The sequence below is a fragment of the Rhizobium sp. S163 genome (assembly GCF_030380805.1).
Lineage (GTDB): Bacteria > Pseudomonadota > Alphaproteobacteria > Rhizobiales > Rhizobiaceae > Rhizobium.
Genome location: NZ_JAUDSA010000003.1, coordinates 720,212 through 834,524, shown reverse-complemented (window position 1 = coordinate 834,524; position 114,313 = coordinate 720,212). Strand labels below are relative to the sequence as shown.

Annotated in this window: 103 protein-coding genes and 2 other RNA genes (2 of these 105 cut by a window edge); 70 read left to right on the top strand and 35 right to left on the bottom strand. The window is 62.5% G+C overall.

The genetic code is table 11. The features are described 5' to 3' along the window. The 5 genes from QTL96_RS04340 to metF all read left to right on the top strand — a co-directional run. On the top strand, positions 1 to 574 hold the 3' portion of the coding sequence (locus QTL96_RS04340) for a ribonuclease (protein WP_289726811.1). Its footprint begins 161 nt before the window's first position; the window shows 574 of its 735 coding nt (coding positions 162–735); its start codon lies off the left edge, out of view; it ends in the stop codon at positions 572 to 574. 74 nt (positions 575 to 648) lie between these two features. After that, entirely contained in the window at positions 649 to 2,457 is a 1,809-nt protein-coding gene (locus QTL96_RS04335) for a hypothetical protein (RefSeq protein ID WP_289726810.1), read from the top strand. Between the two features lie 134 nt (positions 2,458 to 2,591). Beyond that, on the top strand, positions 2,592 to 4,241 hold the full coding sequence (gene ettA, locus QTL96_RS04330) for an energy-dependent translational throttle protein EttA (RefSeq protein WP_018897543.1): 1,650 nt from the start codon (positions 2,592 to 2,594) through the stop codon (positions 4,239 to 4,241). Between the two features lie 338 nt (positions 4,242 to 4,579). Next, on the top strand, positions 4,580 to 5,605 hold the full coding sequence (locus tag QTL96_RS04325) for a metalloregulator ArsR/SmtB family transcription factor (protein ID WP_289726809.1): 1,026 nt from the start codon (positions 4,580 to 4,582) through the stop codon (positions 5,603 to 5,605). Between the two features lies 1 nt (position 5,606). Next, positions 5,607 to 6,506, top strand: coding sequence for a methylenetetrahydrofolate reductase [NAD(P)H] (gene metF, locus QTL96_RS04320; protein ID WP_289726808.1), 900 nt, complete (start codon positions 5,607 to 5,609; stop codon positions 6,504 to 6,506). Positions 6,507 to 7,029: 523 nt separating this feature from the next. Here the strand turns inward: metF and QTL96_RS04315 are convergent. From QTL96_RS04315 to QTL96_RS04300, 4 genes are all read right to left on the bottom strand, one after another. Continuing rightward, positions 7,030 to 8,289, bottom strand: coding sequence for a lytic murein transglycosylase (locus tag QTL96_RS04315; RefSeq protein ID WP_289726807.1), 1,260 nt, complete (start codon positions 8,287 to 8,289; stop codon positions 7,030 to 7,032). A gap of 82 nt (positions 8,290 to 8,371) precedes the next feature. Then, positions 8,372 to 9,169, bottom strand: coding sequence for a GH25 family lysozyme (locus QTL96_RS04310; RefSeq protein WP_026282822.1), 798 nt, complete (start codon positions 9,167 to 9,169; stop codon positions 8,372 to 8,374). Between the two features lie 130 nt (positions 9,170 to 9,299). Then, positions 9,300 to 9,974 (bottom strand): class I SAM-dependent methyltransferase, encoded by a 675-nt coding sequence (locus tag QTL96_RS04305; protein ID WP_289726806.1) that lies wholly within the window; start codon positions 9,972 to 9,974, stop codon positions 9,300 to 9,302. After that, on the bottom strand, positions 9,971 to 11,215 hold the full coding sequence (locus QTL96_RS04300; RefSeq protein WP_289726805.1) for a DUF3419 family protein: 1,245 nt from the start codon (positions 11,213 to 11,215) through the stop codon (positions 9,971 to 9,973). Before QTL96_RS04300 ends, QTL96_RS04305 begins: the two co-directional genes overlap by 4 nt. 179 nt (positions 11,216 to 11,394) lie before the next feature. Here QTL96_RS04300 and QTL96_RS04295 point away from each other — a divergent pair, with 179 nt between their 5' ends. Next, entirely contained in the window at positions 11,395 to 12,786 is a 1,392-nt protein-coding gene (locus tag QTL96_RS04295; protein ID WP_289726804.1) for a serine hydrolase, read from the top strand. Positions 12,787 to 12,808: 22 nt separating this feature from the next. Here QTL96_RS04295 and QTL96_RS04290 read toward each other — a convergent pair whose 3' ends face one another. The 3 genes from QTL96_RS04290 to QTL96_RS04280 form a co-directional block, all read right to left on the bottom strand. Then, on the bottom strand, positions 12,809 to 13,723 hold the full coding sequence (locus QTL96_RS04290) for a transglycosylase SLT domain-containing protein (RefSeq protein ID WP_289726803.1): 915 nt from the start codon (positions 13,721 to 13,723) through the stop codon (positions 12,809 to 12,811). 148 nt (positions 13,724 to 13,871) lie between these two features. Continuing rightward, the gene (locus QTL96_RS04285; RefSeq protein WP_289726802.1) at positions 13,872 to 14,507 is read right to left on the bottom strand and encodes a LysE family translocator; all 636 of its coding nucleotides are present in this window, start codon (positions 14,505 to 14,507) and stop codon (positions 13,872 to 13,874) included. Positions 14,508 to 14,566: 59 nt separating this feature from the next. Continuing rightward, positions 14,567 to 15,778 (bottom strand): pyrophosphate--fructose-6-phosphate 1-phosphotransferase, encoded by a 1,212-nt coding sequence (locus QTL96_RS04280; protein WP_018897553.1) that lies wholly within the window; start codon positions 15,776 to 15,778, stop codon positions 14,567 to 14,569. A gap of 400 nt (positions 15,779 to 16,178) precedes the next feature. Here QTL96_RS04280 and QTL96_RS04275 point away from each other — a divergent pair, with 400 nt between their 5' ends. From QTL96_RS04275 to murB, 18 genes are all read left to right on the top strand, one after another. Then, positions 16,179 to 16,886, top strand: a complete 708-nt coding sequence (locus QTL96_RS04275) for a DnaJ family molecular chaperone (RefSeq protein ID WP_018897554.1) — start codon at positions 16,179 to 16,181, stop codon at positions 16,884 to 16,886. Further along, complete coding sequence (locus QTL96_RS04270; RefSeq protein WP_289726801.1) at positions 16,883 to 17,647, top strand: N-acetylmuramoyl-L-alanine amidase; 765 nt, start codon at positions 16,883 to 16,885, stop codon at positions 17,645 to 17,647. Before QTL96_RS04275 ends, QTL96_RS04270 begins: the two co-directional genes overlap by 4 nt. A 260-nt stretch (positions 17,648 to 17,907) precedes the next feature. After that, the gene (locus QTL96_RS04265; RefSeq protein ID WP_354669114.1) at positions 17,908 to 18,573 is read left to right on the top strand and encodes a transglycosylase SLT domain-containing protein; all 666 of its coding nucleotides are present in this window, start codon (positions 17,908 to 17,910) and stop codon (positions 18,571 to 18,573) included. Positions 18,574 to 18,691: 118 nt separating this feature from the next. Beyond that, positions 18,692 to 19,879 carry an FAD-dependent oxidoreductase gene (locus QTL96_RS04260; RefSeq protein ID WP_289726800.1) on the top strand — a complete coding sequence of 396 codons (1,188 nt, stop codon included), beginning with the start codon at positions 18,692 to 18,694 and terminating at the stop codon, positions 19,877 to 19,879. Between the two features lie 12 nt (positions 19,880 to 19,891). Next, on the top strand, positions 19,892 to 21,088 hold the full coding sequence (locus tag QTL96_RS04255; RefSeq protein ID WP_289726799.1) for an FAD-dependent oxidoreductase: 1,197 nt from the start codon (positions 19,892 to 19,894) through the stop codon (positions 21,086 to 21,088). A gap of 49 nt (positions 21,089 to 21,137) precedes the next feature. Further along, positions 21,138 to 21,533, top strand: an RNA gene (gene rnpB, locus QTL96_RS04250) — RNase P RNA component class A. Between the two features lie 824 nt (positions 21,534 to 22,357). Then, positions 22,358 to 22,798, top strand: a complete 441-nt coding sequence (mraZ, locus tag QTL96_RS04245; protein ID WP_018897559.1) for a division/cell wall cluster transcriptional repressor MraZ — start codon at positions 22,358 to 22,360, stop codon at positions 22,796 to 22,798. Between the two features lie 14 nt (positions 22,799 to 22,812). Beyond that, positions 22,813 to 23,838, top strand: a complete 1,026-nt coding sequence (gene rsmH, locus QTL96_RS04240) for a 16S rRNA (cytosine(1402)-N(4))-methyltransferase RsmH (RefSeq protein WP_289726798.1) — start codon at positions 22,813 to 22,815, stop codon at positions 23,836 to 23,838. 1 nt (position 23,839) lies between these two features. Further along, a complete protein-coding gene (locus tag QTL96_RS04235) occupies positions 23,840 to 24,238 on the top strand; it encodes a hypothetical protein (RefSeq protein ID WP_289726797.1) in 399 nt (132 codons plus the stop codon). Positions 24,239 to 24,240: 2 nt separating this feature from the next. Further along, positions 24,241 to 25,992: a penicillin-binding protein 2 gene (locus QTL96_RS04230; protein WP_047505809.1), complete on the top strand. Its 1,752-nt coding sequence runs from the start codon at positions 24,241 to 24,243 to the stop codon at positions 25,990 to 25,992. A 67-nt stretch (positions 25,993 to 26,059) separates the two neighbouring features. After that, positions 26,060 to 27,520, top strand: a complete 1,461-nt coding sequence (locus QTL96_RS04225) for a UDP-N-acetylmuramoyl-L-alanyl-D-glutamate--2,6-diaminopimelate ligase (protein ID WP_289727169.1) — start codon at positions 26,060 to 26,062, stop codon at positions 27,518 to 27,520. Continuing rightward, on the top strand, positions 27,517 to 28,950 hold the full coding sequence (locus QTL96_RS04220) for a UDP-N-acetylmuramoylalanyl-D-glutamyl-2,6-diaminopimelate--D-alanyl-D-alanine ligase (protein WP_289726796.1): 1,434 nt from the start codon (positions 27,517 to 27,519) through the stop codon (positions 28,948 to 28,950). The genes QTL96_RS04225 and QTL96_RS04220 overlap by 4 nt, the downstream gene beginning before the upstream one ends. A 22-nt stretch (positions 28,951 to 28,972) precedes the next feature. Continuing rightward, positions 28,973 to 30,073, top strand: coding sequence for a phospho-N-acetylmuramoyl-pentapeptide-transferase (mraY, locus tag QTL96_RS04215; protein ID WP_047505803.1), 1,101 nt, complete (start codon positions 28,973 to 28,975; stop codon positions 30,071 to 30,073). Between the two features lie 7 nt (positions 30,074 to 30,080). Beyond that, positions 30,081 to 31,493, top strand: coding sequence for a UDP-N-acetylmuramoyl-L-alanine--D-glutamate ligase (murD, locus tag QTL96_RS04210; protein ID WP_289726795.1), 1,413 nt, complete (start codon positions 30,081 to 30,083; stop codon positions 31,491 to 31,493). A 1-nt stretch (position 31,494) separates the two neighbouring features. Then, positions 31,495 to 32,649 (top strand): putative lipid II flippase FtsW, encoded by a 1,155-nt coding sequence (gene ftsW, locus QTL96_RS04205; protein WP_026282825.1) that lies wholly within the window; start codon positions 31,495 to 31,497, stop codon positions 32,647 to 32,649. A gap of 6 nt (positions 32,650 to 32,655) precedes the next feature. Further along, a complete protein-coding gene (murG, locus tag QTL96_RS04200; RefSeq protein ID WP_289726794.1) occupies positions 32,656 to 33,786 on the top strand; it encodes an undecaprenyldiphospho-muramoylpentapeptide beta-N-acetylglucosaminyltransferase in 1,131 nt (376 codons plus the stop codon). After that, a complete protein-coding gene (gene murC, locus QTL96_RS04195) occupies positions 33,783 to 35,198 on the top strand; it encodes a UDP-N-acetylmuramate--L-alanine ligase (protein WP_018897569.1) in 1,416 nt (471 codons plus the stop codon). Before murG ends, murC begins: the two co-directional genes overlap by 4 nt. Then, a complete protein-coding gene (gene murB, locus QTL96_RS04190; RefSeq protein ID WP_289726793.1) occupies positions 35,195 to 36,169 on the top strand; it encodes a UDP-N-acetylmuramate dehydrogenase in 975 nt (324 codons plus the stop codon). The genes murC and murB overlap by 4 nt, the downstream gene beginning before the upstream one ends. A 3-nt stretch (positions 36,170 to 36,172) precedes the next feature. On the opposite strand, the gene QTL96_RS04185 is transcribed toward murB, so the two are convergent. Together QTL96_RS04185 and QTL96_RS04180 are read right to left on the bottom strand one after the other, a co-directional pair. Further along, complete coding sequence (locus QTL96_RS04185) at positions 36,173 to 37,270, bottom strand: metallophosphoesterase (protein WP_289726792.1); 1,098 nt, start codon at positions 37,268 to 37,270, stop codon at positions 36,173 to 36,175. A gap of 116 nt (positions 37,271 to 37,386) precedes the next feature. After that, complete coding sequence (locus tag QTL96_RS04180; RefSeq protein ID WP_113198358.1) at positions 37,387 to 38,688, bottom strand: MFS transporter; 1,302 nt, start codon at positions 38,686 to 38,688, stop codon at positions 37,387 to 37,389. Positions 38,689 to 39,187: 499 nt separating this feature from the next. On the opposite strand from QTL96_RS04180, the gene QTL96_RS04175 reads away from it, so the two are divergent. From QTL96_RS04175 to ligA, 8 genes are all read left to right on the top strand, one after another. Continuing rightward, positions 39,188 to 40,114: a D-alanine--D-alanine ligase gene (locus QTL96_RS04175; protein WP_026282826.1), complete on the top strand. Its 927-nt coding sequence runs from the start codon at positions 39,188 to 39,190 to the stop codon at positions 40,112 to 40,114. Beyond that, positions 40,102 to 41,034 (top strand): cell division protein FtsQ/DivIB, encoded by a 933-nt coding sequence (locus tag QTL96_RS04170; RefSeq protein ID WP_113198360.1) that lies wholly within the window; start codon positions 40,102 to 40,104, stop codon positions 41,032 to 41,034. Before QTL96_RS04175 ends, QTL96_RS04170 begins: the two co-directional genes overlap by 13 nt. Further along, complete coding sequence (ftsA, locus tag QTL96_RS04165; protein WP_018897575.1) at positions 41,031 to 42,362, top strand: cell division protein FtsA; 1,332 nt, start codon at positions 41,031 to 41,033, stop codon at positions 42,360 to 42,362. Before QTL96_RS04170 ends, ftsA begins: the two co-directional genes overlap by 4 nt. A 57-nt stretch (positions 42,363 to 42,419) precedes the next feature. Continuing rightward, entirely contained in the window at positions 42,420 to 44,141 is a 1,722-nt protein-coding gene (gene ftsZ / locus QTL96_RS04160) for a cell division protein FtsZ (protein ID WP_018897576.1), read from the top strand. Positions 44,142 to 44,429: 288 nt separating this feature from the next. Further along, positions 44,430 to 45,386, top strand: a complete 957-nt coding sequence (gene lpxC / locus QTL96_RS04155; protein WP_111562102.1) for a UDP-3-O-acyl-N-acetylglucosamine deacetylase — start codon at positions 44,430 to 44,432, stop codon at positions 45,384 to 45,386. A gap of 273 nt (positions 45,387 to 45,659) precedes the next feature. Then, positions 45,660 to 46,526, top strand: a complete 867-nt coding sequence (locus QTL96_RS04150; protein WP_181459232.1) for an outer membrane protein assembly factor BamD — start codon at positions 45,660 to 45,662, stop codon at positions 46,524 to 46,526. A gap of 5 nt (positions 46,527 to 46,531) precedes the next feature. Then, positions 46,532 to 48,205, top strand: a complete 1,674-nt coding sequence (gene recN, locus QTL96_RS04145) for a DNA repair protein RecN (protein ID WP_289726791.1) — start codon at positions 46,532 to 46,534, stop codon at positions 48,203 to 48,205. A 155-nt stretch (positions 48,206 to 48,360) separates the two neighbouring features. Next, a complete protein-coding gene (ligA, locus tag QTL96_RS04140; RefSeq protein WP_289726790.1) occupies positions 48,361 to 50,523 on the top strand; it encodes an NAD-dependent DNA ligase LigA in 2,163 nt (720 codons plus the stop codon). Between the two features lie 53 nt (positions 50,524 to 50,576). Here the strand turns inward: ligA and QTL96_RS04135 are convergent, their stop codons facing one another. After that, on the bottom strand, positions 50,577 to 51,110 hold the full coding sequence (locus QTL96_RS04135) for a GNAT family N-acetyltransferase (RefSeq protein WP_289726789.1): 534 nt from the start codon (positions 51,108 to 51,110) through the stop codon (positions 50,577 to 50,579). Between the two features lie 341 nt (positions 51,111 to 51,451). On the opposite strand from QTL96_RS04135, the gene QTL96_RS04130 reads away from it, so the two are divergent. The 4 genes from QTL96_RS04130 (at position 51,452) to QTL96_RS04115 (ending at position 54,228) form a co-directional block, all read left to right on the top strand. Then, positions 51,452 to 51,910 carry a nuclear transport factor 2 family protein gene (locus QTL96_RS04130; RefSeq protein WP_289726788.1) on the top strand — a complete coding sequence of 153 codons (459 nt, stop codon included), beginning with the start codon at positions 51,452 to 51,454 and terminating at the stop codon, positions 51,908 to 51,910. A 99-nt stretch (positions 51,911 to 52,009) separates the two neighbouring features. After that, a complete protein-coding gene (locus QTL96_RS04125; RefSeq protein ID WP_112982016.1) occupies positions 52,010 to 52,600 on the top strand; it encodes a 3'-5' exonuclease in 591 nt (196 codons plus the stop codon). Between the two features lie 146 nt (positions 52,601 to 52,746). Further along, positions 52,747 to 53,241, top strand: coding sequence for a CreA family protein (locus tag QTL96_RS04120; RefSeq protein WP_018897584.1), 495 nt, complete (start codon positions 52,747 to 52,749; stop codon positions 53,239 to 53,241). A 117-nt stretch (positions 53,242 to 53,358) separates the two neighbouring features. Continuing rightward, complete coding sequence (locus QTL96_RS04115) at positions 53,359 to 54,228, top strand: aldose 1-epimerase family protein (protein ID WP_289727168.1); 870 nt, start codon at positions 53,359 to 53,361, stop codon at positions 54,226 to 54,228. An 85-nt stretch (positions 54,229 to 54,313) separates the two neighbouring features. Here QTL96_RS04115 and QTL96_RS04110 read toward each other — a convergent pair whose 3' ends face one another. Together QTL96_RS04110 and QTL96_RS04105 are read right to left on the bottom strand one after the other, a co-directional pair. Beyond that, positions 54,314 to 54,784, bottom strand: a complete 471-nt coding sequence (locus QTL96_RS04110) for a chemotaxis protein CheW (RefSeq protein WP_037110830.1) — start codon at positions 54,782 to 54,784, stop codon at positions 54,314 to 54,316. 2 nt (positions 54,785 to 54,786) lie between these two features. Next, on the bottom strand, positions 54,787 to 56,751 hold the full coding sequence (locus QTL96_RS04105) for a HAMP domain-containing methyl-accepting chemotaxis protein (protein WP_289726787.1): 1,965 nt from the start codon (positions 56,749 to 56,751) through the stop codon (positions 54,787 to 54,789). Positions 56,752 to 57,055: 304 nt separating this feature from the next. Between QTL96_RS04105 and QTL96_RS04100 the strand changes: the two genes are divergently transcribed. From QTL96_RS04100 to QTL96_RS04090, 3 genes are read left to right on the top strand one after another with little or no spacing between them, the layout of a single operon-like run. Further along, the gene (locus QTL96_RS04100) at positions 57,056 to 57,658 is read left to right on the top strand and encodes an SCO family protein (RefSeq protein WP_113198369.1); all 603 of its coding nucleotides are present in this window, start codon (positions 57,056 to 57,058) and stop codon (positions 57,656 to 57,658) included. Between the two features lie 4 nt (positions 57,659 to 57,662). After that, positions 57,663 to 58,787, top strand: a complete 1,125-nt coding sequence (locus tag QTL96_RS04095; RefSeq protein WP_289726786.1) for an NAD(P)/FAD-dependent oxidoreductase — start codon at positions 57,663 to 57,665, stop codon at positions 58,785 to 58,787. Between the two features lie 15 nt (positions 58,788 to 58,802). Then, positions 58,803 to 59,681 (top strand): 50S ribosomal protein L11 methyltransferase, encoded by an 879-nt coding sequence (locus QTL96_RS04090; RefSeq protein WP_289726785.1) that lies wholly within the window; start codon positions 58,803 to 58,805, stop codon positions 59,679 to 59,681. 235 nt (positions 59,682 to 59,916) lie between these two features. Here QTL96_RS04090 and QTL96_RS04085 read toward each other — a convergent pair whose 3' ends face one another. Further along, positions 59,917 to 60,066, bottom strand: a complete 150-nt coding sequence (locus QTL96_RS04085) for a hypothetical protein (RefSeq protein ID WP_018897591.1) — start codon at positions 60,064 to 60,066, stop codon at positions 59,917 to 59,919. Positions 60,067 to 60,351: 285 nt separating this feature from the next. Between QTL96_RS04085 and QTL96_RS04080 the strand changes: the two genes are divergently transcribed. Beyond that, a complete protein-coding gene (locus QTL96_RS04080) occupies positions 60,352 to 62,187 on the top strand; it encodes an aminopeptidase P family protein (RefSeq protein ID WP_289726784.1) in 1,836 nt (611 codons plus the stop codon). Positions 62,188 to 62,223: 36 nt separating this feature from the next. Here the strand turns inward: QTL96_RS04080 and QTL96_RS04075 are convergent, their stop codons facing one another. Beyond that, the gene (locus QTL96_RS04075; protein ID WP_018897593.1) at positions 62,224 to 62,532 is read right to left on the bottom strand and encodes an AzlD domain-containing protein; all 309 of its coding nucleotides are present in this window, start codon (positions 62,530 to 62,532) and stop codon (positions 62,224 to 62,226) included. Between the two features lies 1 nt (position 62,533). After that, the gene (locus QTL96_RS04070; RefSeq protein WP_289726783.1) at positions 62,534 to 63,250 is read right to left on the bottom strand and encodes an AzlC family ABC transporter permease; all 717 of its coding nucleotides are present in this window, start codon (positions 63,248 to 63,250) and stop codon (positions 62,534 to 62,536) included. A gap of 133 nt (positions 63,251 to 63,383) precedes the next feature. On the opposite strand from QTL96_RS04070, the gene QTL96_RS04065 reads away from it, so the two are divergent. Next, entirely contained in the window at positions 63,384 to 63,632 is a 249-nt protein-coding gene (locus tag QTL96_RS04065) for a DUF2164 domain-containing protein (RefSeq protein WP_047505768.1), read from the top strand. A gap of 98 nt (positions 63,633 to 63,730) precedes the next feature. Here the strand turns inward: QTL96_RS04065 and pncA are convergent, their stop codons facing one another. The 5 genes from pncA to QTL96_RS04040 form a co-directional block, all read right to left on the bottom strand. Continuing rightward, a complete protein-coding gene (pncA, locus tag QTL96_RS04060; protein WP_289726782.1) occupies positions 63,731 to 64,357 on the bottom strand; it encodes a bifunctional nicotinamidase/pyrazinamidase in 627 nt (208 codons plus the stop codon). Positions 64,358 to 64,460: 103 nt separating this feature from the next. Continuing rightward, positions 64,461 to 65,753, bottom strand: coding sequence for a sugar MFS transporter (locus QTL96_RS04055; protein WP_289727167.1), 1,293 nt, complete (start codon positions 65,751 to 65,753; stop codon positions 64,461 to 64,463). Between the two features lie 1,145 nt (positions 65,754 to 66,898). Then, the gene (locus QTL96_RS04050; protein ID WP_289726781.1) at positions 66,899 to 68,539 is read right to left on the bottom strand and encodes a Na+/H+ antiporter; all 1,641 of its coding nucleotides are present in this window, start codon (positions 68,537 to 68,539) and stop codon (positions 66,899 to 66,901) included. A gap of 244 nt (positions 68,540 to 68,783) precedes the next feature. Beyond that, the gene (locus QTL96_RS04045; RefSeq protein WP_289726780.1) at positions 68,784 to 69,296 is read right to left on the bottom strand and encodes a hypothetical protein; all 513 of its coding nucleotides are present in this window, start codon (positions 69,294 to 69,296) and stop codon (positions 68,784 to 68,786) included. 283 nt (positions 69,297 to 69,579) lie between these two features. Further along, a complete protein-coding gene (locus QTL96_RS04040) occupies positions 69,580 to 70,416 on the bottom strand; it encodes a siderophore-interacting protein (protein ID WP_289726779.1) in 837 nt (278 codons plus the stop codon). Between the two features lie 288 nt (positions 70,417 to 70,704). On the opposite strand from QTL96_RS04040, the gene QTL96_RS04035 reads away from it, so the two are divergent. Next, entirely contained in the window at positions 70,705 to 71,052 is a 348-nt protein-coding gene (locus tag QTL96_RS04035) for a hypothetical protein (protein WP_111562089.1), read from the top strand. A gap of 78 nt (positions 71,053 to 71,130) precedes the next feature. Beyond that, the gene (locus QTL96_RS04030; protein ID WP_289726778.1) at positions 71,131 to 72,207 is read left to right on the top strand and encodes a type I restriction endonuclease; all 1,077 of its coding nucleotides are present in this window, start codon (positions 71,131 to 71,133) and stop codon (positions 72,205 to 72,207) included. Positions 72,208 to 72,475: 268 nt separating this feature from the next. Here the strand turns inward: QTL96_RS04030 and QTL96_RS04025 are convergent, their stop codons facing one another. Both QTL96_RS04025 and QTL96_RS04020 read right to left on the bottom strand, forming a co-directional pair. Then, a complete protein-coding gene (locus QTL96_RS04025) occupies positions 72,476 to 74,959 on the bottom strand; it encodes a UvrD-helicase domain-containing protein (protein ID WP_289726777.1) in 2,484 nt (827 codons plus the stop codon). A 192-nt stretch (positions 74,960 to 75,151) separates the two neighbouring features. Beyond that, positions 75,152 to 75,973 carry an alpha/beta hydrolase gene (locus QTL96_RS04020; protein WP_289726776.1) on the bottom strand — a complete coding sequence of 274 codons (822 nt, stop codon included), beginning with the start codon at positions 75,971 to 75,973 and terminating at the stop codon, positions 75,152 to 75,154. Positions 75,974 to 76,325: 352 nt separating this feature from the next. Between QTL96_RS04020 and QTL96_RS04015 the strand changes: the two genes are divergently transcribed. From QTL96_RS04015 to QTL96_RS04000, 4 genes are all read left to right on the top strand, one after another. Next, positions 76,326 to 77,525: an efflux RND transporter periplasmic adaptor subunit gene (locus tag QTL96_RS04015; RefSeq protein WP_112941890.1), complete on the top strand. Its 1,200-nt coding sequence runs from the start codon at positions 76,326 to 76,328 to the stop codon at positions 77,523 to 77,525. Further along, on the top strand, positions 77,525 to 80,680 hold the full coding sequence (locus QTL96_RS04010) for an efflux RND transporter permease subunit (RefSeq protein ID WP_289726775.1): 3,156 nt from the start codon (positions 77,525 to 77,527) through the stop codon (positions 80,678 to 80,680). Before QTL96_RS04015 ends, QTL96_RS04010 begins: the two co-directional genes overlap by 1 nt. Positions 80,681 to 80,946: 266 nt before the next feature. Continuing rightward, positions 80,947 to 81,942 (top strand): flagellin, encoded by a 996-nt coding sequence (locus QTL96_RS04005; protein ID WP_289726774.1) that lies wholly within the window; start codon positions 80,947 to 80,949, stop codon positions 81,940 to 81,942. Positions 81,943 to 82,122: 180 nt separating this feature from the next. Beyond that, positions 82,123 to 82,788, top strand: coding sequence for an OmpA family protein (locus QTL96_RS04000; protein ID WP_289726773.1), 666 nt, complete (start codon positions 82,123 to 82,125; stop codon positions 82,786 to 82,788). A gap of 117 nt (positions 82,789 to 82,905) precedes the next feature. On the opposite strand, the gene QTL96_RS03995 is transcribed toward QTL96_RS04000, so the two are convergent. Then, on the bottom strand, positions 82,906 to 83,313 hold the full coding sequence (locus tag QTL96_RS03995) for a DUF2000 family protein (RefSeq protein WP_289726772.1): 408 nt from the start codon (positions 83,311 to 83,313) through the stop codon (positions 82,906 to 82,908). A gap of 33 nt (positions 83,314 to 83,346) precedes the next feature. On the opposite strand from QTL96_RS03995, the gene QTL96_RS03990 reads away from it, so the two are divergent. After that, entirely contained in the window at positions 83,347 to 84,219 is an 873-nt protein-coding gene (locus tag QTL96_RS03990; RefSeq protein ID WP_289726771.1) for an AraC family transcriptional regulator, read from the top strand. Here QTL96_RS03990 and QTL96_RS03985 read toward each other — a convergent pair. Beyond that, positions 84,216 to 85,304, bottom strand: a complete 1,089-nt coding sequence (locus QTL96_RS03985) for an AbrB family transcriptional regulator (RefSeq protein WP_289726770.1) — start codon at positions 85,302 to 85,304, stop codon at positions 84,216 to 84,218. The genes QTL96_RS03990 and QTL96_RS03985 overlap by 4 nt on opposite strands. A gap of 158 nt (positions 85,305 to 85,462) precedes the next feature. Continuing rightward, positions 85,463 to 86,365: a LysR family transcriptional regulator gene (locus QTL96_RS03980; RefSeq protein WP_289726769.1), complete on the bottom strand. Its 903-nt coding sequence runs from the start codon at positions 86,363 to 86,365 to the stop codon at positions 85,463 to 85,465. A 92-nt stretch (positions 86,366 to 86,457) separates the two neighbouring features. Between QTL96_RS03980 and QTL96_RS03975 the strand changes: the two genes are divergently transcribed. From QTL96_RS03975 to QTL96_RS03965, 3 genes are all read left to right on the top strand, one after another. Next, positions 86,458 to 87,492 carry an aldo/keto reductase gene (locus QTL96_RS03975; RefSeq protein WP_289726768.1) on the top strand — a complete coding sequence of 345 codons (1,035 nt, stop codon included), beginning with the start codon at positions 86,458 to 86,460 and terminating at the stop codon, positions 87,490 to 87,492. 106 nt (positions 87,493 to 87,598) lie between these two features. Further along, a complete protein-coding gene (locus tag QTL96_RS03970) occupies positions 87,599 to 89,011 on the top strand; it encodes an FAD-linked oxidase C-terminal domain-containing protein (RefSeq protein WP_289726767.1) in 1,413 nt (470 codons plus the stop codon). Between the two features lie 242 nt (positions 89,012 to 89,253). Beyond that, positions 89,254 to 93,006, top strand: coding sequence for an AsmA-like C-terminal region-containing protein (locus QTL96_RS03965; protein WP_289727166.1), 3,753 nt, complete (start codon positions 89,254 to 89,256; stop codon positions 93,004 to 93,006). A 36-nt stretch (positions 93,007 to 93,042) separates the two neighbouring features. On the opposite strand, the gene QTL96_RS03960 is transcribed toward QTL96_RS03965, so the two are convergent. The 5 genes from QTL96_RS03960 to ssrA form a co-directional block, all read right to left on the bottom strand. Then, complete coding sequence (locus tag QTL96_RS03960) at positions 93,043 to 93,549, bottom strand: GrpB family protein (RefSeq protein WP_289726766.1); 507 nt, start codon at positions 93,547 to 93,549, stop codon at positions 93,043 to 93,045. Beyond that, on the bottom strand, positions 93,533 to 93,802 hold the full coding sequence (locus QTL96_RS03955; protein WP_289726765.1) for a ribbon-helix-helix domain-containing protein: 270 nt from the start codon (positions 93,800 to 93,802) through the stop codon (positions 93,533 to 93,535). Before QTL96_RS03955 ends, QTL96_RS03960 begins: the two co-directional genes overlap by 17 nt. Before the next feature lie 79 nt (positions 93,803 to 93,881). Then, entirely contained in the window at positions 93,882 to 94,076 is a 195-nt protein-coding gene (locus QTL96_RS03950) for a DUF4169 family protein (protein WP_018900293.1), read from the bottom strand. A gap of 63 nt (positions 94,077 to 94,139) precedes the next feature. Further along, complete coding sequence (locus tag QTL96_RS03945) at positions 94,140 to 94,658, bottom strand: SspB family protein (protein ID WP_018900294.1); 519 nt, start codon at positions 94,656 to 94,658, stop codon at positions 94,140 to 94,142. 127 nt (positions 94,659 to 94,785) lie between these two features. Continuing rightward, positions 94,786 to 95,155: a transfer-messenger RNA gene (ssrA, locus tag QTL96_RS03940) on the bottom strand. A gap of 116 nt (positions 95,156 to 95,271) precedes the next feature. Between ssrA and QTL96_RS03935 the strand changes: the two genes are divergently transcribed. The 5 genes from QTL96_RS03935 to QTL96_RS03915 all read left to right on the top strand — a co-directional run bounded on the left by QTL96_RS03935 (position 95,272) and on the right by QTL96_RS03915 (position 100,575). After that, entirely contained in the window at positions 95,272 to 96,066 is a 795-nt protein-coding gene (locus tag QTL96_RS03935; RefSeq protein ID WP_289726764.1) for a thymidylate synthase, read from the top strand. Between the two features lie 12 nt (positions 96,067 to 96,078). Further along, positions 96,079 to 96,591, top strand: a complete 513-nt coding sequence (locus QTL96_RS03930; protein ID WP_289726763.1) for a dihydrofolate reductase — start codon at positions 96,079 to 96,081, stop codon at positions 96,589 to 96,591. 154 nt (positions 96,592 to 96,745) lie between these two features. Further along, complete coding sequence (hflK, locus tag QTL96_RS03925; RefSeq protein ID WP_112941793.1) at positions 96,746 to 97,840, top strand: FtsH protease activity modulator HflK; 1,095 nt, start codon at positions 96,746 to 96,748, stop codon at positions 97,838 to 97,840. Between the two features lie 3 nt (positions 97,841 to 97,843). Beyond that, complete coding sequence (locus QTL96_RS03920; protein WP_113236510.1) at positions 97,844 to 98,788, top strand: protease modulator HflC; 945 nt, start codon at positions 97,844 to 97,846, stop codon at positions 98,786 to 98,788. A 197-nt stretch (positions 98,789 to 98,985) separates the two neighbouring features. Beyond that, entirely contained in the window at positions 98,986 to 100,575 is a 1,590-nt protein-coding gene (locus tag QTL96_RS03915; RefSeq protein ID WP_289726762.1) for a DegQ family serine endoprotease, read from the top strand. 22 nt (positions 100,576 to 100,597) lie between these two features. Here the strand turns inward: QTL96_RS03915 and QTL96_RS03910 are convergent, their stop codons facing one another. Together QTL96_RS03910 and serB are read right to left on the bottom strand one after the other, a co-directional pair. Then, positions 100,598 to 100,792, bottom strand: a complete 195-nt coding sequence (locus QTL96_RS03910; RefSeq protein WP_289726761.1) for a hypothetical protein — start codon at positions 100,790 to 100,792, stop codon at positions 100,598 to 100,600. A gap of 131 nt (positions 100,793 to 100,923) precedes the next feature. Continuing rightward, positions 100,924 to 101,814, bottom strand: coding sequence for a phosphoserine phosphatase SerB (serB, locus tag QTL96_RS03905; RefSeq protein WP_289726760.1), 891 nt, complete (start codon positions 101,812 to 101,814; stop codon positions 100,924 to 100,926). On the opposite strand from serB, the gene miaA reads away from it, so the two are divergent. Together miaA and QTL96_RS03895 are read left to right on the top strand one after the other, a co-directional pair. Continuing rightward, a complete protein-coding gene (gene miaA, locus QTL96_RS03900; protein WP_289727165.1) occupies positions 101,813 to 102,709 on the top strand; it encodes a tRNA (adenosine(37)-N6)-dimethylallyltransferase MiaA in 897 nt (298 codons plus the stop codon). The genes serB and miaA overlap by 2 nt on opposite strands. Positions 102,710 to 102,780: 71 nt before the next feature. Then, complete coding sequence (locus QTL96_RS03895; RefSeq protein WP_112941788.1) at positions 102,781 to 103,038, top strand: hypothetical protein; 258 nt, start codon at positions 102,781 to 102,783, stop codon at positions 103,036 to 103,038. A gap of 4 nt (positions 103,039 to 103,042) precedes the next feature. Here QTL96_RS03895 and QTL96_RS03890 read toward each other — a convergent pair whose 3' ends face one another. Continuing rightward, a complete protein-coding gene (locus QTL96_RS03890; protein WP_289726759.1) occupies positions 103,043 to 105,133 on the bottom strand; it encodes a DUF87 domain-containing protein in 2,091 nt (696 codons plus the stop codon). A gap of 341 nt (positions 105,134 to 105,474) precedes the next feature. Here QTL96_RS03890 and QTL96_RS03885 point away from each other — a divergent pair, with 341 nt between their 5' ends. From QTL96_RS03885 to ilvN, 4 genes are read left to right on the top strand one after another with little or no spacing between them, the layout of a single operon-like run. Next, a complete protein-coding gene (locus tag QTL96_RS03885; RefSeq protein ID WP_289726758.1) occupies positions 105,475 to 107,268 on the top strand; it encodes an acetolactate synthase 3 large subunit in 1,794 nt (597 codons plus the stop codon). Between the two features lie 56 nt (positions 107,269 to 107,324). Then, entirely contained in the window at positions 107,325 to 107,618 is a 294-nt protein-coding gene (locus tag QTL96_RS03880; RefSeq protein WP_289726757.1) for an AbrB/MazE/SpoVT family DNA-binding domain-containing protein, read from the top strand. Further along, a complete protein-coding gene (locus QTL96_RS03875; protein WP_289726756.1) occupies positions 107,599 to 108,000 on the top strand; it encodes a type II toxin-antitoxin system VapC family toxin in 402 nt (133 codons plus the stop codon). The genes QTL96_RS03880 and QTL96_RS03875 overlap by 20 nt, the downstream gene beginning before the upstream one ends. A 26-nt stretch (positions 108,001 to 108,026) precedes the next feature. After that, positions 108,027 to 108,599, top strand: a complete 573-nt coding sequence (gene ilvN, locus QTL96_RS03870) for an acetolactate synthase small subunit (protein ID WP_018900306.1) — start codon at positions 108,027 to 108,029, stop codon at positions 108,597 to 108,599. Positions 108,600 to 108,640: 41 nt separating this feature from the next. Here ilvN and QTL96_RS03865 read toward each other — a convergent pair whose 3' ends face one another. After that, complete coding sequence (locus QTL96_RS03865) at positions 108,641 to 109,489, bottom strand: aldo/keto reductase (RefSeq protein WP_289726755.1); 849 nt, start codon at positions 109,487 to 109,489, stop codon at positions 108,641 to 108,643. Positions 109,490 to 109,551: 62 nt separating this feature from the next. Between QTL96_RS03865 and QTL96_RS03860 the strand changes: the two genes are divergently transcribed. The 8 genes from QTL96_RS03860 (at position 109,552) to QTL96_RS03825 (ending at position 113,529) form a co-directional block, all read left to right on the top strand. Continuing rightward, entirely contained in the window at positions 109,552 to 109,824 is a 273-nt protein-coding gene (locus QTL96_RS03860) for an AbrB/MazE/SpoVT family DNA-binding domain-containing protein (RefSeq protein ID WP_209190808.1), read from the top strand. A gap of 7 nt (positions 109,825 to 109,831) precedes the next feature. Further along, the gene (locus QTL96_RS03855) at positions 109,832 to 110,176 is read left to right on the top strand and encodes a type II toxin-antitoxin system PemK/MazF family toxin (RefSeq protein ID WP_289726754.1); all 345 of its coding nucleotides are present in this window, start codon (positions 109,832 to 109,834) and stop codon (positions 110,174 to 110,176) included. A gap of 110 nt (positions 110,177 to 110,286) precedes the next feature. Beyond that, positions 110,287 to 110,880: a LysE family translocator gene (locus tag QTL96_RS03850; protein ID WP_289726753.1), complete on the top strand. Its 594-nt coding sequence runs from the start codon at positions 110,287 to 110,289 to the stop codon at positions 110,878 to 110,880. 78 nt (positions 110,881 to 110,958) lie between these two features. Continuing rightward, positions 110,959 to 111,615: a nitrile hydratase subunit alpha gene (gene nthA, locus QTL96_RS03845; RefSeq protein ID WP_289726752.1), complete on the top strand. Its 657-nt coding sequence runs from the start codon at positions 110,959 to 110,961 to the stop codon at positions 111,613 to 111,615. Continuing rightward, positions 111,612 to 112,277 (top strand): nitrile hydratase subunit beta, encoded by a 666-nt coding sequence (nthB, locus tag QTL96_RS03840; RefSeq protein WP_289726751.1) that lies wholly within the window; start codon positions 111,612 to 111,614, stop codon positions 112,275 to 112,277. The genes nthA and nthB overlap by 4 nt, the downstream gene beginning before the upstream one ends. A gap of 144 nt (positions 112,278 to 112,421) precedes the next feature. Next, positions 112,422 to 112,655 carry a hypothetical protein gene (locus QTL96_RS03835; RefSeq protein ID WP_289726750.1) on the top strand — a complete coding sequence of 78 codons (234 nt, stop codon included), beginning with the start codon at positions 112,422 to 112,424 and terminating at the stop codon, positions 112,653 to 112,655. Then, positions 112,652 to 113,077, top strand: coding sequence for a type II toxin-antitoxin system death-on-curing family toxin (locus tag QTL96_RS03830; protein ID WP_289726749.1), 426 nt, complete (start codon positions 112,652 to 112,654; stop codon positions 113,075 to 113,077). Before QTL96_RS03835 ends, QTL96_RS03830 begins: the two co-directional genes overlap by 4 nt. An 80-nt stretch (positions 113,078 to 113,157) precedes the next feature. After that, positions 113,158 to 113,529, top strand: coding sequence for a nitrile hydratase accessory protein (locus QTL96_RS03825; RefSeq protein ID WP_289726748.1), 372 nt, complete (start codon positions 113,158 to 113,160; stop codon positions 113,527 to 113,529). Positions 113,530 to 113,556: 27 nt separating this feature from the next. Here the strand turns inward: QTL96_RS03825 and QTL96_RS03820 are convergent, their stop codons facing one another. Beyond that, positions 113,557 to 114,313: the 3' portion of an anti-sigma factor gene (locus QTL96_RS03820; protein WP_289726747.1), read on the bottom strand. The gene runs 26 nt beyond the window's last position; only the last 757 of its 783 coding nucleotides appear in the window; the start codon falls outside the window, past its right edge — the gene reads right to left on this strand; its stop codon occupies positions 113,557 to 113,559.

The following is a 114,313-nucleotide window of genomic DNA, read 5'->3' as shown; positions in this document are numbered from 1 at the left end:
TCAAGGCAGCGACCGCTACGACGCCAAGAACTTCTCGCTGCACGGGCTCTGGCCGATGCGCAAGGATTACTGCGGCGTTTCCGACGCTGATCGCTCCGCCGACAAGGGTGGCGATTGGAGGGACCTGCCGGAGGTAAAACTCTCGGCCGAGACGAAGGCATCGCTCGACAAGGTCATGCCTGGGACGCAATCGGCGCTCGAGCGGCATGAATGGACCAAGCACGGCACCTGCACCGGCATGAGCGCCGACGCCTACTTCGCCGATGCGGTGAGATTGATCGAGGACCTGAACGGATCCGCCGTCCAGGAACTGTTCGCCGCCAATATCGGCAAGTCACTGACTGGAGACGCGATCAAGGCGGCGTTCGACAGGAGCTTCGGCCCCGGCGCCGGCGACCGGGTAAAGATGAGCTGCCGCCGCGCCGGCAACAGCCGCGTGATCAGCGAACTGACGATCGGTCTCTCCGCCGATGCGACCAGCGGGAAGGGCAAGGATCTCGGTGATCTCATCCAGGGCGCGGGCCGGACATCCTTCGGCTGCAACGAGGGTGTCGTCGACGCAGCGGGTTTTTGAGGTCGTAGGACAATCTCAATTTTTGACGTCTATCGTCTCGGGCTGGCGGTGACCAACAGCTCGAGTGACGACGAATGTCCGACATAGTTGCATCTGAAAGCGATCAGACTGCTGCAGGAGAGATGCCGTTATGGCGCATGTTCCTGATCGTCTATGCGACCGCGCTCGCGATGGTGCTGTTCGATCTCGCTGATGGGATAAGGTTCGTCAGCGATATCGACGATCAGTTGCGCGAACTCCAGATCCGGCATCTGATGTCCCCGCAGGGGCACTGGTTCGATCTGTCGCTTCCCTTCATCTCGATGCCGGCGACCTACGTGTCGCCATGGTCACGGCTGGTCGATCTCCCTTATGTCGCGATCGCCTGGTTGCTGCAGCCTTTCATGCCGACCGCGCAGGCACTCTCCGTTGCCTTCCAGGTCTGGCCGCCGATGTTGCTTTCGCTCTGCTGCCTGCTGGTCGCGACGACTGCACGGCGCCTGCTTGCAGGGTTTTCGCTGACGGAGACGGCGCTCACGCTGTCGCTGATGCTCGCCACCGTTCTCATGAGCATGGGCGTGCTGGAGTTCACGCCGGGTCGTATCGATCACCATAACGTCCAGATCGTCGCTCTCATGATGATCGTCGCGGGGCTGGTGCGATGGGATCGGGCAGGGGGGCTGATGATCGGCGCGGGTGCGGCGATCTCGACGGTGATCGGCCTCGAGTGTCTTCCGCTCGTCGTGATCGCCTATGCCGGGCTCGTTGTCTGCTACATCGGAAATGTCGCCGGGGTTCGTACCGTCCTTGTCGCCGCATCCGTCTCGATGGTGATCGTCACGCTTGTATCCGCCATGGCGTTCCTCGGTCCCGCCGCTGCCGTCTCGACGCAATGCGACGCCTTCTCCGCCCCCTACATCTTCCTGCTATCGGCGTTCTCCGTCGTTCTCGGTGCGGGCGTGGCGATCCAGCGTGATCGCGCGGGGCCTTTCATGCGGCTCCTTGCCCTGGCAATTCCGGCCGTCGCGGTTCTGGTCGTCGCCGCCTACCTCTTTCCATCCTGCGTTACAGGCCCCTATGGCATCATCGACCCGGTATCGCGGGAGCTGTGGTTCGATCGGGTATGGCAGGAAAAGAGCATCCGGTATTTCTACGAGAACGGTCAATATGATCTGCTGCTGCTCCTGGCATTGACGGCTGCTGTTGGCGCCTATGTCGGTCCGCTCGTGCTGTTCAAAATGCGGGAGCGGTCGTTTGGACCAGCAATCGCCTATCTCATGGCGTTGGGCGCCCTCGTTCTCACCTGCTTCGTGACGCGCAACATTCGCTTTCCGATCGCGCTGATGCCGGTGTTCCTACCCGCCGTCATCGCGACGATGACGATGAAATCACAGGCCTTCGACAAAATGTACCGGCTTTCCGCGGTTGCCGCTGCTGCCGTTGCGGCCGCGCTTTGTGTCTTCTTCGTGCTGGTGCCGTCGGTTCAGCATAAATTCGACGAGGTCGACTATATGGTGGCGAGCGAGTGCGAGCGGCAGGATTTCTCCGTCCTTCAAACCGTCACGCCGGGCCGCGTCGCCACACCGCAGGGGATCGCCATGCCTCTGATCCTGGCGGCCCCATCGGGCTTTTCGGTCGGCGCCATGCCGTTCCATCGTGCCTCGCCCGGAATGAAGCGGATGTTCCAGGCGTTCATGACCTCAGACCCGCAGCTGCGCCGGGAAGCGCTGGCGCCTTTCGATTACGTTGCCGTTTGCCGCTTTCCTCTGGAAGCCGATCCGAAGCAGGCGCCGCTTTATGCCTCATTGGCGCGCGGGGATGGCTGGCCGGGGCTGGAGCGGGTCAATCCGCCGACGCGCAGCGATTTCCAGCTTTTCCGGATCGATCACGCGGCCTTGCAATAGAGCAAGCTGACTTTCAGCCGCAAACTGCAGGTGATCCGCGACAAAGCGGGTGGATTTTGCCGCTGGCGCGTTGCCCCCGGGCGCCAATTCGCCTACATAGCGGCAAACCAATTTCCCCCGGAGCAGAATTACCGATGGCACGTCAGTTCATCTACCACATGTCGGGACTGAACAAGTCCTACGGCGCCAAGAAGATCCTCGAAAACGTCAACCTGTCGTTCTACCCGGATGCCAAGATCGGTATCCTCGGCCCGAACGGCGCCGGTAAGTCGACCGTGCTGCGCATCATCGCCGGCCAGGACAAGGAATTCACCGGGGAAGCCTGGCTCGCAGAAGGTGCGACCGTCGGCTACCTCGAGCAGGAACCGCATCTCGATCCGGCCAAGAACGCCTTCGAAAACGTCATGGAAGGCGTGGCCGACAAGCAGGCCGTGCTCGACCGCTACAACGAACTGATGATGAACTATTCCGACGAGACCGCCGACGAAGGCGCCAAGCTCCAGGACATCATCGACAGCCAGAACCTCTGGGACCTCGAACAGCAGGTCGAGATGGCGATGGAAGCTCTGCGCTGCCCGCCGAAGGATGCCGACGTCACCCTGCTTTCGGGTGGTGAGCGTCGCCGTATCGCGCTCTGCCGCCTGCTTCTGTCGCAGCCGGATCTGCTGCTCCTCGACGAACCGACCAACCACCTCGACGCCGAGACGATCGCATGGCTTGAAAAGCACCTGCGCGACTATCCTGGCGCCGTGATGATGATTACCCACGATCGCTACTTCCTCGACAACGTCACGGGCTGGATTCTCGAGCTCGACCGCGGCCGCGGCATTCCTTACGAAGGCAACTACTCCGCCTACCTGCAGGCGAAGGCCAAGCGCATGCAGCAGGAAGCCCGCGAAGAAGCCGGCCGCCAGAAGGCGCTGTCGCGTGAACAGGAATGGATCGCTTCCAGCCCGAAGGCTCGTCAGGCGAAGTCGAAGGCCCGTATCAAGGCCTACGAACAGCTGGTCGATGCGGCCGAAAACATCCGCCCCGGCGACGCGCAGATCATCATCCCGGTCTCCGAGCGTCTCGGCCAGGTGGTCATCGAGCTCGAGGGCATCAACAAGGGCTTCGAAGGCCGCACGCTGATCAACGACCTGTCGATCAAGCTGCCGCCTGGTGGTATCGTCGGCATCATCGGCCCGAACGGCGCCGGCAAGTCGACGCTGTTCAAGATGATCACCGGGCAGGAAAAGCCGGATGCCGGTTCGATCCGCATCGGTGACACCGTTCATCTCGGCTATGTCGACCAGAGCCGTGACGCGCTCGACGGCAACAAGACCGTCTGGGAAGAAATCTCCGGCGGCGCCGAAGTCATCAAGCTCGGCAAGTTCGACATGAACTCGCGCGCCTATTGCGGCGCCTTCAACTTCAAGGGCGGCGATCAGCAGCAGAAGGTCGGAAACCTCTCTGGCGGTCAGCGCAACCGCGTTCACCTCGCCAAGATGCTGAAGGCCGGCGGCAACGTTCTGCTGCTCGACGAACCGACCAACGACCTCGATACGGAAACGCTCGGTGCACTGGAAAGCGCGCTCGAAGCCTTCGCCGGCTGCGCCATCATCATCAGCCACGATCGCATGTTCCTCGACCGTCTGGCGACGCACATCCTCGCCTTTGAAGGCGACGGCCATGTCGAATGGTTCGAAGGCAACTTCGAAGACTACGAAGAGGACAAGGTTCGCCGCCTCGGTCCCGACGCGCTGAACCCGGGCAGCCAGGCTTACAAACGCCTGACGCGATAAGGTTTGCTGCTTATCAGCATGCTTGAGAGCCCCGCTTCGGCGGGGTTCTTTGTTTGTGGAGGCCCTCAACATCCCTCATCCCGGCCTTGAGCCGGGATCCAGCCACGGCGCGTCCGCGCCGTGAAGAGAGTCTTGGCCCCAAGGACTTGGGGCGCTGGATGCCTGTGACATCGCCCGGGCGAAAGCCTGGGCACAGGCATGAGGGCGGAGGAGAGGGTTTTTTTCTCTCAAGCCCATGTCGCGATTTGCGCAGGGAATTTCGTGAACCGATCGAAATGCCGCTTGCACGACCAAATCATTTCACATAAAGATATCTTTATATGTTGATTGGATCGGATATGGGTGAACCCGTCAGGCTAGGTTTGGATGCGTTGGTGGACGTGCTGCGGGCGGCGGGTGAGCCGACGCGCTTACGTCTTCTGGCGCTGCTGGCCGCCGGCGACGTGACCGTGACCGATCTTACCGAAATTCTCGGCCAATCCCAACCGCGTATCTCGCGCCATCTCAAGCTGCTTGGCGAAGCCGATCTCATCGATCGCTACCAGGAGGGCGCCTGGGCCTATTTCCGGCTGCGGCAGGAAGGGAAGGCGGCGAACTTCGTGCGCAATCTTCTGGCGCATGCCTCCGAGAACGATCCTATCATCCTGCGCGATGGCGAGCGGCTCGATGCCGTCAAGCGCCAGCGCTCGGAGCGGGCGCAGGCCTATTTCAGCCGCAACGCCGCCGAGTGGGACGAGCTTCGCCGCCTGCACGCGGCTGACGAGGAGGTCGATGCCGCCGTGATCCGGCTGCTCGGCAGCCAGCCGATCGATTCGCTGCTCGATCTCGGAACCGGCACCGGCCGCATCCTGGAGCTTCTGTCGGGGCTCTACCGTCGCGCGATCGGCGTCGATGCCAGCCGCGACATGCTGAGTGTGGCCCGCGCCAATCTCGACCGAACAGGCATCACCAAGGCCTCGGTGCGTCATGCCGATATCCTCAACCTGCCTTTCGAGGCGCAGGATTTCGATCTGGTGACGATCCATCAGGTCCTGCACTTCTTCGACCAGCCGGACATCGCCATCGGGGAAGCGGCACGCATGCTGCGCCCGGGCGGACGGCTCGTCATCATCGATCTGGCGCCTCACACGCTGGAATATCTTCGTGACGACCACGCGCATGTGCGTCTCGGCTTTTCGCACCAGTCGATGACCGACTGGCTGCGCAAGGCGGGGCTCGATATCGAGCAGGTCGTCGATCTTCATCCGGGGCACGAGAGCGGGCAGGGGCTAACTGTTACCATCTGGCTCGCGCGCGACCCCAGGCGCCTGATGGCCTCTGCCGAGAGCGATCACGCCGCACCCACATTTGCCGGGAGAGACTGACATGGCTTTGAACCAGGACGCGCGCAACAGGATCGGCATTTCGTTCGAGTTCTTTCCGCCCAAGTCGGAAGAGGCCGAGGGCCAGCTCTGGAAGACGGTCAGCGAACTGCAGGACTGGAACCCCGACTTCGTGTCGGTAACCTACGGTGCCGGCGGCACGACCAAGGCGCCGACGCTGGCAACCGTGTCGCGCTTCATCAGCTCCACGCCGCTTGCCACGGCCTCGCACCTCACCTGCGTGGGCGCCACCAAGGAAGAGACGCACAGCGTCGTCGAGAGCTTCCGCAAGGCCGGCGTGAAGCACTTCGTGGCGCTGCGTGGCGATACGCCTGATGGCGTCGGCGCGCCCTACACGCCGCATCCGGGTGGATACGCCAACGCCTCCGAGCTGGTCGCGGGACTGCGCGAACTCGGCGATTTCGAGATCTCGGTTTCGGCCTATCCGGAAAAGCATCCTGAAAGCCGCGACGTCGCCGCCGATATCGACATGCTGAAGCGCAAGGCCGATAACGGCGCCAACCGGGCGCTGACGCAGTTCTTCTTCGACAACGACAATTTCGAGCGCTACCTGGAGAAGGTGCGCGCGGCCGGGATCACCATTCCCGTCGTTCCCGGCATCATGCCGATCATGAACCTCACGCAGCTGAAGCGCTTTGCCGGCGCCTGCGGCACGGTCATCCCGGCGTTTCTCGACGAGCGCTTCGAGGGCTATGACGACAAGCCGGAAGAGCGCGCCAAGGTCGCGGCCGATGTCGCCGCCGAGCAGATCGAGGATCTGGCCCGTCGTGGTGTCAGTGATTTCCATCTCTATACGATGAACCGCGCGCCGCTGGTCTCGGCGGTTCTGACAAACCTCGGCTTCAAGCGCAACGCGGCCAAGAGCGCGGGTGCTGCCGCCTGATCAAGGCGACGTTCACAGCTGATAGAACTGAAAAAGCGCAGACCGCGATGGCCTGCGCTTTTTCTGTTTCATGAACTCTGCGCTATCTAGGAGTGTCGGCATAGTCCGTTTGAAGCGGCATCCTGTGTCAGATGAAAAGCATCGACAGCACGAATAGAAACGCCGCACCGATCAAAAGGACATTCAAGGATCGTGTCAGTCCCATGTCTGTCTCCTCGCGTTAACGAGCCGATAATATGTCGGGACTGTGGCAGTTGGAAAGCGCTTTTTTTGCTGCGATGCGGCGAAAATGTCACATCTCTCCCTGGTGGCAAATGCTACTCCGCTGAATCTTCACGACAAAATCGGTCGGAAAAATATTCACACATTTTAACGGAGCGTAAAAAAGGGCGACCCGCCGTTTACGCCTGTGGCGGATTGCAGGCGCGGTACAGGCCGCTGAAAACGCTCACGAAATCGGAAAACGAAAAAGCCGGGCACTTGGCCCGGCTCTTGTCGTCGTTTTCAGCTCTCTCGCGGGCGCTCAGAGCGCGTTGAGGAGGGCAGGTGTCGCCCAGCCGTCGGCCGGCATGCCGAGGCGCTGCTGCTGCTTCTGGATGGCGATGCGGGTGCCGGAGCCGAGGATGCCGTCGATGGCGCCGACGTCGTGGCCCATGGTGTCGAGCTTGGTCTGCAGTTCCTTCATCTGGTCGTTGGTCAGGCCCTGTTCAGGCGTGCCCTTGAGATAGGGCTCGGCGCCGGAAAGGCGGGTCGCGAAATAGGCGGCCGAGGTCGTGTAGATGAAGGACTTGTTCCACTCGAGATAGATGCCGAAGTTCGGATAGGCGATGAAGGCCGGTCCGAGGCGGCCCTGCGGCAGGACAAGATCGCCGCGCAGCGTGCCGAAGCTTACGTCGCCGTTGCGCGGCTTGACGCCGAGCGCGAACCATTCACCCGCCGTCATTGTGCCGCCGAGGCCCGACTTCTCGAAGGGCAGGTCCTGCGGGATGGTGACTTCCTGCAGCCAGGGCTGGCCCTTCTGGAAGCCGAGGTGCTGGATGAACTTGGCGGCGGTCAGGATGGCATCAGGGCCGCTCTGCTTCAGGCGCACATGGCCGTCGCCATCGCCGTCCATGCCGTAGGCGATGATATCGCGCGGCAGCATCTGCACCTGGCCGATTTCGCCGGCCCAGGCGCCGGTGTTGGTCTCAGGGTCGAGGTCGCCGTGCTGGACCATCTCGATCAGCGCGATCAGCTGCGGGCGGAAGAGCTCCGGACGGCGGCAATCATGGGCGAGCGTCACGAGCGCGTTGCGGGTGTTGAAATCGCCCTGCACGGCGCCGAAATCGGTTTCCATCGCCCAGAAGGCGGTGATGACACCAGGAGGCACGCCGTATTCCTGTTCGGCGCGGGAAAAGACGTCGGCGAACTGCTTCATCTTCTGGCGGCCGATGTCGAGGCGGGCCTGGCTGACGGTGCGCTGGGAGAATTCGAGGAAGGTCTGCTTGAACACGCCCTGGGCGCGGTCGCGGCTCAGCACCTTCGGGTCGATCTGGGCGCCGGCAAGCGCCTTGTCGGCTGCTTCGGCGGAAGCGCCGGCTGCGATCGCCTCGGCCTTGACGCCGGCGAGGAAGGTGGAGAGATCGCCGTCACATGCGACAGCCGGGGCGGCGGGGGCTACCGCCGTCGCGGGCGCCTGACCGGCCGGTGCGGCCGGGGCCGGTGTTTGCGCTGCCGCGCCGGTCGCCAGACCAGCGGCAAGGAGGAGAGCGAGCGCAGAACGGCTTGCAGGCGTGCGGTGCATGGAGTGTATCCTCGTCATTGCTTGAATTGCTGTCGATGTCCCAAATGATTGTGACAGAAGCAAGAAAGAAAACGGGACGTTACTAAGAATTCCTATCCTTGGATACGGCCGCGACCCAGTTATTCCAGTTCTTCGCCGAACCCGCGAACACGTTAATGTCAGTCGGGCCCTTGATCCCAGGGATCACGCCGGTCGAGGTGTACTGCCAGAAGGCCCAGCGACGGTTGGCGTAGGTGACCTCGGGGTGCTTCGCGACGGAGCGGACCCAGAAGTGATAGTCCTGGAAATAGCCGTCGAGATTTTCGCGGTGGAAATCGACCGAGGTGTAGATGATCGGGCGCTTGCCGTAATAGGCCTCGAGCCTGTCCATGAAGCGCTTGATCTCGGAGCGCACGGTCTCGGGATCGGGGCGCGTGCGGCAGGTCTTCGATTCACCGTTCCACTCGACATCGAGCACCGGCGGCAGCTTCATGGATTCCTTCGGCACATTGCTGATGAACCAGTCCGCCTGTTCGTCGGCCGACGAGCAGAAATAGTAGAAATGATAGGGGGCGTGCGGAATGCCGACCTGGCGGGCTTCCTGCCAGTATTCGCTGAAGCGCGGATCGATGCGGTCCTTGCCCTCGGTCGCCTTGATGAAGGCGAAGTCGACGCCTGACTTGCGCACCGTCTGCCAGTCGATATCGCCCTGCCACTTGGAGATGTCGATGCCGTGGATGGCGTTTTGCTGCGGATGCTTAGGTCCGAAATCCTGCGGATCGGTGTCCTGAAAGCGCATCTTCGGCTTTATCGAGGCGGTGGAGAGATAGTCATAGCCCGAGGAGGTGCAGCCAGCGAGCATGAGGGCAAGGGGCAATACGCATAACAGAAGCCGGCGCATGGATGTTCCGTCGTGAACCGAATGATCTTTTTGCCCCACAGCCTGACCTTCGAATTGACGCGTCCAGCGCTTAGATGCCCTCTCTATTCACCATATCAACGTAAAAAATCGGTTAGTTTCAAGCTAAATATTAGTGGGCCTTAATTATTATCGCGCGCCAGGCATAGCCGCCGCCGATCGTCTTGAAGATCAGCTGGGCATTTTCCTGGTCAGCCTTGACCTGCAGGACGTCTCGCAGCGTCGCGCGCGGCGTGACGTGGAACTTGTCGAGCCAGGAGCGCAGCAGGGCGCGGAACCAGCCGGGCAGGCCTTCCTGCTGGCCGAAATCGACGACGTGCAGCTGGCCGCCGGGGGCGAGCGCCGCAAGCGAAGCGTCGATCGCACGCTCCCAATCGGGGATCATCGACAGCGCGTAGGAGATCATCACCCGGTCGAAGCCATCGACGCCGAAATCGCGGGCGTCAAAAGCCGTGGCGTCGGCGACGCGGAAATCGGCCGAGGTGTTCAGGCCCGCGAAGGTCTTGCGGGCCGAGATCAGCATTTCCTGCGAGATATCGAGGCCGTAGAGCCTTGCTTGCGGATAATGCCGGTGGGCCAGCGCCAGATTGCGGCCGGTGCCGCAGCCGACTTCCAGCAGGGTGGCGTTCTGCCCGAGGTCCAGATTACGGATCGTCTGGTCGCGGCCGAGGAGGTAGTATTTGCGCGTCAGGTCATAGATATGGCGCTGGTAGCGATACATGCCGTCCATGAGGTCGGCATGCTTCTCCGAGGGTGCGTCCACCGGGCTCATATCCGTCCGGCTCATGGCTTCTTCACATAGATGTGGAAGCCGCCGTAGATGGCCGAGCGGTCGAGCGCTGTCAGTTCGAGCGAGCGGTCCTCAAGATAGGTCCACTGGTCGCGGATGGCGGGCGAGAGGCGGCCTTCGATGATGCTCTTTTCTGCGGCTGTGCGGAAGATGACGCGGGCGCCGTCGCGGGCGGTGCGCGATATTTCCGACCAGACGTCGTTCAGCTGCTGGTCCGTCATCCAGTCCTGCGCATCGAGCAGGATGTAGCGATCGCGCGAGGCGGCAGGCTCGCCGGCAAGCAGTTCGGTGAAGCTTGCATGATGAACGCTGACGCGGTCGACATTGGCGCGGATCGCCTCGTAGTGCTCCGCCTTCAGGTAGGTCGGCAGCGGACCTTCGCCTTCATCGGCGTAACGGCGGGCGAAGGCCTGCCAGGCGAAGTAGTTTTCCTGCATCGGGAAATGACAGGTGAGCTTTTCCAGGCGATAGCGCAGAACCGGCGCGATCGAATTGTCGGCGGCGAGGCTTGCGAGCTCGTCATATTGCTGCGGCGGGATGCCGAGGCCGAAGAGCGAGCTCTTGCGGCTGGTGATCCAGCGCACGACAGGCTTTTCGAACAGAGGCGCGATCTTCTCGTCGAAGAGCTGGCGCTGCTCTTCCATCGTCTTCGCCTTGGCGACGCCGGTGAGGTCGATGCCATGGACGCGGGCGAGAAGGTGGGCGGCGCCGATAAAGCGGCCGAGCAGGCCCGTCTTGTAGATGTTGCGGTCGAAGACGGTGACGCGGCGGCGGCCGAATTTGCGGCCGTTCCAGTAGTTGCTCGTCGCTTCATCCAGATTGGCCGACAGGAAACGATCGAAGGCCTGGCTGTTTGCGGACTGGTTCGGTCTTGCCAGGAAGCGAACGAGATCGGCATGGGCGGGAAGATGGCGGAAGGCGCCGAGCTTCAGCTTGTTCAGCGCGATATGGTGCGGGTTGAGGTCGACGACATCGATAGAAGCCGGGCTTTGCGAGAGATAAGCGAGCATGTTGCAGCCGCCGGAGCCGATGGTGACGATGCGGTGATGAGGCTCAAGCTCCATCGCCTTCATGTCGAGATCGGGATCTTCCCAGATCTGCGGATAGACGAGGCCGGAAAAGAGCAGCCCGAAAAGACGTTCGGACAGGCCCTCTTTCGAAAAGGCCTTGTGGCGGAGAAGAGCTGCCTTGAGTTTCCGGTTCTTGCGGAAGCCGGCATCCGGGGCAAATTCCGTCATAAGTGAGTCTCTCAACATTTAGCGTTCAGGGCGTTTAACGCGGCGGCGCTACAGTTTGATGACGTTGCCTGTGGGCGGCCCGGCTGCGGGCGCCTCGCGCAATTGGGAACGGCCGGGACTTGACGGAGCTTTCTAAAGGGCAATTTTCCTGTTTCTCTATTGGCTGGGGAGGGGTGCTCATGGGACGCGTTCTGCGCATCTTGAAGGCGGCGGCTGCGGGTGTCGCCGTCATCGTCGTCGCGGGTGCGGGCTGGCTTTATGTCAGGCCGCCGGAGTTGCTCAGGATCGGCGACGGCTATGCGGCGAAGATCGTCTGCTCGAATGTCTTCCTGGCCGGGCGCGACGCGAATGCCGTGCTGGCCGAAGACGTCCAGGCGCCCGGCAATCCTCTGTTACGGTTGATTCGCGTGCAGGTCGATGAGGCCGGCAAGCAGGTGACCGCGCGCATCCTCGGGCTATTTGCCGCCAATTATGCGATCTACCGCGATGGTCTCGGCTGCACGGCCGTGCCGGATGGCGATTTCGCCGCCGCGCGAAAAGCGGTGCCCGAGCCTGCAGTCGCCAAGGCTGCAGAGACCGCAGCCGCGCTGCCGATCGAAAACGACGCGGCGATCGCAGCACTGCTTGCCGACCCGGCATTGACCGGCGAGCATATGCGCGCCGTCGTCGTCTTGCATGACGGCAAGATCGTCGCGGAGAATTACGGAAAGGGTTTCGGGCCGCAAACGCCGTTGATCGGCTGGTCGATGACCAAGACGGTCAACGCGGCGCTCGTCGGCCGGTTGATGCTCGACGGCAAGATCGGCGCCGAGGATGCCGGGCTGTTTGCGCAATGGCGGGACGACAAGCGGTCGCAGATCACGCTGGGGCAGCTGCTTGGGATGGAGAGCGGCCTCAGGTTCAACGAGGATTATGGCACCGTGGCTGACGTCACGCGCATGCTCTATCTCGACGCGGACCAGACGGCGCTGCCGGCAAGCCTTGCTCTGGATGACGATCCCGGCACGCAGTTCAATTACTCCAGCGGAACCTCCGTTTTGATCTCCCGCATCTGGATGGATCGCCTTGGCGACGAGAAGCAGGCGATCGACTATCCGAGGACGGCGCTGTTCGATCCGCTCGGCATGTCGAGCGCGGTGTTCGAGGTTGATGCGCGGGGCACCTTCGCCGGCAGCTCCTATCTCTATGCGACGGCGCGCGATTGGGTCCGCTTCGGGCAGTTCTTGCTGCAGGATGGGGTCTGGAATGGCGAGCGGCTGCTGCCCGAGAGCTTCATGAGCATGATGCGTACGCCGACGGCATCTTCCGGCGGCATGTATTCGCATGGCCAGTCCTGGCTTCGCCCGCCCGGCAGCGGCAGGAGCGGGGAGACCGGTATTCCGGACGACGCCTTCTGGCTGGAAGGGCATGATGGCCAGAGCATGGTGATCGTGCCGTCGGCCAGTCTCGTCATGGTCAGGCTCGGGCTGACACCGAGCTGGCTCAGATACCGGCCGGAAATTCTGCTGAAGGAGATACTGGCGAAGCTGCCGCCGCCGACCCGATCGGCCTCGGCCGATCTCGCGCAATAATAGACGTTAGATGCTATAAGGCTTAGTAGTTGCCGTGGGCGATGTCGTCCATGCCCTTGCGCTTGGCGTCGTAGTAGTAGCCGCGGGCATAGAGCCTGACGGCATTGTCTTCGCTGTTGTCGGACACCAGCCATGCGCCGCGGAGATACTTCGCGGCATATTTGATGTTGGTTTCGGCGTCGAACAGGCCTTCAGGCTGGCCGTCGTAACCCATCGACTTGGCGGTGTTGTACTTGATCTGCATGAGGCCGAAGTAGCCGCGCTTGTTGTAGGCCTTCGGGTTGTACCGGCTTTCGCGGTGAACGACGCGGTGAAGCAGCGTCGCGGGCACTTTGTAAATTTGCGAGTACTTGTCGATGATCTTGGTGATCGCGCTTTTCTCAACAGTCGGCGCGCCATCGTCGTCGCTGTCGTTGTCGCTGAACATCGGCGGCGCGGTCGGCGGGTCCATCGGGCCCGATGTGTCGAAGCCGTAGTCCATCATCGAGTGCGGCGTGGTGTCGATCGCCGAAAGGGCGGCAATGGCATTGTTCTGCGGGCTGGCGGCGAAAGCGAGTTCGGTCGACGGTGCGCCCGGTCGCGGGGTCGGCACCACGGACTGGATCGCGGTCATTTCAGGTGTCAGCGGGATTTGGCCGTAAGCGGCAGGCTGCAACTGCGCTGTCTGCTGCGTCGAATCGACTGCCGGCATGGCGGCGGTTGCGACGGATGCAGCGGTCTGGTCGCCGCCGATCTGAGTACCAGGTGTGCCTTCGCCTGCTGGGATGGCCGCAAACATCGCGTCTTCGCCGGGCTTTGGGGTAGGGACGACGACCTGCTCGGCCATCAAATCCGCCTGGGATGTGTATTCGACGCTCGAGCAGCCAGCAGCAACGCAGCACAGCATCGTGGATACGATGAGATTGCGTTTAAAGCCGGAAAAACCGATCGCTGCCATACTCTCACTCTCGTGAAAACGCGCCACCCCGGCAGCGTCAAAAGTTACCAAAAACCTTAAGCCCTGAATTGCCAATTAACCTATTCGTTGCTTTGCGGCAACCCACGGAAAATTTCTTGAGCTTTTCGCGGTCGGTAACCTGAGATTTTCAGGCAGCGATGCGGCGATATCCGGCGGTCACGGCGCCGGCTGCAATGAGCAATGTGCCGCCCGTGCGATTGACCGCGCGCTGCACGGCGGCCTTGCGAATCAGGCCCCGCGCGGCATGCGCGGCAAGCGCGTAGGTGGAGGCGTTGATGGTCGCGAGCACGAGGAAGGTGGCTTCCATGATCAGCATCTGACCGAAGAACGGAAGCGCGGGATTCAAGAACTGCGGCACGAAGGCCACGAAGAACACGATGCTCTTCGGGTTGAGAGCCGTCACCACGTAGGCGTGGAGGAAGATCTTCAGCGATTTTTCCTCGGGCAGGTTGTCATTGTCGGCCATCGGGCCGTCAATGATCGGCGCCCGCCAGAGCTTGATGCCGAGCCAGATCAGATAGGCGCCGCCGATGAACTTCAGGACGGTGAACAGCGTGGCGGAGGCCGCCAGTAGCGCGCCGAGGCCGAAGAGCGACGCCGTCATCGCGGTGAAGTCGCCGAGCGCCACGCCGCTCACGGTCGCAAAGGCTGTCTTGCGGCCGTGGCCGAGCGCATGAGATACGACGAGGAGAATCGTCGGCCCTGGGATAGCCAGCATGATTGCCGATGCTGCAGCAAATGCTAGCCAAGCTTCGAGCGACATGGAATCTCCTCCTCTTTCATTAGAGGACAAGCAAAGACATCATATCTCGCCTGCGTCAATCATGCGTCTTCGTATTTCTGACCGATCTCGTCCATCAGTTCGCCGAACCACTTGACCGAGGTGTCGAAAGCCTTGCCGCCCTTGATGCGCGGGAATTCGATGGTGCGCAGCTTGCCGTTCTGGCCTTCGTCGTGGCCGGTGACGCCAGAGACCTTGTTCAGCGCGCTCTCGACGGCGAGGTCGGTCATGCTCTGGATCAGACGCAGATCGTCGCCATTGGCAGGGGCGGAGCGGGCGAAGTAGCCGGACTTCTGCACCAGCGAACGCTCGGCGTTCAACAGGCTCGCGAACTGCTTCTGGAACCAGCCGCCGACATTGATGGTGTCGATCTTCACGTGGCCGAAGGCGTCGCGCTTGACGGTTTCGCCGGCTGCCTCGCGCTCGGCGACGATGGCGTCGAGGCAGGCGCCTTCGGAGACGAAGACGGTCGCATGGCCGGTGCGGTCCATGATCTCCTTCAGGCGCGCCGATTCTTCTTCGAGGTCGAAGAGTGTTTCGGGCAGATAGACCGCGTCGATGCTCTTCATGCCGGCATTGGTCATCATGCCGTCGACATATTCATTGTTGCGGGTGCGCTTCAGATAGGCGCGGGCGGTGGCTGCCGTCAGCCAGCCGCAGTGGCGGCCCATGACTTCATGGATGATGAGGGTGCGTGGAGCGGCGGTCTGCTCGTTGCTGACATTGTCGAAGAAGTGCGCGCCGACTTCGGCCGCCGTCCAGGCGCCGAGCGACTGGCGGATCGGAACGACGTCGTTGTCGACGGTCTTCGGCAGGCCGACGACCGTCAGGTCGTAGCCGTTGGCGGCGAGATAGGCGGCGAGGTCGGCCGCCGTCGTGTTGGTGTCGTCGCCGCCGATCGTGTGGAGAATGCTGACGCCGTCATTGGCGAGGCGCTCGGCCGCGACCCGCAGCGGGTTTTCGCCTTCCTTGACGAGGCCGCGCTTGACGCAGTCGGCGGCGTTGGTGAGCTTGACGCGGCTGTTGCCGATCGGCGAGCCGCCGTAGCGATGCAACAGATAGGCCTTCTCGCGCATCTCAGGCGTGATCTTGATGCTGTCGCCCTGAAGCACGCCTTGGTAGCCGGAGCGGTAGGCGATCAGTTCATGATCGGGGGCGATGTCGGTGTAGCGTTCGATCAACCCGCCGACGGCCGAAGAGAGGCAAGGCGCAAGGCCTCCTGCCGTGAGCATTGCGACTTTTTTCTTGGCCATGGGTGTCTCCGCTATCCGTGTCTAAGCTTGGTTCGGTCGTGCATGGATGCGGCAGAGAGCGGATGGTGTAAAGTGTTGTTTCTGTGAAAAATGCGTGTTGCAGCGCGGTCAAGCAAGCAAGTCGCCTGCAGGCGCTGATCTAATCGGTTCAAGCCGCAAACACGGTTTGCATGGGATTGTGGAAATCGTCGGCGGGTCTATCCGAAGGCGTCCCGATGCGGCGCGACAAAGCGTCACGAGGCCGTCGTGCTTGGGGTCACCAAGGGGTGCCAATGTCTCGGTTACACGCGACCATTACCGAATTGTGAAAGGTGTTTTCAACCCTGCGGCCAATCCCCGTCTTGCAAAGGCAACCTTTATTTGTTCAAGGTGTTTCTCCTTTTATTGCACGAGAGACCTGATGTCCTTCTGGGAAAAACTGCTGAACGCCATAGGCAACGCTGCGGGAAATGCGCTTTCCGCCGTGGTCGAGGCTGTTCGCACGGTCTTTGAAGGCGACCCCGAGACGCGGCGCAAGGTGGCGTTTTCGGTCGCGATCATCGCGCTGTCGGCGAAGATGGCGAAGGCCGACGGGATCGTCAGCGAGAAGGAGGTCCAGGCCTTCCGCGAGATTTTCGAATTCCCCGACGATCAGGCGGCCAACGTCGCGCGTCTCTATAATCTGGCGCGCCAGGACGTGGCCGGCTACGAGGCCTATGCGGAGCGGCTTTCGACGCTCTGCGTGACCTGCGCGGCCAACTGCCCGGTTCTGGAAGAAGTGCTCGACGGCCTGTTCCATATCGCCAAGGCCGATGGTCTGATCCACGAGAAGGAATTTGCGTTCCTGGCGCATGTGGCCGAGATCTTCCACATGAGCGAGCAGCGCTTCGAGCAGATCGCCGCGCGGCATGTGTCGATCGGGGGCGATCCCTACAAGGTGCTCGGCGTTTCTCCTTCGGATGATTTCCCGACGATCCGCCGCCGTTACCACGGTCTCGTCAGCGAGCATCATCCGGACCGGTTGATCTCGCGCGGCGTGCCGGCAGAGTTTCATGCGATTGCCAATGAACGCATGGCGGCGCTCAATGCCGCCTACGAGGCGATCGAGAAGGAACGCCGCGCCGCATGAGCGCCTTTGAGGCAGACTACGCCGAAGCGAGCGTACGGCCGTCGCCGAACCATGGCGAGCGCGTCGACGGGCGAAAGCCCGACATGATCATTCTCCATTATACCGGCATGCCGACCGCGGACGGAGCGCTCGACTGGCTCTGTCGCGAAGAGAGCCAGGTCTCGTGCCATTACTTCGTTCATGAGAATGGCGACGTCGTACAGCTCGTTCCGGAGGCGTGGCGCGCCTGGCATGCCGGCAAGAGCATCTGGCAGGGCGAGACCGATATCAACTCGTCTTCGATCGGCATCGAGATCGCCAATGCCGGACATCCGGGCGGCTTGCCTGAATATCCGCAGGCGCAGCTCGAGGCGGTGATCGAATTGTGTCGCGACTGCGGCGAACGTTGGTCAATCACCCCGGAAAGGGTGCTCGGACACTCAGATGTCGCCCCTCGGCGCAAGCTTGATCCGGGCGAAAACTTCCCCTGGGGATTGTTGCACTCCAGGGGCGTCGGCCACTGGGTGGCGCCGGCCGCGATCACCGGCGGACGCTTCTTCCAGCGCGGCGACCAGGGACAGCCGGTCGAAGCCCTGCAGTCGATGCTGTCGCTCTACGGTTACGGCACTGAGATCACAGGCGAATTTTCCGACAAGATGGCGGGCGAGATCGAAGCCTTCCAGCGCCATTTCCGTCCCGAGAGGGTCGACGGGATCGCCGATTTCTCGACGATCGACACGCTGCATCGCCTGCTATCGGCCCTGCCGCGCTACGGCGCCTGAGACCGGGGCGATTTGCCGGCATATACCCCTAGATTTTACGGGTTTGCCGCGCTGCCACATGTTTTCCCTATTATCTCCTCAATGCGATGGTCTAACCGCAGTCGCTAAACGGCGCCGGTTGTTTTGTTGTGTGTTGTCGACCGTCGTCAATTGAAACAGAAAAGAAATATCGCTGATACTTTGAGTATTGATGCGAATTTATGCTGCGTTCGGATTTCATTTATACGCAGCTTTTCTTTTGCTTGGAGTATCTGGACTACATGAGAAAGATTTTTTCTGCTGTGGTGTGCGCCAGCACACTGCTGATGGGATTCAATTGCGCAAACGCAGGCGAATGGGGCAATAGAGCGCAAGCGACAGAGACGACAGAGACGACGCAGACACTCAAGACGCAAAAGACAGACAAGGCCAAGACGGCCGAAGTGGCCTCGAAGAAGGCTCCGAAAGTTCACAAGACCCAGCGGGTACAGAAGGTCGCCAAGACCGATAAGGCCCAGAAGACTGTGGCACTCAACACCGTCGACCGTACGTCCGGTTTCGCGATGCCCGACATGCCTGGCAGCAAGTACGCGGCGATCATCGTCAAGTACGCGAGAGAGTACAACGTTCCGGTCGAACTGGCGCATGCCGTTGTTCGCGTCGAAAGCAACTACAATCCGAATGCTCGCGGCAGCGCCGGCGAAATCGGCCTCATGCAGATCAAGCCGGCGACGGCTCGGATGATGGGCTACTCGGGTTCCAGCAAGGGTCTTTTCGATCCCGATACCAACATCAAGTACGGTATGAAGTATCTGGCGGCTGCCCACACGCTTGGTGGCGGCGAGACCTGCGATACCATCCTCAAGTACAATGCCGGCCACGCGGCGACCCGCATGAACCCGGTTTCCAAGGCCTATTGCGGCAAGGTGCTGGCAATGATCAACTGATCGCCAGCGTGGGATAGCCACGGGCGAAAGCGCTTGTGGCTGAATCACCTGTGGGCATGACTTAACAATATGATTCAACTTGCAGATCGTGCTATCTCACCTTGAAACGAGGTGAGACATGGCATGTGATTTCAAGGCGATCATAATCGGGCGCGGAATGATGGGCGCGGCTGCGGCCCGGCATCTCAGCGCGATGATCGAAGGGGTGGCGCTTATCGGCCCGAGCGAGCCTGTCGAACGCAAGAGCCACCACGGCGTGTTCGCGAGCCACTATGACGAGGCGCGCATTACCCGCACCTTCGACGACAATATCGTCTGGGCGACGCTTGCCGCCCGTTCGCTCGACCGCTACGCCGAGATCGAGGCGAAGAGCGGCATCTCCTTCTTCACCGAAGCCGGATGCCTGTTCGCCGGGCCGGTGCCGCAACCGGGGCAGGGCTATCTCGGACGCGCGATCGAGGTCTCCGACGGGCTCGGCGTCGAGTATGAGGTGCTGGATGCGGCCACCTTGCGCCAGCGCTTTCCGGAGTTCACGCTGCGGGAGAGCTTCAGCGGCTATTACGAGAAACGCCGGGCCGGCCATGTCAATCCACGCGCCCTGGTGCGCGCGCAGACAGCGCTTGCGGAAGTGGGCGGCGTCACCATCATCGATGCGACGGTAACCAGCGTCCGGGATGCCGGCTCGCATGTCGAGGTGAGCGTTGGCGACCGGACCTATACGGCCGAGCGCGTGCTTGTCGCGGCCGGCGGTTTCAGCAATTTCAATCAGCTTCTTCCCGCGCCCGTGGATACCCGCGTCGCTGCGCGAACGGTTGTTTTCTACGAACTCGGCGAGCGCGAGAAGGCGATCTTCGGCGGCATGCCGTCGAGCATCGTGTTTGGCGACCGCGACGAGGATCATGTCTATATTCTTCCGCCGGTGCTTTATCCCGACGGCAAGACCTATCTGAAGCTTGGCGGCGATACCGAGACGCGTAGCTTCGACACGCTTCAGGATGCCGGGGCCTGGTTCCGGTCGGATGGCGACCCCGCCGAGCGCGATCTGCTGGTCGCCACGGCCCTGGAGCTGATGCCTGATCTTGCCGGATGCCCGGTGACATCTGCGCCATGCGTCGCGACCTTCACGCCGACCGCCTATCCCTATGCCGGTTTTACCTCCTCGCCACGCATCGCGGTGCTGACGGGCGGCAATTTCGTTGCCGCGAAGTCGTCGGACGAGCTGGGGCGGCTTGGTGCGGTGCTGCTTGCGGAAGGCGAGCTTGGCGACGCCGATTTCGGCCGGCAGCTGACACCTTCTTTTCGATAGATCGGGACGGTCATGAGCGTGGATTTCAAATATATCATCGTCGGTCGCGGCATGATGGGCGCTGCCGCTGCCCGGCATCTCGCGAAGTCGACCGATGGCGTTGCCGTCATCGGCCCGGACGAACCTCAGGATCGCAAGCGGCATGACGGCGTCTTCGCCAGCCATTACGACGAGGGCCGCATCACCCGCACCATCGATCCCGACCGCGATTGGGCCCTGCTCGCCAATCGCTCGATCGGCCGCTATGCCGAGATCGAGCGGGAGAGCGGCGTTTCCTTCTACACGCCCGCAGGCTGCCTTGTGGTCGGCCCGGCGCGCGGCGGCCCGGATGGCTATGTCGAGCGGACATCGTCTGCTGCCCGGTCGCTTGGGGTCGAGACGTCGCTGCTCGACGATGCCGGCCTGAAGGCGCGGTTTCCGTTCTTCGCCTTTGCCGCCGGCACCGAGGGTGTGCATGAGGCGACGGGGGCCGGCTATATCAGCCCGCGCAATCTGGTCAGGGCGCAGTCGATCGCCGCCGAGAGGGCCGGGGCTTCCGTCATCCGCGAGGTCGCGGTGTCGATCCGGGACGAGGGCGGTCTGATTGCCGTCGAGACGGCTGATGGGAAGACATATTGGGCCGAGAAGGTGCTGCTCGCTGCCGGCGGTTTTTCCATTGCGGAGAATCTCTTGCCGCAGCCTGTTGATCTGAAGGTTTATGCGCGCACCATCGCCTTCTACGAGGTCGACGAGGCTGCCGCCGCGCGGTTTGCCGGCATGCCGTCGCTGATCTCGCACGGCGTCGATGGTCTTGACGATTTCTACATGCTGCCGCCGATCCGCTATCCGGATGGTAAGCTCTACATGAAGATCGGCGGTGATCCCGATGATGTCAGACTGGACCGCGAGCCAGAGCTGCGGGACTGGTTCAAGACCGATGGACGCGAGAGCGTGCAGTCGCATCTGACGCGGCTGATCCAGCGTGTCGTGCCGGAGCTTCGCCCGGTCTCCACCTCGAGCGGCTCCTGCGTCGTCTCGTTCACGCCGAGCGGGCATCCGATGATCGGCTATACCGCGTCGCCGCGTATCGGCGTTCTCACGGGCGGTTGCGGCACGGCTGCCAAGAGCTCGGACGAGATCGGCCGGCTCGGCGCGTTGCTGCTGCTCGAAGGTCGAATCAACGGACAGGGCTACGCGACGGATTTCAAACCGTATTTCCGCGAAGCCTGACGCGATATTTTGTTGGCATTCGCTCCCAGTCTCGGTTAAGGGAGCCGGGCCAGTTGGCCGGGCAGCCGCGCTTTACCAATGTCGAAAGACGGTAGGGTGAGGAAAGTCCGGGCTCCACGGAAACACGGTGCCGGATAACGTCCGGCGAGGGCGACCTCAGGGAAAGTGCCACAGAAAGCAAACCGCCTGCTTCGGCAGGTAAGGGTGAAAGGGTGGGGTAAGAGCCCACCGCGTCTCCGGCAACGGCGATGGCAAGGTAAACCCCACCGGGAGCAAGACCGAATAGGGATGACGCGGGCGGCGCAAGCCGTCCGGCTGGTTTCCAGGCCAGTCATCCGGGTGGGTTGCGAGAGGCAACGTGCAAACGTTGTCCCAGAGGAATGGCTGCCACGTTCCGGTTTCGGCCGGAGCCATACAGAACCCGGCTTACAGGCCAACTGGCGATTGTCTTTTCATCGACGTCCATACGATTTCACTGGCCCTTTAGGGCTCAGTGAGACGTTGGCGGCTGGCGCAGACACTCCTCGCAAACGGTGCTGCTCAGCGAAAGCACCGACCATCGCTTGAGTAGTTTTCCACAGTTTACGCACTGAATTTCAGAAGTCATCCCGACTTTCTTCAGTGGAGGCTGAGTATTCGGCGACTTCATTCCAGCCAACATTCCCTTGAAGCTAAAACTCGCCATGGATTTTCTCCGTGATTTCTTAGTTTGTTCTGCAAATGGATATGTTTTTGTCTTTGTGTATGCATGATATCTAAAATACATTATTTTCCGTTAACGACATAGTAGGCATAAGACGCCGGTTGAACACATGCGGGTGAACGGGGAGGTGGCTCGAGGTGTTTCATGGCCAGATGTGCATTTAAAGTTGAGTTTTGTGATTTTCACCTGCGCGGCGTGTTCGAATTCATTTTCCGCAACCGGGGATGTTTTTCGCCACACGCTGCGGTGTCGCTCTAGGGCGCTTCGGACGTCGAGAATTCGGGCGTTCATAACCCTTTGTTAAACTTAACAGCTTATAAATTTTCGATACTGCGCTCATCGTGAGACGGGCGTTTCCCATTGACGCCCATATGGTCCCATGTTATCCCATTCCTGCACTGCGCAAGGGCAATCAAGTGCCCACCAATCGCAAAGTAAAGGCGTACTCCTCACCGGAGGCGCTGGATGGAATGTCGTCCATCCGGCTGGCGAAGCTGTGTCTGAGAAATGGGGTTCGGGGCGCCTAATCGCTGTCCGGGCTCTTTCGGGAACGGATGTTTCGTGTCATGGGCCGCTTCCTTTCACATGCGACCAACAGGATCGATTCCAAGGGCAGGGTCTCCGTGCCCGCGGCGTTTCGATCGGTGATGGCGCAGGGCAACATCCAGGATTTGTACTGCTTCCAGGATTTTGTGTTTCCGGCGATCAGCGTCGGCGGTTCGGACCTTCTCGAAAGGTTCGAGCGGCAGATCGCTGCGGAAGATCCGTTTTCGCCGGAAGCGAACGAGATGTCGCTTCTCATTCATGGGGGCGGGGTCTTCATGAAGCTCGACGCCGAGGGGCGGTTGATGGTCACGGATTTCATTCGCGACTTCACCGGTATCTCGGACGAAGTGACCTTCGTCGGTCGGGCGGATCATTTTCAGCTGTGGCAGCCGAAGGAATTTCAGGCGGTGCAGCAACGAGCACGAGAGGAGCGCAGGCTGGCGGGCAAGCGTTCCTCGTAACACGAGGGAACGGAATGGCGGCGAATCCTGGCGAAGGTTCAACTGATGCCGGTGGCGGACCGGTTCGCCACATTCCGGTTCTTCTCAACGAGGTGCTGACGGCGCTGGAGCCTGCTGCCGGCAAGGTCATTCTCGATGGCACGTTTGGCGCGGGCGGCTATACGTCTGCCATTCTGTCTGGTGGTGCCGAGGTGATCGCGCTCGATCGTGATCCGACGGCGATCGCGGGCGGGCAGGCGCTGGTCGAGGCGCATGGCGGTCGCCTGAAGCTCATTCACTCGCAATTCTCGCGGCTGGCCGATCACGCGCCCGCCGGTGGCCTTGATGGCGTCGTGCTCGATATCGGCGTGTCGTCGATGCAGATCGACGAAGCCGATCGCGGCTTCTCGTTCCAGAAGAACGGGCCGCTCGACATGCGCATGTCGGCATCCGGCGTTTCCGCCGCCGATGTCGTCAACCGCGCCAAGGTGGCCGAACTCATCCGCATCTTCCATTTCCTCGGCGAGGAGAGCCAGTCGCCGCGCATCGCGCATGCGATCGAGAAGCGCCGTGCCGAGAAGCCGTTCGAGACGACGCGCGATCTGGCGGGCCTGATCGAGATCGTCACGCCGCGCAAGATGAAGGACAAGATCCATCCGGCGACACGGGTGTTCCAGGCGCTGCGCATCTTCGTCAACGACGAGCTCGGCGAGTTGGCGCAGGCGCTGTTTGCGGCCGAACAGGCATTGAAGCCGGGCGGCCGTCTCGTGGTCGTCACCTTCCATTCGCTGGAAGACCGCATCGTCAAGACCTTCTTCTCCGATCGCGCCGGCAAGGCATCCGGCTCGCGCCATATGCCGATCGCTCACGAGCGCGCCGCCACCTTCGACCGGATCGGCAAGCCGATGGTGTCGGCAAGCGACGCGGAAGCGGAGATCAATCCGCGCGCCCGTTCCGCCAAGCTGCGTGCGGGTCTGAGAACCACGGCACCTGCGGAAGCCGCCGACATGTCGATCTTCGGACTGCCCAACCTCGCAAGCCTCGGAAAGCTCGGAGCCTGATATGCTGAGAACCTTCGACCTCGTTCTTGTTGGCGTCATGACGGCCGCCGCCGCCGTGACCTATACGATCAAGCATCGGGCCGAACTCAAGCTCGAGGAGGTTCACCGCCTCGAAGCGGAGATCAAGCTCGAGAAGGACACGATCGATCTTCTGAAGGCAGACTGGGCGCTGCAATCTCAGCCGAACCGGCTGGAGCGGCTGGTCAACAACTACAATAGCGAGCTGCAGCTGCAGCCGACCGTCTCGACCTCGCTGGTGCATGCCAAGGAGCTGCCGATGCTGAAGGCGCAGGTGCCGGTGCCGGAGATTGCCGACGCCAAGACCGGCAAGCCGAAGCCGAAGGTCGCGCCCAAGCCTGTTGAGGAAGAAGACGAAATGACAACCGGATCTGTGGAGTAGAGATGTCCTTTCTTTCACGCATCATGGTTGCCAAGAGCCAGGCCCACTTTTCCTCCGGCGTCTACAGCCGGTTCGGCGGTCCATCAGGCAGTGTGTCGATCCAGGGCTCGCGCAAGAAGCGCAGCGGCCAGGCCAAGAGCCGCGTCGGCCTTCTGGCCTTCGCCTTCGTCTGTGTCTACTGCGTCATCGGCGGGCGTCTCGTCGAATACGCGGTGCGTGATCCCGACGTCGTCTCCAGCATCCTGCCGCCCGACCGCCTGCTAGCGTCGCGTCCCGATATTCTCGATCGCAACGGCGAAGTGCTGGCGACCGATATCCGCACGGTCTCGCTGTTTGCCGAGCCGAACAAGATCGTCGATGCCGACGAGGCCGTCGAGAAGCTGACGACCGTGCTGCCCGATCTCGACATGAAGGGCACATACAAGAAGCTCGCCAACCGCAATTCGCACTTCGCCTGGCTGCGCCGCCAGCTATCGCCGAAGCAGCAGAGCCAGATCCTGGCGCTCGGCATTCCCGGCATCGGCTTCCGCCCGGAGAAGCGCCGCTTCTATCCCGGTGGTGCGACCGCCGCGCATATCCTCGGCTACGTCAACATCGACAATCGCGGCGTTGCCGGCATGGAGAAATACATCGACGACCAGGGGCTGGCCGATCTCGCAATGGTCGGCATGACCAGCGATCAGCCGCTGGAGCCGGTCAAGCTGTCGATCGATATCCGCGTCCAGAACATCGTGCGCGATATCGTCGTCAACGCCGTGAAGAATTACGAGGCCAAGGGTGCGGGCGCCGTCGTCCTCGACATCCACACGGGCGAGGTGCTCGCCATGGCATCGGCACCGGATTTCGATCCGAACAACCCGCTCGAGGGCGCCAAGGAAGGCTGGCTGAACCGCATGTCGAACGGCACGTTCGAGATGGGCTCGACCTTCAAGACCTTCTCGCTCGCCATGGCGCTCGACACCGGCAAGGTCAACCTCAACTCCAGCTTCGACGCGACGCAGCCTCTGCACATCGGCGGCTTCACCATTCACGACTTCCACGGCCAGCGCCGTTGGCTGACGCTGCCTGAAGTCTTCCAGTATTCCTCCAACGTCGGTACGGCCCGCATCATCGACATCGTCGGCATCGATGCGCAGAAGGACTACCTGACGAAGCTTGGCCTGCTCACCAAGATGAAGACCGAGCTGCCCGAGGTGAAGATGCCGAGCCAGCCGAAGGTCTGGAAGAAGATCAACTCGGTGACCATCTCCTTCGGTCACGGTGTCTCGACGACGCCGCTGCAGACGGCTGTCGCCGGTGCGGCACTTGTCAATGGCGGCAAGCTGATCGAGCCGACCTTCCTGCCGCGCAATCGCGATCAGGCTGATGAAGTGGCTGAAGTGGTGGTCAAGAAGAGCACCAGCGACGACGTCCGCTATCTCTTCAAGGTCAACGGCGTGAAGGGCTCCGGCCGCAACGCCGATGTTCCCGGCTTCAACGTCGGCGGCAAGACCGGTACGGCCGACAAGGTCGTCAACGGCCGCTACGCCACCAACCTGAATTTCAACGCCTTCCTGGCGGCATTTCCGATCGAGAACCCGCAATATGTCGTGCTGACCTTCTGCGACGAGCCGCACAATGGCGAAAAGGGCCAGAACATCGCGGCTTATACCGCCGCACCCATGGTCAAGAACATCATCTCCCGTGCGGCGCCAATCCTCGGTGTGGAACCGAAGTTCGGTGACGACGGATCGGCCATGTTGGTGTCTTATTGAGTCTGGATGAATGTCGCAGCCGATTCGCCATGGGGGCTCGACGGCTCGAGAGAAAAGTGTGCGTTCGATGAAACTGAGGGACATCGCCGGAAATGCGTTTCCGGAATTGAAGGAAGAACTGAACGGCCCGGTGGGCGCGCTGGAGATTTCCGGCCTTTCCGCCGACAGCCGCAAGATCGCGCCCGGCATGGCTTTCGTCGCCGTCGCCGGCACCAAGGCTGACGGCGCGGGCTTTATCGCCGATGCCGCCGCGCGCGGTGCCGCGGTCGCGGTCGCCTCGCATCCGACGCAAGCCTCCATTCCCGTTCTCGTCGTCAGCGAACCGCGCCGCTTCCTGTCGCTCGCAGCCGCCAATTTCTACGGCAAGCAGCCGGAGACCATGGTCGCCGTGACAGGAACCGCCGGCAAGACGTCGGTCGCCTCCTTCACCCGCCAGATCTGGGCCTTTGCCGGCCACCCGGCCGCGATGATCGGCACGACCGGCGTCGTCTCGCCGACCCGCAACGATTACGGCTCGCTGACCACACCCGATCCGGTGTCGCTGCACGCGCTGCTGGCCGAACTGACCGACGAAGGCGTGACGCATGCCTCGATGGAAGCGTCGAGCCACGGTCTCGACCAGTCGCGCCTCGATGGCGTGGAGCTCGCCGCAGCCGCCTTCACCAATCTCGGCCGCGATCACATGGACTATCATCCGACGATCGAGGACTATATGGCCGCCAAGATGCGGCTCTTCGATACGCTGCTGCCGAAGGGCAACCCCGCCGTGATCTTTGCCGACGACGCATGGTCGGAACAGGCGATCAAGGCGGCGATCGATGCCGGGCACGTCGTGCGCACGGTCGGTCGCAAGGGCGAGTATCTGACGCTGAAGCGCGTCGAGCATTTCCGCCACAAGCAGGTCGCCGAAATACACGCCGAGGGACAGATCTTCGAGGTCGACATTCCGCTTGCCGGTGATTTCCAGGTGGCCAATGCGCTTGTTGCTGCCGGCCTTGCCATGTCCACGGGCGTGCCGGCCAAGGTCGCGATGGCCGCACTTGAGAAGCTGCAGGGCGCTTCCGGTCGTCTCGAGCTCGTCGGCCACACCAAGGACGGTGCGCTCGCTTATGTCGATTACGCCCATAAGCCGGATGCGCTGTCGAATGTGCTTGAGTCCGTGCGCCCCTTCACGACGGGCCGCGTCATCGTCGTCTTCGGCTGCGGTGGAGACCGCGACCGCGGCAAGCGGCCGATCATGGGCGAGATCGCCTGCCGGCTCGCCGATGTGGTGGTCGTCACCGACGACAATCCGCGCTCGGAAGAGCCTGCATCGATCCGCGCCGAGATCATGGCCGCGGCCCCTTGCGCCACCGAGATCCCCGATCGCGCCCAGGCGATCCGCGAGGCGGTTGCCATGCTGAACTCCGGCGACACGCTGATCGTTGCCGGCAAGGGGCATGAAGAGGGGCAGACGATCGGTGGCGTCACGCTGCCGTTTTCGGATCACGCCGAGTTGCGCAAGGCTTTGGAGGAGCTGAAATCGTGAATTGGCTTTGGACAACGCAGGACATGATCACGGCCATGGCCGGGCGCCCGTTCGGCACCTTGCCGGAGGGGATTACCGGGATCGCGATCGACAGCCGCTCGATCCAGCCGGGTGAGGCCTTTTTCGCGATCAAGGGCGATCGGGTCGACGGTCACGACTATGCGTCGATGGCGATGGCCAATGGTGCTGCGCTGCTCGTCGTCAGCGAGGCGCGGCTGCCGGCGCTCGGCCGCTTGACCGTGCCGATGATTGTCGTCGAGGACGTGCTGGTGGCGCTCGGCAAGCTCGGGCTTGCGGCGCGGGCTCGTTCTCGTGCGCAGATCATCGCCGTCACCGGCTCCGTCGGCAAGACGACCACCAAGGAGATGCTGCGCCGGGTTCTGGCGCCATCGGGCAAGGTGCATGCGTCGGTCGCGTCCTTCAACAATCACTGGGGCGTGCCGCTGACGCTCGCGCGCATGCCGCTCGACACCTATTTCGGCGTCTTCGAGGTGGGCATGAACCACCCGGACGAAATCCGTCCGCTGGTGAAGATGATCGAGCCGCATGTCGCCGTCATCACCACGATCGCGCCGGCGCATCTCGGCAATTTCAAGAGCATCAAGGAAATCGCGACCGCCAAGGCCGAGATCTTCGAGGGTGTCGTGCCCAGCGGCCATGCCGTGCTCAATCGCGACAACGACCAGTTCAATTTCCTCGACCGCACGGCGCAGGCCTGCGGCATTCAGCATATCCATTCCTTCGGGCAGCACGCCAAGGCCGATTTCCGCATGGCGGAGTTCAACGGCGGCGACCAGAGCTCGACCTTGTGGATCACCATCGACGGCGAAACCCATGAGGTCGCGATCGGCGCGCCCGGACGGCACATCGCCGAGAACGCGCTGGCAGCTCTCGGCGTCGCCAGGATCGTCGGCGCCGACCTGCAGTCGGCGATTTCGGCACTTGCGACGCTGCAGGCCGAAAAGGGCAGGGGCCGTCGCCACAAGCTCTCGATCGGCCATGGCAGCTTCACCGTCATCGACGAAAGCTACAATGCCAATCCGACATCGATGCGCGCGGCAATCGCGCTGCTCGCGAGCTCCATGCCGACGGGATCGGGACGGCGGATCGCCGTGCTCGGCGACATGCTCGAGATGGGCGACTATTCGCAGAAGGTCCATACCGATCTCGCCGGGCCGCTGCTTGCCGCCGGCATTGAACATGTCTGGCTCGCCGGCCCCGAGATGCTGGCGCTGAAGGAATCACTTCCCGAGAGCGTTTCGGTCGTGCATCGCGCGCAGACCGACGAACTCATCGACCACGTACTGAACTCTGTCGCGGTAGGCGACGTGCTGATGGTAAAATCGTCATTGGGCATCGGTTTCGGCAAGATTATTGCCGCGCTCCTTGACAAGTTCCCGCCATTTGCCGACACGCAACGCGAATTTTGAGCGGGTAAACAAGGGGCCCTGAATGCTGATTTGGCTAGTCGAACTGTCGGAACACCTGAAATTTCTGAACCTGTTCAGATACATTACGTTCCGCACGGGCGCCTCTCTCTTCACCTCCGCGCTGATCGTTTTCCTGTTCGGGCCGATGATCATCAACTCGCTGCGCATCCGCCAGGGCAAGGGTCAGCCGATCCGCGCCGACGGACCGCAGACGCACTTCAAGAAGGCCGGTACGCCGACCATGGGCGGCCTGATGATTCTGGCCGGTATCGTCGGTTCGTCGCTTCTGTGGGCGGACCTGTCGAACGTCTATGTCGTGGCGACGCTGCTCGTCACGCTCGGCTTCGGCGCGATCGGCTTCTATGACGACTATCTGAAAGTCAGCAAGCAGAGCCACAAGGGCTTCTCCGGCAAGGCGCGGCTCGGCATCGAATTCGTCATCGCCGGTATCGCCGTCTATTTCATGATGCGGGCGTCGCTGGCCTCGGGCCCTGCGGGTTCCACCTTCGGTTCGTCGATCGCGTTTCCGTTCTTCAAGGATTTCCTGATCAACCTCGGCATCATGTTCGTGGTCTTCGGCGGCTTCGTCATCGTCGGCGCCGGCAATGCGGTCAACCTGACCGATGGTCTCGATGGCCTCGCCATCGTGCCCGTCATGATCGCGGCGGCCTCCTTCGGCGTCATCGCCTATCTCGCCGGTAATGCCGTCTTCGCGAACTACCTGCAGATCAACTTCGTGCCCGGCACGGGGGAGCTTTCCGTTGTCCTTGGTGCCGTCATCGGCGCCGGCCTCGGCTTCCTGTGGTTCAACGCGCCGCCCGCCGCCATCTTCATGGGCGACACCGGTTCGCTGGCGCTTGGCGGCACGATCGGCACGGTTGCCGTCGCCACCAAGCACGAGATCGTGATGGCGATCATCGGCGGCCTGTTCGTCATGGAAACGCTGTCCGTCATCATCCAGGTCGGCTTCTTCAAGATGACCGGACGCCGCGTGTTCCTGATGGCGCCGATCCACCACCATTTCGAGAAGAAGGGCTGGACCGAAAGCCAGGTGGTCATCCGCTTCTGGATCATCGCCGTCGGCCTTGCCATGCTCGGCCTCTCGACGCTGAAGCTGCGGTAATAAGATCATGATCCCGGTCACCACGCTTTCTGGAAAAAAGGTCGCGCTCTTCGGGCTCGGCGGTTCCGGCTTCGCCACGGCGCGCGCCCTGATCCTTGGGGGCGCGGAGGTGACGGCGTGGGACGACAATCCCGACAGCGTGACCAAGGCCGCGGCCGAGGGGATACATACAGCCGATCTCAGGACGATCGACTGGAACGCGCAGTCGCTGTTCGTGCTGTCGCCGGGCGTTCCTTTGACGCATCCGAAGCCGCACTGGACGGTCGATCTGGCGCGCGCCGCCGGCGTGGATATCGTCGGCGATGTCGAGCTCTTCGTGCGCGAGCGCCGGGCGCATGCGCCCGATGCGCCGTTCATCGCCATCACCGGCACCAACGGCAAGTCGACCACTACGGCGCTGATCGCCCATATCCTGAAGTCGAGCGGCCGCGACACGCAGCTCGGCGGCAATATCGGCACTGCGGTGCTGACGCTGGAGCCGCCGAAATCTGGACGGTTCTACGTCGTCGAGTGCTCGTCCTACCAGATCGACCTCGCGCCGACGCTCAACCCGTCGGCCGGCATCCTGCTCAACCTTACGCCCGACCATCTCGATCGCCACGGCACGATGCAGCACTATGCCGACGTCAAGGAGCGGCTGGTCGCGGGCAGCGACGTCGCCATCGTCGGCGTCGACGACAGCCATTGCGAGATGATCGCCGACCGTATCGAGCGGGCAGGCGGCAAGGTCACGCGCATCTCCCGCCGCCATGTGCTCGCCGACGGCATCTATGCCGAGGGCACGAAGCTCATCCAGGCGCAGGCGGGTGCCGCACTGCCGATCGCCGATCTCGATGGCATCCCGACGCTGCGCGGTAGCCACAACGCGCAGAACGCGGCGGCCGCCGTCGCCGCCTGCCTTGCGGCCGGCGTCTCGGTCGAGGATATCCGCGCTGGTCTCGCATCCTTCCCGGGCCTCAAGCACCGCATGCAGCCGGTCGGCCGGCGCGGCAATGTGGTGTTCGTCAACGATTCCAAGGCAACCAATGCCGATGCGGCCGCACCGGCTCTATCGAGCTACGATCGCATCTACTGGATCGCCGGCGGCCTGCCCAAGGCGGGCGGGATCACGACGCTTGCGCCGTTCTTCCCGCGCATCGCCAAGGCCTATTTGATCGGCGAGGCAGCAGCGGAATTCGCCGCCACGCTCGGCGAGGCTGTTCCCTACGAGATCTCGGGAACGCTTGACCAGGCGGTGGCGCATGCGGCCGACGATGCGGCAAAGGACGAAAGCGGGCCATTGGCGGTCATGTTAGCACCGGCTTGCGCAAGCTTCGACCAATATAAGAACTTCGAAGTCAGGGGCGATGCATTTGTGAGCCATGTGGCAGCGCTCGACGGAGTAACCATGCTGATCGGTTCGGCAACAGGAGAGAAGTGACATGGTAAGTCGTGCGGAACGCGGGGCATTGGCCGATTGGTTCTGGACCATCGACCGGTTCTTCCTGGCGATGTTCATCTTCCTGATGGGCATCGGCTTCATGCTGTCGTTTGCCGCATCGCCGGCGGTGGCCGAGCGCATCGGGCTGGAGCCGTTCCACTTCGTCAAGCGCCACGCGGCCTTCATGATCCCGTCGCTGGCGGTCATGATCGGCCTGTCGTTCCTGACGCCGCGGCAGGTGCGCCGCACGGCGATCCTTCTGCTGATCGTCGCGATCGCGATGATGCTATTGGCGCTGTTCTTCGGCGTCGAGGTCAAGGGTTCGCGCCGCTGGGTGACGCTCGCCGGCATCTCGATCCAGCCGTCGGAATTCATGAAGCCGGCCTTCGTCGTCGTCTGCGCCTGGCTGTTTGCGGAGCATGCGCGCCAGCCGGAAATCCCGGGCAATCTCTTCGCCATCATCCTCTTCGGCATGGTCGCGGCGCTTCTCGTGGCGCAGCCCGACCTTGGTCAGACCATCCTGACGACAGCGGTGTGGGGCGGCATGTTCTTCATGGCCGGCATGCCGTGGCTGTGGATCATCGTGCTCGGCGCCGGTGGCGTCGGCGGTCTCGTCAGCGCCTATTACGTCTTCCCGCACGTGGCGTTGCGTATCGACAAGTTCATGACCGGCGAGGGCGACACGTTCCAGATCGATACGGCGCGCGAGGCGATCATCCGTGGCGACTGGTTCGGCCAGGGTCCGGGCGAGGGTATCGTCAAGCGCATCATCCCCGACGCGCATACCGACTTCATCTTCTCGGTCGCCGCCGAGGAGTTCGGCATCATCTTCTGCATCGCTCTGGTCTTGCTGTTTTCGGCGCTGGTGCTGCGCGGCCTGTCGCATGCCTACAAGGAGCGCAACGATTTCAACCGTTTCGCCGTCGCTGGCCTCGTGCTGCAGATCGGCATACAATCCATCATCAACGTGGGCGTCAATCTCGAACTGCTGCCGGCGAAGGGCATGACCCTGCCGCTGATTTCCTACGGCGGTTCGTCGATGGTCGCCATCTGCGTCACGGCCGGGTTCATTCTCGCGCTGACGCGCCACAGACCGGAAAAGCGTGCGCAGGAGCGGAGCCTGTTTCGCGTCGCGCACGGCATTCCGGCGGAGTAAGACCATATGAGCAAAGGCATCGTTCTGCTTGCCGCCGGGGGAACCGGCGGCCACGTGTTTCCGGCGGAGGCCCTGGCCTACAAGCTGAAGGAACGCGGCTATTCCGTGCATCTGGTGACGGACAGCCGGGCGGAGCGCTATGCCGGCAAATTCCCGGCCGACGAGATCCATGTCGTGCCGTCGGCGACGATCGCCTCGAAGAACCCTGTCGCTGTCGCGCGTTCGCTGTGGACGCTGTGGAGCGGCATGCGGGCGGCCAAGCGCCTGATCGGCCGGCTGAAGCCTGTCGTGGTCGTCGGCTTCGGCGGCTATCCGACGGTGCCGCCGCTGCTCGCCGCCACGCGTCTTGGCGTGCCGACGATGATCCACGAGCAGAACGCCGTGATGGGCCGCGCCAACAAGGCGCTCGCCAATCGCGTCAAGGCGATCGCTGGCGGCTTCCTGCCGGAGAATGGCGGTGCCTTTCCCGAGAAGACGGTGACGACGGGCAATCCTGTTCGCCCTGCCGTCATCGAGGCGGCGAAGACGCCCTACACGCCGTCGTATGCCGGCGAGCCGTTCAATCTCGTCGTCTTTGGCGGCAGCCAGGGCGCGCAGTATTTTTCCAAGGCGATGCCGACGGCGATCAGCCTGCTCGACGACGATCTGCGCGCGCGGCTCCGGATCACCCAGCAGGTCCGCCCCGAGGATATGGGCATGGTCGGCGATTGCGTCGCCAAGCTTCAGATGGGCGCCGCATCCGACATCGCGCCCTTCTTCACCGATATGGCCGAGCGGCTGGCCAAGGCGCATCTTGTCATCTGCCGCTCCGGTGCCTCGACGGTTTCCGAGATCTCGGTCATCGGCCGTCCAGCGATCCTGGTGCCTTATCCGCATGCGCTCGACCACGACCAGGCGGCCAATGCCGCGTCGCTGGCGGCGACCGGCGGCGCCAAGGTGATCGTGCAGGCCGAACTCTCGTCCGAGAAGATCGCCTCGATCCTGACGCACACGATGAACGACCCGGAAAAGCTGGCGCGTATGGCCGCCGCCGCCAAGCAGGCGGGTAAACCTGATGCAGCGAACTTGCTTGCCGACATGGTAGAGGCTATTGCGGCGGGACGTACAATTGCAGAGTTCAAGGGGAAAAGCGCATGAAAATGCCGAAGGCCATCGGCCTCGTCCATTTCATCGGCATCGGCGGTATCGGCATGAGCGGGATCGCCGAGGTGCTGCACAATCTCGGCCATCGCGTCCAGGGATCCGACCAGGCCGATAGCGCCAACGTTCAGCGCCTGCGCGACAAGGGCATCGAGGTCTTCGTCGGCCACAAGGCCGAGAACCTTGGCGATGCCGAGGTCGTCGTCGTTTCGACCGCGATCAAGAAGGACAATCCCGAGCTCATCGCCGCGCGCGAAAAGCTGCTGCCCGTGGTGCGCCGCGCCGAAATGCTGGCCGAACTGATGCGCTTCCGCAATGCGATCGCGATCGGCGGCACGCACGGCAAGACGACGACCACCTCGATGGTCGCGACTCTGCTCGAAGCCGGCGGGCTCGATCCGACCGTCATCAATGGCGGCATCATCAATGCCTACGGCACCAATGCCCGAATGGGCGAGGGCGAGTGGATGGTGGTGGAGGCCGACGAATCGGACGGCACCTTCCTGAAGCTTCCGGCCGACGTCGCCGTCGTCACCAATATCGACCCCGAGCATCTCGACCATTACGGCAATTTCGATGCCGTGCGCGCCGCGTTCCGCCAGTTCGTCGAGAACGTGCCGTTCTACGGCTTCGGCGTCATGTGCCTGGATCACCCCGAAGTGCAGGCGCTGGTCGGCCGCATCGAGGACCGCAAGGTCGTGACCTATGGCGAGAACCCGCAGGCCGACGTGCGCTTCATGAACGTGCGCATCGACGGCGCGCGCTCGACCTTCGACGTCGAAATCCGCCGCCGCCGCACCGGCCAGGTCATCAAGCTCGACAATCTCGTCCTGCCGATGCCCGGCCGCCACAATGTTTCGAATGCGACCGCGGCGATCGCCGTCGCCAATCGCCTGGGCATGTCGAGCGAGGATATCGCCAAGGGGCTTGCCTCCTTCGGCGGCGTCAAGCGCCGCTTCACGCTGACCGGCGAATGGAACGGCGTCCAGATCTTCGACGATTACGGTCACCATCCGGTCGAGATCAAGGCCGTGCTGAAGGCCGCGCGCGAGGCGTGCAAGGGCCGCGTCATCGCCGTGCACCAGCCGCACCGCTACTCGCGCCTGGCGAGCCTGTTTGAGGAATTCGCCGCCTGCTTCAACGATGCGGACAGCATTTTCCTGGCACCGGTCTATGCCGCCGGCGAAGAACCGATCGAAGGCGCCAACGCCGAAGCGCTTGTTTCGCTGATCAAATCGGGCGGGCATCGCGATGCGCGCTTCCTCGCCTCTCCCGAGTTGTTGCCTGAAATGGTCGCAGAGATTGCAAAGCCAGGCGATTTTGTGGTTCTGTTGGGGGCTGGGAGTATCACTTATTGGGCAGCCGCGCTGCCCAAGCAACTGGAAGGCCTTTCGGGTAGATCCGCATGAAACAGGTGAATGGGCAAAAGCTTCTTGCGTCGCTGGGCGACGGTGTAAAGGACATCCGCGGGAGGATTACACCGGATGCGCCGATGGACCGCGTCACCTGGTTCCATGCCGGTGGCCTTGCGGAACTGATGTTCCAGCCGCACGACGAAGAAGATCTGATCGCTTTCCTGAAGATCCTGCCCGAGGATGTGCCGATGACCGTGGTCGGCGTCGGTTCGAACATCCTGGTCCGCGATGGCGGCATTCCCGGCGTGGTTCTGCGTCTCTCCGCCAAGGGCTTCGGCTCGGTTGAACTCGCGGGTGAAAACCGCGTGCGCGCTGGTGCCATCTGCCCGGACAAGCATGTTGCGGCCATGGCGATGGACAACGGCATCGGCGGTTTCCATTTCTACTACGGCATTCCCGGCAGCATCGGCGGTGCCGCGCGCATGAACGCCGGCGCCAATGGCGGCGAGACGCATGATCGCGTCGTCGAGGTCACCGCGATCGACCGCAAGGGCAACAAGCACGTGCTGTCGAATGCCGACATGGGCTATGAGTATCGCCATTCGTCGGCCGCCAGCGACCTGATCTTCACCTCGGTGCTGTTCGAGGGCTATGCCGAGGACCGCGCCAAGATCCGCGCCGACATGGATGCGGTGCGCAGCCATCGCGAGACGGTGCAGCCGATCCGCGAGAAGACCGGTGGTTCGACCTTCAAGAACCCCGAGGGCCACTCCGCGTGGAAGCTGATCGACGAAGCGGGATGCCGCGGTCTCGTCATCGGCGGCGCGCAGATGTCGTCGCTGCATTGCAACTTCATGATCAACAACGGCCAGGCGACCGGCTACGACCTCGAATATCTCGGCGAGCAGGTTCGCCGCGAGGTGTTCGAGCATTCCGGCATCAAGCTGGAATGGGAAATCAAGCGCCTGGGCCTGTTCATGCCCGGCCGCGAAGTGCGTCCGTTCCATGGCGTTACGAGCGAATAGGCTCTAGCCGAAACGTTTGGTGAAGGCGGTGGTGAAGGTCACCCCGCCGACATCGTCGCTGGCGTCGCCGATCGCCACATCCATTGTATTCCCTTTGATACGCACGAGGCTGAAGCCGCCCATGAAGGCGGCGCGGGCCTTGAAGACGTCGATGCCGCCGGCCTGGTAGGCCATGCGCGTGTCGTGCTCGTGGCCGTGGAAAATGCCGATTACGTTGTAACCTTCAAGGGTTGCGAGCAGTTGTTGACGTTCTGATTCACCCCACCAGTGCGGCGCGCCGCTGCCCTCAACGGTGAAGGTGCTCTTTTCCGGATCCCAGCGTTCGAGCGAGAACTTGTCCCATCCATAGTGCTGGAAGATCACGACCGGGCGGCCGTCGGCGGCATAGGCTGCGAGGTCGCGCTTCATCCAGTCGAGGCTGTTGGCTGTCCCTTTGGTGTTGTCTCCGCCATACCGCTGCGCCTGGATGAGGTGCAGTCCGCCCCAGTTCCAGGAGTAATTGTCGGAGGCCTCGTCGTAATTGTCGACGGGCACGACCGGCTTGAAGAAGACGCTCGGCTTGTGGTTCAGCTGAACGTAGTCGGGCAGTTCGTCGCGGTACCAGTCGACCTGCGGGGGATGGCCGTCCTGGTCGAGATCGTGGTTGCCGAGGCCGACATAGACGGGGAAGTGGATATGGTCGGCGCCCGGTCCTTGCTGATAGCGATGCGAGAACTGCAGGAGCTGCGACCCCTCCGCGAATTCCGCCATCTGGCCGCCGCCATCATCGGTGACGTCGCCGCAGACGATGACGCCCTGCGGCTTGGCGATAGGCTGGCCCGCGAGAGCAAAGCCGGTGGGCTTGCCGTCAATTGCTTCCGGCCATGTCTGGTGGTGGATGTTGTTGAGCGCCCTGATGTGGCGCAGCAGGTTGGCGTCGGTCTTGCCCTCGGCCTCGCAATTGGAGCTGAGACCATCGCCGATACGGCAGGCGTGGATGTCGTTGATGACGAGGAAGGTGACGTCGGTATCGGGGACGCCGGCGGCGCGGGCGAGGGGCGGTAGAGATAGCGACAGGCCGGCGCCCAGGCCCTGCGTCAGCAGCGATCGTCGTGTCAGCATTCGTCTCTCCCCAGCCGTTGATCGCATCGAAAATAGTGGCAGGGCGTTAACAGACGGCAACGAAAAAGGCCGCGGCGGTTTCCCGTCGCGGCCTCGCATGTTCAAGAATGAACCGATCAGACTTCGTCGCGGCCCGAGGCCAGGATGCAGATCAGCGTGATGACGGCCGAAAGGCCGAGATAGTAGCCGACATAGAGCATGCCGTAGTTTGCCTGCAGCCAGGTGGCGATGTAGGGCGCCAGCGATGCGCCGAAGATGCCTGCGAGGTTGAAGGTGATCGACGAGCCGGTGTAGCGCACGGCAGTCGGGAAGGGGGCTGCGAGCGCCGTGCCGATCAAGCCGTAGGTCATGCCCATCAGCGCCATGGCGACGATCGCGAAGACCAGGATGCTGCCTTCGCCGCCAGCCATCAGGCCGGGGAGCAGGAAGGAGAACAGGCCGATCAGGACGGTCGTCAGGATCAGCATTTCGCGGCGGCCGAAGCGCTCCGCAAGCTTGCCGATGATCGGGATGAAGATACCGAAGGAGATCGAGCCGACGATCTGGATCTCGAGCGCGTCGAGGAACGGGATCTTCAGGACCTTGACGTTGTAGGAGAGGAGGTAAGCCGAGCCGATGTAGAACAGCACGAAGGTAGCGAGCGCCACGAAGGTGCCGAGGAACAGGCTGCGCTTGTGCTTGCGGAAGACTTCGGCAACAGGAACGGCGACGCGCTCCTTCTTGTCGATGGCCTTCTGGAAGTCAGGCGTTTCGGTGATCGAGAGACGAACCCACAGGCCAATGACGATCAGGACGATCGAGGCGATGAAGGGAACGCGCCAGCCCCAGGCCAGCAGCTGTTCCTGCGGCATGAACTGCAGCAGCACCCAGAAGATGCCCGAGGACAGGAAGAGGCCGAGCGGTGCGCCGAGCTGCGGGAACATGCCGTACCAGCTGCGCTTGCCCTCAGGCGCGTTTTCGGTTGCCAGCAGCACCGCGCCGCCCCATTCGCCGCCGAGGCCGAAGCCCTGGCCGAAACGGCAAAGCGCCAGCAGCAGCGGTGCAAGAACGCCGATGGACTCATAAGAGGGAAGCAGGCCGATGATGACGGTGGAGATACCCATCGTCAGCAGGGCGGCGACCAGCGTCGTCTTGCGGCCGATCCTGTCGCCGAAGTGGCCGAAGACCACGGCGCCAAGCGGACGGGCGAAGAAGGCGATGGAGAAGGTCGCGAAGGAGGCGAGCAGCGCGGTGGTCGGATCGCTGTTCGGGAAGAACAGCGTCGGGAAGACCAGCACGGCGGCCGTCGCGTATACGTAGAAGTCGAAGAATTCGATGGTGGTGCCGACGACGCTTGCGATCAGAACGCGTGCCGGCGAGTTGAGCGGTGCACTGTTCGATGAAGCTGATGTCGGCGATACTGGTATCGCGTCTGACATTTTCATTCCAATCGGGATTTCGGTTGTATGCCCTTGGGAGGCTAGGGGCTCATAACGCAATTTTAATTCGGCGCAAACGTTATTCGCGCAATAAACCGACAAAAACTAGGGTGCTTGCTTTTTCAGCCGGAAAGTCAGGCGCCCGATCGTGTCCCAATCCATGTTTCCAGCGGTTGCAGGCGCGGTGGACACCCGGATTTGCGTGTGCGCAAATCTGGAAGCAGCCTGCGTTCGGAGTCTGCTTTGGCACGATCGCTTAAACTTTTTGTTTCGCTTTGACATATCGGCCGTAGCGCTTGGCGCTGCGGGGTTTTCGCGTTTCGACTGCTGCGCCCGACTGTCACAATTCATGACGGTTCGGGGAAGAAGTTAACAAAAGTAAACGCTTCGTTAACCATAATGACGCTCTAATACACGTGCGCCAGGCGAGCCAGATTCGGAAAAAGCCAGCTTGGTGCAAGCCTTGGAATGCAAAGTACGGATTATTTTGGGGGTATCTATGAGTCGCAAGCATGTCGCTGTCCTTATGGGCGGATTTTCCTCGGAGAGGCCTGTCAGCCTTTCGTCCGGGGCGGCGTGCGCGGATGCTCTCGAGGCTGAAGGCTTCCAGGTGACCCGTATCGATGTCGATCGCGACGTCTCCGCCAAGCTGTCCGCTCTCCGTCCCGATGTGGCGTTCAATGCCCTGCATGGACCATTCGGCGAAGACGGGCTGATCCAGGGCATCCTTGAATATCTCGAAATTCCCTACACCCATTCCGGCGTTCTGGCCTCGGCGCTTGCCATGGACAAGAGCAAGGCAAAGGGTGTCGCCGCCGCCGCCGGCATTCCTGTCGCGCAGTCGCAGGTGATCAACCGCTTCGCTTTTCCCGCCGAACATCCGATGAAGCCGCCTTATGTGGTGAAGCCGGTGCGCGAGGGTTCGAGCTTCGGCGTCGTCATCGTTCAGGAGGATCAGTCGCGTCCGCCGCAGATCATCGGCTCGGCCGAGTGGCGGTATGGCGAAGAGGTTCTCGTCGAGCGCTACGTGCATGGCCGCGAGCTGACCTGCGGCGTCATGGGCGATCAGGTGTTGGGTGTGACCGAGATCGTTCCGCAGGGTCACAGCTTCTACGATTACGATTCCAAGTATGTGGCCGGTGGTTCGAAACACGTCATTCCGGCGAAAATTTCACCGAATATTTACCAAAAAATACAATCATTGTCCCTAAGGGCGCATCAAGCAATTGGTTGCCGTGGAGTGAGTCGGTCGGATTTTCGGTACGACGATCGCTTCTCCGAAGACGGCGAAATCATCTGGCTGGAGATCAATACTCAGCCAGGCATGACTCCAACCTCGCTTGTGCCCGAAATGGCCGGTCATGCCGGCTACTCGTTTGGTGAATTTCTTCGTTGGATGGTGGAGGACGCTTCTTGTTCTCGGTAACGGTCAAAAGGATGGGGCGCCCAAGCCATCAAGCCGAGCCTTCCTATGCTGAAGGCGATGGGCGCATCGTGCTGCCGCGGCCTCTGCGTCGCGTCGTCCGCTTCCTTGTTAGTCTCGGCAGCGGCCGCATCTACATTCCTGCCCATACGGGTACGGTATCGGCGCTGGCGTTCTTCGCCGCGACGGGTTTCTACGGCATGTCTCTGGGTGGTCACACGGAAGTTGTCGCCCAGGCGACGACGGCCGCCGCCGGCTTTGCCGTCGAGGACGTGAAGGTGTCCGGCAACTCCGAGACCTCCGAAATCGATATCCTCCAGCTGATCGGTCTCGACGGCACGACCTCGCTCGTGGCGCTCGATGTGGATGCTGCGCGTCAGAAGATCGCGAAGCTTCCCTGGGTCGAGAGCGTCGAGGTCCGCAAGGTCTATCCGAAGACGATCGAGGTGAAGCTCAAGGAGCGCGAAGCCTACGCGATCTGGCAGCATGGCGCCGAGCTCTCGCTGGTCGAGAAGGGCGGGGCGGTCATCGCGCCGCTTCGCGACAACAAGTTTTCGCAGCTTCCGCTGGTTGTTGGTCGCGGCGCCGAAGTGGCTGCCGCTTCGCTCGCCGACGAGTTCTCCAAGTGGCCCGATATCAAGGCGCGCGTGAAGGCCTATGTCTGGGTCTCCGGTCGTCGCTGGGATCTGCACATGGACAATGGCGTCGTCGTCAAGTTGCCGGAAGACGATGTCGACCAGGCGCTGGCGCGCCTTTCGAAATTCAACGGCGAGCAGGCGCTTCTCGATCGCGATATCGCGGCCGTCGATCTTCGCCTCTCCGACCGTATGGCCATCCAACTGACGCCTGAAGCCATGGAGCGCCGTCAGCTTGTTCTCGATCAGCGCACCAAGGATTTGAAGAAGGCGGGGCAGAATATATGAGCTTGTTCGGTTCGTCCCATTTTGGATTGCCGCGCCTGAAGCCGCTTTCGTCCAAGCGGTCGCATGTCGTTTCCGTGCTCGACATCGGTTCGACGAAAGTCGTCTGCATGATCGGCCGGCTGACGCCGCGCGAGGAGAGCCAGATCCTCCCCGGTCGCACGCATAACATCGAAATTATCGGCATCGGCCATCAGCGTTCGCGCGGTATCAAGACCGGCGCGATCTCGGATCTGGATGCGCTGGAAAGCGTCATCCGCCTCGCGGTCGATGCAGCCGAGCGCATGGCGGGCCTCACCGTCGAGAGCCTGATCGTCAACCTGACGGCCGGACGCCTCACCAGCGACATCTACACCGCCACCATCGATCTCGGTGGCCAGGAAGTCGAGCTGAACGATCTGAAGAAGGTTCTGGCGGCAGCCTGCCAGCAGTCGCTGCGCCAGGATCGCGCCGTGCTGCACTCGCTGGCCACCGGTTTCTCGCTCGACGGCGAACGCGGTATTCGCGATCCACTGTCGATGTACGGTGACGTTCTCGGCGTCGACATGCATGTGGTGACCGCGGAGCGCACGGCTCTGAAGAACCTCGAGCTCAGCGTCAACCGCGCGCATCTGTCAGTCGAAGGCATCGTGGCTACGCCTTACGCCTCCGGTCTTGCCGCTCTGGTTGACGACGAAGTCGAACTCGGATGTGCCGCGATCGACATGGGCGGCGGCACGACGACGATCTCGGTCTTTGCCGAAGGCAAGCTGGTGCACACGGATGCCGTCGGTCTCGGCGGTCATCACGTCACTACCGATCTGGCCCGCGGCCTGTCGACCCGCATCGAGGACGCCGAGCGTCTGAAGGTGGTTCATGCTTCGGCCATGGGGAACTCTTCCGATGAGCGCGAGCTGATCTCGATCCCGCCGATCGGCGAGGACGATCGCGATCTGCCGACGCAGGTGCCGCGCGCACTGGTGTCGCGGATCGTCAGCGCCCGCATCGAGGAGACGATGGAACTCATTCGCGACCGCATCCAGCGCTCGGGCTTCAGCCCGATCGTCGGCAAGCGCGTCGTGCTGACAGGCGGCGCAAGCCAGCTGACCGGCCTTGCCGACGTTGCCCGCAAGATCCTTGCCCGCAACGTCCGTATCGGCCGCCCGATGGGCGTCTCGGGTCTCCCGACCGCTGCCAAGGGTCCGGCCTTTTCGACGGCGGTCGGCCTGATGATCTATCCGCAGGTTGCGGACCAGGAAACACATGCGTCACAGAGCGGTCTGCTCATGTCGCTTGGCGGAAATAGCAGCCGCTTCGCCCGAATGGGCCAGTGGCTGAAGGAAAGCTTCTAGAAATTGAGTGAATTGGCCGGCGTGGCGATGCGGCCATAAAGAGAAGGAACGGGTACCATGACTATCAAGCTGCATACGCCAGATATCACTGAGCTGAAGCCGCGCATCACCGTGTTCGGCGTCGGCGGTGGCGGTGGCAACGCTGTCAACAACATGATCTCCGCTGGTCTCCAGGGCGTCGACTTCGTCGTTGCCAACACGGATGCCCAGGCACTGACGATGACCAAGGCAGAGCGCATCATCCAGCTCGGCGCCAGCGTCACCGAAGGTCTCGGCGCGGGTTCGCAGCCGGAAGTCGGCCGTGCAGCTGCTGAAGAATGCATCGACGAAATCGTCGATCACCTGAACGGCACCCACATGTGCTTCGTCACCGCCGGCATGGGCGGCGGCACCGGCACCGGTGCGGCTCCTGTTGTTGCACAGGCTGCCCGTAACAAGGGCATCCTGACGGTTGGCGTCGTGACCAAGCCGTTCCACTTCGAAGGCGGCCGCCGCATGCGTCTGGCCGAAGCGGGCATCCAGGAACTGCAGAAGTCGGTCGACACGCTGATCGTCATTCCGAACCAGAACCTGTTCCGTATCGCAAACGACAAGACGACCTTCGCCGACGCATTCGCGATGGCCGACCAGGTTCTCTACTCGGGCGTTGCCTGCATCACCGACCTGATGGTGAAGGAAGGTCTCATCAACCTCGACTTCGCCGACGTTCGTTCGGTCATGCGCGAAATGGGCCGCGCGATGATGGGTACCGGCGAGGCTTCCGGCCAGGGCCGCGCGATGCAGGCTGCGGAAGCCGCGATCGCAAACCCGCTGCTCGACGAAACCTCGATGAAGGGCGCACAGGGCCTGCTGATCTCCATCACCGGCGGTCGCGACCTCACACTCTTCGAAGTCGACGAAGCCGCTACCCGTATCCGCGAAGAAGTCGATCCGGATGCGAACATCATCCTCGGCGCGACCTTCGACGAATCGCTTGAAGGCATCATCCGCGTTTCCGTCGTTGCCACCGGCATCGACCGCGCGATGAACCAGGACGCTGGCAAGACCTTCCAGCCGGTCCAGAAGCCGATTATCCGTCCTTCGGCGGCCGTTGCTCCGGCTCCGGCCGCAGTCCAGCCTGCCCCTGTCATGCAGCAGGCACCGAAGGCCGACCAGATCGCGCAGACCATCCGCATGGCCGAAGCCGAAATGGAACGCGAACTCGACATCCACGCTCCGCGCGCGGCTGCCCCGGTTCACCAGCAGCCTGCTCCGCAGGAAACCTTCCGTCCGGCGAGCAAGATCTTCGCAGCTCCGGAAGCCGCACCGATCATCCGTCCGGCTCCGGTCCAGCAGCAGGCACCCGTGATGCAGCAGCCGGCTCCGCAGCCTGTGATGCATCAGCCGGCGCCGGTCATGCAGCAGCCTGCTCCTGTCATGCAGCAGCAGCCGGTCCGCATGCCGAAGGTCGAGGACTTCCCGCCGGTCGTTCAGGCCGAGATCGATCATCGTTCGCAGCCGGCACCGGTGTCGCATGCGCATGAAGAGCGCGGTCCGATGGGCCTCCTGAAGCGGATCACCAACTCGCTTGGTCGCCGCGAAGAGGAAGTCGCTCCCGAGATGACGTCGGCTCCGGCAGCGTCCTCGCAGCAGCGCCGCCCGCTGTCTCCGGAAGCGAGCCTTTATGCTCCGCGTCGCGGAAACCTGGATGATCAGGGCCGTGCCGTACCGCAGGCCCGCATGATGCAGGAAGACGATCAGCTCGAAATTCCGGCCTTCCTTCGCCGCCAGTCGAACTGATAAAGACACGCAGAATCGCCACGCAACAGCCCGGGAGTTCGCTCCCGGGCATTGTTGTATCAGGCACTCCGATTTGCGCCTGATTGCCTTGTGATTTCAAATGCATGCTTTCGTAACAATGCGAAAGAAACAGTGATTTGGATTGCAGCGCGGGCACACGTATGTATGGGCTGCAAAACCGTCTACGTGCGCCTTGACGCAGCACCGCGATGGAGAGAATAAGCCTTGGCGGATGAGTTTCGACATATCGGTCGTAGCGGGTCGCCAAGGATAATAAAGGCAAGATTAATGGTTATTGGCATGTTGGGTTTTCAAACGACGGTATCGCGTCCGGTCACTCTTTCGGGTATCGGCGTTCATTCGGGTGCCGACGTTTCGATTACCTTCAACCCCGCTGAAGCCGACACTGGTGTCGTATTCAATCGCATGCATGACAACGGCGAAGTCACCGAGCTTCGCGCTGTTTCCTCGCAGGTCGGCAATACCGACCTGTGCACCGTTCTCGGCTTTTCTCCGGCGCGCTCCGTCGCGACGGTCGAACATGTGATGGCCGCCGTCTACGCGCTTGGCCTCGACAACGTCGTCATCGAAGTCGACGGCGCCGAAATGCCGATCATGGACGGCAGCTCGATGCCTTTCATCGACGCCATCGAGCAGGTGGGTCTGGTATCGCTCGGCGTCAAGCGCCGCTACATCCGCATCACCAAACCGGTTCGCATCGAGCATGGCGGTTCCTGGAGCGAGTTTCGTCCCTATGACGGCATGCGCTTCGAAGTCGAGATCGATTTCGACACGCCGCTGATCGGCCGCCAGAAGTGGGAAGGCGACATGACCGCCGCCACCTTCAAGTCGGAACTGTCGCGCGCCCGCACTTTCGGCTTCATGCGCGACGTCGAACGTCTCTGGGCTTCGGGCCACGCGCTCGGCTCGTCGCTGGAAAACTCGGTCGTCATCTCCGACGATCACACCGTCATCAACGTCGAAGGCCTGCGCTACGCCAAGGACGAATTCGTGCGTCACAAGACGCTTGATGCCGTCGGCGACCTTTCGCTTGCGGGCGCTCCCTTCATCGGCTGCTACCGCTCCTATCGCGGCGGCCACAAGATGAACGCCAACGCGCTGAAGGCGCTGCTCAGCGATCCGACCGCCTATGAAGTGGTCGAGACCTCGGCACCGCGCCAGCGTGTTGCCCCGCGCGATTTCATCCGCGTCAACGCTCCTGAATTTGCTCCCTGGTCGGCTTGACCTCCATCGCATTCTTTAGGCCAGGGCCGCCTCCTTCGGGAGGCGGTTTCTTTATGTGCAACAGACAAGTGTGATTCCCGATAGACCTTTCGCGGCAGATATTTAGCTGGGCATAATCGAGAATTATCCGGACAAAACAGACGATTATCGGCGGGGTCGCCACAAAAATGCGTTAATGCATCATCAATGCGTTGCTCTGGCCATGCATTTGTGGCTAGAAACGCCAGCGAGGCGTGGCTGCTGTTGAGGGATGGCGGCTCTTGGGATGTTCCGATGGGTTATGCAGGGTCTGAAAGTATGATGAAGACAGCGCGTGCTTTGTTCGCATCGCTCCTGGTGCTGAGCGCAGGTGCCTTGATTTCCGGATGCCAGTCGGACCCCGATATCGATATTACCAAGCTCGGCCTGCAGAGCGATCCGCCTGATGTTCTCTACAATCAGGGTCTGGCCAACATGAAGGCCGGCAACATGGCGGAAGCCGCGCGCAAGTTCGATTCGATCGACCGCGAAAATCCGTTCTCGGAATGGGCCCGCAAGGGTCTCGTGATGAGCACCTTCGTGAAGTACCGCCAGGGCCGCCTCGACGAAGCGCTGGCCTCGGGCAACCGCTACATGGCGCAGTATCCGAAGTCCAAGGATGCCGCCTATGTGCAGTATCTGATCGGTCTCACCTATTCCAAGCAGATCGTCGACGTGACGCAGGACCAGCGCGCTGCGTCCAGAACCGTCGAGGCCATGCAGGCCGTGATCGACAACTATCCCGATTCCGAATATGTCGACGACGCGCAGGCGAAGATCCGCTTTGCCCGCGACCAGCTCGCCGGCAAGGAAATGCAGATCGGGCGCTATTACATGGAGCGCAAGGAATACCTTGCCGCCATCTCGCGCTTCCGCATCGTCGTCGAAAAGTATCCCAACACGAACCAGGTCGAAGAGGCGCTCGCGCGTCTGGTCGAGGCCTATTACGCGATGGGTATCGTCGAGGAAGCCCAGACGGCAGCCGCCGTTCTCGGCCACAACTACCCCGACAGCCAGTGGTACGCGGATTCTTACAAGCTCTTGAAGAACAACGGCGCGGAGCCGCGTGAAAATCAGGGCTCGTGGATTTCGCGAGCCGGCAAGAAACTCCTCGGTACCTAAAGCCGATGCTGATCCAGCTTTCGATCCGCGATATCGTCCTGATCGAGCGGCTGGATCTTGCCTTCGAGGCGGGTCTCTCCGTTCTGACGGGGGAGACCGGCGCCGGCAAATCCATCCTGCTCGACAGCCTGTCGCTCGCCCTTGGCGGGCGCGGCGATGGCGGTCTTGTCCGCCACGGCGAGGACAAGGGGCAGGTGACGGCCGTCTTCGACGTCAGCCCCGACCACCGGGCGCGCGTGCTGTTGCGCGACAACGGCATCGACGATGACGGCGACCTGATCTTCCGTCGCGTGCAGAGCGCCGATGGCCGCACCAAGGCCTATGTCAACGACCAGCCGATCAGCGTGCAACTGATGCGCCAGGCCGGCCAGATGCTGGTGGAGATCCACGGACAGCACGACGATCGCGCTCTGGTCGACACCCACGCCCACCGCATCCTGCTCGACGCCTTCGCCGGCATCGCCGACGAGGTAACCGGCGTCTCGCAGCTCTATCGCGTCTGGCGCGATACCGAGCGGACGCTGAAGAAGCACCGCGAGAAGGTCGAGGCGGCGGCGCGCGAGGCGGATTACATCCGCTCCTCCGTCGAGGAGCTCGACAAGCTGGCGCCGCAGGACGGCGAAGAGGACGAGCTTGCCGAACGCCGCCAGAAGATGATGAAGGCAGAGCGGATCGCCGGCGATATCGCCGAGGCCTCCGAATTCCTCAACGGCAATGCCTCGCCCGTGCCCCATATCGCCTCGCTGGTGCGCCGGCTGGAGCGCAAGAGCCATGAGGCGCCGGGCCTGCTCGAGGACACTGTGGCGCTGCTTGATGCGGCACTCGACCAGCTCTCCAACGCGCAGATGGAAGTCGAAGCAGCACTTCGCAAGACGGAGTACGATCCCAAGGAACTTGAGCGCGTCGAGGAGCGGCTTTTCGCGCTGCGCGGCGCCTCGCGCAAATATTCGGTGCCTGTCACCGAACTGCCGGCGCTTGCGATCCGCATGAGCAACGATCTGGCCGATCTCGATGCCGGCGAGGAAAAGCTTGCCAAGCTCGAGGCCGAGGTCGGCGTCGCGAAGGTCGCCTATGAGGCGGCAGCGCAGGTGGTCTCGGCCAAGCGTCACCAGGCCGGCGAGGCGCTTGCCGGGGCCGTCATGGCGGAACTACCGGCGCTGAAGCTCGAACGCGCCCGTTTCATGGTGGAGATCGCCTCCAATCCTGAAGAGGCCGCGGCCGAGGGCATCGACGTCGTCGAATTCCACGTCCAGACCAATCCGGGCACGCGCCCCGGCTCGATCATGAAGGTGGCCTCCGGCGGCGAGCTCTCGCGCTTTCTGCTGGCGCTCAAGGTGGCGCTTGCCGATCGCGGCTCGGCGCCGACGCTTGTTTTCGACGAAATCGACACCGGCGTCGGTGGCGCTGTCGCCGATGCGATCGGCCAGCGGCTGAAGCGGCTGTCGGCCAAGGTACAGGTGCTTTCCGTCACCCACGCGCCGCAGGTGGCGGCACGGGCCGCGACGCATCTCCTGATCTCCAAGGGACCGGCTTCCGAGGGCTCCGAAAAGATCGCCACCCGCGTGGCGACGATGGAGCCGCACGACCGCACCGAAGAGATCGCCCGCATGCTTGCCGGCGCTTCGGTGACGGAAGAGGCGAGGGCGGCCGCCAAGCGGTTGTTGACGGCGGGCGAGTAGGCGTCGACGTAGCGATCAACAAGCTGGCAGCGGCAATGGCGATCTGTCCAGTCGATCATCGGGCCGACCTGTAACCAGTTGCTGACAACCGAAAAGCGGCGCTTTTTCCTTCGTGAAAATTGCTCTAGAAAACGACTCCTCACAGGAGCTCCGCCATGTCCGCCGCCAACCAAACGCCCGTCGAAACCCTGAGCGAAGAACAGGCCGCCGCAGAGCTTGCCTTTCTGGCAGCCGAGATCGCCAGCAATGACGAGCTCTATCATGGCAAGGACCAGCCGGCGATTTCGGACGCCGAGTACGATGCGCTGAAGCGGCGCAATGATGCGATCGAGCAGCGCTTTCCCGAACTCATCCGTGACGACAGCCCCTCGCGCCGTGTCGGCGCGGCCCCGCTGCCGACTTTCGCGCCAATCACTCATTCGCGGCCGATGCTATCGCTCGACAACACGTTTTCCGACGAGGACGTGCAGGATTTCATCGGCTCGGTCTACCGCTTCCTCGGGCAACTGCCCGACGGCTCTATAGCGTTCACCGCCGAGCCGAAGATCGACGGCCTGTCCATGTCGATCCGCTACGAGAACCGCAAGCTGGTGAGTGCCGCAACCCGCGGCGACGGCACCACGGGCGAGAACGTTACCGCCAATGTGAAGACCATCAAGCAGATACCGAACACGCTGCCTGCGGACGCGCCCGATATCGTCGAGGTGCGCGGCGAGGTCTATATGGCCAAGAGCGACTTCCTTGCGCTCAACGCGCAGATGGAGGCCGAGGGTAAGCAGACCTATGTCAACCCGCGCAACACGGCGGCGGGGTCGCTGCGCCAGCTCGACGCCAAGGTGACGGAGAGCCGCAAGCTGCGCTTCTTCGCCTATGCCTGGGGCGAGATTTCCGAGATGCCATCGGATACGCAGATGGGCATGGTCGAGACCTTCGGCAAATGGGGTTTTCCCATCAATCCGCTGATGAAGCGGCTGTGCTCGGTCGAGGACATTCTCGGCCACTACCGCGAGATCGGCCTTCAGCGGCCGGATCTTGATTACGATATCGACGGTGTCGTCTACAAGGTCGATCGGCTCGACCTGCAGCAGCGCCTCGGCTTCCGCTCGCGCAGCCCGCGCTGGGCGACCGCCCACAAGTTCCCGGCCGAGCAGGCGTTCACGACGGTCGAGAACATCGACATCCAGGTCGGCCGCACCGGCGCGCTGACGCCGGTGGCGCGGCTGACGCCTGTCACCGTCGGCGGCGTCGTCGTCACCAATGCGACACTGCACAACGAGGATTACATCAAGGGCATCGGCAATTCCGGCGAGCGCATCCGCGAGGATGATCACGATATCCGCATCGGCGACACCGTCATCGTGCAGCGTGCGGGCGACGTCATTCCGCAGGTGATCGACGTGGTGATGGAGAAGCGGCCGGCGGGGGCGGAGGCCTATGTGTTTCCGAAAACGTGTCCGGTTTGCGGGTCGCATGCTGTACGGGAGCGCAACGAGAAGACCGGCAAGCTCGATTCCGTCACCCGCTGCACCGGCGGCTTCGTCTGCCGCGCGCAGGCGACCGAGCACCTGAAGCACTTCGTCTCGCGCAACGCCTTCGACATCGAGGGTTTCGGGACCAAGCAGGTCGATTTCTTCTTCGAGAGCGAGGACGAGGCGCTCAAGATTCGCACGGCGCCCGATATCTTCACGCTGAAGAAGCGGCAGGAGGCATCGACGCTCACCAAGCTCGAGAATATCGACGGCTTCGGCAAGGTGAGCGTCAAGAAGCTGTTCGACGCCATCGACGAGCGCCGCTCGATCGCGCTCAACCGCTTCATCTACGCACTCGGCATTCGCCATGTCGGCGAAACCACCGCCAAGCTGCTCGCCCGCCATTACGGCACCTACGAGGCTTTCGAGACCACGATGAAGGAAGCGTCGTCACTGTCCGGTGACGCCTGGCAGGATTTGAACAATGTCGAGGGCATCGGCGAGATCGTCGCCCGCGCCATCGTCGAGTTCTACAAGGAGCCGCGCAATCTCGATGTCGTCGGCCGCCTGCTGGACGAGGTGACGCCCGAGGCCGCCGAGCAGATCGCCGCTTCCGACAGCCCCGTCGCCGGCAAGACCGTCGTCTTCACCGGCAGCCTGGAGAAATTCACCCGCGACGAGGCTAAGGCGCGCGCCGAAAGCCTCGGCGCCAAGGTCGCCGGCTCGGTCTCGAAGAAAACCGACATCCTGGTCGCCGGCCCCGGCGCCGGATCGAAGCTCGACAAGGCAAGGGAACTCGGCGTCCAGACGATGGACGAGGACGAGTGGCTGGCGTTGATCGGTGGGTGAGGTTTCAGGTGTCTGGTAGACGGTGATCGGTTTATTGGCCGACCACTGTACTCTCATCGCAAGCGCCCCATGGCATATGCGTCGACATACTCGCCGGCGCGATACCCGAAGGATTTCAGCAGCCCCTCCTGCTCGAAGCCGAATTTTCGGTAGAGCGCGATGGCGGGCTCGTTGTCGGTATAGACGGTGAGCTCAAGGCGTTTGATGTCGAGCCAGTCATCCGCCGCCTCGACCATTGCCGTCAGAAGCCTTCTGCCGAAACCGCGGCCGACGAAATCATCATGCACGCCCATGCCGATGCTTGCGACGTGCTGCCGGCGTCCGGAAAAACGGTTGAGACCTCCGGTGGCGACGATCCTATCGTCGAGCGTCACGACGAGATTGAGCGCGCCGGGCGAGGGGTTCTCCGCGTGCTTGCGGACCTCGGTCACCGATGGATAGGGCAGACGCAGCGTGCCGGCGCGATAACCGGGCAGGTTCGTCAACTCGGCGAGTGCTTCGGCGTCCGATGAAAGCAGGGCGCGCACGCGGATGTCTCCAGCCGGTGCGGCTTTGTTAGACTGCGGATTTTCAGGATCTCTGGGCATTCTGGCTTTCCTTTGTCGATACGAGGAGAGCCGGTTCCCAAAACCCTGCTCGCCTCGGCAGGGTTCTCGGGATGATCGCTATGCGTTCAACACAGCACAGCACCCGCGCACCCTTGATGGGGCGTGGTGATATGAAGGGTCATCATGGTTGCGTTGGCGATCATGGCGCGAGGTTGCGATATGTCGCCATCTTTGTCAACTCATCCGGGTATTGCCCCCGCCTGGCCTTGCGAACCGGCCGGTAAAGCGACTGTGACTTTCCATGGGCGAGCGGATTTGCATCTTTCGGTCATCGCCTCGCTCAGCGGCGAGTCGTCAGATACGAACCGATAGGAAGTCCGATGAGGAAAGTGCTTACTCTCTCTGCCGTTGCCCTGATGCTGGCCTGCGCAGCGCCGGCTTATGCCCAGCAGGCTGACAGCGAAACGGTCGAGCAGCGCAACAAGGCGATCGTGCTCGATTTTTACGAGAAGGCGCTCAACCAGAAGGACTTTGCGGCAGCTGCGCCCTATCTCGGTAAGTACATCCAGCACAATCCCAACGCGGCCGACGGTCCCGAGGGGCTGAAGGACTTCCTCGGCTTCCTCAAGCAGAAATATCCGCAGTCTCACAGCGAAATCAAACAGGTCTTCACCGACGGCGACTATGTGATCCTGCACGTCTTCGCGCTGCGCGAACCGGGAACACGCGGCAACGCGATCGTCGACATATTTCGCCTGAAGGACGGAAAGATCGAGGAGCACTGGGACGCGGTTCAGCCCATCCCGGAAAAGTCCGCCAACACCAATACGATGTTCTAGGCTCGGCGACCGAGACCGGCTGCGGGTCGACGTCTGCTTTTGCCGAATCGTTCCGCCGCGTCTAAAAGAGCGGCGGGACCGTCAGTCGGGAAAGTTCGCTTGAAAACCATCGCCATCGATTTCGAAACCGCCAACGAGCAGCGCGGCAGTGCCTGTTCGGTCGGGCTTGCCTGGATCGAGGATGGGGTGGTGACCAGGGTGGAGGAGCGGTTGATACGGCCGCGGGAGATGCGGTTTTCCGGCATGAATATCGCCATCCATGGTATCCGGCCTGAACATGTCGAGGATGCGCCGGAGTTTCCTGAAGTGATGGACGAGTTCGTCGATGACTTCAGGGGGGCGACGATGATCGCGCATAACGCTTCCTTCGATTTCAGCGTCTGGCGCGCCTGCCTTGATGGCTACCGGCAGGCCTATCCCGAGCTCACCTATCTCTGTAGCCTGAAGATGTCGCAGCGGATCTGGCCGCATTTCCTGTCGCATCGGCTGAACATCCTCGCCGAGCATTTAGGGCTGCGTTTTGTGCACCACAATGCTGCCGAGGATGCCGCCGTGTGCGCGCAGGCGGCGATTGCCATGGCGCGGCATGTGGGGGCTGCGGCGGTGCATGCGATCCCCGAATTCATCGGCATGAAGCCGGGGCGGCTGACGTCGCGCGGCTACGAGCCCTGCACCTGCCGCAAGGGCTAGCGGCGCGGGTTCCTGTTGGCGGTGAAGCCGGCGCGGTGTGCCTCGTTTCCTGGGGTCAATTCATGGGCACGGTGTTTCTTGCCATGCGGCAGGCTCCGCCTATCTTAGCTTGCGCAACATTGAAGCGCCGCTGAGGGAATTCCGCCATGTCCAGACTTCGCAATCTCGTCCTTTCCGCAGCCGTTCTGGCTGGTGTGTCCGCAGGTGCCGCGTCCGCGGATGTCGTCGGCAAGGTGGGGGTCGACTGGATCGGCAACGATATCCTCGTCGATGCGGTGGCCGACCCTGAGGTGAAGGGCGTCACCTGCCATGTCAGCTATTTCGACCGCAGCGTGATCGATCGCGTCAAGAACGGCAACTGGTTCGAGGATCCTTCGAACAGCGCCATTTCCTGCCATCAGACCGGGCCGATCGAGATCGGCGATATCGACCTGTCGAAGGGCGGGGACGAGGTGTTCAAGTCGGGCATCTCGCTGGTCTGGAAGAAGCTCGTCGTCACCCGCATCTATGACAAGCAGAACGATACGCTGATCTATCTGGCGCATTCGCGCGAACTCACCAACGGATCGGCGAAGATGGCGATCTCCACCGTGTCGCTCTACGGGCAGACGGTGACCTGGAAGAACGGCAAGCCGCAGTAAGGCGAGGTGCGCGCGCAACTTTCGGTGAAGCCGGCTCTTGTCGTCTCGTGCGATATGGCAATCGTCATGCGGCGCGGATAAGGTCCGCGCCGGAGATCACATGGAAGAGGACTGATGATGGCTGGTAACTACAGGATAGCAAACGAGTTTCTGAGCGTCGACGTTTCGTCGCTGGGTGCCGAGATGCAGGCGCTCGATACCAGCGATGGCCGTTCGCTGCTGTGGAACGGTGATGCGGCCTTCTGGAGCGGGCGCTCGCCGATCCTGTTTCCGATCGTCGGCAAGGCGCCTGATGATGCGGTCGAGATCGAGGGCAAGAGCTATCCGATGAACCAGCACGGCTTTGCCCGCCGCGCCGAGTTCGCGCTCACCGCGTCCAGCGATACGATGTGCCGCTACGAACTTGCGGCGTCGGAGGCCACCAGGGCGGTCTATCCGTTCGATTTCGTGCTTGCGGTGGAGCACAGCCTTGAGGGACGCACGCTGACGGTGGCCGCAGAGGTGAGCAACCGCGACCGGCGGCCGATGCCGTTCGGGCTCGGCTTCCACTCCGCCTTCGTCTGGCCACTGCCGGGTGCCGAGGGGAGCGATCACGTGATCACGCTCGACAACGCGGCCGAGCCCGCGCTCATCCGCCTGTCCGGCGGGCTCTTGTCGTTCGCCAAGCATCCGTCGCCGTTCAGGCAAGGGCGGCTGGTGCTCGACCACAGCATGTTCGATGAGGACGCGATGGTCTTTCCGGAAGGGGCCGGCAAGGGGCTGCGCTATAGCGCCGAGGGCGGGCCGACGCTGCATTTCAGCTTCGAGAACCTGCCCAATCTGGCGCTCTGGCAGAAGCCCGGCGCGCCCTTCATCTGCATCGAGCCGTGGCATGGCATGGCAGCCGAGAATGGCGGCTCCAAGGCGCTTGCCGAGCGGCCCTACAGCCATACGCTTGAAGCAGGCAAGACCGCGCGTTTTGCCTTCTCGGTCGAGATCTCGGGTTAAGCTTAGACTGGCTTCCGATTGAAATGAAAACAGCCCGCGACGGATGCCGTCGCGGGCTGTTTTGCATTGAAGCGTTCGGTCTGGCTCAGGCGGCTTCGCGGGCCAGTTCGTCGGCGATGACCGTGTCGAGGTTGAGGAAGCAGACCATGGTCTTTTCCAGGGCCACGATGCCGCGGCAGAAGGCGCGCTGTTCTTCCGGGATGATTTCCGGCGCAGGCTGCAGGTCTTCGCTCTTGATGGTCATCATGTCGGAGACCTGTTCGACCAGCAGGCCGACCAGCTTGCCGGCGATGTCGGTGACGATGATGGCGGAGCGCTCGGAAGGCTCGGTCATCTTCATGCCGAGGCGGCAGGCCATGTCGATGACGGGGATGACGGCGCCGCGCAGGTTGATCAGGCCGAGAACGTAAGGCGGGGTGTGCGGCATCGGGGTCACGGGCGCCCAGCCGCGGATTTCGCGGATCGCCATGATGTCGATGCAGAATTCCTGCTCGCCGAGATGGAAGGACACGATCTCCAAATGAGAACCGGTCTGGTTGATGACAGTGCTATTCATGATCAAAATTCTTCCCAGTTGTCTCCGGCCGGAGCGGCCATGGCTCGTGCGGCGTTGCCGCCGCTGAATGCGCCCGCGACCTTGCCGATGAGGGCTCGTGCGGGAGATGATTTCGGATGCGAGGCTGCTGATGCTTCCCGCGGCGTGTGACGGGCATTCATGCCCTCGCCGATATTGAACGTGCCGATCAGCTGGATCAGGTGGTCGGCGTCGGTGGCAAGCGTATGGCTTGCCGCGTTCGTCTCTTCCACCATGGCCGCGTTTTTCTGCGTGACCTGGTCCATCTGGCTGATGGCTGTATTGATCTCGTTCAGTCCTACCGATTGTTCGCGTGCAGAGGTTACGATTGATTTAACATGTTCGTCGATCCGCGAAACATCTTCGCCGATTTCGCGCAAAGCCTGTCCCGCGGCCGTCACCAGCTCGCCGCCGGTCTTCACTTCGGCGCCGGATTTGCCGATCAGCGTCTTGATGTCCTTGGCGGCGTTGGCGGCGCGCACGGCCAGTTCGCGCACTTCCTGGGCAACGACCGCGAATCCCTTGCCGGCCTCGCCGGCACGCGCCGCCTCGACGCCTGCGTTCAGCGCGAGCAGGTTGGTCTGGAAAGCGATTTCGTCGATGACGTTGATGATCTGGCCGATCTCGCGCGAGGCGGTCTCGATGCGCTCCATCGCAGCCATCGCGTCGTTAACGACGATGTCGGACTTGGCGGTGTTCTCACGGGTATGGGCAACCATCTGGCCGACGCTCTCGGCGCGGTTGGTGGCGTTGCGCACCGTGGTGGTGATCTGGTCGAGTGCGGCCGATGTCTGCTCCAGCGAGGCGGCCTGCTGCTCGGTGCGCTTGGCGAGGTCGTCGGCGGCCGAGCGCATCTGCCGGCCGTTGGCCTGGATCGAGGTGCCGTTGCGGGTGATCTCGGTCATCGTCTGGCGCAGCGTCGCGGTGGTCTGGTTGAAGTCGGCGCGCAGGCCCTCCAGCTCCGGCTTGAAGGCGTTTACGATCGTCGCGGTCACGTCGCCGGCGGCAAGGCGCTTCAGGCCCTGGCCGAGCGCTGTGACGGCGGTGTTGAGCGCTTCGGTGTCGGCGAGCTTGGCGGCGTCGCGGCTGCGGCGCTCGGCGTCCGATTGCTGGCGCTCGCTTTCGCTGCGCTGTTCGAGCGCGCGCTTGTCGATCGCCGCCTGCCTAAATCCCTCGGCGGCGCGGGCCATGTCGCCGATCTCGTCGCCACGTTGGGTGGCGGGCACGGGGCTGTCGAGATCGCCATTGGTGATGCGCTGCATGCTGGCGCGAACGCTCTCGATGCCGCGGCGGATCGAGCCGCCATGGACGTATTGGAGGCCGGCCATGCACAGCATGGCGATGATGCCGAGGCCGATCTGGATGTAGACGGCGTTCTGGGAAATGACGTTGGCCTGCTCGATGCGTTTCTTGGCGATGGCGCCGCCATCTAGCGCCAGCTTGTCGAGCGTCGTGGTCAGCTTGTCGCCGCCGCTGTCGATGGCGTCGTCCAGCTGGTCGAAGGCGGCTGCCGGAGCACCTGTCTCGACCGCATTCTTGAGGTCGCCGAGGATGCTCTGCTTGAGGGCGGCGACATCGCCGTCGTAATTCGAGACGAGGCTGGTGGCGTTCATTTCGTCGGCGAGCAGACGCATCTGGCTGGCGCCGCTTGAGAGCTGGGCGATCGAATCGTTCATCAGCTTCAGGCGTTCCGCCGTGACCACCTTGCTGTCGCGATCGACGATGGTGTCCATTGCCGCCAGAATGAGCGTGAGGTTGGCCGTGCGCATCTCGTTGATGTAGTCGACGCTTGCCTGGATTTCGTTGGCCCGATCGAGCGCCTTGCGCACCGTGATGTTTTCATACCATCCGATGCCCATCATCGCGCCGAAGCCGATCAATGCCGCGCCGGCGAGCGTTCCGAGCCTCTGGCTGACGGAAAGGCTCTTGCGCACTGTCATGTCTGTCATGTGAAGACTTGTCCCCTCCCGCGATGAGCGCGGTCATGTTCTCATTCGCCAGCAAGCGGATATGCGGGATCAAGCTCCAGCCGGACATCATGTCAGTCGAACGGCGAGCGTCCTATCCGGGGCTAAATATGCCAATGATTTTTTAAGTATTTGCTAACGATAAACAGCCGGTCTGCGACTGCGCTCAGCATGGGGTGAGGCAATTCATCACGGCCCGAAAAACGTCTTGTTGAATTGCGCGGCTGCCGGCGACGCGATATCAGGCAAGGGGACGGGATTGCTTTCCCGGGCGAGGAAATTATCGATGAAAACAGTGCGTATCGCCGTGTGGGTTGCCGTGTTCCTGATGGCCGGTATCCTGGGATGGCTGACTTTGAATGTGACGCAGACCAAGGAGGTGGCCTCCGACGGTCCGTTCGGCGTGCCGTTCACGCTTGTGGCGCAGGATGGCAAGCCGATCACCGAGCAGGCGTTTCGCGGCAAGCCGTCGGCAGTGTTCTTCGGCTTCACTCATTGCCCCGAGGTCTGCCCGACGACGCTGTTCGAGCTGGATGGCTGGCTGAAGCAGGTCGATCCGAATGGCGACAAGCTGCACGCCTATTTCGTCAGCGTCGATCCCGAGCGCGATACGCCCGAAGTGATGAACCAGTATGTGTCGAACGTCTCCAAGCGGATCGTCGGCATTTCGGGCGCGCCCGACAAGGTGGCGGAGGTGATCAAGGGTTACCGCGTCTACGCCAAGAAGGTGCCGGTCGACGAAAACAACCCCAATGGCGACTACACGATGGATCACAGCGCGCAGGTGTTCCTGCTCGATTCCAAGGGGGGCTTCGCCGGCACGATCGCCTATGGCGAAAATCCCGATACGGCGGTAAAAAAGCTGGAGAACCTCGCCAACAAGGGATGAGATCATGGCGCCGGGGCATCGCAGCATTCTGATTGCAGGCGCCGGCACGACCGGTCTTACCGTAGCCCTCGAACTCGCCCGACGCGGCTTTCGCCCGCGTGTCGTCGACAATGATGTCGGTCCCGTTCCGCTTGCCGAAAGCCGGGCGCTCGGCGTCAATGCGCGGACGCTGACGCTGCTTGGTCCGTCACGGGTGACGGATGCCATCCTGCAGGAGGCGCAGCAGATCGCGCAGTTTCGCGCGACCTCTGAGGGGCATCGCCTGGCGACGGTCGACACGACGAAGCTGCAGGGGCGCTTCAGCGCCATTTATGCGCTGGCGCAGGGGCATACCGAGCGACTGCTCCTAAGCAAGCTCGATGACTATGAAGTCGATCCTGAATGGCAGACCGCGATCGAGAAGGTATCCGGCGATGCCAAGCCTGTCGTCACGCTGCGCAAGCCTGACGGGACGGTCGAGACCGCGACTTTCGATATCGTCATCGGGGCCGATGGTGCGCATTCGGTGGTGCGCAAGGCTGTCGGCATCGGCTTTCCGGGCGAGGCGCTGGAGAGCAGCTTCTATCTCGCCGACTTTCGCTACAAAAAGGAGATCGACCCGCATTTTATCGAGATGCAGCTGGTCGATCCCGGCATGATCGGCCGGATCCCGGTCGAGCGCGATGTGCTGCGGTTTATTTCGACGCTGCCGGATTTCGAGCAGAAGATCGTCCATCCCGGACCGGTGGCGGAGCGGCTCTGGGTCTCGGAGTTTCGCATTCATTTCCGGCATGTCGAAGAGATGGCCAAGGGCAATGTGTTTCTGGCCGGCGATGCTGCGCATATCCATTCGCCGGCCGGTGCGCGCGGCATGAATCTCGGGATCGAGGATGCCTGCTGGCTCGCCTATCTGATTTCCGAGGGCCGCGAGGCCGAGTACAGCCGGTTGCGGCTGCCAGCGGTGAAGACCGTGCTGAAGCAGACGCGGCAGCTGACAAGGCTGATTGCGATGCGCAATCGACTGGCTATTTCGATCCGGAACCTTGCGGTGCCGGTGCTTTTTAGACTACCTGCATTCCAACGAAGATTGCTGACCGGCGTTGCGGGATACGACACGCCGCCGCCGCCGTGGATCGACGGCGCGTTGTAACGGGAAAGACCGACCTTGAGTGAAATCCGCCTCTATGTGACGACGACAGAAGTGCTGGCCGGGGAAGTGCTCGACCTTTTGTCCGAGGTGTTCGGCGAAGAAGACTTCGCCATCGCCACCACCGAAATCGACGAGAAGAAGAACATCTGGGAAGCCTCCGTCTACATGATGCGCGAGGACGAGGATGACGTCCGGGTTCGGGTCGAGGCGGCGCTTTCCGAAGCATTCCCCGAGATGTCTGTCCAGCGCGAGGTCATTCCCGATGTCGACTGGGTGGCGAAATCGCTCGAGGGGCTGAAGCCGGTGCGGGCAGGGCGCTTCCTGGTGCATGGCTCGCACGACCGTGACAAGGTGCGCTCCGGCGATATCGCCATCGAGATCGATGCCGGACAAGCTTTCGGCACCGGCCATCACGGCACGACGGCGGGCTGCCTCGAGGTCATCGACCGCGTGGTGCGCTCGCGCCGCGTCCGCAATGCGCTCGATCTCGGCACCGGTAGCGGCGTTCTGGCGATCGCGGTGCGCAAGCTGAAGAACATTCCGGTTCTCGCCACCGATATCGATCCGATCGCTACCCGTGTCGCGGCCGAGAACGTCCGCCGCAACGGCATCGCGTCTGGCATCGTCACGGAGACGGCGCCCGGGTTTCATTCGACGGCGTTTTCGAACCATGGTCCGTTCGACCTCATCATCGCCAATATCCTGGCGCGGCCGCTGATCAAGATGGCGCCGCAGCTCGTCACGCATCTGGCGCCGGGCGGATCGGTGATCCTGTCTGGCATTCTGGCATCGCAGCGCTGGAAGGTGCTGGCGGCCTATAATGGCGCGCACCTGAGGCATGTGCGCACTATTTGGCGCAATGGCTGGGTGACGATCCATCTCGATCGGCCGTAAAGTCTGGATCCAGGTCCGTAGTCAAAAAAAGCCCCGAGCGCCTGATGGCCTCGGGGCTTTTTGATTTGGACGCGTCACATCGCGACAAAAAGAAAAGGCGGCGCCGATGGCACCGCCTTGCGACCGGTTTCCCGATCATGTCTGCGAGCTTGATGAGGAGGAGTGCTCAAGCAGACGTCTACTTATTCTGATCGCCGTTCCGGTGAGGGAGGAGGAGAGCGGAGCGGCGCGTTGCTCAGAATGCGTAGCTTCTTGCGGCGCCAGCGAGAATGGTGCGTGGGCCTTCGTTCAGTGGGCGACGAGCGCCGATGATATGACGCACAGTCTGGCGCTCGCCAGCCTGTACCGGGCTGCTGTAAGCGGAGCGCGACAGAGAGGCAGTCATTTCAAAATTCCTTTTGTTTCCGGTTCACTTTGAACCATTCGATGAGCGCCTTATAACCGATTGAAAAAATCGAGGCAGAGGGTTTGTCTCATGGGAGCCATGCAGCCAATGCATAAAGCGTGCCAAGCCGGTGAATTGCGCCTCATTTCCGCCCAAATATTGCGCGGCTTTCGATCATCGGCGAGACGCGGTTTTTCTCCCGTTCGCGTGAAATTCCGATAACATAGCGGCATTCCGCCTGCCGGATTCGTGTTGAATGTCGGACCAAACATCAGGTTTTTGAGCATGTACCAGTCTTTCGAAGTCACCTCCACGCCACAATTCGGCCGCGATCGCACCTCTGCGCTGCGTGCAAGTTTCGACGATCTTGCGATCGACGCCTTTCTTGTCTCCAGGGCGGACGAGTTCAACGGCGAATATGTGCCGGCGTGTTCGGAGCGCTTGGCGTGGCTGACGGGCTTCACCGGCTCGGCCGGCATGGCTTTGGTAACGCGCGCTGAGGCGATCGTGTTCGTCGACGGCCGCTATGTGACGCAGCTTGCCGAGCAGGTGGACGGTTCGGTGTTTACCGGCGGCGATCTCGTCAACGAGCCGCCGCATCTGTGGCTCGGCAATCACGGTGCCAAGGGGCTCCGCCTCGGGATCGACCCGTGGCTGCATTCGGGCGCCGAGGTCAAGCGGCTGGAGAAGGCGCTGGACGCGATCGGTGGTTCGCTGGTCATCCTTCCGCACAATCCGCTCGACCGGCTCTGGGCCGACCGGCCGCAGGAGCCGCTGGGCGCCGTGGCCATCCAGAACGTGGCGCAGGCGGGTGTTCTGGCCGATGAGAAGATCGGCAAGATAGCGGCCGATCTTAAAGCCAAGGATATCAAGGCTGTTCTGATCGCCGATCCCTCTTCGGTTGCCTGGATCTTCAACATTCGCGGCGCCGACGTGCCGCACACGCCGCATCCGCTGGCGCGCGCCATCATCTACGCCGATGGCAAGGCCGACCTGTTTCTCGACAAGCGCAAGACCGGGATCGAGCAGGAGGCCTATCTGGCGCAGATGTGCGTGCAGCTGCCGCCGTCGGCGCTCGAGGAAAAGCTTTCGGCGGTCTCCAGGGATGGCGGCCGGGTGCTCGTCGATCCCGATCTCACCTCCTACGGCCTTGCCAGCATCATCCGCGCGGCTGATGGTGTCGTGGTCGAGGGCAATGATCCGGCGAAGCTACCGCGGGCTGTCAAGAACAGCGTCGAGATCAACGGCTCGGCTGCAGCGCATCTGCAGGATGGCGCGGCGATGGTCGAATTCCTGTGCTGGCTGGCGCAGACCAAGCCCGGCACGGTGACCGAGATCGAAGTCGCCGAGAAGCTCGAGGCGGCGCGCGCCAAGGTCGGGCAGAGCATGCAGAACCCGTTGAAGGACATCTCCTTCGACACGATTTCCGGTGCCGGACCGCACGCGGCGATCATGCACTACCGGGTGACGACCGAGAGCAACCGCAAGCTGGAGGCGGGCGAGCTGTTCCTGATCGATTCCGGCGCGCAATACATCAACGGCACCACTGACATCACCCGCACGGTGGGCGTCGGCACGGTCTCGGAAGAGCAGAAGCGGTTCTTCACGCTGGTGCTGAAGGGGATGATCCAGATCAGCACGGCGCGGTTCCCGAAGGGGACGCGCGGCTGCGATCTCGATCCATTGGCGCGTATCGCGCTGTGGCGGGCAGGGGCCGATTTCGGCCATGGCACCGGCCACGGCGTCGGCTCCTACCTCTCGGTTCACGAGGGGCCGCAGCGGATCTCCCGGATGTCGACGCAGGAGCTTCTGCCGGGGATGATCCTTTCCAACGAGCCGGGCTACTACCGGCCGGGCGCGTTCGGGATCCGCATCGAGAACCTGATCTATGTGCGCGATGCCGAGCCCGTCGAGGGCGGTGACATGCCGGTGCTGAGCTTCGAGACGCTGACCTTCTGCCCGATCGACCGCAGCCTCGTCATTGCCGAGCTTCTGACCCATGACGAGCTGCATTGGTTCAACGACTATCACGTGAAGACGCGTGAGGCGCTGATGCCGCTGATCCATGACCAAGAGGTCAAGGCGTGGCTGGAGAATGCGACGCTGCCGCTGGAATATTGAGAACGGTGAGGGCGGCGACCTTGATCGGTCGCCGCGTCAGCCGCCGATCGTGTGGCGCCAGGCCATGACGACCGCCCAAGCGGCGACCAGCATCCAGGTGTGCGAGACGCGCAGGCCGACGAGCAGGGCGACAACGAGCGCTAGCTTGGTTTCCCAGCCGCCGGTGAAGAAGGCGGGGGCGACGAGCGTGGTGAGCACCGCGGCCGGCACGGCGGCAAGGGCTGCTTCCATGCGCGGCGGAATGCGCTTCATCGTGGTGATCAGGATATAGCCGCCGATGCGCGTCGCATAGGTTGCGACGGCGGCCGCAAGGATGATCAGCAACATGTGGGGATCGAAGGTCACGTCACACCTCGTGCAGATCGGATTCGAGTTCCTGCGCCGTCGGCGGCGGCGGGAACAAAGCAGCAAGCAGGATGCCGGCGGCTGCGCCCAGGCTCACATGCCAGGGCGAGCCGACATAATGATAGGCGACGACCGAGGCGACGGCGCTGACGGCTGCCACGGGGATGAAGTTGTCGCGGTGGCGGAAATCGAGAACGATGCCGAGGAAATAGGCCGGCAGCAGGATATCCAGCCCGATCGACTTCGGATCGCCGATATAGCGGCCGAGCGTGCCGCCGAGCAGGCTGACCAGCGTCCACGGAACATAGATGATCAGGCCGAAGCCGAGATACCAGGCAAAAGTCACCGGCTTTCCGGCTTCGCCGCGCTTCACCGTCTCGGCGAATTGCGGGTCGACCAGCAGGAAGAAGGTGAAGAACTTCTGCAGCTTGGTGAAATGCTTGATGTAAGGCGCGATCGCCGCCGAATAGAGCACGTGGCGGAAATTGACGGCGAGGATGGAGGCGACGATCAGCCATGCCTGGACGTCATGGCCGAAAAGCTCGAGGCCGACCATCTGGCTGGCGCCCGCATAGACGGTGGCGCTCATGAAGGTGAGTTCGAACAGCGACATGCCATGATCGGTGGCCAAGGCGCCGAACAAGGCGCCAAACGGGCTTGACACCAGCGCAATGGGGAAGCCGCCGCGCAGGCCGTCGGTAAAATTCGCGCGTGACATCGGCGATCATCCTCCTGGAAATTGGGACCCCTCTAAGCGGCGAGGGCTACGGCGGCAAGCGAATTTCCTTGATTGACCGATCGATTTCGCTGAACGGTGCCAATGCAGTAGCCGTGAAGCCAATGAGGGGACGATGAAGCCGATCGAATTTTCCAAGGACGAGAAGGCGGCGCTGATCGCGCGCATCCAGCATCACTTCGACCGCGAGCTCGACCAGCCGATCGGCCTGTTGAAGGCCGAGCTGGTGCTTGATTTCTTCGCCAAGGAGGTAGGAGCCGCCTATTATCGCCAGGGCATCGACGATGCGCAGGCAGCGCTGGCGCGACGCATCGACGACTTCTCGGATGATGTCTATCAGTTGCAGCGCGAGGCCGGTGACTAGAGCGTTTCCGCGTTTCTTTGAAACGCAAAAATGCTCTATCTATTTGTTATCACGCAATTCCGGACGCAAAACCGCGCTACACTTTTGCTGGAATTGCTCTAGTTTTCGATCAGTTGTTCGCTGGTGACGATGTCGATGCCGCTTTCGCGCATCTCCTTGATCGCGGCCGCCACACCTTCCTGCGTGATGCCGCGGCTGGCGTCCTCGATGAAGCGAACCTTGACGCCGGGGAGCATTTCGAGCGCATCGAGCGCCGAAAACTTGACGCAGTAATCGGTCGCGAGGCCGCAGAGGTCGAGCTCGGTGACGCCCTGTTCCTTCAGATAATCGGCAAGGCCGGTGATGGCGTCCTGATCGTTGTCGCGGAAGGCGGAGTAGCTGTCGACGTGGTGCTTCTCGCCCTTCTGGAAGATCACGTCGATTTCGGGCACCCTGAGCTCGGGATGCAGCTCGGCGTCGCGGGTGCCCTGCACGCAATGGTCCGGCCACATCATCTGCGGCTTGCCTGACAGTTCGTGGAGTTCGAAGGGTTGTTTGCCTTCATGAGAAGAGGCGAAGCTGCCGTGTCCCTCAGGATGCCAGTCCTGCGAGGCGACGATCAGGTCGTATCGGTCGCTTGCGATCAGCCTGTTGGCGATCGGGACCACCTTGTCGCCATCGGGAACGGCGAGGTTTCCGCCGGGGCAGAACCCGTTCTGGATGTCGATCAGCAGCAAGGCCTTCATTGGCAGTTTCTCCACCTATTGTTGCACGGCAACATGCCAAGACGTGTGTCATGGCGCAAGAGTGGAAACGCCCCGCCAGTGCGGCGGGGCGCAATTTTATCAATCAGGCGTGCTTGGCAACCTGCTGTGCATTCGGGCGGTGACCCTTCAGGCCGTAGAAGACGATGTATGCGTAGCATACGATCGGCATCAGGAAGGCGAGGTGGATGCCGATGGTGTCGGCAAGAACGCCCTGGAGGACAGGCAGGAGCGCGCCGCCGACGATCGCCAGGCACAGGATGCCGGAGCCCTGGCTGGTGAACTTGCCGAGGCCATAGAGACCGAGCGAGAAGATCGTCGGGAACATGATCGAGTTGAACAGGCCAACCGCGAGGATCGCCCACATGGCCGTGTGGCCGGTGGTGAACACGGTGACGAGCAGCAGGATGATGACCGCGGCCGCGTTGAAGGCGAGCGCCTTGCCGTCGTCGACATAGCGCATGGCAACCGCGCCGATGAAGCGACCGACCATGGCGCCACCCCAGAAATAGGAGACGTAATGGGCGGCGTCGGCCTCGGAGAAGCCGGCGATATCGGGCTGGCTCATGAAGTTGACGAGGAAGCTGCCGATGCTGACTTCGGCGCCGACATAGACGAAGATGCCGATGGCGCCGAGCACGAGATGGCGGAACTGCCAGGCAGAACCACCGCCGACGATCGGTTCGATCTCCTCATCGCCTTCGACCTGCGGCAGCTTGAGGGCCGCAAAGACGGCGGCGAGCACCAGGAAGGCGGCCGCAAGCAGCATGTAGGGGAACTTCACGGCGCCGGCTTCGGCGATCCTGATCGCGTCGAGCTGTTCGGGCGTGGCGCCGGAAACGGCCGCGGTGGCTGCCGACAGGATCAGGAAGGCGCCGAAGATCGGCGCGATCGTCGTGCCGAGCGCGTTGAAGGCCTGGGTCATGGTCAGGCGGCTGGCGGCGGTATCCGGCGGGCCGAGAACGGTGACATAGGGGTTGGCCGCGACCTGCAGCAGCGTCACGCCGCATGCGAGCACGAAGAGTGCGCCGAGGAACAGGCCGTAAACGCGGTAGCTGGCGGCGGGAACGAAGAGCGCGCAGCCGATGGCAGCGATGATCAGGCCGAGCACGATGCCCCACTTATAGCCGATACGCTTCACGATCGCGCCCGATGGCAGCGAGGCGATGAAATAGGCGCCAAAGAAGCACAGCTGAATGAGCATCGACTGCGTGTAGTTCAGCTGGAAGACGTTCTTCAGATGCGGGACGAGAATGTCGTTCAGGCAGGTGATGAAACCCCACATGAAGAACAGCGATGTCAGGGCAATGAGCGCAAACTGATAATTGGCTGCCGGAGACGACGACGCCGACGTCTTCGCAGCATTGTTTGTTGTTATACTGGCCACTTTGGAACCTCCTGTTGTGGACGCCGGGTATTTTCCTTTGAATGCCGTTGTCAAAACGGGCCGGCGGTGGCTCGGCGGGGCGCTCTGGGGGAAGCGTGCAGCAAGCCACGGTGCGTCATATATGCGCAATTTTCGGATTTCGATAGTATTCAAAGTGTTTTGTTGTGCTTTGCAGTAAAATGTTTCGCATTTGCGAGATGAGAGGCGAGGGAGAGGGTGGTTTTGGGGTGTTTGGGGCGGTGTTTTGGCGTGAGGGCCCTCTCGGTTGTGCCGTGTGGCGCCCCCCTCTGTCCTGCCGGACATCTCCCCCACAAGGGGGGAGATCGACTCGTGGTGAGGTTTTCGCCAAACAATTGACGTGGAGCGAGCGGGCACGCCCAGCCAATCTCCCCACCTGTGGGGGAGATGCCCGGCAGGGCATAGGGGGGTAACACACGGCAGAACGCCACCCACCACGCACACCAAAACCGCGCGCGAAGCAAAGCCTCGCGACGGTCGGCGGCATGAAACGGGAAGGGCAGGCGGTTTGTTGTCGGTGGTATTGGTTGTCAGGCTGTCCGCCTGCCCGATCACCTTGGTTTCCGGTTCGCCCGACCCGACAGGAGCGTCTCTCGGATCGGTCTTGCAGGTGGATCATCAGCCCTGACGGCGTCTAACCCCCTTGGCAACCATCACCACACGCCGGATTTCGAGCGGCTGAGCATCCGGTTCGCGACCCGGCTCCCAGTGCGGTGACGAGGGGAGTATGGCGGGGCGGTGTGGGGTGGAGATGAGAAAAGTTTGGGGTGGGGGGTAGGGTGTTGAGCGGGTTGAGGGATTTGTTTTGTGGGGTGGGTGGTTGTGCCCGTGCGGTGGGGTGGTGGTATGGGGAGGGTTCGATGTCGCTGATGTCTGTGCAGAGCCATACCCCCCTCTGTCCTGCCGGAGATCTCCCCCACAAGGGGGGAGATCGACTCGCGGATAGGTTTTCGCCAAACGTCGAGGTAGCAGCGAGCGGCTGCGCCCAGCCAATCTCCCCACTTGTGGGGGAGATGCCCGGCAGGGCAGAGGGGGGTATCACACGGTAAAACCTCGCTGACCGCCACCCCGACCCGAGCCGCCCGAAAGCCCGCCCAAGGAAGCGCGCATCCCCGCCCTCACGTCCCCGAAAAACGCGCCTCGGCAAGATCAGCCTCGCGCACCAGCTTCTTCATCAGTTCTTCCGAGAGCTTGCGGTTCTTGGCCAGCCGGAAGAACTCGGCGCGTTCGGCCTTGACGCCGGCGAGACGCAGCTTGCGTTCGATTTCTTCGCTGCGGCGGGCGAGCATGGCGTCGTCACCGGTCTTGGAGCGGCCGGCGATGCGTTGGCGGTAGATGTCCATCAGGCGGGCGCCGGCGTCGGCGTAGAGGTCGGCATCGGCGCGGCCTTCGCCCATGTCGTGCTGCAGCTGCTCGATCGCCTTGATGGCGGCCTCGGCGCCGCGAATGCGGGCTTCGTCCTCCTCGCGCTGGTGGGAGGGTTCAGCCGGCACATGCAGGTTCTTCAAGAGGAAGGGCAGGCCGATGCTGGCGGCGACGAGCGAGACGATGATGACGCCGGCGGCGAGGAAGATCGACAGGTCGCGGCCCGGGAAGGGCGAGCCGTCGCCCATGGTCAGCGGCAATGTCAGAACGCCGGCGAGCGTGATGGCGCTGCGGGCACCGGCAAGCGAGGTGGCAGCCACGAGGCGCCAGCTCGGGCGGGTGAACTCGTAGCCGCTGCGGGCGGCGCGGTAGAGTGTGAAGCGCAGCGACACCCAGACCCAGGAGAAGCGCAGCGCGGCGAGCGCCACGTTGATCGCGACGATGTAGACGATGAGCCACAGCGGGTCGTAATGCCCGGTTTCGCGGACGATGTTGATGGCGCTGGAGGCGATCTGCGGCAGCTGCTCGCCGAGCAGCACGAAGATGACGCCGTTCATGGCGAACTGGACAGTATCCCAGACGGCGGTGCGGCGCACGCGGGTGACGGCGGATGCGCGGCCGCTCTGCTCGCCGTAGCTCATGGTGATGCCGGCCGCGACCGCCGCCAGGATGCCGGAGCATTCCAGATGTTCGGCGATCAGATAGGCGGCGAAGGGGAGCAGCAGGCTGATCAGGATCAGCGAGCCTGTCTCCTCGCCAAGCTTGCGGGTGAGGAAGCGCTGCAACTGCATGACCGCCCAGGTGACGCCGACGCCGATGATAATGCCGCCGATCGCGACCCAGAAGAAGGTGCCGACCGCGTCCGTGAGTGAGAAAGTGCCGGTGAGTGCTGCGGCGACCGCAAAGCGCATGCAGACGAGGCCGGATGCATCGTTGAGCAGCGACTCCCCTTCGAGAATGTGCATCAGACGGTTGGGGATCGGCACGCGGGCGGCAATCGCGGAGACCGCGATCGGGTCCGTCGGCGAGAGGATGGCGGCCAGCGCGAAGGCGACGGCAAGCGGCATGGAGGGGATGAGCAGGTGGATGAGCAGGCCGACGCCGAGGACGGTGAAGATGACGAGGCCGAGCGCCAACTCGAGAATGACGCCCTTGTCGCGCAGCAGGCCTTCCTTGGGAATGCGCCAGCCATCGAGAAAGAGCAGCGGCGGCAGGAAGAGCAGGAAGAAGAGATCGGGATCGAGGCTGACACCGAGATCGGCCACCGAGGCGATGACGGCGCCGAGCGCGATCTGCACGAGAGGCGGCGGGATCGGGATCGGGGAGAGCCTGGTGAGTGTTCCGCTAACGACCACTGCAAACAGCAGGATCAACGAAACGCTGATGCTTTCCATGAAATGTCATGTCCTTCGTTCTTACCGTCGAAGTTCGGTTTTGCGGGTTTTTGGCTGTCGTTGCAACGCCAAAGGGCCCAGTTTCGGACCAAGTGCGACATTGCGCCATCGGCGCTTGCGCTGCGGTCAAGTCCTTGATGACGTTGGATCCGCTTACCCATACACGGCGGGCGGTATCACCAAGGCAGGCTGTTGCGGCTCCCCCGGCGGAGCCTTGTTGAACGCCAATGAGGCGGTCTTTCGATCACGCAGTCTGCGTGTTGTCGGTATCGGAGGCAAGCGAGGAGCCGTAGGTGGTCTGGTGGGCGCGGATGGCGGTCTGCATGTCGGTGAGGACCTGCGTGACGGCGGTATTGTCGCCGGCGCCGGCGCCGGCGCTCTCGGCGATCTTCGACGGATCTGCGGAGAGAACTTCGCTGGTCGTCAGCTTGCCGTCGTTGTTGCTGTCCATCAGCGCCAGAATGCCCTTGGGGCTGTTGCCGGAGAGGCTGCCATCGTCGCTGGACCCGTCGTCGCTTTCGCTCGACTGCTGCAACTGCAACATGAGGGAGAGGATATCGGCGGCGATCTTCTGGGTGACGCTGGCGCTGTCGGCGGTGCTGTTTGCCGTCGAGGCCTTGGTCGTCGTTGTCGCGGTCGTGCTGCTGGTGGTGTTGGCTGCGGCCAGTTCGTCGGCGGAGATGATGCCGTCGCCGTTCTTGTCGAGGCTGGAAATATACTGGGAGCCGTTGCCGCCCAGGGAGGAAACACTGGTCACTGGAATCTCCTTTGCGAGTCCATCGTGAAAACCGTCCTTCATGGACGAACAGGGACGGGCTAAGGTGATTTGCCGGCGGCGTCAAAAGGGGAATGTTGTGATGAATTTCAGCCGATTGACCGAGGTCAACAGGCGGGATTAAGATTTCGTTTACCCTATGTGTGCCGATGATTCGGGTTGGGCTGGGCGTCTCGCCCGAAGCCCAGCCTTTTCTCGTTTCAACCCCCGTCGAGCAAGTGCCACGCGACAGAGAGGGGCGGAGGGGACCGCATCACGCCGGGCCTCAATCCCCATGCGTCTCGTGGAAATCGGCCTGGCCGCGCTTCCAGTAGCCGGCGGCCTTGATCCAGGGCTTGGGGTGCCCGCGCTCCTCGACCATGACGACACGCAGGCGCTTGGCGAGCACGGTTTCGCAGGCGATCCAGACATAGCCGTCGCCTTCGGGCAACATGATATCGCGCAGCACCTGTTCGAGATCATCCGTGGTTCCGGCGGCTTGTGCGCCGCGATGCAGCCAGGTGACGGAGAGGTCGGCCTTGCGGGTGAAGGCCTGTTCCTCCTCGGGGCCGGCCACTTCGGCGACGACGATCGCCTTGGCGCCTTCAGGCAGTTCCTCGAGGCGGCGGCCGATGGCGGGGAGCGCAGTCTCGTCGCCGACAAGCAGGTACCAGTCGAAATCGGTGGAGACGACGAAGGAGCCGCGTGGGCCGCCGAGGCCGAGCCTGTCGCCGGGCTTGGCGTTTAGCGCCCATTCGGTGGCGGGGCCTGCCTCGTGCAGGGCGAAGTCGATGTCGAGTTCTCCGGCCACGGGATCATAGCGGCGGGGCGTGTAGTCGCGCAACGACGGGCGGTTTTCCGGGTCGATCAGCAGCTTGCCCTCGGGGCCCATTTCCGGAAAAGCCGGCTCCTCGCCAGGGCGGGGCACGAGGATCTTGACGTGGTCGTCATGGCCAAGGCTGACGAAGCCTTCGAGATCGGCACCCTCGAGCGTGACGCGCAGCATTTGCGGCGTAACGTATTCGACGCGGCGGACGGTGAGCACGCGGCGCTTGAGCTCGTGGCGGACGCGTTCGATCAGGTGGCGCTTTTCGGTGGGGGATGGCGTGGTGTTTGCCGTCATCTTTGGTTCCTTTTTAGAGAACCGGGACGCTCAGGACGCAGGCACGCCGCGCCGCTCGCACCCCGGCTTCGGGTTCGATCAGCGCGTTGGTTGACGTTAACGCTTACGTGCGGCGCCGCTCTCAAGGAGCGGATGCGGCAGATGTGTTTCTTACCTAGCCGGGGCAGGAGGGGCTGGCAAGATTAAAACATGATTTTTTGGTGAAGCTTTTGTAATCTTCGGCCGCTCTTGCCGTTTCGCGCGATTTCTGCCTTGCTTCGATCAGCTGTTCAACCGAAAGCCAGAGCCATGCCCGAGCCGGATCCGGAAGAAAAGATCGACGCCACCTTCCGCAACGGTTCGCTGACCGCCGCCGGCATCATCCTGGGCTTCTGCCTCACCTTCATCAGCCGCTGGGTCTCCAACCCGAACGACTGGAGCCCGATCGACATACTGCCGATGCTGCTGCTTGTCGTCGGCATCGCGCTTCAGGTGAAGGTCTTCGCCGATCTGCTCGCGCGGGATTCGCTGATTGCGGCCAAATACGATCGCTCGCGGCGGCTGTTTCTGATCGGGCTCACGATCGTGGCGGCGGGGATCGGGCTGGCGCTGCTCAACGATATATTGGGGCTGGGGTCGATGCCGATCTTGGGGTGAGGGTGCAACTCTCCCATGGATTGCACTTTTCGCGCGTGCATTTAATAATTGATTTCTAGTGATTCTGGGGGTCAATCAATGTCTTTCAAAGAACAGGTTACAGAACTCTCCAAGCGTGCCGTTTCCGCGCAGACTATTGCGTTAACAGAAGAGGCGACGAAGAATGCTCTAGTCATGCCATTTCTTCGAACTTTAGGCTTTGATGTTTTCGATCCCTCGCAGATTGTCCCGGAATTCACCGCGGATGTCGGTCTAAAGAAGGGCGAGAAAGTTGATTACGCGGTCAGGATCAATGATCGCATCGAGTATATACTGGAGGCGAAGGCTGTAAGCGCCAACCTGTCGCAAGCTCAATACAGCCAACTCTATCGATATTTCTCAACGACGGACTGCTCGATTGCCGTCCTGACGAACGGCATCCAGATCTGGTTCTTCACCGACCTTGATGCGCCAAACAAGTTGGACACCAATCCATTCTTCAAGTTCGATCTCTTCGACTACGACGACAACGATCTCAAGGAATTGGAGAAATTCCACAAGGATCGCTTCTCGATCGCCGACATCAAGAGTTCGGCCAATACGCTGAAACGGATGAAGGCTGCGATCAGCAGCATCGAATCGCAGTTCAACGATCCCGATGACGAGTTTGTCCGGATGATCTCGAAGGGGCTTTATGAAGGCAAGCTGACCTCAGCGGTGGTCAGCGAGTTCAAGCCGATCATCAAGCGCGCGTTCGAGGATCTGGTCAGGCAGAAGATACAGAAGAAGCTCACGGCCGCATTCAACGACAACGTCAATATCCCGACCATCAAGGACGTCGATTCCGTGACGCAATTGACGGAGGACGGCGATGGGATCGAGACGACGCAGGAGGAAGTCGACGGCTTCAACATCGTTCGCGCGATCGCCGCGGAGATCGCCGATATCTCCCGCGTGGTGATGCGCGATCAGAAATCGTATTGCGGCATCAACTTCGACGACAACAATCGAAAACCGATCGTCAGGCTTCACTTCAATTCGAAGACAAAATTTCTGACGATTTTCGATTCAGACAAAGCGGGCGCGCGATTTGATATCGTGCAGGTGACCGATATCTTCAAAGCGAAGACGCAAATTCAGTCCGTGATCCAATCATACATCGGAAACGGCGGCTAAGTGGCAGGGAATGAGCGGGCTCGCACCCGCTCACCCTATTCATTTCAGCTGATCACGTCCCGACGATCTTGTTGCAAGCGAGCGCGATCGCCGGGTTGCCGACGATGGCCAGTGCAAGGGACATTGCGATCAGGGATAGAGAGTAGCGTTTCATGGCATCCTCCTATTTGGGCCCGGACTATGGTGCGGGCGCGGGGAGTATGCGGGAGGTGGGCCTATATGCGAAGTCACGAAAGGGTGACGGCGGCTTTGGGCCGCCGAGTCTTCTCTAGCCGACCGCCTCGACAAATCCATCCAGCACCCGCTTCTCGCCGGCCTTGTCGAAGTCGATCGTCAGCTTGTTGCCCTCGATCATCTTGATGTTGCCGTTGCCGAACTTCATGTGGAAGACGCGGTCGCCGACGGTGAATTTCGAGGGCTGGGTCGCTGTCGACTTGGCGACGAGTTCGCCGTCGATGGTGCGGGTTTTCGGGCCGCTTTCGCCGTAGCCGATGCGCTCGACCGAATGGCCGGAGCGGGAGCCCCAGTTGTCGCGGGTGGCGTCGTTGCGGTTTTGCTGGGCGCGTTTCCAGCCGGGGGTGGAATAGCTGTTGGCGAAGGGCTCGGCCTTGTCGAAGCGCGACTGGCCGTAGCCGCCGCGGCCATAACCGCCGTAGCTCTGCTCGACTTCGGCGACCTCGACATGGGTGTCGGGCAGTTCGTCGAGGAAGCGCGAGGGGATGGTCGATTGCCACAGGCCGTGGATGCGGCGGTTGGAGACGAACCAGATGTGGCAGCGGCGCTTGGCGCGGGTGAGGCCGACATAGGCGAGGCGGCGCTCTTCCTCGAGGCCTGCGCGGCCGGTCTCGTCGAGCGAGCGCTGGTGCGGGAAGAGGCCTTCTTCCCAGCCCGGCAGGAAGACGGTCTCGAATTCGAGGCCCTTGGCCGAGTGCAGCGTCATGATGGAGACGGCGTCGAGGTTCTCGTTCTGCTCGGCGTCCATGACCAGCGATACGTGCTCGAGGAACCCGCGCATGGACTCGAAGCTCTCCATCGAGCGGATGAGTTCCTTCAGGTTGTCGAGGCGTGCGGGGGCATCGGCGGTCTTGTCGGCCTTCCACATGTCGGTATAGCCCGACTCTTCGAGGATCTGCTCGGCAAGCTCGGTATGTGATGTGTTTTCAAGCCTTTCCTGCCATCTGCGGAAAGATTGAATCACGTCAAACAAGGCCTTGCGCGCCTTCGGCTTCAGCTCGTCGGTCTCGATCATGTCGGCGGCCGCCGCCAGCATCGGGATATCGCGGGCGCGGGCATAATCGTGCAGCGCGCGCACGGTGGTGTCGCCGAGGCCGCGCTTCGGGGTGTTGATGATGCGCTCGAAGGCGAGATCGTCGGCCGGCTGGGCGACGAGGCGGAAATAGGCCATGGCATCGCGGATTTCGAGGCGCTCGTAAAAGCGCGGACCGCCGATGACGCGGTAGTTGAGGCCGAGCGTGACGAAGCGGTCTTCGAACTCGCGCATCTGGAAGGAGGCGCGCACGAGGATCGCGATGTCGTTCAGCTTGTGCTGATTGCGCTGCAGCTGCTCGATCTCGTCGCCGATGGCGCGGGCTTCTTCTTCCGAATCCCAGGAGGCGTGGACCTGCACCTTGATATCATCAGGGTCGCGGCGGTCGGTGAAGAGCGTTTTGCCGAGGCGGCCTTCATTGTGGGTGATCAGGTGCGCGGCGGCGCCCAGAATATGGGCGGTCGAGCGGTAGTTGCGCTCAAGCTTGATCACCTTGGCGCCGGGGAAATCCTTCTCGAAGCGCAGGATGTTGTCCACTTCGGCGCCGCGCCAGCCATAGATCGACTGGTCGTCGTCGCCGACGCAGCAGACATTCTGCGGCTCGCCCTTGGGGCGCTGGGCGAGCAGGCGCAGCCACATGTACTGGGCGGTGTTGGTGTCCTGATACTCGTCGACCAGGATATAGCGGAAGCGCTGATGGTATTCCTTGAGCAGATCGGGTGTCTTCCTGAAGATCGCGATCGGATGCATCAGGAGGTCGCCGAAATCGCAGGCGTTCAGCGTCGAGAGGCGCTGCTGATAGGCGAAGTAGAGTTCGCGGCCCTTGCCGTTGGCGAAGGCGCGCGCGTCGCCCTCGGGGATGTCGGCGGGGCCCAACCCCTTGTTCTTCCAGGTGTCGATCATCCCGGCGAACTGCTTGGCCGGCCAGCGCTTGTCGTCGAGGCCTTCGGCCTGGATCAGCTGCTTGACGAGGCGCACGACGTCGTCGGTGTCGAGAATGGTGAAATCGGAGCGCAGGTTGACGAGCTCGGCGTGGCGACGGAGCAGCTTGACGCCGATCGAGTGGAAGGTGCCGAGCCAGGGCATGCCCTCGACCGCGCCGCCGACCAGATGGGCGATACGCTCCTTCATCTCGCGGGCGGCCTTGTTGGTAAAGGTCACGGCGAGGATCTGCGAGGGGAAGGCGCGGTTGGTGTTCAGGATATGGGCGATGCGGGTGGTCAGCACGCGCGTCTTGCCGGTGCCGGCGCCGGCAAGCACGAGGACCGGGCCTTCCAGCGTTTCGACGGCTTCGGTCTGCTCGGGATTGAGGCCATCCAGATAATCCGGCCGCTCTCGAGCACCGCCACGGGCGGCCATGGCGCGGGCGGCGAGACCTCCGCCTGTCGGGGCGCCGCGGGCTGGAGCTGCGGGGGCCTGCTGCTTGCGCGGCGCTTCGCCCGGCTCCTCGTCGAAGAAGGGCATATCGTCGAAACTGTTGCTCATGGCGCGTAATGTAGTGATTCGGATCGGAAAGACCAGAAAAGATGTTCTGCTTTCATTCCCGGTCCACGGGATGTTGCGTGTTGCGGTGGGGAGCGGGTGGCGTTGTGCGGCGCCTCGTGTCCATTCACGTCGAGCAAGACGAGGGCTTGGCAGGTCCTCGGGACAAGCCCGAGGACGACGGTGGAAGGTGGATCACCCCTTGATGAAGGCCAACACATCCGCGTTGAAGCGTTCCGGCTCGACCTGGGCGAGGCCGTGGGCACTGCCCTCGTAGACCTTGAGCACGGCGCCCTTTACGATCTTCGAGGACTTCAGGGCGGCCGCGACGATAGGGACGATCTGGTCGTCGTCGCCGTGGATGAAGAGGGTCGGCTTGTCGATCTTGCGGAGGTCGTCGGTGTAGTCGACCTCGGAGAATTCGTGGATGCAGTCGTATTCGCCCTTGATGCCGCCGGCCATGCCCATCAGCCAGAAGGTCTCGCGCAGGCCTTCGTTGACCTTGGCGCCGTCGCGGTTGAAGCCGTAGAAGGGCATGGAGAGGTCGCGGAAGAATTGCGAGCGGTCGAGCGCGGTGCCCTTGCGGATGCCGTCGAAGACGTTGAGCGGCAGGCCCTCGGGGTTGGCGTCGGTTTTCAGCATCAGCGGCGGAACGGCGCCGACCAGCACCACCTTGGCGACGCGCTTGGTGCCGTGGCGTCCGAGATAATGGGCGACTTCGCCGCCACCGGTGGAGTGGCCGATCATGATCAGGTTCTTCAGGTCGAGCTTCTCGATCAGTTCGGCCAGATCGTCGGCATACTGGTCCATGTTGTTGCCGTCCCAGGTCTGGGAGGACTTGCCGTGGCTGCGGCGGTCATGGGCGATAACGCGGTAGCCGTTCTGGCCGAAATAGAGCATCTGCGCTTCCCAGGCGTCGCCCGAAAGCGGCCAGCCATGCGAAAAGAGGATCGGCTGGCCGGTGCCCCAATCCTTGTAGAAAATCTTCGTTCCGTCCTTGGTGGTGATCTTCGGCATGCTCGTCATCCTCTTTGCGTTCGCTGTTGAATGAATGGAGCGGCGGGCGCGCTTGCGGCCCATTGCGCGACGGCAGAGAACATCGGAATGATCAGAAACGAAAGCACTATCTGCCGGTCCGGTAGACATTTGCTCGTGTGGGCGTGCGCTTTTGCGAGGACGGCAACGTCAGGGCGAGATGACCGACATCCGCCGGTCACCAACAGTTGACATTACAATGCTGTAATGGGCGGCCAATTTGCTTGCCGCTGACCTGCAATCGGACAATAATTCCAGCGTTGCGCGGCGATTTGCCACGTATGCGCCTCTTTCGATCGACCCTGGACAACCTCGAGTCCCTCTGGAGACGTGAATGTCATTTTGGAAGCAGTTTACGATCTGTCTCATCGTTATCGCCGCTGGCGTTACCGGATGGGCTGTCTTTGTGCCCGGCGCGCGCGATACGCTGCGCAATGCCGGCGTTCCCGAAGCTCTTGTCGGCAAGGCGATCGATCCTGACAATGCAGGCCGCGCGGCGGCGCCTACAGCAGGCGGCGAGCAGGCGAGCAATCGTCGCTCAGGCGGCGGCAATGGTGGCGGTGGCGGACGCAACGGCGCGGTGCTTGTCGTCACGCAGGCCGTCGTGCCCGGTGTCGTCAATGATCGGCTTGGCGCGATCGGCACGGGCGATGCGATCCGCTCGGTGGTGGTGACGCCGCAGGCTAGCGGTCTCATCCGCGAAATCCTCGTCAAGTCCGGCGACCGGGTCAAGCAGGGGCAGATCATCGCCAAGCTCGACAGCGAGGAGCAGGTGATCGTCAAGGGCCAGGCCGAAGTCGCGCTGAAATCGGCGGTCGAAAAGTCCAGCCTCTACAACAATATCAAGTCCAGCGTCTCGCGCATGGACGTGTTCGATCAGGAGATCGCCGAGCAGAATGCGCGGCTGCAATTGCAGGCGGCGCAGCTCAGCCTCGATCGCCGCAACATCCTGGCGCCGATCGACGGCATCGTCGGCATCATGCCTGTCAATATCGGCGACAACGTCTCGACGACGACGCCGATCGTGACGCTCGACGATCGCACGGAGATCCTCGTCGACTACTGGGTGCCGGAGCGTTTCGCCAATACGGTCAAGGTCGGCCAGGCGGTCGAGGCGACGTCGGTGGCGCGGCCGGGGCAGGTGTTTTCGGGCGCCGTCGAGGCGATCGACAACCGCGTCGATCCGGCGAGCCGTACGCTCCGGATGCGGGCGCGGATCAACAACGCCGCCGACGAGCTGCGCGCCGGCATGTCGTTCAGCGTCGGCATGCGGTTCGATGGCGACCAGTATCCTGCCGTCGATCCGCAGTCGGTGCAGTGGGATTCGCAAGGGTCCTTCGTCTGGCGCGTGGCCGAGCAGAAGTCGCACAAGGTGCGCGTCAGCATCGTGCAGCGCAATCCCGACTATGTGCTGGTCAAGGGCAATCTCGATAATGGCGACCTGATTGTCACGCAGGGCCTGCAGCGCGTGCGCGAGGGCGGGCCGGTGCGCTCCGAAGGGGGCGAACTTGCCGCCAAGGAGCCCGTCACCTGATGAGCGAGAGCGGCACCCACAACAACACGCCTTCGGGCAAGCAGACATTCACGGCGCTCTTCGTGCGCCGGCCGATCCTGGCCTTGGTGTTCAACACGCTGATGATCGTCGCGGGTCTCGCCGCCTATGTCGGCATCGAGGTGCGCGAGCTGCCTGACGTCGACCGGCCGGTCGTCACCGTGCGCACCACCTTCGACGGCGCGTCGCCGCAGACGATCGACCAGGAGGTGACCAAGGTCATCGAGGGCGCATCGGCGCGCGTCAGCGGGCTGAAGTCGATTTCGTCGAGCTCGCAGTTCGGCCAGAGCCGGGTGACGCTGGAATTTTCGGATACGGTGGATCTCGCGGTCGCCGCCAACGATGTGCGTGATGCGATCGGGCGGATCACCGACCGGCTGCCTGACGACGCCGACGCGCCGCAGATCGTCAAGGCGGATTCGGATTCGCAGCCGATCATGCGTCTCGCCGTCACCTCCACCAAGCTCAACATGGACGACCTGACGCTGCTGGTCGACAACGAGGTGATCGACCGGCTGGCTTCCGTCGACGGCGTTGCCGATGTCGAAAGCTATGGCGACCAGGAGAAGGTGTTTCGGGTCGATGTCGATCAGTCGGAGCTCGCGAGCCGCGGGCTGACGATCGGCGATCTCACCAACGCGCTGTCGAATGCAGCACTCGACGTGCCGGCCGGCTCGCTGAAGAGCCCGACGCAGAACATCGTGGTGCGCGCCACCGCCAGCCTGCAGAAGCCCGAGGATTTCGCCAACGTCATGCTGCTCGACCGCGTGCGTCTCGGCGATGTGGCGACCGTGACGCTCGGACCGCGCGACGGGCAGACGGCGCTGCGCTCGAACGGCGTGCCCGGCATCGGCCTCGGCGTCATCCGCCAGGCGCAGTCGAATACGCTGAATATTTCCAACGGCATCAAGGCCGCGGTCGAGCAGCTGTCGAAGACGTTGCCCGAGGGTACCAGGATCGCCATCACCAGCGATGACGCGGTGTTCATCCAGGGCGCCATCCACGAAGTGGTGCTGGCGCTGGTGCTGGCCGCCGTCATCGTCACGGCCGTCATCTATCTCTTCCTGCGCGACTGGCGGGCGACAATCATTCCGGCGGTGAGCATGCCGGTGGCGCTGATCGGCACGCTGGCGGCGATCTACATGGTCGGCTTCTCGATCAATATCCTGACGCTGCTGGCGATCGTGCTTGCGACCGGTCTCGTGGTCGACGATGCCATCGTGGTGCTCGAAAACATCGTGCGACGGCGCGCGCAGGGCATGGGGCCGCGCGCGGCCGCCGTGCTTGGCACGCGCGAGGTGTTCTTCGCTGTTATCGCGACGACGGCGACGCTGGCGGCGGTGTTCATTCCGCTGTCGTTCCTGCCGGGGCAGGTCGGCGGCCTGTTCCGCGAGTTCGGCTTCGTTCTCGCGTTTTCGGTCGGTCTGTCGTCGCTGGTGGCGCTAACGCTTTGCCCGATGATGGCGTCGCGCATGCTGACCCGGGAGATGAAAGAGGATCACGGGATGCTCGGCCGCTTCGGCGACCGGTTTTCCAGCGCCTATGAATGGTGCCTGCAGCGCTGCCTGAATGCGCCCTTCGTGGTCATCGTGTTCTCGGTGATCTTCGCCGGTGCCGCCGTCGTGGCCTTTACCGGCGTGAAGAGCGAGCTGACGCCCAACGAGGACCGTGCGATGGTGATGATGCGGCTGACGACGCCGCAGGGATCGAGCCTCGAATATACGCGCGACAAGCTGCAGCTGGTCGAAGAGTATCTGCAGCCGCTGGTCGATAGCGGCGATATCCGCAACGTCTTTTCCGTCTCCGGCCAGAACGGGCAGGCCAATAGCGGCTTCATGGTGCTGACGCTGGCGCCCTGGGGCGAACGCGAACGCACGCAGGGCGAAATCGTCGCGGATATCAATCGCGCGGCTTTGAAGGTGCCGGCGCTGCGCGGCAATGCGATCCAGTCCAACAGCCTGCGCATTCGCGGCGCCGGCAACGGGCTGCAGATGGCGCTGATCGGCAGCGACTACGATGCGCTGACACAATCGGCGCTGAAACTGGTGCAGGCGCTCGATGCCACCGGTCGCTATGACACGCCGCGCCTCGCCAACGAGCCGACGCAGGCGCAGGTGTCGATCTCGATCGATCGCGAGCGGGCGTCCGATCTCGGCATCAACATTACCGGCCTGTCGACCGCCATCCAGTCGCTGCTGGAAGGGCGCTCTGTTGTCGACGTGTTCGTCAAGGGTGACGCCTATCCGGTGCTTTTGACCTCGAACACGCGGCCGCTCGACGATCCGACCGATCTGGAGAACGTGTTCCTGAAAACCGGCGACGGCAAGATCGTGCCGATGTCGGTCATCGCTTCGCTGCAGGAGGGTGCCGTGGCGCCGCAGCTCAATCGCGAGCAGCAGCTGGCGTCGGTGGCGATTACCGCCGGCCTGAAGGATGGCGTGTCGCTTGGCGATGCGGTGAAAGAGGCCGTGACGCTGGCCGGGCCGCTGCTTCCCTCGGGGGCGCGGCTTATGCCGCTTGCGGAAGCGGCGACGCTGGAAGAAAACGCCAACGGCATGGCGCTGACCTTCGGCTTTGCGATCATCATCATCTTCCTGGTGCTGGCGGCGCAGTTCGAGAGCATGCTCTCATCCGTGATCATCATGTCGACGGTGCCGCTGGGGCTTGCCTGCGCGGTCTTCGCGCTTGTCATCACAGGTTCCAGCCTCAACATCTACAGCCAGATCGGCCTGGTTTTGCTCGTCGGCGTCATGGCCAAGAACGGCATCCTGATCGTCGAGTTCGCCAACCAGCTGCGCGATCAGGGCGAGGACGTCCGGGCGTCGATCGAGAAGGCGTGTGCACTGCGTCTGCGTCCCGTGATGATGACGATGATCGCCACCATCCTCGGCGGCGTGCCGCTGGTCTTCGCGCATGGCGCGGGTGCGGAGGCGCGCGTGGCACTCGGATGGGTGATCGTCGGCGGGCTTGGCTTCGCGACGCTGGTGACGCTGTTCATCACGCCCGTCGCCTATCTGCTGATCGCCCGCTTCGCCAAGCCGCATGCGCATGAAGAGGCGCGGTTGCATCAGGAGATGGAACATGCCGAGCGGCCGAAAATCGTTGCCGCGCGAGATCAGCTCGAAGCCGCCGAGTAACAAACGCCGCCTGTCGGCCGTGCCTTCGGGCCGGTCGCGGGCGGCGTTCTCGTATGGTTTCCGATCGGTTGCGTAACACGCTAAATTAATTGCAGCTTTTAGCTGTTTTTTAAGCATAAGCCGTAATCATTGGCATCGATACCGATGGTCTCCCAGCGTTTCGGGAGGCTGCACGGCGCCGCTGTTTGGCGCCCCCGGACATGAGTGTTCGCGGCACCGGTTCATTTGTACCTGTTGCGTATTGTTGTGTTCGGAGTTCTGTATCCGTGAGTATTTATCGGCGCACTTCGGTGGATGCCGCGCTTTATGTATTGCGCGACATCGGGAATAAACTGACGACGACCCAGAGGCAGGTCTCCACCGGCCTCCGGGTCGAGCGCGCCTCGGATAATGGCGCCTATTGGGCAATCAGCTCGACATTGAAAAGCGACCAGAGGGCTCAGTCGACGGTGCGCGACGCGCTGGGGCTGGCGGCCGCGACGATGGACACGGCCTATACCGCCGTCGGCGAATCGACCGATCTCGTCAGCCAGATCAAGGCCAAGCTCGTGGCCGCGACCGAGGATGGCGCCGACAAGGACAAGATCAATCTCGATATCACGCATCTGAAAGATCAGCTTCGTTCCGTTTCCGCGGCGGCGAGCTTCAACAACGACAATTGGGTGGCGATCGACGATGGCGACGATCCGGCCAAGCCGCGAGAGATCCCGGCGTCGTTCACGCGACATCCCGATGGAAGCGTCGAAATCGGAACGTTGAGCTACGAGGTCGATATCGCGCCGGTGGGATCGACGACATCCAAGGACGCGCGCTACCTGATCGACGATCGGACCACGGGCTCGGGCGAATATGGGGCGCTGACCTCGCAGTATTTTGCGACAGAGGCCGGCGCCTCGAAGAACTATGTGATGCTGGCCAGCGCCGGCAATACGGCAGGGCAGGTCGAGATCGGGGTGTCGTCGAGCACGACCACCGCTGAGGTGAGGGAGATGGTCTCCGTCGTCGACAAGATGCTCGGGCAGATGACGACGATCGGCTCGTCTTTCGGCGCGTTGGAAAAGCGTATCAGCCTGCAGAGCGACTTCGCGCAGACCCTGGGCGATGCCTTCGCGCGTGGAATGAGCCGATTGATCGATGCCGACATGGAGGAGCAATCGAGCCGGCTCGCGGCGCTGCAGACGCAAGAGCAGCTGGGCCTGCAATCGCTCAACATTGCGAACGCCACCTATGACACGGTGCGGCAGCTGTTCCAGAACTTCTGAGGCCGCATAGCCTTCGCGATTTCGACACCGGCGCCGCCGACGCCGGTGACTTTTTCGGGAGTTCCGGCTCTAAGGCTGTGCAATCCATCGATTTTCCAGTATTCAGGGCGCGCGCTTCATCTTCTTGCCGCATTCCTTAATACTGCTCGCATCACCATCGAATTGGAGATACGCCTGTCCATGATCAAGAAATTCATCCTTCTCGCCGTTGCCGCGACCTATCTCAGCGCCTGCACGACGACGGATCCGTATACGGGCCAGCAGAAGATGTCGAACACATCGGGCGGCGCGCTGCTCGGTGCCGGCGTCGGCGCATTGGCGGGTCTGGCTGTCGGCGGTTCGCCGGTCGGCCGGCGTAACGCGGCGCTGATCGGCGCCGGTGTCGGCGCTCTCGCCGGCGGCGCGATCGGCAACTACATGGACCAGCAGGAATCGGAACTGCGCGCGCAGCTCCAGGGCACCGGCATCTCCGTTACCCGCAACGGCGACAACATCATCCTGAACATGCCGTCGAACATCACCTTCGACGTCGACCAGGACGCCGTGAAGCTGGGCTTCTACCCGACGCTGAACTCGGTGGCGATCGTGCTGCGCAAGTTCAACCGCACGCTGATCGACGTCAACGGCCACACCGATTCGACCGGCAGCCTGCAGCACAACCAGGATCTGTCGCAGCGCCGTGCCGAGTCGGTTGCCGGCTATCTCGGCGGCCAGGGCATCGACCAGCGCCGCATGTCGGCCGTCGGCTTCGGCCCGTCGCAGCCGGTGGCTTCCAACGCTTCGGAGGCCGGACGCGCGCAGAACCGCCGCGTCGAAATCCAGATTGCGCCGATCACCCAGAGCTGATAGGCCTCGCTTGAGAGTTAAGACGGCCGGGCTCGATGCCCGGCCGTTTTGCGTTAGAGTCGCTTGAATTACGCAATTCCGGACGGAAAACCGCTTCACACTTTTCCTGGCATTGCTTCAAGGGTGCATGACCGCACCCTTGGTGATCTTGTCGACGATCTTCTTGTCGGCGCGCATCGCGATGCCGACGACCTTGGCGTCCTCAGGCGCGTATTCCGCAAAGACGGCGCGGTTGGCGGCGTCGTGGCCGGTCGCAAACATCTCCTCGATGAAGAGCGACGCGGTGATGCCGCGCTCCAGCGTGCGGCGGTGGATGGTGGGCATGGTCTCCTCAGGCGCCGCCAGAACGATGATCGGCTGGATCGAGAGCGGGTTGTAGAGATTGCCCGACCGATCCTTGTAGGCGTCGCCGATGATCTCGGGGTTCTGGCCGGTGATCCCGCTCATCAGGAAGGCGGTGACATTCAGCGTCTGCCAGGATGGAAGATTGTTTCGCAGCACGATCGCAATTTTGGTATCAAACATTCCAGTCTCTTTTCATGCGGGTTTTGACGTCGGTTGGGCCAGAATCTAAGCCATCACGCCCTTGAGGGTCTTGAACGTTTGTGCACGGAGCCGGGCGCGGTTGCGCCTGGGATCGTCACCGCGCCTGCCTTTCCCGGCATCGAGCGTATCGAAGCGAACTTTGCCGGGAACGCCTTCGAGCCGCATCGTCACGATACTTATGCGCTTGGGGTGACGCTGAAGGGCGTGCAGACTTTCTCCTATCGCGGCGAGCGGCGCTTCAGCCTGCCGGGGCAGGTGATTGTGCTGCATCCCGACGAGGAGCATGATGGCGGGGCGGGTACCGATCACGGGCTGCAGTACCGCATGCTCTATCTGGAGCCGGCGCTGCTCTTCGATTGTCTGGAAGCGGCGCGCATCGGCTTGCCCTTCGTCGATCAGCCTGTCTTCAACGATCCCGTGCTTGCCGGCACGCTTCTGGCGGCGCTTGGCGAGCTGGACCGGGAGCTGGACGAGCTCTTCGTCGACGACTTCGTGTCACGCGTGGCGAATGGTCTGGCGCGGCATGCGGGTACTCCGCGTCGGCCGCTTGGCAGCATTGCCTGGCAACGGGCGAGACTGGCGCGGGATTATCTCGAGGCGCATGCGACGCGGCCGGTGACGTCGGCCGAACTGGAGGCCGTGACCGGGCTCGACCGGTTTCAGCTGGCGCGGCATTTCCGGGCGGCGTTCGCGACCAGCCCGCACCGCTATCTCCTCATGCGGCGGCTGCAGCAGGCGCGCGCGATGATCGGGGCCGGGCAGGCGCTTGCCGAGGCGGCCTTCGCCACCGGCTTTGCCGACCAGAGCCATTTCAACCGGCATTTCAAGAAGGCATACGGCATGACGCCCGGCCAATGGGCCGGGCTGAGGCGAGACCTTTTCTAGGCCGGATTTTCCGCGAGGCCGGAGCGCCGGGCAATGAAGCGGGCAAGCATGGGGCCGGTGAACAGGATGATCAGGAAGCGGCCGGTCTGCATGGCCATCACGAAGGGGACATCGACGTCGCTGGACGCCGCGATGATGGCGACGGAATCGGCGCCGCCCGGGCTGGTGGCGAGATAGGCGGTCAGCGGATCGACACCGGCGAAGACGTGCAGCGCGTAGGCCATGCAGCCGCATAGCGACATCAGAAACAGGATCGAGGCGGCGACGCGCGGCAGGGCGCGGGCGGCATGGGCGATGATCCCGCGGGTAAAGCGCAGCCCGATGCTCCAGCCGATCAAGGCATAGCTGATCGCCAGCAGCCACATGGGCAGCTCAATCTTCAACAGGCCGAAGCCCTGCAGCAGCGAGCCGACAACGAGCGGCACGATGATGGTGCCGCCGGGAATGCGGAAGCGGACAGCACAAAAGGCCGAGACGATCGTCAGTGCGACGGTTGCGGCAAGGGCCGGCCAGTCGATCGGCGGAAACATGATGAGCGGCGGCGGCTCGCCGCCATCGGCTGCCACCCACAGGCGGGCGACGACGGAAGCTGCTACGGCCACGAAGACGACGCGCAGATATTGCATGAAGGCGACGAGGCGCGCGTCGGCGCCATAGGCTTCCGACATGATGACCATGGCCGATGCCGCACCCGGCGATGAGCCCCAGACCGCCGTCGTGCCTGGGAGCACCTGCCAGCGGGTCAAGAGCCAGCCGAGCAAGCCGGCGGCGGCGATGACGGCGAAGATCATGGAAAGGAAGAGCGGCGCGTCGGTCGCCATCGTCTGGAGGATGTCGACGGTGATGGCGCGGGCCATCATGAAGCCCACCAGCGCCTGGCCGAACAGCAGCGGCCAGCGCGGGACGCGCAGCGATCCCTGGCCGATAGAGACCGCGAGCACGATCGCGGCGACCATCGGGCCGATCAGCAGCGAGGCGGGCAGGCCGAGCATTTCCAGGCCGACGACGAGGATGGTGGAGAGGGCGAGCAGGAATGCCCAGCGCGGCAGGCTGGCGGTTCGGAGTTTGCGGCTGGCGTCTTTCAACGGCTTATCCGATGCATGTCTTGCCAATGCTGATGACGGGTCGATGTGACGTCTTGGGGGAGCGGCAGAGGCTTTGCTGGAAAATCGGCGGGCGCCGATGGCGTGCCGTGGATATAGGCGCGGGCGGGGCCGGGGGTCAATTGCGAATTCTTGAGCTTTTACATCCTCACATTGGCGGCGAGGAAATCGAGGAGCGCGCGCACCCGCGCCGGCAGAGGGCCGCCCTGACCGATATAGACGGCGTGGAACTCCTCGGTGTCTCTAGGATTGACGTCCTCGAGAAGCGGGATCAGGCGGCCGGCCTTGATATCGGCGCGGACGGTGAAGCGGGCGAGGCGGCCAAGGCCGGCGCCCGACAAGGCCATGTGCCGCATCGCCTCTCCATCGGCGACCTGGATGCCCGGTGCAAGAGGTAAGCGGATCACGTCGCCGCCATCGCGCATGGGCCAGCCCTCGACGCTGCGGGCATAGGAGAGGCCGATGCGGCGGTGATGCTCGAGATCGGACACGGTGGCGGGTGTGCCGTATGTTTCCAGGTAACCGGGCGAGGCGACGATGACCATGTCCGTCGCGCCGAGCTTGCGGGCGATCAGCGTCGAGCTCTTCAGCGGTCCGGCGCGGATGGCGACGTCGGCGCGGTCATCGAGCAGGTCGACGACCCTGTCGGTGTGGGAGATATCGAGCGTGATCCTGGGGTGGAGCGCAAGGAAGCCCGAGACGAGCGGCGCGAGGATGTGATTGCCGAACGAGGCGCTGGTGTTGATGCGCACCGGGCCGGCGGCAAGTTCTCCCGATGATGCGGAACGCTCGGCCTCGGCGATATCGGCAAGAATGGTGACGCTGCGCTCATAGAAGGCGCAGCCCTCGGGTGTCAGTTGCAGCTTGCGGGTGGAGCGGTTGACGAGGCGGGCGCCGAGCCGTGCTTCCAGCCGCGCGACCAGCTTGCTGACGGCCGATGGCGTCATGCGGCAGGCGTGGGCGGCGGCGGTGAAGCCGCCCAGTTCCACAGCGCGGACGAAGACTTCCATCTCTCCGGAGCGGTTGATGTCTGGTCTGCTCATGATGACTTCAATTCATGAATTGTGTTCCTGACGGCAATCTATTTCATCGCGTGTGGAGTGTCTATCTCTGGTGAAACAACAGGAGACTGACCATGGAATACAGACAGCTTGGTGCATCCGGCCTTCGGGTGCCGGTTTTGAGTTTCGGCGCGGGAACGTTCGGCGGATCGGGACCGCTGTTCGGCGCCTGGGGCAATACCACGGGCGCCGAGGCCTCGCGGATGGTGGATATCGCGATCGAGGCGGGGGTGACGCTGTTCGATACCGCCGACGTCTATTCGGCGGGCGCGTCGGAGGAGGTGCTTGGCCATGCGATCAAGGGCAGGCGCGATCAGGTGTTGATCTCGACGAAGACCGCGCTTCCTGTTGGAGACGGACCCGGCGATTGGGGGACGTCGCGCGCAAGATTGTTGCGGGCGACGGATGCGGCGTTGAAGCGGCTCGGTACCGATTATATCGACCTGCTGCAGCTGCACGCCTTCGACGCTTCGACGCCGATCGAGGAGGTGCTGTCGACGCTGGAGCAGCTGATTGATGCCGGGAAGATCCGCTATATCGGCGTTTCCAATTTCTCAGGATGGCAGCTGATGAAATCGCTCGGCGTATCCGCTCAGCATGGCTATCCGCGCTATGTGGCGCATCAGGTCTATTACTCGCTGGCCGGCCGCGACTATGAGTGGGAGCTGATGCCGCTTGGCGCCGATCAGGGCGTCGGGGCGCTTGTGTGGAGCCCGCTTGCCTGGGGGCGGTTGACCGGGAAGATCAGGCGCGGGCAGCCTCTGCCCGAGGGAAGCCGGCTGCACCAGACGGCGGAATACGGGCCTCCCGTCGATGACGAGAAACTCTACGATATCGTCGATGCGCTCGACATCGTTGCCGAGGAAACCGGCAAGACCGTGCCGCAGATCGCGCTCAACTGGCTGATCGGACGCCCGACCGTGTCGAGCGTGATCATCGGCGCGCGCAACGAGGAGCAGCTACGACAGAACCTCGGTGCTGTCGGCTGGTCGCTATCGGAAGAGCAGGTCGAGCGGCTCGACAAGGCGAGCGCGGTCAGCGCGCCCTATCCTTATTTTCCGTATCAGCGGCAGGAGGGTTTTGCGCGATTGAACCCGCCACTCGTCTGAGCTCGGTGATGGCCGTACTGCTGCGGCTATTCTGCTACTAGACAGCCGCCATCTCTTGTCTCATACCAACGTGCCCTCGGGCAACGACGGTAAGGAGATCAAAGAGATGGCGCTCAAAGACGCAAAGGCCGGCGCACGCAACGAGGCGGGTATCGCCAGCGTTCTCGGCATCCTGAAACAGAGCTTCGGCGAGCGCTTCCAGACCGGCCAGTCGTTTCGCGAGCAGCATGCGCATACGACCACATACATTCCCTCGCAGCTGCCTGACGGCGTGCTCTTCGCCGAGAGCGCCGATGATGTGAAGGCGGTCGTGAAGGTCTGCGCAGAGCACAAGGTTCCTGTCATCGGGTTTGGTACCGGTTCGTCGCTGGAAGGGCAGGTCAATGCGCCCAACGGCGGCATTTCGATCGATTTCAGCCGGATGAACCGCGTGCTTCAGGTCAACATGGAAGACCTCGACTGCACCGTCGAGCCCGGCGTCACCCGCGAGGACCTCAACACTTACCTGCGCGACACCGGCCTGTTCTTCCCGATCGATCCGGGCGCCAACGCCTCGATCGGCGGCATGACGGCGACGCGTGCTTCTGGCACCAACGCGGTGCGCTACGGCACAATGAAGGACAACGTCCTTTCGGTGACCGCCATTACCGCCAATGGCGAGGAAATCCGCACGGCGCGGCGCGCTCGCAAATCCTCCGCCGGCTATGACCTGACGCGGCTCTTCGTCGGTTCCGAGGGTACGCTCGGCATCCTGACCTCGGTAACGCTGCGCCTGCAGGGCATTCCGCAGAAGATCGGCGGCGGCGTCTGTGCGTTTCCGACGGTGCGTGCCGCCTGCGACGCGGTGATCATGACGATCCAGATGGGTGTGCCGGTCGCGCGCATCGAGCTTCTCGACGCCCTGCAGATCCGCGCCTGCAACGCCTATTCGAAACTGAACTACGACGAGAAGCCGACGCTGTTCGTCGAATTCCACGGCACCGACGAAACGGTAGCGCTGCAGTCGGCGCAGTTCGGCGAGATCGCGGCGGAATGCGGGGGCGGTGAATTCGCCTGGACCGTCAACGCCGAGGAACGCAGCAAGCTCTGGAAAGCCCGCCATGACGCCTATTGGGCCTCGCGCGCGCTGGCGCCGGAGATGGCGGCGCTTTCGACCGACGTCTGCGTGCCAATCTCGCGTCTGGCCGATTGCATCGGCGAGACGCAGGCCGATATCGAGGAGCATGGTCTTCTGGCTATGATCGTCGGTCATGCCGGCGACGGGAATTTTCACGTGCTGCTCCTGTTCGATGACAAGACGGAGGAGGGGATCGCCGTTGCCGAGGGCTTCGTGTCGCGGCTCAACAAGCGGGCGCTTGCGATGGACGGCACCTGCACCGGCGAGCACGGGATCGGCCAGGGCAAGATGGCGTTTCTCGAAGAGGAACTTGGGGGCGCGGTCGATCTGATGCGTCAGGTCAAGCATGCGCTCGACCCGGATAACATCTTCAATCCGGGCAAGATTTTCCATTCTGCCTGAAAATCAACACTCTGTTTTGATCTTGGCTTGCTTGCGGCATGAATGCCGATAGGGATTAAGAACAGCGTAGCGAATCGGAGCGCCGCCGGGAAAGCGTGGGCGTAACAAGGAATTGCGCGGTTTGTTGCCTGAAAGCGGCTTCACACGCTTCGGGTTGATGATCTAGGGTCAAAACTCGATCGGGTATCCTGATCGAGTTTGGCCTTGTGTCCGCGGTGTAGCCCGAATGGAGAATGATTGACTTGGTAGGCCGGTTTCTCGTCGTACTGGGTGGTGTGGTTGTCGTGGCGCTGTTCGTGGCGCTGTTCGCGCCTATGTTCATCGATTGGACCGGCTTCCGACAGAATTTCGAGGATCAGGCCAGCCGTATCATCGGCAAGAAGGTCGTGGTCCACGGCGCGGTCGATGCACGCCTTTTGCCGTTTCCCTCGGTGACGATGCATGACGTGCGCGTCGGCCAGGAGCAGGACGGCTCGCCGATCGTGCAGGTCGAGCAGTTTTCCATGGATGCGGAACTGGCGCCGTTTCTCTCGGGCGAGGCGCTGATCTTCGACATGCGCGTGGTCAATCCCAAGGTCAAGCTGCGGCTCTTGAAGGACGGTACGCTCGACTGGACGCGCGGCAGCCAGCCGGAAATTCCCGCCAAGACCGTCGTTCTGGAGAACGTGCATGTCAGCGGCGGCGACGTTCAGTTCATCGACGATCAATCCGGCCGCACGCGGCTCGTGACCGGGATCAACGCCGAGATGTCGGCGAAATCGCTGGCCGGACCGTGGCGGATAGAGGGTGATGCGGCGCTCGACGGCGAGCACGGCAATTTCCTCATCTCCAGCAACCAGCTGGACGAAAACGGCGTTCTCAGGATGCGCACCCGGCTGCAGCCGGACAAGCATCCGGTGTCGGTCGATCTCGATGGCGAGCTGAAGCTCGTCGATCGCAAGCCCAATTACCAGGGCACGATGTCGGCGCAGATCGAGCGCACCGGGAAAAACCAGGCCAAGGGTAGCGACAAAAGCCAGCCGCCGCGGCTGAAGGGCAAGTTCGAGCTCACCAACGAGAGCATCCGCATCCCCGAATACCGCCTCGAGATCGGCGCGGTGGAAGACCCCTATGTGGTGACCGGCGAGGCGACGCTCGATACCGGCGTGAAGCCGCAATTCCTGCTCACGGCCGATGGCCAGCAGATCGACGTCAATCGCATCGGCAATCAGGGCTCCGGCGGCAAGACCTCGCGCGATCCGAGCCTTTCGGCCAAGCAGCGGCTGAACGCGCTGATCCAGATCGTCTCGCAGATCCCGGTGCCGCAGGTGCCCGGCAAGGCGAGTGTCAGGCTGCCGGCGATCGTGGCGGGTGATACCACCATTCGCGACGTGCAGCTCGATCTCGAGCCGGCCGGCAGCGGCTGGACGATCGACCACGCCTTCGGCACGCTGCCGGGGCGTACGCTGGTCGAGGGCAACGGTCAGCTGACGCTGCAGGGCCAGCCTTCTTTCAAGGGCGCGATCACCGTCGCCTCGAAGCAGCCGACGGGGCTTGCCTCGTGGCTCTCGGGCGATGTCGATCCGGCGATACGGTCGCTGCAGCAGGCCGGTTTCTCGGCGAATGTGAACCTCACGCACGAGCGGCAGACGTTCGACGATCTCGAGATTGCCGTCGGTCCGGCGACGCTGAAGGGCAGGCTCGACCGTCAGGTGGTGCCGAACCAGGCGCCGACGCTTGATGTCGCGCTATCAGGAGATGCGCTCGATCTCGATGCACTCCGAGCGCTGACCGGTCTGTTTACCGGGCAGGATGCGGGTAACAACGTTCTCGACCACAAGATCAAGGCGCAGCTCAAGGCCGACAAGTTCACGGCCTTTGGCGTCGAAGCGGGTGATGTCGAGACCAGCTTCACGATCGCCGACGGGGCGCTTGGGGTGGACAAGCTTTCGGTAAAGAACCTGGCGGGCGCGGAGTTCACGGCGACCGGCCGCGCCGAGGGCTCGCTGCTTGACTACAAGGGTTCGGGCGAAATCACCTTCAAGGCGGCCGATCCCGGTCCGTTCTTCACGATGCTGAAGCAGAAACTGCCGCAGCATCCCGTCATGGACCGGCTGGTGCGCAATGCGGCCTGGTACACGAACACGGCGCTGCGTGGGGCGGTGACGCTCGGTAGCGATCAGGACAACGGGCTCTCGGTGACGCTGGCTGGTGTCGCCAATGGCAGCCGCGTGAACCTCGATTACCGCATGTCCGACCTTCTGGCGCTGACCGGCAAGGGTACGACGAGCCTCGAGGCGACGCTTGAGAACAATGTGACCTCGGTGCTGTTCGGGCAGGCGGGGCTTGATCCGTTGCCTGTCGACGCGGATGCGAATGGCCGCATGACGCTGAAGGTGCAGGCGGAGGGGACCGATCCCGCCGATGCCAACCTGACATTCGCCACGGACCGCACCTCGTTTACCGCCGCCGGCAAGGTCGATATCCGGCCGCAGAGCTTCATGAACGGGCAGCTGGCGCTGTCGCTAGAGAGCGCCGACCTCGACCCTTATCTCGTCATGAACGGCATCGGCGTGCCGCAGATGGGCACCGGCCTGCCGTTCAAGCTGACGACGACGGCGGCGATCGATGGCGACAAGGTCGCCTTCGGCAACATTGCCGGCCATGCGGCGGACAATGAATTCACCGGCGCGATGACGCTTGATCGCAAGGCAGAGCGGACGACGGCCTCGGGCGATCTCGCCTTGACGAAGGCCGATGCCACCTGGCTTGGCGAGGCGGTCTACGGGCCGATGACGGATCCCGCGAACGGCAATCTGCTCGCGGCGCCGCTCGGTATACCCGTGTTCAAGGACATGGATGTCAACCTGAAGCTTAACGCCAAGCAGTTCTGGCTCGGCTGGTCGAACCCGATCACCGACTTCACCTCCAACGTCGCCTACAAGGGTGACGAGCTGCAGCTGAACGACATGAAGGGCAATTGGGACGGCGGCACTGTTGATGCCAATGTGAAGTTCACCAATGCCGATGGGACCGGCTTCCTGCAGACCAAGCTCGCGCTTGCCGATGCCGATCTCGGCGGCGTGGTGTGGCAGCGGGACGGCGGTTCGCCTGTGGCCAGCGGCAAGTTCGGGCTGGCGTTGTCGATGGAAGCATCGGGCAAGTCGATGAAGGATATCGCGAGCTCGCTCAACGGATCCGGCGAGATGAAGCTCGGCGATACCAGCGTGCGCGGGCTCAATCTCGGCATGCTGGCGCCGCTGCTTTCGGCGACCGACCCGATGCAGGATCAGCTGAACGCCGGCAAGGTTCACCCGATCGTCGAGACGCTGCTCAACAACGGCGAGGCGAAGCTGCCGGCGACGGCGGTACCGTTCAATGTCACCGACGGTGTGCTGAGGGTCCAGAACGTGACTGTCGCCACCGACCAGGCGACGCTGACGGGCAATGCGCAGATCGATCTGCCGCAGGAGCGTATCAACGCGTCGCTCGACATCAACCTCAATCCGATGGGTGAGGCGCTGACCGGCGCGGATCCTTCGATCCGGCTCGATTTCTCCGGCGTTCTCGGATCGCCGGGCCGGGTGATGGATGTCACCGATATCACCGGCTATTTGTCGCTGCGCGCCTTTGAGCGCGAGCGCCGGCGGGTCGAGAAGCTGCAGTCGAACGTTCTCGAACAGCAGAGGCTGCGCCGCGAGGTGTCGCTCGCCAAGTTCAACGATCAGGAGCGCGAGAAGGCCGCCGCCATCGAGGCGCAGCGCAAGGCGGAAGAGGAGCGGCTGAGGCTGCTTGCGACACAGCAGGCCGAGCGCGACCAGGCGGCAGCGGCCGCCAAGGCCGAGGCTGAAGCCAAGGCGCAGGCGGAAGCCGCCGCGAAGGCCAAGGCGGAAGCGGATGCCAAGGCCGCGGCCGAGGCGGCGCGCCGGGCGCAGGAGCAACTGATCACGCCGCCGCAGAACTCGCTGAACTTCAATACGGTGCCGGGTTTGCCGGGCGTGCAGGTTCCGCAATAGCGTCTTGCGCGGCTGGTGCCGGCTGTCGGTGACGTCTCAGCGCTTGCGGGCGCGGGCGACGACATCGTTGACGAAGGCGGCCTTGGCGGCGGTGTAGCCGTCACCGTCATATTCGAAGGCTTCAGCCAGCTTGAGCTTCAGCGCCTGATATTCGGCGGCGGCTTGCGGGTGGGTTCTCAGATAATCGCGAAACTGGATGCGCCGGTGGTGCGTGGCGTGGCCTTCGGGGCATAGATAGACCCGCTGCCTGCGCGTAGGAGTGCGCTTCATGAAGGCGAAGATGTCGGCGTCGTAGCGGTTGCCACGCGGCTCGTAACCGGCGGCTTCCATCAGCGGGCAGGCGTCGATGACGTCGGCTGCGGCCGGCATTATCACATCGATATCGATGAGCGGCTTGGCGGCCATGCCCGGGATCGAGGTGCTGCCGATGTGCTGGATATCGAGCACGCGATCGCCCAGCAGGGTTTTCAGGCGGGCGGCGATTTCGCGGAAGTGCGCCGGCCATGCCGCGTCATAGGGGACGATTTCAACGCGCTCCGGCATCCGCCGCTTCCCCGTTGTCGGGCTGGTTATCCTGTGGCGTGGCGCCTGCCGATTTCAGCCAGGCGAGCACGTGGAGACGCAACGCCGAGGAGAGGTTGCTGTCGGCGTCCCTGTTGTCGTCGATTTCGGAGATCAGGCCGGCGAGCGGGATGGCGCGGGCGGTGGCGATGGCGGTGAGTTCGGTCCAGAACTCGTCTTCCAGCGACAGGCTGGTGCGGTGGCCGTGGAGCGTGATCGAGTGCTTGCGGATCATTGTGCGTGGTGTTCGGAAAATGATTCCGCAAACGCACACAAGGGATTGATTGCGGAATCTTTTCCGCGGTCGCGCTCGGTCATTCGGCGTCGTCGTTCTTGTCGATGCGGCCTTGGTCGTGCGCGCGCTCGGCCTTGTCGTTCAAGGCCTTGGTGAGCTGCTTTTCCTGTTTGGTGCGGCCGAAGGAGATCCGGTTCTGCTCGGCCTGCTTCTCCTTGTCGGAGCGGGCCTGCTTCTTCTTGAACTGGCGGAGATTGACGATTTCGGCGCTCACGGCACACCTACAATATAAGAACAGGCGATATGAAAAAGGGAAGCGATTGCTTCCCTTTGGTTCTTACTGCTTCTTGCGGAAGGCGTCGAGAGAGACGACCGATCCGGCTTTCTTCTCGTCGCCGTCGGCGGGCTTTGCCGCCGCGTCTTCGGTCTTTTCCGCCTTTTCGGGGGCGACCGGGTAGGCGGTGATCTCGGCTTCCGGCAGTTCGTCGCTATCGGCGAGCGGCACGTCGAACTCGAGTTCGAAATTGACCGACGGATCGTAGAAGCCGCGGATGGCGTTGAAGGGGATGAAGAGCTTTTCCGGAACGTCGGAGAAGGAGAGGCCGATCTCGAAGCTCGATTCGGTGACCTTCATTTCCCAGAACTGGTGCTGGATGACGATGGTCATCTGCTCGGGATACTTGGACTTCAGGGCCTGCGAGATGCGAACACCGGGAGCGCCGGTCAGAAAGGTGATGAAAAAGTGATGCTCGCCCGGCAGGCGGCCGGTTGCCGCGACTTCCGACAATACCTTGCGGATGACGCCGCGAAGCGCGTCCTGTGCCAGAATGTCGTACCGGATATGATCCTGCCCCATGCTTTCCCTGTCTTTCTTTCGTCCGTACGTCTGTTCCAAGCCTATATGCCATGCTCAAGCGGCTTGGAAAAGCCCGCAGCCGAGTCATGCTTTCGCAAATCATACATGATTTGAGCTTGGGGGAGAAGGTGAAGGCTTCTGTTGCCAGGTGCCTTCGGACCCCGCCTTAAGGTGCGAACCTTCAGGACTTAATTTGAAGTGTCACACCGCGATTAAGCAGCGAGACGAGCTTCCGCATAGTTGTCGTTTGCAACTACAATTTTAGCCCGATAACGGCGGTACAATGCCGAGCAAAAAGACGATCTTTACACCCTTGTCGATCCTGTTTCGCCCCCATCAAAAGCCGGCCATCTCTTTGTAAGGCCGCCGGTTTTTGGTGGAGGCGCCGGGTACCGCCCCCGGGTCCAATAGGCTTATTACACCGCTCGTTTATCGCCATAGCCAATCCGAAGACTGGCAATGCTGATATAGTGTTTTCCTGAGCGCATGGGAAGAGCCATCGTCACAAAAGCATCGTGGTCTTTCAAGGAATCACCGGGAAAAACACGGGGGCGTGATTGGTTTTGCCGGTCGATGGGCTTAAATATGGAAAAAATGGAATCGGCGGCGGGCGATGAAGCAATATCTCGATCTCTTGAACCACGTGATGGAAACCGGAACCGACCGCGGCGACCGGACCGGAACCGGCACGCGTTCAGTGTTCGGCTACCAGATGCGCTTCGATCTGCAGGAAGGGTTTCCCGTCCTCACGACGAAGAAGCTGCATCTGCGCTCGATCATCCATGAGCTCCTGTGGTTCCTGAAGGGCGACACCAACATCGCCTATCTCAAGGAGCATGGTGTCTCGATCTGGGACGAGTGGGCCGACGAGAATGGCGATCTCGGCCCTGTCTATGGCGCGCAGTGGCGCTCCTGGCCGGCGCCCGATGGCGGGCATATCGACCAGATCGCCAATCTGGTTTCCGGCCTGATCAAGAACCCGAATTCGCGCCGCCATATCGTCTCGGCCTGGAACCCCGCCGAAGTCGACAACATGGCGCTGCCGCCGTGCCACTGCCTGTTCCAGTTCTATGTCGCCGATGGAAAGCTCTCGTGCCAACTCTATCAGCGTTCGGCGGACGTATTCTTGGGCGTGCCGTTCAATATTGCTTCGTATGCGCTGCTGACGATGATGATCGCGCAGGTGACGGGGCTGAAGCTCGGCGACTTCGTGCATACGCTCGGCGACACGCACATCTACCATAACCATTTCGAGCAGGCGAAGCTGCAGCTGACGCGCAAGCCGAAGCCGATGCCGTTCATGCGCATCAATCCCGACGTGAAAGACATTTTCGGCTTCAAGTTCGAGGATTTCGAGCTGGTCGGCTACGAGGCCGATGCCAGCATCAAGGCGCCGATCGCAGTCTGATTAAGGGGTCTCATGTCCGATATCCGCAAGACGATCGTGGTTGCCGCTGCGCGCAACGGCATCATCGGCCGTGACGGCGACATGCCGTGGCGGCTCTCGACCGATCTGAAGCGGTTCAAGGCGCTGACAACAGGCAAACCCGTGATCATGGGGCGCAAGACCTATGATTCGATCGGTCGCCCGCTGCCGGGACGGCCGAATGTTGTTATCTCTCGCTCGGCGGTTATCGATCATCCTGATGTCCGCACCGTCGGCTCGCTTGATGAAGCTGTCGCGCTGGCCGAGAGGCTGGCGATGGAAACTGGCACGGACGAGATCTGCATTATCGGCGGCGGGCAGATCTACGGGCAGGCGATCGATATCGCCGATCGTCTCTGCGTGACGCATGTGGAGACGGATGTGGATGGCGATACATCGTTTCCCGCGATCAACCCGGCCATCTGGCGTGTTGGCGAGACCCTCGACGTGCCAGCGGGCGAGAAGGACAGCTACGCCACCCGCTACGTCGTTTATGACAGGCGCTGAGCGGCGAAAAGAAACTATTTTCCAATAAACATTGCCAAGTTCCTCATGCTGCGTTGAAAGCCGATGCAGCGATACCTATAACGGTTTCGAACGCGAATATCCGTCGCCCCCGTGGGTTAAGCGATCGCAGAGTGTAACGAACAACGAGGTTTTGATGCCCTGGAGCAATCAGAATGGCGGCGGCGGCCCTTGGGGCGGCGGCGGCGGTGGAGGAAATAATCAGGGACCATGGGGGCAGGGGCCGAACCGTCCACGCGGCGGTGGTGGCGGCGGAAAGGGCGGACCGCCCGATCTGGAAGACATGATCCGTCGTGGTCAGGACCGGCTGCGCGGCGTCGTGCCCGGCGGGTTCAACACCGGCGTTCTCTTGATCGTCGCGGCTGTCATCGTGGCTTTCTGGCTTTTCCAGTGCATTTACATCGTCCAGCCGGACGAGCGTGGCGTGGAACTGCGTTTCGGTAATCCGAAGCAGGAAGTGGCCGCACCGGGCCTGCATTTCCACCTGTGGCCGATGGAAACGGTCGAAATCGTCAAGGTCACGGTTCAGCAGCAGAATATCGGCGCGACGTCGTCTTCTTCGTCGAACGGCCTGATGCTGTCTGGTGACCAGAACATCCTCAACGTTCAGTTCTCGGTGTTCTTCACCGTGACGGACCCGAAGGCCTACCTCTTCAACGTCGAGAACCCGGCAGAAACGCTGCAGCAGGTCGCCGAAAGCGCCATGCGCGAAGTCGTCGGCCGTCGTCCTGCACAGGACGCGTTCCGCGACAATCGTCAGCCGATCGAAACCGAAGTGGCCGCTATCGTGCAGGGCACCATGGATCGCTACAAGAGCGGTATCTCGATCAACGCGATCACCATCCAGGACGTAGCGCCGCCGCGTGAAGTCGCCGATGCCTTCGAAGAAGTGCAGCGTGCCGACCAGGACAAGCAGCGTCTCGTCGAAGAGGCAAACCAGTATGCCAACCAGAAGCTCGGTCAGGCCCGCGGTGACGCGGCGCAGATCCGCGAAGCGGCTGCCGCATACAAGGATCGCGTCGTGAAGGAAGCGGAAGGTGAGGCGCAGCGCTTTACGTCCGTCAACGACGAATACACGAAGGCTCCCGAAGTGACCCGCAAGCGTTTGTTCCTGGAAACCATGGAACAGGTGCTGAAGAACTCCAAGAAGGTCATCATCGACGAGAAGCAGGGGGTTGTGCCCTATCTGCCGCTCAACGAAATCGGCAAACCGGCGCAGCAGGGAGGTTGATCCATGACGTCGAATAAACTTCCCATCTTTCTCGTCGTCTTCGCCGTGGTGCTCATGGCGCTCTACTCGTCGATCTTCGTGGTCAACGCGCGCGAGCAGGCGATCGTCGTTCGCTTCGGTCAGATCCAGTCGGTGAAGACCGAGCCCGGCATCTACTTCAAGCTGCCGTTCACCTTCATGGATGCCGATCGCGTCCAGATCGTCGAGAAACAGGCGCTTCGCTTCGACCTCGACAACATCCGCGTGCAGGTTCGCGGCGGCGCGACATTCGATGTCGATGCCTTCGTGATCTACGATATCCGCGACGTTCGCCGTTTCCGCGAAACGGTATCGGGCGACCGCGAATCCGCCGAAGCACGTCTTCGCACGCAGCTCGATTCGTCGCTGCGCCGCGTCTACGGTCTGCGTGATTTCGATGCCGCTCTTTCCGAAGAGCGCGTGGCGATGATGCTCGAGGTGCGTGACGATCTGCACAAGGATGCCGAGGCGCTTGGTCTCAACATCCAGGACGTGCGCATTCGCCGTACGGATCTGACGCGCGAAGTCGCGCCGAAGACCTATGACCGCATGCGCGCCGAGCGTCTTGCCGAAGCTGAACTCCTGCGTGCGCAGGGTGGCGAAGAAGGCCAGCGCCGTCGCGCCATCGCCGACAGACAGGTTGTCGAAATCACCGCCGAAGCGCAGCGTGATTCCGAAATCCTACGCGGTGAAGGCGAAGCGGAACGCAGCAGGCTCTTCGCCGACGCGTTCAACAAGAACCCCGCGTTCTTCGAGTTCTACCGCTCGATGGCGGCCTACACCACGGCCATGTCCTCGCAGGACACGACGCTGGTGCTCTCGCCGGACACGGATTTCTTCCGCTACTTCAACAGCGCAACCGGCCAGCCCGGCCAGGTTCCTTCGGCGGCACCAAGCCTGCCTGCGGTTCCGGCCGCACCGGCGAACTGATCGCGATCATCGGAAGACCTATCGGGGCCGGCATCTTGCCGGCCCCTTTATTTTATGGGGATTTTGCCATCGCTCCGGGGCTTCACGGGCGGCCCACGCAGATTGCACGGGATTTCGCGAAAAGGTGATTTCACCCTCCATCATTACGCCTTATGCTCATGATCAGAGTGCGTTTTTGAGACACATGAGGATGCTTGATGGCCCCCACGATCCGCCCGACCTTCAGACGATCGCTCGCGCTTCTGGCCGGGGCAGCAATGCTGGCTAATGTCTGCTTTGCCGGGGTTGTTCATGCACAGGCCACGCCGCCGACCAACGGCCCGGCGTCGGTTGCCGATCTTGCCGAAGGGCTGCTTGACGCGGTCGTGAACATCTCGACATCGCAGAACGTCAAGGACGACGAGGGTGCCGGTCCGGCACCGCGCGCTCCCGATGGATCGCCGTTCCAGGAGTTCTTCAACGACTTCTTCAACAAGCAGAAGGGCAAGCCCGGCGGTAACCACAATGTCAGCTCGCTCGGCTCCGGCTTCGTCATCGATCCGCAGGGCTTCATCGTCACCAACAACCACGTCATCGAAGGCGCCGACGATATCGAGGTGAACTTCGCCGACGGCAGCAAGCTCAAGGCGAAGCTCATCGGCACCGACACCAAGACCGACCTCTCGGTCCTGAAGGTCGAGCCGAAGGCGCCGCTCAAGTTCGTCAAGTTCGGCGATTCCAGCGGCATGCGCATCGGCGACTGGGTGATGGCGATCGGCAACCCGTTCGGCTTCGGCGGTTCGGTCACCGTCGGCATCATCTCGGGGCGCGGACGCAACATCAATGCCGGCCCTTACGACAACTTCATCCAGACGGACGCGGCTATCAACAAGGGCAACTCCGGCGGCCCGCTCTTCAACATGAAGGGTGAGGTTATCGGGATCAACACGGCGATCATCTCGCCGAGCGGCGGCTCGATCGGCATCGGCTTCTCGGTACCGTCGGAACTTGCGGCCGGCGTCGTGCAGCAGCTGCGCGAATTCGGCGAGACGCGTCGCGGCTGGCTCGGCGTTCGCATCCAGCCTGTCACCGACGATGTGGCTGATAGCCTCGGCCTTTCGAGCGCCAGGGGCGCTCTGGTCGCTGGTGTCATCAAGGGCGGCCCTGTCGACGACGGCTCGATCAAGGCCGGCGACGTCATCCTGAAATTCGACGGCAAGGCCGTCAACGAAATGCGCGACCTGCCGCGCGTGGTGGCGGAAAGCCCCGTGGGCAAGGCGGTCGATGTCGTGGTGCTGCGCGATGGCAAGGAGCAGACCGTCAAGGTGACGCTCGGCCGTCTCGAAGACAGCGACCAGGCGGCGGCGGACAGCTCTGACAGCAACGGCGGCGTGATAAATCCTGACCCGCAGGAAAATCAGGACATGGACCAGCCTGACAGCGATCAGGCCCAGCCGATGCCCGACGGCAAGGGCAAGTCCGCGCAGCCGGCGCCTGAGGTCGGCGATGCGAAGGATGTGCTCGGCCTGTCGCTATCGGCGCTCAATGCGGATAATCGCAAGAGCTTCGGGATCGCCGAGAGCGTCGACGGCGTTCTCGTCTCCGAGGTCAAGCCGGGCTCGCTGGCGGCCGAAAAGGGGTTGAAGGCCGGCGACGTGATCGTCGAAGTGGCCCAGGAATTCATGCGTTCACCAGATACCGTCGTCGCCAAGGTGCAGTCGCTGAAGCAGGAAGGCCGCCGCAACGCGCAGATGATGATCGCATCGGCGAATGGCGACCTGCGGTTTGTCGCCGTGCCGATGGAGTAGGGCGGGGCGTCAGCTCCTGCGCTTATTTCGTTTTGGTCGCCGCGTATTGCTGGACCTTGCGATGATGAGTGCCTGGTCGGGCCAGCGCCCAACGCTCGTCAGTGATCTCAGGGATGTCGCTTGTGTCGATCGCCGCGTCGGCAAGCGTGTCCAGAGCGGCGAGTTCCGCCTGCTGCAAATGAGTGAGCGATCGGTTGCTTGTGGTGCTTGATGTCATAAGGTTTCGCCTTCACGGCGCGAACAGTGCGGACATCTTTCCGCAGTAGAGCACTTATCTTACAGCAAAGCACTTCGGCCCCACAACCCGCGACCGGCTGGTCGATCGGGCTGCGGGGCCTTGGATAATTGTCACACCGTCACGAAATCCGTCTTGCGGTAGCCCTGGATGTAGAGAAGCGCACTGAGGTCGGCGTGGTTGATCTGGATCTTCGCTTCGGCAGCGACGGCGGGTTTGGCGTGGAGGGCGACGCCGGCGCCGGCGAGGTGCAGCATGCCGAGATCGTTGGCGCCGTCGCCGACTGCCATTGCCTCTTCAGGGGAGATGCCGAGTTTCTTCGAGATATCCTCGAGCGCATCGACCTTTGCCTGCTTGCCGAGGATCGGTTCGGCGACGAAGCCGGTGAGGTGGCCGTTTTCCTCGAGAAGGATATTGGCGCGGTTTTCGTCGAAGCCGAGGGTGGCGGCGATGCGGCTGGTGAAGACGGTGAAGCCGCCGGAGACCAGCGCCGTATAATAGCCCTTCGCCTTCATCGTCGCGATGAGTTCCATGCCGCCCGGCGTCAACGTGATGCGCTTGGCGATCACGTCGTCGACGACTGAGATCGGCAAGCCCTTCAGCAGCGCCACGCGCTCGCGCAAAGCGGGCTCGAAGGCGATCTCGCCGTTCATGGCGCGGGCGGTGATCGCGGCCACCTTGTCCTTGAGGCCGACTTCGGCCGCCAGTTCGTCGATGCATTCCTGGCCGATCATGGTCGAATCCATGTCGGCGATCAAAAGCTTCTTGCGGCGCGTGTCCTGATCCTGGATGACGAGATCGATCGGGGCACCGGCGATGACGGATGTGATCGCGGCGTGCGCGGCTTTTGCATCGGTGCCGTCGCGCAGCGCGATATCGCAGGCTACTCCGTCGGCCAGCCAGTAAAGGCCGGATGCCTTTGCGGCGTCCGCGGCCTTCTCGGCGATGGCGGCTGTCAGAACAGGATTTGACGGATTGGCAACAAGCGTGGCAACGAGAGCCATGATGGAAAACCTTCTGAACGCAATGGACGCGATCCTGATAACCGGGCCGACGGCCAGCGGCAAGTCCGCGCTGGCCGTCGAACTCGCGAAACGTCACGATGGCGTCGTGATCAATGCAGACAGCATGCAGGTCTATGACACGCTGCGGGTGCTGACGGCGCGGCCGTCGGACGAGGATATGCAGAGCGTGCCGCATTATCTCTACGGCCACGTGCCTGCCGCGACGGCCTATTCGACCGGCGCGTGGTTGCGCGACGTGACGGCGCTGTTGCCGCAACTGCGGGCGGAGGGGCGTCTGCCTGTCTTCGTCGGCGGGACGGGGCTCTATTTCAAGGCGCTGACCGGTGGGCTCTCCGACATGCCCGCGATCCCCGAGGAGATCCGCACGCGGCTCAGGCAGCGGCTGATCGACGAAGGGGGTGCGGTGCTGCATGCGGAGCTTGCGGCGCGTGACGCCGATGTAGCGGAGGCGCTCAATCCGCAGGATGGTCAGCGGATTGTCCGGGCGCTCGAGGTGCTGGAGGCGACGGGGCGGTCGATCGCCGAGCTGCAGGGGCGGTCCGGTCCTGTTGTGATCGATCCGGACAGGGCGCGAAAGATCGTGGTGCTGCCGGAGCGCGCTGTGCTGCATGACCGTATCAACCGGCGTTTCGAGCTTATGCTGGCCGAGGGCGCGGCGGACGAGGTGAGGGCGCTCCTGGCGCTGTCGCCGGCGCCTGAGATGCCTGTCATGAAGGCCATCGGCGTGTCGCAGATCGCCGCCATGCTCGATGGCACGATGTCGCGCGAGGATGTGCTGGAAAAAGGCGCGGCCGCCACGCGGCAATATGCCAAGCGGCAGATGACGTGGTTTCGCAACCAGATGGATGATAGCTGGGAGCGGCATGCACCTTGATGGAATGATGGGCGCAAGTTTCGCGCCAGGGTTGCTATCTAAGCAGTCATGAGGATCAACTGCGGGACCTCATGAACAACTTTCTCTTCAAGGCGCTTGCGTCGATCAACGCGATTCTCGCAGTCATCATTCTTGCCGGCTCGACAATTTCCGCCGGTGCTGCGGCGGCGGCTCAGGGCGGGCCGGGAATGTTCGTCATCGGTGCGCTTTTCGGTGCGATCGGCGGGATCGTTGCGGCATCGCTGGTCTGCGGAACGATTGCCTTTCTGACGCTGGTCGAGCGGCATCTCAGCGTGCTTGCCGCTGCAGCCAAATCGGGCAACGCGTAAGACCTTAATCCTTGTCGTAAAGGCTGCTCAGCGGCTTCTTCAGGATGCTTTCGCGCAGCGATACGCCGGGTTCGCGACGAATGCTTGTCGGCTGCGCTTGCGGGTCGGCGGGACGCGGGGTCGGATTTTGTTCGCCGCGCATTTCGCGTCTCAGCGCTTCCAAGCGGCTGTCGATCGAGGTGTCGGCTGCGACGCCGAAGGATTCGCGCGATGATCTTGGCGGTGCCGCCGGTTCGCGCGATACCGGGGCTGTCGGCAGCATGTCGCGGCGGTAGGGCTCGATCGGCGCGAGCGGCGGGGTGATTGGGATCGGCGCCGGGATGATCGGAGGGTAGACGTCGGCCGCGAAGACCTGGTCGTAGTCCGCGTCTTCTTCTTCCCCGAGGTCGAGGCCGGCGTTCTTGACACTTTGCTGGAAGGCGGAGATGTCGGGGCCGCTCACCGCGCGCATGCGGGTGACGATCTTGCGCAGGTCGACGTTATCTGGATCTTCCTCGGTGAATTTCGGCGTTGCGCCGTTGGCCTTCGGCAGCAGGTCTTCGCTGACGCGGGAGAAGCGCATGCGCATCGGCACGCTGATCGCCTCGCCGAAGGCAATCGCTTCGCCGTTGCCGATCGAGGAGATGAAGCTTGTCGTCGAGATCGACGAGTTCGGGATGGCGGAGCGAATGATTTCCTGGTCGCGGTCGTTGGCAAGACGCATGGCAAACAGCGTCGAGCACTGCGACAGGATGGTCTGGTCGAGTTCGCCGGGGCGCTGCGTGATGATGCCGAGCGAGACGCCGTACTTGCGGCCTTCCTTGGCGATGCGGGCAATCGCTTGGCGCGTCGGGAAAAAGCCGAGCGAGGGGTCCGACGGAATGTAGCGGTGCGCTTCTTCGCAGACGACGAGCATATGGATGGCGCCATCGCTCCACAGCGCGATTTCGAATGCCATGCGGCACAGCACCGACGCCACGGAATTCACGACCTCGGATGGGATGCCCGAGAGCTGGAAGGTGCAGATCGGCTTGTTGTCGCCGGGCACGCGGAAGATCTCGGCCACCGTCTCCATGATCGTGTCCGAGATCGTGTTGTTGGAGAACATGAAGTGGTAGCGCGGGTCGTTGATCGCGGCGATGATGCGCATCTTCAACGACCGCAGGAACGGCTTTTCGCCGCGCCCTTCCAGGCGACCGATGCGCTCGTCGATCAGTGCCAGCAGATCGGCCATCCGATAGGGAACCGGGGTGTCGGCGGTGATCGAGCTTTTCTCGGTGGTGCGGCGGACCAGCGAGTTGTCGCTGCCGCGGAAGGCGCGCTTGGCTTCCGGCAGGATGTCGCGCAGCATGTCGAGCTCTTCCGGCACCGGCGTGCGGCCGCGGAACACCACTTCGGCGAATTCTTCCAGGCGCATCAGCCAGAAGGGCAGGTCGAGCGTGTCTGTATCGACGACGACGGAGTGCTTGGGGAAGGCGGCGGCGAATTCGTTGTGCGGATCAAGGATCAGGACGCGCAGCTTCGGGTCAGCCTCGATCGCCTTGTGAAGCAGCAGCGACACGGCGGTCGACTTGCCGACGCCGGTGGAGCCGACAATGGCGAAGTGTTTCGACAGCATGGAGGGGACGTGGATCGACGCATCGATGCTATCGTCCTGCGTCAGCTTGCCGATGACGGCGGTGGTTCCCGTACCGGCGTCATAGATGCGCATCAGGTCGGCGGAGCGGATGCGGTGGGCGACGGCGCCGAGATAGGGGTAGCGCGAGATGCCGGTGGAGAATTGCTCCGTGCCGTCCTCGTCGACACGGACTTCGCCGAGCAGCTCTGTCTCGATCTTGAAATAGTTGTCCTCGCCTTCGCCCCAGGCATGCGTACCGGTGTTCATGGAATAGACGAGCGCCACGACGCGGTTGCGGCCGACGGTGATCGAGATCAGGCGTCCTACGGACCAGAGTTCGGTGAGGTCGGTGCCGCCTGCTTCGGCGACGGCTGCGATGGTGGCGCGGGACCCGCTGCACGCGACAACGCGGCCGAGGAAACGGTTTCCCGGCGCTAGTACATCGCGGCGGTCATGCTCGCCCGCGCTGCCTGACGTCTGCAAGTCGTTGTTCTGCAAAGGGCTACTCCCTGAGATTGCAGGGCAGGATAAAAGGGAACGTTTAATAAACCCTTTGCCGCAAGGGCTTATGCGGCCATGTTTAATACCGACAGCGCATGCTCGGCTTTTTATTGCTTTAAGCGTTGACGCTGCGAAATTTTCTGTCTATCACTTCCGGCCATGAAGATAGCAGCAATTCTTATTGTGGTGGGACAGCGCATGGGCAGGATGGTGTAACCATCCGGCGATAGCCACCCATGCGCTAGACAACAGGCTCCCCAAGGGGCCTTTTTTTATGCCTGAAATTCAGGCTCGCCGCCAAGACCTTCAAATCCCAGCAGTCAAAATGGAACAAAAACATGACGGGCACGGACAATCAGACGGACGAAAACAGGATGACAGGCGCGGAAATCGTTCTCCGCGCGCTCAAGGACAATGGTGTCGAACACCTGTTCGGCTATCCCGGCGGCGCCGTGCTTCCGATCTATGACGAGATCTTCCAGCAGGACGACATCAAGCACATCCTCGTTCGCCACGAGCAGGGCGCCGGCCACGCGGCCGAAGGCTATGCCCGCTCCACCGGCAAGGTCGGCGTCATGCTCGTCACTTCAGGTCCAGGCGCCACCAATGCGGTCACCCCGCTGCAGGACGCGCTGATGGATTCGATCCCGCTCGTCTGCCTCTCCGGCCAGGTTCCGACCTCGCTGATCGGCTCCGACGCGTTCCAGGAAGCCGATACCGTCGGCATCACGCGCCCCTGCACGAAGCACAACTGGCTGGTCAAGGACGTCAACGATCTGGCGGCGATCATTCATGAGGCCTTCCGCATCGCGCAGTCGGGCCGTCCGGGGCCCGTTCTGGTCGATATTCCGAAGGACGTTCAGTTCGCCACCGGCACCTACACGCCGCCGGCAGCCCACGCGATCCAGAAGAGCTACCAGCCGAAGGTTCAGGGCGATCTGAACCAGATCCAGGCTGCCATCGAGCTGATGTCGAAGGCGCGTCGTCCGATCATCTATTCCGGCGGCGGCGTCATCAACTCCGGGCCCGAGGCTTCCAAGCTGCTGCGCGAACTGGTCGAGCTCACCGATTTCCCGATCACCTCGACGCTGATGGGTCTGGGCGCCTATCCGGCATCCGGCAAGAACTGGCTGAAGATGCTGGGCATGCACGGCTCCTACGAGGCGAACATGGCGATGCATGATTGCGACGTCATGGTCTGCATCGGCGCCCGCTTCGACGACCGCATTACTGGCCGCTTGAATGCGTTTTCGCCGAACTCGAAGAAGATCCACATCGACATCGATCCGTCGTCGATCAACAAGAATGTCCGCGTCGATGTTCCCATCCGCGGCGACGTCGGCAATATCCTGGAAGACATGGTTCGCCTGTGGCGTGCCCTGCCTAAGAAGCCGGAGAAGAGCCAGATCGCCGATTGGTGGGCCGATATCACCCGCTGGCGCGCGCGCAATTCGTTTGCCTATACGCACAGCAACGACGTGATCATGCCGCAATATGCGCTGGAGCGTCTCTATGCGCTGACCAAGGATCGCGACACTTTCATCACGACGGAAGTCGGTCAGCACCAGATGTGGGCGGCGCAGTTTTACGGTTTCGAGAAGCCCAACCGCTGGATGACCTCGGGTGGCCTGGGAACGATGGGCTACGGCCTGCCGGCGGCGCTGGGCGTGCAGATTGCGCACCCGGAGAGCCTCGTCATCGACATTGCCGGCGATGCGTCGATCCAGATGTGCATCCAGGAGATGTCGGCGGCGATCCAGTACGAAGCGCCGATCAAGATCTTCATCATGAACAACCAGTACATGGGCATGGTGCGCCAGTGGCAGCAGCTGTTGCACGGCAACCGCCTGTCGAACTCCTACACCGAGGCGATGCCCGATTTCGTCAAGCTGGCGGAAGCCTACGGCGCCGTCGGCCTGCGTTGCGAAAAGCCCGGCGATCTCGACGCGACCATCCAGGAGATGATCGACGTCAAGAAGCCCGTGATCTTCGATTGCCGCGTCGCCAATCTCGCCAACTGCTTCCCGATGATCCCATCGGGCAAGGCACACAACGAGATGCTTTTGCCGGATGAAGCCACCGACGAGGCCGTCGCCAACGCCATCGACGCCAAAGGTCGTGCGCTCGTTTGATCGAAGCGAGGGGACGCGCTAGATTGATCGCGTCCCTTCCTTGAGGAGCAGGTGCCATGGCCAGAGTGAGGATTTCGGAAAACGGGAGCGTACCCCTGCCGCAGGCAGTCCGTGATGCGCATGGCTGGAAGCCGGGCGCCGAGCTCGAGATCGTCGATGGCGGGCGCGGGGTCGTGTTGCAGCCGGTGGAGGCGGAGCAGGAGGTGCCGGCTCACAAGAAGAAGCTCACGATCGAGGAGTTTCTGGCGATGCGGCCAAAATACGAGGGGCCGCCGATCACAGAAGAGATGATCGAGCAAGCGGTTCTGGAGGAGGCCAAGCGGCGCTGGGATGAGAAGAATAGTCGTTGATACCAACGTCTTCGTGCGTGCACTGGTGAAAGAAGCGTCAGAGCACGGACGTATCGCCGAAGCTTTGCTGTCATCGGCGACGCTGGTGGTAACGCCGACCGTTCTGCTTGAAGGTGGATGGGTGATGCGCGGGATCATGAAAATCTCGCGTCAGACAGTCAATCAGCTTCTTTCCGCGGCTCTTGAGATCGGCGCTTTCGAATTTGAGCAGCACACGTCCGTGGCGGTTGCCGTTCGCGCTCATGCAGCCGGCATGGACTTCGCCGACGCCCTGCACGTCAGCCTCACCGCTGCCGGCGAGACCTTTCTCACCTTCGACAAGGGTCTCGTCAAGCTTGCTCAAAAACACATGAATTCCGTCAGCGTCGAGCTGGCATCCTGACATAATCTGAGGAAACGGACCAAGACATGAACGCACACCTACAGCCGACGGGCTCCGCCTACTTCATTTCGCCGGAAACGGCGGCGATCGAGAACCACACGCTATCGGTTCTCGTCGATAACGAGCCGGGCGTTCTTGCCCGCGTCATCGGCCTGTTTTCCGGCCGCGGCTACAACATCGAAAGCCTGACGGTGTCGGAGACCGAGCACCAGGCGCATCTGTCGCGTATCACCATCGTGACGCGCGGGACGCCGCAGGTGCTGGAGCAGATCAAGGCGCAGCTTGAGCGCATCATTCCCGTGCATCGCGTTGTCGATCTCACGGTGCGCGCCCGCGAGCTTGGGCAGGAGCGGCCGATCGAGCGTGAAGTGGCGCTGATCAAGGTGGCTGGCGATGGCGAGACGCGCGCCGAGACGCTGCGCCTGGCCGATGCCTTCCATGCCAAGGTGGTCGATGCGACCGTCGAGCACTTCATCCTCGAACTGACCGGCAAGTCCTCGAAGATCGACCAGTTCGTGGCAATCGTGAAGCCGCTCGGCCTGATCGAGGTCTGCCGTACCGGGATCGCGGCGATGAACCGTGGTCCGCAGGGCATGTAACGCCCGACATCAAAGTTCGTTGAAACCGAAGCCGCTGGAGGTCAGAGCATCTCCAGCGGCTTTTTTCTGGATGGTGGCGGGAAGGCGGCGTCGAGGGCGGCCAGGTCCTCGTCGCTGAGGTCGAGCGAGACGGCATCGCGGTTTTCCGCGGCGCGGGCGGCATTCGAGGTCTTGGGGATGGCGATGACGCCATCGCGTTCCAGCAGGAAAGCCAGCGCAAGCTGCGCCGGGGTCGCCTGGTTGGCTTTGGCGATGCGGATGATCTCGGGGTGGTGGATGATGCGGCCCTGCTCGATCGGCGAGTAGGCCATGACCGGAATGTTGCGCTCCTGGCACCAGGGCAGGAGATCGAACTCGATGCCGCGACGGCCGAGATTGTAGAGCACCTGGTTGGCGGCGACATTTTTGCCTGCGGGGACGCTGAGCAGTTCTTCCATATCGTCGGTATCGAAATTGGAGACGCCCCATTGGCCGATCTTGCCTTGAGACTTCAGCGTCTCGAAAGCCTCAACGGTCTCGGCCAGCGGGTGGTTGCCGCGCCAGTGCAGGAGGTAGAGATCGATACGGTCGGTGCCCATGCGCGACAGGCTGTTTTCGCAGGCCTCGATCGTGCCCTTGCGGCTGGCATTCCAGGGATAGACCTTGCTGACCAGATAGACCTCGTCGCGACGGCCACGGATCGCTTCGCCGACGATCGTCTCGGCGCCGCCCTCCGCATACATCTCGGCAGTGTCGATCAGCGTCATGCCGAGGTCGATGCCGGCGCGCAGGCTTTCGATCTCGCGCTTGGCCTCGGAAGCCTTTTCGCCCATGTTCCAGGTGCCCTGGCCGAGCACCGGTATCTCTTGGCCGTCGCGCATGGTGAGCGTTGGGATCGGATCGTCTTGCATGGTCGGCCTCGTGTTGTCGCTGTCTCCGGCAAGTGATATACATTGGATATCAAGGGCTAGATATGACCAAGGTGACGATTTCCAAGTGGGGTAACAGCATCGCGATCCGCCTGCCCAAGGCGGTGACGGACGAATTGCACCTGCGCGCCGGCGATGTCGTCAACCTCGACGTTCGCGATGGCAAGGCGACGCTGGAAAAGCCGAAGCAGCAGCTGGCGCCTTCACTTGCGGAGATTGTTGCCGAGATCCGGCGCCTGGGCCCGGAAAATGAACCGGAGACGGTCGATTGGGGCCGCGATGTCGGGTCCGAACGTTTTTACGATCATGACGAGTAGCCATATCTTGACGGCTGGCGATGTTGTCGTGGTCAACCTCGATCCGATCAGAGGCAGCGAACAATCCGGTATCAGGCCGGCGCTCGTCATCTCAAATGTCCTGATGCACGAAGTCTCCAAGCGCATCGTCGTCTGCCCGATCACGAGAAATATGACGCCTTGGCCGACGAAGATACCGATCCCTGATGGCTTCAAGACGCAAGGCATGGTTCTGGCCGATCAGGTGCGTTCGCTTGACTACGAGGAGCGCGTGCTTCGTCAGATTGAGACACTGCCTACCGAATTCGTCACGCTGGTCAGAAGCTACGTCGGCAGGCTGCTCGACCTCGACGTGACTGGTGCTTCCGGCTGACAATCCTGTCACCATGACAATAGGCAGATGGAAACTCCGATTTAGGTCAATTATGCTGACCTAAATTAACAAGGTTCGTGGCGCAGATCGCGGGCCATGGAGGTTACCCCATGCCGCTGGATACGTTTCTGGCACTGCTTCTCTTTGCCTTCACCACATCGATCACGCCGGGCCCGAACAACATGATGCTGTTCACCTCGAGCGTGAATTTCGGTTTCCGCCGGACGATCCCGCACATGATCGGCATCGGCGCCGGGTTCTTCTCGCTTTTGATCGGCGTCGGGTTCGGGCTTGGCGCGGTGCTACATACGGTGCCGGCGGTCTATACGGCGCTAAAGTTTACGGGCGGTGCCTATCTGGTGTGGATCGCCTGGAAAATCGCGACGTCGCGGTCGCTGAGCGAGGGGAAGGGCGCGGTGAAGCCGATGTCCTTCCTGTCGGCGGCGGCGTTTCAGTGGGTCAATCCGAAGGCTTGGGTGATGGCGGTGACGGCGATGGCGACCTATACGATCCAGGATATCTACTTCGTCAGCGTCATGATCGTCGGGTTGGCCTTTGCCGCTGTCAATGTGCCGAGCGTGTCCACTTGGGCCGGGTTCGGCTCGGCCCTGCGCGACTGGCTGTCCGATCCTGTGCGGCTGAAGTGGTTCAACATCACCATGGCGGTGCTTCTGGTGCTCAGCCTGTGGCCGATGCTGAAATAGGCCGATCGCGTTGGTCGGGGCTTGGCGTCGGCTTCGCGAGTGCCTAAGGATGTCGGGACACTGGCGGAGGATAGTCTCTTGCACGACGACCACGAACACGACGACCACCATGATCACGATCATCATCATGATCATCACCACGACAACCACTATTCGGACATGCAGGCCCGCGTGAAGGCGCTGGAGACGGTGCTGACGGAGAAGGGGCTGATCGATCCCGCGGCGATCGACGTGATCGTCGACACCTACCAGACCAAGGTTGGGCCCAGGAACGGCGCGCGGGTGGTGGCCAAGGCGTGGAGCGATCCCGATTTCGCCGACTGGCTGAAGCGCGACGCGACGGCTGCGATCGCCAGCCTCGGCTACACCGGGCGACAGGGCGAGCACATGCGCGCGGTGTTCAACACCGAAGAGACGCACAATCTCGTCGTCTGCACGCTCTGCTCCTGCTATCCATGGTCGGTGCTGGGGCTGCCGCCCACATGGTATAAGGCGCCGGCCTATCGTTCACGGGCGGTGATCGATCCGCGCGGGGTGCTCAGCGAATTCGGTGTGAGCCTGCCTAAGGGGCAGAAGATCCGCGTCTGGGATTCGACGGCGGAACTGCGTTATCTCGTCATCCCGCAGCGGCCGGAGGGCACCGACGGCTTGAGCGAGGAGCAGCTCGCCGATCTCGTCAGCCGCGATGCGATGATCGGCGCCGGTCTCGCCGCAGCGCCGGGAGCGGCGGCATGAACGGGCCGCACGATCTCGGCGGGCAGATGGGCTTCGGCGCTGTCGCGCCGGAGAAGGACGAGCCCTATTTCCACGCGGAGTGGGAAAAACGGGCGCTGGGGCTGACGCTCTCCTGCGGCGCCTTCGGCGCCTGGAACATCGACGAGAGCCGGCATGCCCGCGAAAGCATTCCGCCCGCCGCCTATCTCTCGGCCAGCTATTACGAGATCTGGACGCGGGCGCTGGAGGTGCTGCTCGAGCGCCACGGCTTCACCAACGCCGACGAAATCGAGAGCGGCCACCGGCAGTTCGACGGCGCTGCCCCGAAGCGGGTGCTGAAGGCGGATATGGTCCCAGGTGTTCTCGCCAAGGGCGGTCCCTGTGATCGTCCGCTTGATCAACCGGCGCGGTTTTCCGTTGGGGACAAGGTGAAGACCCGCAATTTCAACCCGACGACGCATACGCGGCTGCCGCGTTATGCGCGCGCCAAGGTCGGCGTCGTCGAGGCGGTTCAGGGCTCCTTCGTGTTTCCTGACGACAACGCCCATGGCAAGGGCGAGAACCCGCAATGGGTCTACACCGTCGTGTTCGATGGCGGCGAGATCTGGGGCGAGGGGGCTGATCCGTCGCTGACGGTGTCGATCGATGCGTGGGAATCGTATCTGGTTCCGGCTGGTGGTTGAGTTAGCGACGGATTGCAGCAAGTTGAAAGTCGCAAGAGGCTGAAAGTGCGCTGGTGCTCGTAGAGCACTCGACGTGTCAATTTCAGCATCTTTGACATGCGACAGCCCGTCGCTATATTTGTAGACATGAGCAAGAAGAGCGTCATGATGGGTTTTCAGACACGATCCGGACGCGGCGGATCAAGCGCGTTGGTGCGTGGAGACGCTGAGACCGGAAAGTCTTCGGCTGCCGCTAGCCAGGGCGGTCCCTCGAGCGCGCTCGGGCGCGATGTTGCCAAGTCCGCGACCGCAATTAAGCCCGTTCCGCTCGATCCAGATGCATTCATGGATTATCTGCTTGAGGAAGATGCCGTCATTATGGAGCATCTTGCCAAGTGAGCGACGAACCCGTTTGGGTCGCGGCTGAACATGTCGTTCACTTCAACAAGCGGGCTGTCGGAGCGACCGGGGAGCCTCACCTTGTCCGCGACATGGGGGCGATAGAAGCGGGAATCGATCGCGCCAGAAACCAATTTGCATATGGGGAGACGGATTTTGCCGTTCTTGCCGCGCATATGATCTATGGCGTGGGAAAAGCTCACGGTTTCGGACAAGGCAATAAGCGGACGGCTTGGGCGGCGGCACGTTACTTCCTGGCATTGAATGGCTACACTCTCCTATATGATCCTGATCCCCAGCAAGCGGAAGCCGCAAAGCTATTTGTTGCAAAGGCTGTCGAGCAGTTGATGGACGATAAAATCTTGTTTGACGAAGTGGTCGAGATTGTCAGAGATCGTCTGGTGCCAAATCCCAATTCGTAAGACAAAGGACCTGGCGATTTTCATCATGCTATCAAGGAGATCAGTATGATCGACCTCATTCAATGCTCGGGAGAGCTATCTTGAGCCAGTGTGATACGCGCTCGCCGCTTGCTCAATCGCCGCAGCTGCCACGCTCCCAAGACGGCGAGCCGGTGTTTCCGGAGCCGTGGGCGGCGGAGGCGTTTGCGATGACGGTGCATCTGCATGAGCGCGGGCTGTTTACGTGGACCGAATGGGCCGAGGCATTGTCCGGTGAGCTGCACAAGCCGGGTCGCGCCGAGGATGGCAGCGATTATTTTGATTGCTGGGTGGCGGCGTTGTCGTCGATCCTTGTCGATCGCGGTGTGGCCGATGCGGAGACGATCACCGCGTTGCAGCAGAGCTGGCAGCGGGCGGCGGAGGCCACGCCGCATGGGAAGCCGATTGAGCTTGCCAATGATCCTGAGCGCTGATGGCGCAGCAGTCCCCGCATGATGATATCACGACGGAAACTGGCGGTAGCATTCTTCGGCGACCTTCCTCAGTTCTTCGCGTGAGATCTCGCCGGTGACGGCGTAGCCGAGTTCGCCGTCGATCCAGTAGAAGGTCTCGACACTATCGGCGGAGGCGAAGCGGAAGCTGGTGGTCTTGTTAGCTGTGTTGCGGCCGACGAGGACGGTGAGGCGTTCGCCGGTCTGGTTTTCGTACATGAACATCGCGCCCGGCTTGCCATCGACGGGCAGCAGTCGGCCGCCGACGAGGTGGTAGTCCAGGCTCGTGAGGTCGGGGACCTTGAGGTTCGATATAGCCAGGCGCTTGCCGAGCCAGGTGGCGAGGTGGGCTTCCTCGTTGGCGAAGACTTCGACGGGGTGGCGGACTTCGCTGGCGTAGACCAAGAAGGCGTTTTGGGCTTCCTTCGGGAAGGTTTCCTGGGCTGTCAGCTGCAGTTGGGGGCGTTCGAAGAGAGCGGGGCCGTAGCGGCCGACAAGCGTGCCTGCAGCGAAGACGGCGATGGTTGCGGCGATAGCGGCGAGGCGCTTCGACCAGGGCGAGAGCGCAGGCGGTTTGCCAATCATGTCGGCGTCGCCGGGCCTGCTTTTCTCGTAGCCTGAGAACATTGCCTTGATGCCGGCGTTTTGCGCCTGCCATTCGGCTATTCTGGCGGCATCGTCGGGATTGTCGCGCAGCCATGCTTCGACGCGCGAACGATCGTCATCGGCGAGCAGGCCGTCGGTGTAGGCGTGGAGGTCCGCTTCG

Coding starts and splice junctions, on each gene's coding strand:
- QTL96_RS04335 (WP_289726810.1), top strand. CDS start 649: ATGTCCGACATAGTTGCATCTGAAAGCGATCAGACTGCTGCAGGAGAG.
- ettA (WP_018897543.1), top strand. CDS start 2,592: ATGGCACGTCAGTTCATCTACCACATGTCGGGACTGAACAAGTCCTAC.
- QTL96_RS04325 (WP_289726809.1), top strand. CDS start 4,580: ATGGGTGAACCCGTCAGGCTAGGTTTGGATGCGTTGGTGGACGTGCTG.
- metF (WP_289726808.1), top strand. CDS start 5,607: ATGGCTTTGAACCAGGACGCGCGCAACAGGATCGGCATTTCGTTCGAG.
- QTL96_RS04315 (WP_289726807.1), bottom strand. CDS start 8,289: ATGCACCGCACGCCTGCAAGCCGTTCTGCGCTCGCTCTCCTCCTTGCC.
- QTL96_RS04310 (WP_026282822.1), bottom strand. CDS start 9,169: ATGCGCCGGCTTCTGTTATGCGTATTGCCCCTTGCCCTCATGCTCGCT.
- QTL96_RS04305 (WP_289726806.1), bottom strand. CDS start 9,974: ATGAGCCGGACGGATATGAGCCCGGTGGACGCACCCTCGGAGAAGCAT.
- QTL96_RS04300 (WP_289726805.1), bottom strand. CDS start 11,215: ATGACGGAATTTGCCCCGGATGCCGGCTTCCGCAAGAACCGGAAACTC.
- QTL96_RS04295 (WP_289726804.1), top strand. CDS start 11,395: ATGGGACGCGTTCTGCGCATCTTGAAGGCGGCGGCTGCGGGTGTCGCC.
- QTL96_RS04290 (WP_289726803.1), bottom strand. CDS start 13,723: ATGGCAGCGATCGGTTTTTCCGGCTTTAAACGCAATCTCATCGTATCC.
- QTL96_RS04285 (WP_289726802.1), bottom strand. CDS start 14,507: ATGTCGCTCGAAGCTTGGCTAGCATTTGCTGCAGCATCGGCAATCATG.
- QTL96_RS04280 (WP_018897553.1), bottom strand. CDS start 15,778: ATGGCCAAGAAAAAAGTCGCAATGCTCACGGCAGGAGGCCTTGCGCCT.
- QTL96_RS04275 (WP_018897554.1), top strand. CDS start 16,179: ATGTCCTTCTGGGAAAAACTGCTGAACGCCATAGGCAACGCTGCGGGA.
- QTL96_RS04270 (WP_289726801.1), top strand. CDS start 16,883: ATGAGCGCCTTTGAGGCAGACTACGCCGAAGCGAGCGTACGGCCGTCG.
- QTL96_RS04265 (WP_354669114.1), top strand. CDS start 17,908: ATGAGAAAGATTTTTTCTGCTGTGGTGTGCGCCAGCACACTGCTGATG.
- QTL96_RS04260 (WP_289726800.1), top strand. CDS start 18,692: ATGGCATGTGATTTCAAGGCGATCATAATCGGGCGCGGAATGATGGGC.
- QTL96_RS04255 (WP_289726799.1), top strand. CDS start 19,892: ATGAGCGTGGATTTCAAATATATCATCGTCGGTCGCGGCATGATGGGC.
- mraZ (WP_018897559.1), top strand. CDS start 22,358: ATGGGCCGCTTCCTTTCACATGCGACCAACAGGATCGATTCCAAGGGC.
- rsmH (WP_289726798.1), top strand. CDS start 22,813: ATGGCGGCGAATCCTGGCGAAGGTTCAACTGATGCCGGTGGCGGACCG.
- QTL96_RS04235 (WP_289726797.1), top strand. CDS start 23,840: ATGCTGAGAACCTTCGACCTCGTTCTTGTTGGCGTCATGACGGCCGCC.
- QTL96_RS04230 (WP_047505809.1), top strand. CDS start 24,241: ATGTCCTTTCTTTCACGCATCATGGTTGCCAAGAGCCAGGCCCACTTT.
- QTL96_RS04225 (WP_289727169.1), top strand. CDS start 26,060: ATGAAACTGAGGGACATCGCCGGAAATGCGTTTCCGGAATTGAAGGAA.
- mraY (WP_047505803.1), top strand. CDS start 28,973: ATGCTGATTTGGCTAGTCGAACTGTCGGAACACCTGAAATTTCTGAAC.
- murD (WP_289726795.1), top strand. CDS start 30,081: ATGATCCCGGTCACCACGCTTTCTGGAAAAAAGGTCGCGCTCTTCGGG.
- ftsW (WP_026282825.1), top strand. CDS start 31,495: ATGGTAAGTCGTGCGGAACGCGGGGCATTGGCCGATTGGTTCTGGACC.
- murG (WP_289726794.1), top strand. CDS start 32,656: ATGAGCAAAGGCATCGTTCTGCTTGCCGCCGGGGGAACCGGCGGCCAC.
- murC (WP_018897569.1), top strand. CDS start 33,783: ATGAAAATGCCGAAGGCCATCGGCCTCGTCCATTTCATCGGCATCGGC.
- murB (WP_289726793.1), top strand. CDS start 35,195: ATGAAACAGGTGAATGGGCAAAAGCTTCTTGCGTCGCTGGGCGACGGT.
- QTL96_RS04185 (WP_289726792.1), bottom strand. CDS start 37,270: ATGCTGACACGACGATCGCTGCTGACGCAGGGCCTGGGCGCCGGCCTG.
- QTL96_RS04180 (WP_113198358.1), bottom strand. CDS start 38,688: ATGTCAGACGCGATACCAGTATCGCCGACATCAGCTTCATCGAACAGT.
- QTL96_RS04175 (WP_026282826.1), top strand. CDS start 39,188: ATGAGTCGCAAGCATGTCGCTGTCCTTATGGGCGGATTTTCCTCGGAG.
- ftsA (WP_018897575.1), top strand. CDS start 41,031: ATGAGCTTGTTCGGTTCGTCCCATTTTGGATTGCCGCGCCTGAAGCCG.
- ftsZ (WP_018897576.1), top strand. CDS start 42,420: ATGACTATCAAGCTGCATACGCCAGATATCACTGAGCTGAAGCCGCGC.
- lpxC (WP_111562102.1), top strand. CDS start 44,430: ATGGTTATTGGCATGTTGGGTTTTCAAACGACGGTATCGCGTCCGGTC.
- QTL96_RS04150 (WP_181459232.1), top strand. CDS start 45,660: ATGGGTTATGCAGGGTCTGAAAGTATGATGAAGACAGCGCGTGCTTTG.
- recN (WP_289726791.1), top strand. CDS start 46,532: ATGCTGATCCAGCTTTCGATCCGCGATATCGTCCTGATCGAGCGGCTG.
- ligA (WP_289726790.1), top strand. CDS start 48,361: ATGTCCGCCGCCAACCAAACGCCCGTCGAAACCCTGAGCGAAGAACAG.
- QTL96_RS04135 (WP_289726789.1), bottom strand. CDS start 51,110: ATGCCCAGAGATCCTGAAAATCCGCAGTCTAACAAAGCCGCACCGGCT.
- QTL96_RS04130 (WP_289726788.1), top strand. CDS start 51,452: ATGAGGAAAGTGCTTACTCTCTCTGCCGTTGCCCTGATGCTGGCCTGC.
- QTL96_RS04120 (WP_018897584.1), top strand. CDS start 52,747: ATGTCCAGACTTCGCAATCTCGTCCTTTCCGCAGCCGTTCTGGCTGGT.
- QTL96_RS04115 (WP_289727168.1), top strand. CDS start 53,359: ATGGCTGGTAACTACAGGATAGCAAACGAGTTTCTGAGCGTCGACGTT.
- QTL96_RS04110 (WP_037110830.1), bottom strand. CDS start 54,784: ATGAATAGCACTGTCATCAACCAGACCGGTTCTCATTTGGAGATCGTG.
- QTL96_RS04105 (WP_289726787.1), bottom strand. CDS start 56,751: ATGACAGACATGACAGTGCGCAAGAGCCTTTCCGTCAGCCAGAGGCTC.
- QTL96_RS04100 (WP_113198369.1), top strand. CDS start 57,056: ATGAAAACAGTGCGTATCGCCGTGTGGGTTGCCGTGTTCCTGATGGCC.
- QTL96_RS04095 (WP_289726786.1), top strand. CDS start 57,663: ATGGCGCCGGGGCATCGCAGCATTCTGATTGCAGGCGCCGGCACGACC.
- QTL96_RS04085 (WP_018897591.1), bottom strand. CDS start 60,066: ATGACTGCCTCTCTGTCGCGCTCCGCTTACAGCAGCCCGGTACAGGCT.
- QTL96_RS04080 (WP_289726784.1), top strand. CDS start 60,352: ATGTACCAGTCTTTCGAAGTCACCTCCACGCCACAATTCGGCCGCGAT.
- QTL96_RS04070 (WP_289726783.1), bottom strand. CDS start 63,250: ATGTCACGCGCGAATTTTACCGACGGCCTGCGCGGCGGCTTCCCCATT.
- QTL96_RS04065 (WP_047505768.1), top strand. CDS start 63,384: ATGAAGCCGATCGAATTTTCCAAGGACGAGAAGGCGGCGCTGATCGCG.
- pncA (WP_289726782.1), bottom strand. CDS start 64,357: ATGAAGGCCTTGCTGCTGATCGACATCCAGAACGGGTTCTGCCCCGGC.
- QTL96_RS04050 (WP_289726781.1), bottom strand. CDS start 68,539: ATGGAAAGCATCAGCGTTTCGTTGATCCTGCTGTTTGCAGTGGTCGTT.
- QTL96_RS04040 (WP_289726779.1), bottom strand. CDS start 70,416: ATGACGGCAAACACCACGCCATCCCCCACCGAAAAGCGCCACCTGATC.
- QTL96_RS04035 (WP_111562089.1), top strand. CDS start 70,705: ATGCCCGAGCCGGATCCGGAAGAAAAGATCGACGCCACCTTCCGCAAC.
- QTL96_RS04030 (WP_289726778.1), top strand. CDS start 71,131: ATGTCTTTCAAAGAACAGGTTACAGAACTCTCCAAGCGTGCCGTTTCC.
- QTL96_RS04025 (WP_289726777.1), bottom strand. CDS start 74,959: ATGAGCAACAGTTTCGACGATATGCCCTTCTTCGACGAGGAGCCGGGC.
- QTL96_RS04020 (WP_289726776.1), bottom strand. CDS start 75,973: ATGCCGAAGATCACCACCAAGGACGGAACGAAGATTTTCTACAAGGAT.
- QTL96_RS04015 (WP_112941890.1), top strand. CDS start 76,326: ATGTCATTTTGGAAGCAGTTTACGATCTGTCTCATCGTTATCGCCGCT.
- QTL96_RS04010 (WP_289726775.1), top strand. CDS start 77,525: ATGAGCGAGAGCGGCACCCACAACAACACGCCTTCGGGCAAGCAGACA.
- QTL96_RS04000 (WP_289726773.1), top strand. CDS start 82,123: ATGATCAAGAAATTCATCCTTCTCGCCGTTGCCGCGACCTATCTCAGC.
- QTL96_RS03995 (WP_289726772.1), bottom strand. CDS start 83,313: ATGTTTGATACCAAAATTGCGATCGTGCTGCGAAACAATCTTCCATCC.
- QTL96_RS03980 (WP_289726769.1), bottom strand. CDS start 86,365: ATGAGCAGACCAGACATCAACCGCTCCGGAGAGATGGAAGTCTTCGTC.
- QTL96_RS03975 (WP_289726768.1), top strand. CDS start 86,458: ATGGAATACAGACAGCTTGGTGCATCCGGCCTTCGGGTGCCGGTTTTG.
- QTL96_RS03970 (WP_289726767.1), top strand. CDS start 87,599: ATGGCGCTCAAAGACGCAAAGGCCGGCGCACGCAACGAGGCGGGTATC.
- QTL96_RS03960 (WP_289726766.1), bottom strand. CDS start 93,549: ATGCCGGAGCGCGTTGAAATCGTCCCCTATGACGCGGCATGGCCGGCG.
- QTL96_RS03955 (WP_289726765.1), bottom strand. CDS start 93,802: ATGATCCGCAAGCACTCGATCACGCTCCACGGCCACCGCACCAGCCTG.
- QTL96_RS03945 (WP_018900294.1), bottom strand. CDS start 94,658: ATGGGGCAGGATCATATCCGGTACGACATTCTGGCACAGGACGCGCTT.
- QTL96_RS03935 (WP_289726764.1), top strand. CDS start 95,272: ATGAAGCAATATCTCGATCTCTTGAACCACGTGATGGAAACCGGAACC.
- QTL96_RS03930 (WP_289726763.1), top strand. CDS start 96,079: ATGTCCGATATCCGCAAGACGATCGTGGTTGCCGCTGCGCGCAACGGC.
- hflK (WP_112941793.1), top strand. CDS start 96,746: ATGCCCTGGAGCAATCAGAATGGCGGCGGCGGCCCTTGGGGCGGCGGC.
- QTL96_RS03920 (WP_113236510.1), top strand. CDS start 97,844: ATGACGTCGAATAAACTTCCCATCTTTCTCGTCGTCTTCGCCGTGGTG.
- QTL96_RS03915 (WP_289726762.1), top strand. CDS start 98,986: ATGGCCCCCACGATCCGCCCGACCTTCAGACGATCGCTCGCGCTTCTG.
- QTL96_RS03910 (WP_289726761.1), bottom strand. CDS start 100,792: ATGACATCAAGCACCACAAGCAACCGATCGCTCACTCATTTGCAGCAG.
- miaA (WP_289727165.1), top strand. CDS start 101,813: ATGATGGAAAACCTTCTGAACGCAATGGACGCGATCCTGATAACCGGG.
- serB (WP_289726760.1), bottom strand. CDS start 101,814: ATGGCTCTCGTTGCCACGCTTGTTGCCAATCCGTCAAATCCTGTTCTG.
- QTL96_RS03895 (WP_112941788.1), top strand. CDS start 102,781: ATGAACAACTTTCTCTTCAAGGCGCTTGCGTCGATCAACGCGATTCTC.
- QTL96_RS03885 (WP_289726758.1), top strand. CDS start 105,475: ATGACGGGCACGGACAATCAGACGGACGAAAACAGGATGACAGGCGCG.
- QTL96_RS03880 (WP_289726757.1), top strand. CDS start 107,325: ATGGCCAGAGTGAGGATTTCGGAAAACGGGAGCGTACCCCTGCCGCAG.
- QTL96_RS03875 (WP_289726756.1), top strand. CDS start 107,599: ATGAGAAGAATAGTCGTTGATACCAACGTCTTCGTGCGTGCACTGGTG.
- ilvN (WP_018900306.1), top strand. CDS start 108,027: ATGAACGCACACCTACAGCCGACGGGCTCCGCCTACTTCATTTCGCCG.
- QTL96_RS03865 (WP_289726755.1), bottom strand. CDS start 109,489: ATGCAAGACGATCCGATCCCAACGCTCACCATGCGCGACGGCCAAGAG.
- QTL96_RS03860 (WP_209190808.1), top strand. CDS start 109,552: ATGACCAAGGTGACGATTTCCAAGTGGGGTAACAGCATCGCGATCCGC.
- QTL96_RS03850 (WP_289726753.1), top strand. CDS start 110,287: ATGCCGCTGGATACGTTTCTGGCACTGCTTCTCTTTGCCTTCACCACA.
- nthB (WP_289726751.1), top strand. CDS start 111,612: ATGAACGGGCCGCACGATCTCGGCGGGCAGATGGGCTTCGGCGCTGTC.
- QTL96_RS03835 (WP_289726750.1), top strand. CDS start 112,422: ATGATGGGTTTTCAGACACGATCCGGACGCGGCGGATCAAGCGCGTTG.